114 protein-coding genes (2 of these 114 running past the window's edge) are annotated in these 111381 nt (G+C 58.1%); 69 read left to right on the forward strand and 45 right to left on the reverse strand.

What is annotated here, in order from left to right; all coding sequences use genetic code 11:
* On the forward strand, positions 1-756 hold the 3' portion of the coding sequence (gene preA, locus PG871_RS06290; RefSeq protein WP_270727318.1) for an NAD-dependent dihydropyrimidine dehydrogenase subunit PreA. Its footprint begins 549 nt before the window's first position; the window shows 756 of its 1305 coding nt (coding positions 550-1305); the start codon falls outside the window, past its left edge; its stop codon occupies positions 754-756.
* Between the two features lie 173 nt (positions 757-929).
* On the opposite strand, the gene PG871_RS06295 is transcribed toward preA, so the two are convergent.
* Positions 930-1547, reverse strand: a complete 618-nt coding sequence (locus tag PG871_RS06295; RefSeq protein WP_270727321.1) for a TetR family transcriptional regulator C-terminal domain-containing protein — start codon at positions 1545-1547, stop codon at positions 930-932.
* 83 nt (positions 1548-1630) lie between these two features.
* Positions 1631-2284 carry a TetR/AcrR family transcriptional regulator gene (locus tag PG871_RS06300; RefSeq protein ID WP_270727324.1) on the reverse strand — a complete coding sequence of 218 codons (654 nt, stop codon included), beginning with the start codon at positions 2282-2284 and terminating at the stop codon, positions 1631-1633.
* A 152-nt stretch (positions 2285-2436) separates the two neighbouring features.
* Between PG871_RS06300 and PG871_RS06305 the strand changes: the two genes are divergently transcribed.
* The 10 genes from PG871_RS06305 to trxC all read left to right on the forward strand — a co-directional run bounded on the left by PG871_RS06305 (position 2437) and on the right by trxC (position 11030).
* Positions 2437-3687 carry a Zn-dependent hydrolase gene (locus PG871_RS06305; RefSeq protein WP_270727326.1) on the forward strand — a complete coding sequence of 417 codons (1251 nt, stop codon included), beginning with the start codon at positions 2437-2439 and terminating at the stop codon, positions 3685-3687.
* A 44-nt stretch (positions 3688-3731) separates the two neighbouring features.
* The gene (locus PG871_RS06310; protein ID WP_270727329.1) at positions 3732-3992 is read left to right on the forward strand and encodes a hypothetical protein; all 261 of its coding nucleotides are present in this window, start codon (positions 3732-3734) and stop codon (positions 3990-3992) included.
* Positions 3973-5430 (forward strand): dihydropyrimidinase, encoded by a 1458-nt coding sequence (gene hydA, locus PG871_RS06315; protein WP_270727330.1) that lies wholly within the window; start codon positions 3973-3975, stop codon positions 5428-5430. The genes PG871_RS06310 and hydA overlap by 20 nt, the downstream gene beginning before the upstream one ends.
* Positions 5431-5775: 345 nt before the next feature.
* Positions 5776-6213, forward strand: a complete 438-nt coding sequence (locus tag PG871_RS06320) for a hypothetical protein (RefSeq protein ID WP_270727333.1) — start codon at positions 5776-5778, stop codon at positions 6211-6213.
* 11 nt (positions 6214-6224) lie between these two features.
* Complete coding sequence (locus PG871_RS06325; protein WP_270727337.1) at positions 6225-7007, forward strand: ABC transporter ATP-binding protein; 783 nt, start codon at positions 6225-6227, stop codon at positions 7005-7007.
* Positions 7008-7032: 25 nt separating this feature from the next.
* A complete protein-coding gene (locus PG871_RS06330) occupies positions 7033-7512 on the forward strand; it encodes a hypothetical protein (RefSeq protein WP_270727339.1) in 480 nt (159 codons plus the stop codon).
* Between the two features lie 2 nt (positions 7513-7514).
* The gene (locus tag PG871_RS06335) at positions 7515-8447 is read left to right on the forward strand and encodes an ABC transporter permease (RefSeq protein WP_270727341.1); all 933 of its coding nucleotides are present in this window, start codon (positions 7515-7517) and stop codon (positions 8445-8447) included.
* Positions 8444-9295, forward strand: coding sequence for an ABC transporter permease (locus tag PG871_RS06340; RefSeq protein WP_270727344.1), 852 nt, complete (start codon positions 8444-8446; stop codon positions 9293-9295). Before PG871_RS06335 ends, PG871_RS06340 begins: the two co-directional genes overlap by 4 nt.
* A 196-nt stretch (positions 9296-9491) precedes the next feature.
* Positions 9492-10472, forward strand: a complete 981-nt coding sequence (locus PG871_RS06345; protein WP_443020478.1) for an ABC transporter substrate-binding protein — start codon at positions 9492-9494, stop codon at positions 10470-10472.
* A gap of 126 nt (positions 10473-10598) precedes the next feature.
* Positions 10599-11030: a thioredoxin TrxC gene (gene trxC / locus PG871_RS06350; RefSeq protein WP_270727350.1), complete on the forward strand. Its 432-nt coding sequence runs from the start codon at positions 10599-10601 to the stop codon at positions 11028-11030.
* A 2-nt stretch (positions 11031-11032) separates the two neighbouring features.
* Here the strand turns inward: trxC and PG871_RS06355 are convergent, their stop codons facing one another.
* Positions 11033-12184 (reverse strand): geranylgeranyl reductase family protein, encoded by a 1152-nt coding sequence (locus PG871_RS06355; RefSeq protein ID WP_270727354.1) that lies wholly within the window; start codon positions 12182-12184, stop codon positions 11033-11035.
* 88 nt (positions 12185-12272) lie between these two features.
* Between PG871_RS06355 and PG871_RS06360 the strand changes: the two genes are divergently transcribed.
* Positions 12273-12689 (forward strand): acyl-CoA thioesterase, encoded by a 417-nt coding sequence (locus PG871_RS06360; RefSeq protein ID WP_270727357.1) that lies wholly within the window; start codon positions 12273-12275, stop codon positions 12687-12689.
* Positions 12690-12801: 112 nt separating this feature from the next.
* Entirely contained in the window at positions 12802-13140 is a 339-nt protein-coding gene (locus PG871_RS06365; RefSeq protein WP_270727360.1) for a BrnA antitoxin family protein, read from the forward strand.
* Here PG871_RS06365 and PG871_RS06370 read toward each other — a convergent pair.
* From PG871_RS06370 to ettA, 3 genes are all read right to left on the reverse strand, one after another.
* Complete coding sequence (locus tag PG871_RS06370; RefSeq protein WP_270727362.1) at positions 13137-13355, reverse strand: hypothetical protein; 219 nt, start codon at positions 13353-13355, stop codon at positions 13137-13139. The two genes, PG871_RS06365 and PG871_RS06370, sit on opposite strands and share 4 nt — an antisense overlap.
* Before the next feature lie 122 nt (positions 13356-13477).
* Positions 13478-13852 (reverse strand): hypothetical protein, encoded by a 375-nt coding sequence (locus tag PG871_RS06375; RefSeq protein ID WP_270727364.1) that lies wholly within the window; start codon positions 13850-13852, stop codon positions 13478-13480.
* Positions 13853-14257: 405 nt separating this feature from the next.
* Positions 14258-15913, reverse strand: coding sequence for an energy-dependent translational throttle protein EttA (gene ettA / locus PG871_RS06380; protein ID WP_270727366.1), 1656 nt, complete (start codon positions 15911-15913; stop codon positions 14258-14260).
* Between the two features lie 93 nt (positions 15914-16006).
* Between ettA and PG871_RS06385 the strand changes: the two genes are divergently transcribed.
* Positions 16007-16570 carry a hypothetical protein gene (locus PG871_RS06385; RefSeq protein WP_270727368.1) on the forward strand — a complete coding sequence of 188 codons (564 nt, stop codon included), beginning with the start codon at positions 16007-16009 and terminating at the stop codon, positions 16568-16570.
* Positions 16571-16650: 80 nt separating this feature from the next.
* Here the strand turns inward: PG871_RS06385 and PG871_RS06390 are convergent, their stop codons facing one another.
* Complete coding sequence (locus tag PG871_RS06390; protein WP_270727370.1) at positions 16651-17526, reverse strand: bifunctional helix-turn-helix transcriptional regulator/GNAT family N-acetyltransferase; 876 nt, start codon at positions 17524-17526, stop codon at positions 16651-16653.
* Positions 17527-17633: 107 nt separating this feature from the next.
* Here PG871_RS06390 and PG871_RS06395 point away from each other — a divergent pair, with 107 nt between their 5' ends.
* Entirely contained in the window at positions 17634-18233 is a 600-nt protein-coding gene (locus tag PG871_RS06395) for a nicotinate-nucleotide adenylyltransferase (protein ID WP_270727373.1), read from the forward strand.
* On the opposite strand, the gene PG871_RS06400 is transcribed toward PG871_RS06395, so the two are convergent.
* Entirely contained in the window at positions 18230-19051 is an 822-nt protein-coding gene (locus PG871_RS06400) for a DMT family transporter (RefSeq protein ID WP_270727375.1), read from the reverse strand. The two genes, PG871_RS06395 and PG871_RS06400, sit on opposite strands and share 4 nt — an antisense overlap.
* Before the next feature lie 128 nt (positions 19052-19179).
* Here PG871_RS06400 and dacB point away from each other — a divergent pair, with 128 nt between their 5' ends.
* From dacB to PG871_RS06415, 3 genes are all read left to right on the forward strand, one after another.
* Entirely contained in the window at positions 19180-20670 is a 1491-nt protein-coding gene (dacB, locus tag PG871_RS06405) for a D-alanyl-D-alanine carboxypeptidase/D-alanyl-D-alanine endopeptidase (RefSeq protein ID WP_270727378.1), read from the forward strand.
* Positions 20671-20770: 100 nt separating this feature from the next.
* Positions 20771-21472: a pyridoxamine 5'-phosphate oxidase family protein gene (locus tag PG871_RS06410; RefSeq protein WP_270727380.1), complete on the forward strand. Its 702-nt coding sequence runs from the start codon at positions 20771-20773 to the stop codon at positions 21470-21472.
* Positions 21473-21494: 22 nt separating this feature from the next.
* The gene (locus tag PG871_RS06415; RefSeq protein ID WP_270727383.1) at positions 21495-21986 is read left to right on the forward strand and encodes an AAA family ATPase; all 492 of its coding nucleotides are present in this window, start codon (positions 21495-21497) and stop codon (positions 21984-21986) included.
* Between the two features lie 103 nt (positions 21987-22089).
* Here PG871_RS06415 and PG871_RS06420 read toward each other — a convergent pair whose 3' ends face one another.
* On the reverse strand, positions 22090-22296 hold the full coding sequence (locus PG871_RS06420) for a cold-shock protein (RefSeq protein ID WP_054002685.1): 207 nt from the start codon (positions 22294-22296) through the stop codon (positions 22090-22092).
* A gap of 275 nt (positions 22297-22571) precedes the next feature.
* Between PG871_RS06420 and PG871_RS06425 the strand changes: the two genes are divergently transcribed.
* Positions 22572-24194 carry a response regulator gene (locus tag PG871_RS06425; RefSeq protein WP_270727386.1) on the forward strand — a complete coding sequence of 541 codons (1623 nt, stop codon included), beginning with the start codon at positions 22572-22574 and terminating at the stop codon, positions 24192-24194.
* 27 nt (positions 24195-24221) lie between these two features.
* Here the strand turns inward: PG871_RS06425 and PG871_RS06430 are convergent, their stop codons facing one another.
* Complete coding sequence (locus PG871_RS06430; RefSeq protein ID WP_443020479.1) at positions 24222-24590, reverse strand: tellurite resistance TerB family protein; 369 nt, start codon at positions 24588-24590, stop codon at positions 24222-24224.
* 183 nt (positions 24591-24773) lie between these two features.
* On the opposite strand from PG871_RS06430, the gene PG871_RS06435 reads away from it, so the two are divergent.
* From PG871_RS06435 to PG871_RS06445, 3 genes are all read left to right on the forward strand, one after another.
* A complete protein-coding gene (locus PG871_RS06435) occupies positions 24774-26417 on the forward strand; it encodes a lysine--tRNA ligase (RefSeq protein ID WP_270727391.1) in 1644 nt (547 codons plus the stop codon).
* A gap of 148 nt (positions 26418-26565) precedes the next feature.
* Positions 26566-26985, forward strand: coding sequence for a DUF4864 domain-containing protein (locus PG871_RS06440; protein WP_270727393.1), 420 nt, complete (start codon positions 26566-26568; stop codon positions 26983-26985).
* Positions 26986-27139: 154 nt separating this feature from the next.
* Complete coding sequence (locus PG871_RS06445; protein WP_270727395.1) at positions 27140-29422, forward strand: right-handed parallel beta-helix repeat-containing protein; 2283 nt, start codon at positions 27140-27142, stop codon at positions 29420-29422.
* 11 nt (positions 29423-29433) lie between these two features.
* Here the strand turns inward: PG871_RS06445 and PG871_RS06450 are convergent, their stop codons facing one another.
* The gene (locus PG871_RS06450) at positions 29434-30333 is read right to left on the reverse strand and encodes a DMT family transporter (RefSeq protein ID WP_270727397.1); all 900 of its coding nucleotides are present in this window, start codon (positions 30331-30333) and stop codon (positions 29434-29436) included.
* Between the two features lie 326 nt (positions 30334-30659).
* On the opposite strand from PG871_RS06450, the gene PG871_RS06455 reads away from it, so the two are divergent.
* The 3 genes from PG871_RS06455 to PG871_RS06465 all read left to right on the forward strand — a co-directional run bounded on the left by PG871_RS06455 (position 30660) and on the right by PG871_RS06465 (position 33952).
* The gene (locus PG871_RS06455) at positions 30660-31841 is read left to right on the forward strand and encodes an aspartate aminotransferase family protein (protein ID WP_270727399.1); all 1182 of its coding nucleotides are present in this window, start codon (positions 30660-30662) and stop codon (positions 31839-31841) included.
* Between the two features lie 12 nt (positions 31842-31853).
* Positions 31854-32780: an ornithine carbamoyltransferase gene (gene argF / locus PG871_RS06460; RefSeq protein WP_270727401.1), complete on the forward strand. Its 927-nt coding sequence runs from the start codon at positions 31854-31856 to the stop codon at positions 32778-32780.
* Between the two features lie 140 nt (positions 32781-32920).
* Positions 32921-33952, forward strand: coding sequence for a 2-dehydropantoate 2-reductase (locus PG871_RS06465; RefSeq protein ID WP_270727403.1), 1032 nt, complete (start codon positions 32921-32923; stop codon positions 33950-33952).
* Between the two features lie 16 nt (positions 33953-33968).
* On the opposite strand, the gene PG871_RS06470 is transcribed toward PG871_RS06465, so the two are convergent.
* From PG871_RS06470 to PG871_RS06485, 4 genes are all read right to left on the reverse strand, one after another.
* Complete coding sequence (locus tag PG871_RS06470) at positions 33969-35456, reverse strand: inorganic phosphate transporter (RefSeq protein ID WP_270727405.1); 1488 nt, start codon at positions 35454-35456, stop codon at positions 33969-33971.
* A gap of 121 nt (positions 35457-35577) precedes the next feature.
* A complete protein-coding gene (locus PG871_RS06475) occupies positions 35578-36036 on the reverse strand; it encodes an NUDIX hydrolase (protein ID WP_270727407.1) in 459 nt (152 codons plus the stop codon).
* 104 nt (positions 36037-36140) lie between these two features.
* A complete protein-coding gene (gene hrpB, locus PG871_RS06480) occupies positions 36141-38585 on the reverse strand; it encodes an ATP-dependent helicase HrpB (protein ID WP_270727409.1) in 2445 nt (814 codons plus the stop codon).
* A gap of 54 nt (positions 38586-38639) precedes the next feature.
* Positions 38640-39314 (reverse strand): DUF3108 domain-containing protein, encoded by a 675-nt coding sequence (locus tag PG871_RS06485; protein WP_270727410.1) that lies wholly within the window; start codon positions 39312-39314, stop codon positions 38640-38642.
* Positions 39315-39420: 106 nt separating this feature from the next.
* Between PG871_RS06485 and meaB the strand changes: the two genes are divergently transcribed.
* Positions 39421-40404 (forward strand): methylmalonyl Co-A mutase-associated GTPase MeaB, encoded by a 984-nt coding sequence (gene meaB, locus PG871_RS06490; RefSeq protein WP_270727412.1) that lies wholly within the window; start codon positions 39421-39423, stop codon positions 40402-40404.
* Between the two features lie 11 nt (positions 40405-40415).
* On the opposite strand, the gene PG871_RS06495 is transcribed toward meaB, so the two are convergent.
* The gene (locus tag PG871_RS06495; RefSeq protein WP_270727415.1) at positions 40416-41399 is read right to left on the reverse strand and encodes an L-threonylcarbamoyladenylate synthase; all 984 of its coding nucleotides are present in this window, start codon (positions 41397-41399) and stop codon (positions 40416-40418) included.
* A gap of 81 nt (positions 41400-41480) precedes the next feature.
* Between PG871_RS06495 and PG871_RS06500 the strand changes: the two genes are divergently transcribed.
* The 5 genes from PG871_RS06500 (at position 41481) to PG871_RS06520 (ending at position 45650) form a co-directional block, all read left to right on the forward strand.
* Entirely contained in the window at positions 41481-43202 is a 1722-nt protein-coding gene (locus PG871_RS06500; protein ID WP_270727418.1) for an acyl-CoA dehydrogenase, read from the forward strand.
* Positions 43202-44248, forward strand: a complete 1047-nt coding sequence (locus PG871_RS06505; protein ID WP_270727420.1) for an MBL fold metallo-hydrolase — start codon at positions 43202-43204, stop codon at positions 44246-44248. Before PG871_RS06500 ends, PG871_RS06505 begins: the two co-directional genes overlap by 1 nt.
* A gap of 14 nt (positions 44249-44262) precedes the next feature.
* A complete protein-coding gene (locus PG871_RS06510) occupies positions 44263-44712 on the forward strand; it encodes a DUF6173 family protein (RefSeq protein WP_270727423.1) in 450 nt (149 codons plus the stop codon).
* A gap of 138 nt (positions 44713-44850) precedes the next feature.
* Entirely contained in the window at positions 44851-44985 is a 135-nt protein-coding gene (locus tag PG871_RS06515) for an aa3-type cytochrome c oxidase subunit IV (protein WP_270727426.1), read from the forward strand.
* A gap of 17 nt (positions 44986-45002) precedes the next feature.
* Positions 45003-45650 carry a hypothetical protein gene (locus PG871_RS06520; protein WP_270727428.1) on the forward strand — a complete coding sequence of 216 codons (648 nt, stop codon included), beginning with the start codon at positions 45003-45005 and terminating at the stop codon, positions 45648-45650.
* 14 nt (positions 45651-45664) lie between these two features.
* Here PG871_RS06520 and PG871_RS06525 read toward each other — a convergent pair whose 3' ends face one another.
* Together PG871_RS06525 and PG871_RS06530 are read right to left on the reverse strand one after the other, a co-directional pair.
* Entirely contained in the window at positions 45665-45991 is a 327-nt protein-coding gene (locus tag PG871_RS06525; RefSeq protein ID WP_270727431.1) for an AzlD domain-containing protein, read from the reverse strand.
* Positions 45988-46713, reverse strand: a complete 726-nt coding sequence (locus tag PG871_RS06530) for an AzlC family ABC transporter permease (RefSeq protein WP_270727433.1) — start codon at positions 46711-46713, stop codon at positions 45988-45990. The genes PG871_RS06525 and PG871_RS06530 overlap by 4 nt, the downstream gene beginning before the upstream one ends.
* A gap of 143 nt (positions 46714-46856) precedes the next feature.
* Between PG871_RS06530 and PG871_RS06535 the strand changes: the two genes are divergently transcribed.
* The 6 genes from PG871_RS06535 to PG871_RS06560 all read left to right on the forward strand — a co-directional run bounded on the left by PG871_RS06535 (position 46857) and on the right by PG871_RS06560 (position 51517).
* On the forward strand, positions 46857-47741 hold the full coding sequence (locus PG871_RS06535; RefSeq protein WP_443020469.1) for a formate dehydrogenase accessory sulfurtransferase FdhD: 885 nt from the start codon (positions 46857-46859) through the stop codon (positions 47739-47741).
* Positions 47738-48280: a YcxB family protein gene (locus tag PG871_RS06540; protein WP_270727435.1), complete on the forward strand. Its 543-nt coding sequence runs from the start codon at positions 47738-47740 to the stop codon at positions 48278-48280. Before PG871_RS06535 ends, PG871_RS06540 begins: the two co-directional genes overlap by 4 nt.
* Positions 48277-48921, forward strand: a complete 645-nt coding sequence (mobA, locus tag PG871_RS06545) for a molybdenum cofactor guanylyltransferase MobA (protein ID WP_270727437.1) — start codon at positions 48277-48279, stop codon at positions 48919-48921. Before PG871_RS06540 ends, mobA begins: the two co-directional genes overlap by 4 nt.
* Positions 48918-49439: a molybdopterin-guanine dinucleotide biosynthesis protein B gene (gene mobB / locus PG871_RS06550; protein ID WP_270727439.1), complete on the forward strand. Its 522-nt coding sequence runs from the start codon at positions 48918-48920 to the stop codon at positions 49437-49439. The genes mobA and mobB overlap by 4 nt, the downstream gene beginning before the upstream one ends.
* Position 49440: 1 nt before the next feature.
* Complete coding sequence (locus tag PG871_RS06555; protein WP_270727441.1) at positions 49441-50706, forward strand: molybdopterin-binding protein; 1266 nt, start codon at positions 49441-49443, stop codon at positions 50704-50706.
* 139 nt (positions 50707-50845) lie between these two features.
* Positions 50846-51517, forward strand: coding sequence for a hypothetical protein (locus tag PG871_RS06560; protein WP_270727443.1), 672 nt, complete (start codon positions 50846-50848; stop codon positions 51515-51517).
* Positions 51518-51528: 11 nt separating this feature from the next.
* Here PG871_RS06560 and PG871_RS06565 read toward each other — a convergent pair whose 3' ends face one another.
* Both PG871_RS06565 and greA read right to left on the reverse strand, forming a co-directional pair.
* The gene (locus PG871_RS06565) at positions 51529-52575 is read right to left on the reverse strand and encodes a hypothetical protein (RefSeq protein WP_270727445.1); all 1047 of its coding nucleotides are present in this window, start codon (positions 52573-52575) and stop codon (positions 51529-51531) included.
* Positions 52572-53042, reverse strand: coding sequence for a transcription elongation factor GreA (gene greA / locus PG871_RS06570; protein ID WP_270727447.1), 471 nt, complete (start codon positions 53040-53042; stop codon positions 52572-52574). The genes PG871_RS06565 and greA overlap by 4 nt, the downstream gene beginning before the upstream one ends.
* 253 nt (positions 53043-53295) lie before the next feature.
* Here greA and PG871_RS06575 point away from each other — a divergent pair, with 253 nt between their 5' ends.
* From PG871_RS06575 to PG871_RS06585, 3 genes are all read left to right on the forward strand, one after another.
* On the forward strand, positions 53296-54951 hold the full coding sequence (locus PG871_RS06575) for an electron transfer flavoprotein-ubiquinone oxidoreductase (protein ID WP_270727450.1): 1656 nt from the start codon (positions 53296-53298) through the stop codon (positions 54949-54951).
* A gap of 299 nt (positions 54952-55250) precedes the next feature.
* Positions 55251-56966 (forward strand): tetratricopeptide repeat protein, encoded by a 1716-nt coding sequence (locus PG871_RS06580; RefSeq protein WP_270727453.1) that lies wholly within the window; start codon positions 55251-55253, stop codon positions 56964-56966.
* Positions 56947-57801 carry a 4-(cytidine 5'-diphospho)-2-C-methyl-D-erythritol kinase gene (locus tag PG871_RS06585; protein WP_270727455.1) on the forward strand — a complete coding sequence of 285 codons (855 nt, stop codon included), beginning with the start codon at positions 56947-56949 and terminating at the stop codon, positions 57799-57801. Before PG871_RS06580 ends, PG871_RS06585 begins: the two co-directional genes overlap by 20 nt.
* Before the next feature lie 13 nt (positions 57802-57814).
* Here PG871_RS06585 and PG871_RS06590 read toward each other — a convergent pair whose 3' ends face one another.
* Positions 57815-58816 (reverse strand): polyprenyl synthetase family protein, encoded by a 1002-nt coding sequence (locus PG871_RS06590; RefSeq protein WP_270727458.1) that lies wholly within the window; start codon positions 58814-58816, stop codon positions 57815-57817.
* 72 nt (positions 58817-58888) lie between these two features.
* On the opposite strand from PG871_RS06590, the gene PG871_RS06595 reads away from it, so the two are divergent.
* From PG871_RS06595 to PG871_RS06605, 3 genes are all read left to right on the forward strand, one after another.
* Positions 58889-59110: a putative signal transducing protein gene (locus PG871_RS06595; protein WP_270727461.1), complete on the forward strand. Its 222-nt coding sequence runs from the start codon at positions 58889-58891 to the stop codon at positions 59108-59110.
* A complete protein-coding gene (locus tag PG871_RS06600; protein WP_270727464.1) occupies positions 59107-59877 on the forward strand; it encodes a tRNA1(Val) (adenine(37)-N6)-methyltransferase in 771 nt (256 codons plus the stop codon). The genes PG871_RS06595 and PG871_RS06600 overlap by 4 nt, the downstream gene beginning before the upstream one ends.
* Positions 59878-60106: 229 nt before the next feature.
* Positions 60107-60271, forward strand: a complete 165-nt coding sequence (locus tag PG871_RS06605; RefSeq protein ID WP_270727465.1) for a YdcH family protein — start codon at positions 60107-60109, stop codon at positions 60269-60271.
* A gap of 21 nt (positions 60272-60292) precedes the next feature.
* On the opposite strand, the gene yddG is transcribed toward PG871_RS06605, so the two are convergent.
* Together yddG and gcvA are read right to left on the reverse strand one after the other, a co-directional pair.
* The gene (yddG, locus tag PG871_RS06610; RefSeq protein WP_270727467.1) at positions 60293-61162 is read right to left on the reverse strand and encodes an aromatic amino acid exporter YddG; all 870 of its coding nucleotides are present in this window, start codon (positions 61160-61162) and stop codon (positions 60293-60295) included.
* Complete coding sequence (gene gcvA, locus PG871_RS06615) at positions 61159-62109, reverse strand: transcriptional regulator GcvA (RefSeq protein WP_270727470.1); 951 nt, start codon at positions 62107-62109, stop codon at positions 61159-61161. Before gcvA ends, yddG begins: the two co-directional genes overlap by 4 nt.
* Before the next feature lie 133 nt (positions 62110-62242).
* Here gcvA and PG871_RS06620 point away from each other — a divergent pair, with 133 nt between their 5' ends.
* The gene (locus tag PG871_RS06620) at positions 62243-62395 is read left to right on the forward strand and encodes a hypothetical protein (protein ID WP_270727473.1); all 153 of its coding nucleotides are present in this window, start codon (positions 62243-62245) and stop codon (positions 62393-62395) included.
* Between the two features lie 77 nt (positions 62396-62472).
* Here PG871_RS06620 and phbB read toward each other — a convergent pair whose 3' ends face one another.
* The 8 genes from phbB to PG871_RS06660 all read right to left on the reverse strand — a co-directional run bounded on the left by phbB (position 62473) and on the right by PG871_RS06660 (position 68616).
* The gene (gene phbB / locus PG871_RS06625) at positions 62473-63195 is read right to left on the reverse strand and encodes an acetoacetyl-CoA reductase (protein ID WP_270727476.1); all 723 of its coding nucleotides are present in this window, start codon (positions 63193-63195) and stop codon (positions 62473-62475) included.
* A 191-nt stretch (positions 63196-63386) separates the two neighbouring features.
* The gene (locus PG871_RS06630; RefSeq protein ID WP_270727478.1) at positions 63387-64562 is read right to left on the reverse strand and encodes an acetyl-CoA C-acetyltransferase; all 1176 of its coding nucleotides are present in this window, start codon (positions 64560-64562) and stop codon (positions 63387-63389) included.
* 151 nt (positions 64563-64713) lie between these two features.
* Complete coding sequence (locus PG871_RS06635) at positions 64714-65559, reverse strand: EAL domain-containing protein (RefSeq protein ID WP_270727481.1); 846 nt, start codon at positions 65557-65559, stop codon at positions 64714-64716.
* 125 nt (positions 65560-65684) lie between these two features.
* On the reverse strand, positions 65685-65852 hold the full coding sequence (locus PG871_RS06640) for a hypothetical protein (protein WP_270727484.1): 168 nt from the start codon (positions 65850-65852) through the stop codon (positions 65685-65687).
* Positions 65853-65956: 104 nt separating this feature from the next.
* A complete protein-coding gene (locus tag PG871_RS06645) occupies positions 65957-66886 on the reverse strand; it encodes a sterol desaturase family protein (RefSeq protein ID WP_270727486.1) in 930 nt (309 codons plus the stop codon).
* Positions 66883-67272 carry a hypothetical protein gene (locus PG871_RS06650; RefSeq protein ID WP_270727489.1) on the reverse strand — a complete coding sequence of 130 codons (390 nt, stop codon included), beginning with the start codon at positions 67270-67272 and terminating at the stop codon, positions 66883-66885. The genes PG871_RS06645 and PG871_RS06650 overlap by 4 nt, the downstream gene beginning before the upstream one ends.
* A 66-nt stretch (positions 67273-67338) precedes the next feature.
* The gene (locus PG871_RS06655) at positions 67339-67989 is read right to left on the reverse strand and encodes a hypothetical protein (RefSeq protein ID WP_270727490.1); all 651 of its coding nucleotides are present in this window, start codon (positions 67987-67989) and stop codon (positions 67339-67341) included.
* A gap of 27 nt (positions 67990-68016) precedes the next feature.
* Positions 68017-68616 (reverse strand): TlpA family protein disulfide reductase, encoded by a 600-nt coding sequence (locus tag PG871_RS06660; protein WP_270727494.1) that lies wholly within the window; start codon positions 68614-68616, stop codon positions 68017-68019.
* A 39-nt stretch (positions 68617-68655) separates the two neighbouring features.
* On the opposite strand from PG871_RS06660, the gene argH reads away from it, so the two are divergent.
* The 5 genes from argH to PG871_RS06685 all read left to right on the forward strand — a co-directional run bounded on the left by argH (position 68656) and on the right by PG871_RS06685 (position 74895).
* A complete protein-coding gene (gene argH, locus PG871_RS06665; protein ID WP_270727495.1) occupies positions 68656-70044 on the forward strand; it encodes an argininosuccinate lyase in 1389 nt (462 codons plus the stop codon).
* 251 nt (positions 70045-70295) lie between these two features.
* Positions 70296-70493 carry a hypothetical protein gene (locus tag PG871_RS06670; protein ID WP_270727497.1) on the forward strand — a complete coding sequence of 66 codons (198 nt, stop codon included), beginning with the start codon at positions 70296-70298 and terminating at the stop codon, positions 70491-70493.
* A gap of 83 nt (positions 70494-70576) precedes the next feature.
* On the forward strand, positions 70577-70894 hold the full coding sequence (locus PG871_RS06675) for a DUF2834 domain-containing protein (protein WP_270727499.1): 318 nt from the start codon (positions 70577-70579) through the stop codon (positions 70892-70894).
* Positions 70895-70977: 83 nt separating this feature from the next.
* A complete protein-coding gene (lysA, locus tag PG871_RS06680; protein ID WP_270727501.1) occupies positions 70978-72243 on the forward strand; it encodes a diaminopimelate decarboxylase in 1266 nt (421 codons plus the stop codon).
* 60 nt (positions 72244-72303) lie between these two features.
* Positions 72304-74895 carry a TIGR02302 family protein gene (locus PG871_RS06685; protein WP_270727503.1) on the forward strand — a complete coding sequence of 864 codons (2592 nt, stop codon included), beginning with the start codon at positions 72304-72306 and terminating at the stop codon, positions 74893-74895.
* Positions 74896-74930: 35 nt separating this feature from the next.
* Here PG871_RS06685 and PG871_RS06690 read toward each other — a convergent pair whose 3' ends face one another.
* Positions 74931-76031 (reverse strand): zinc-ribbon domain-containing protein, encoded by a 1101-nt coding sequence (locus PG871_RS06690; protein ID WP_270727505.1) that lies wholly within the window; start codon positions 76029-76031, stop codon positions 74931-74933.
* Positions 76032-76155: 124 nt separating this feature from the next.
* On the opposite strand from PG871_RS06690, the gene PG871_RS06695 reads away from it, so the two are divergent.
* From PG871_RS06695 to PG871_RS06710, 4 genes are read left to right on the forward strand one after another with little or no spacing between them, the layout of a single operon-like run.
* Entirely contained in the window at positions 76156-76833 is a 678-nt protein-coding gene (locus PG871_RS06695; protein WP_270727507.1) for a cell division ATP-binding protein FtsE, read from the forward strand.
* The gene (locus PG871_RS06700) at positions 76830-77732 is read left to right on the forward strand and encodes a cell division protein FtsX (RefSeq protein WP_270727509.1); all 903 of its coding nucleotides are present in this window, start codon (positions 76830-76832) and stop codon (positions 77730-77732) included. The genes PG871_RS06695 and PG871_RS06700 overlap by 4 nt, the downstream gene beginning before the upstream one ends.
* Positions 77732-78472: a lysophospholipid acyltransferase family protein gene (locus tag PG871_RS06705; protein WP_270727511.1), complete on the forward strand. Its 741-nt coding sequence runs from the start codon at positions 77732-77734 to the stop codon at positions 78470-78472. Before PG871_RS06700 ends, PG871_RS06705 begins: the two co-directional genes overlap by 1 nt.
* The gene (locus tag PG871_RS06710) at positions 78459-79064 is read left to right on the forward strand and encodes a pyridoxamine 5'-phosphate oxidase family protein (RefSeq protein WP_270727513.1); all 606 of its coding nucleotides are present in this window, start codon (positions 78459-78461) and stop codon (positions 79062-79064) included. The genes PG871_RS06705 and PG871_RS06710 overlap by 14 nt, the downstream gene beginning before the upstream one ends.
* Positions 79065-79104: 40 nt before the next feature.
* Here the strand turns inward: PG871_RS06710 and tcuB are convergent, their stop codons facing one another.
* The gene (gene tcuB, locus PG871_RS06715; protein ID WP_270727515.1) at positions 79105-80166 is read right to left on the reverse strand and encodes a tricarballylate utilization 4Fe-4S protein TcuB; all 1062 of its coding nucleotides are present in this window, start codon (positions 80164-80166) and stop codon (positions 79105-79107) included.
* Positions 80156-81538, reverse strand: a complete 1383-nt coding sequence (gene tcuA / locus PG871_RS06720) for an FAD-dependent tricarballylate dehydrogenase TcuA (protein WP_270727518.1) — start codon at positions 81536-81538, stop codon at positions 80156-80158. The genes tcuB and tcuA overlap by 11 nt, the downstream gene beginning before the upstream one ends.
* An 80-nt stretch (positions 81539-81618) precedes the next feature.
* Here tcuA and PG871_RS06725 point away from each other — a divergent pair, with 80 nt between their 5' ends.
* On the forward strand, positions 81619-82506 hold the full coding sequence (locus PG871_RS06725) for a LysR family transcriptional regulator (protein WP_270727520.1): 888 nt from the start codon (positions 81619-81621) through the stop codon (positions 82504-82506).
* Here PG871_RS06725 and PG871_RS06730 read toward each other — a convergent pair.
* The 5 genes from PG871_RS06730 to PG871_RS06750 all read right to left on the reverse strand — a co-directional run bounded on the left by PG871_RS06730 (position 82503) and on the right by PG871_RS06750 (position 88656).
* A complete protein-coding gene (locus PG871_RS06730) occupies positions 82503-83483 on the reverse strand; it encodes a D-2-hydroxyacid dehydrogenase family protein (protein WP_270727522.1) in 981 nt (326 codons plus the stop codon). The genes PG871_RS06725 and PG871_RS06730 overlap by 4 nt on opposite strands.
* A gap of 46 nt (positions 83484-83529) precedes the next feature.
* Positions 83530-84351 (reverse strand): universal stress protein, encoded by an 822-nt coding sequence (locus PG871_RS06735; RefSeq protein WP_270727524.1) that lies wholly within the window; start codon positions 84349-84351, stop codon positions 83530-83532.
* Between the two features lie 12 nt (positions 84352-84363).
* Positions 84364-85461 (reverse strand): 4-oxalomesaconate tautomerase, encoded by a 1098-nt coding sequence (locus tag PG871_RS06740; RefSeq protein ID WP_270728738.1) that lies wholly within the window; start codon positions 85459-85461, stop codon positions 84364-84366.
* A complete protein-coding gene (locus tag PG871_RS06745) occupies positions 85458-87488 on the reverse strand; it encodes a tripartite tricarboxylate transporter permease (protein WP_270727526.1) in 2031 nt (676 codons plus the stop codon). The genes PG871_RS06740 and PG871_RS06745 overlap by 4 nt, the downstream gene beginning before the upstream one ends.
* A gap of 79 nt (positions 87489-87567) precedes the next feature.
* On the reverse strand, positions 87568-88656 hold the full coding sequence (locus PG871_RS06750; RefSeq protein ID WP_270727528.1) for a tricarboxylate transporter: 1089 nt from the start codon (positions 88654-88656) through the stop codon (positions 87568-87570).
* 137 nt (positions 88657-88793) lie between these two features.
* Between PG871_RS06750 and PG871_RS06755 the strand changes: the two genes are divergently transcribed.
* Together PG871_RS06755 and PG871_RS06760 are read left to right on the forward strand one after the other, a co-directional pair.
* Positions 88794-89462, forward strand: a complete 669-nt coding sequence (locus tag PG871_RS06755) for a response regulator transcription factor (RefSeq protein ID WP_270727530.1) — start codon at positions 88794-88796, stop codon at positions 89460-89462.
* Positions 89462-90823, forward strand: a complete 1362-nt coding sequence (locus tag PG871_RS06760; protein WP_270727533.1) for a sensor histidine kinase — start codon at positions 89462-89464, stop codon at positions 90821-90823. The genes PG871_RS06755 and PG871_RS06760 overlap by 1 nt, the downstream gene beginning before the upstream one ends.
* A gap of 28 nt (positions 90824-90851) precedes the next feature.
* On the opposite strand, the gene PG871_RS06765 is transcribed toward PG871_RS06760, so the two are convergent.
* Genes PG871_RS06765 through PG871_RS06780 form a run of 4 tightly spaced genes read right to left on the reverse strand, consistent with a single transcriptional unit; the run spans position 90852 to position 96781 of the window.
* Positions 90852-92117, reverse strand: a complete 1266-nt coding sequence (locus PG871_RS06765; protein ID WP_270727535.1) for an aspartate aminotransferase family protein — start codon at positions 92115-92117, stop codon at positions 90852-90854.
* Positions 92118-92121: 4 nt separating this feature from the next.
* On the reverse strand, positions 92122-93225 hold the full coding sequence (locus PG871_RS06770; protein ID WP_270727537.1) for a mandelate racemase/muconate lactonizing enzyme family protein: 1104 nt from the start codon (positions 93223-93225) through the stop codon (positions 92122-92124).
* Positions 93222-94328, reverse strand: coding sequence for a mandelate racemase/muconate lactonizing enzyme family protein (locus PG871_RS06775; RefSeq protein WP_270727539.1), 1107 nt, complete (start codon positions 94326-94328; stop codon positions 93222-93224). Before PG871_RS06775 ends, PG871_RS06770 begins: the two co-directional genes overlap by 4 nt.
* Positions 94325-96781: an FAD-dependent oxidoreductase gene (locus tag PG871_RS06780; RefSeq protein ID WP_270727541.1), complete on the reverse strand. Its 2457-nt coding sequence runs from the start codon at positions 96779-96781 to the stop codon at positions 94325-94327. Before PG871_RS06780 ends, PG871_RS06775 begins: the two co-directional genes overlap by 4 nt.
* 59 nt (positions 96782-96840) lie before the next feature.
* On the opposite strand from PG871_RS06780, the gene PG871_RS06785 reads away from it, so the two are divergent.
* The 12 genes from PG871_RS06785 to PG871_RS06840 all read left to right on the forward strand — a co-directional run bounded on the left by PG871_RS06785 (position 96841) and on the right by PG871_RS06840 (position 109310).
* A complete protein-coding gene (locus PG871_RS06785) occupies positions 96841-97728 on the forward strand; it encodes a MurR/RpiR family transcriptional regulator (RefSeq protein ID WP_270727544.1) in 888 nt (295 codons plus the stop codon).
* Entirely contained in the window at positions 97725-98804 is a 1080-nt protein-coding gene (locus tag PG871_RS06790) for an aromatic ring-hydroxylating oxygenase subunit alpha (protein ID WP_270727546.1), read from the forward strand. The genes PG871_RS06785 and PG871_RS06790 overlap by 4 nt, the downstream gene beginning before the upstream one ends.
* The gene (locus PG871_RS06795) at positions 98797-100257 is read left to right on the forward strand and encodes an aldehyde dehydrogenase family protein (protein ID WP_270727549.1); all 1461 of its coding nucleotides are present in this window, start codon (positions 98797-98799) and stop codon (positions 100255-100257) included. The genes PG871_RS06790 and PG871_RS06795 overlap by 8 nt, the downstream gene beginning before the upstream one ends.
* Positions 100254-100634 (forward strand): carboxymuconolactone decarboxylase family protein, encoded by a 381-nt coding sequence (locus PG871_RS06800; protein ID WP_270727551.1) that lies wholly within the window; start codon positions 100254-100256, stop codon positions 100632-100634. Before PG871_RS06795 ends, PG871_RS06800 begins: the two co-directional genes overlap by 4 nt.
* Positions 100635-100917: 283 nt before the next feature.
* A complete protein-coding gene (locus tag PG871_RS06805; protein WP_270727554.1) occupies positions 100918-102291 on the forward strand; it encodes an aspartate aminotransferase family protein in 1374 nt (457 codons plus the stop codon).
* A gap of 19 nt (positions 102292-102310) precedes the next feature.
* Complete coding sequence (locus tag PG871_RS06810) at positions 102311-103495, forward strand: M24 family metallopeptidase (protein WP_270727557.1); 1185 nt, start codon at positions 102311-102313, stop codon at positions 103493-103495.
* A gap of 3 nt (positions 103496-103498) precedes the next feature.
* Positions 103499-104656, forward strand: coding sequence for an acetylornithine deacetylase (argE, locus tag PG871_RS06815; RefSeq protein WP_270727559.1), 1158 nt, complete (start codon positions 103499-103501; stop codon positions 104654-104656).
* A 127-nt stretch (positions 104657-104783) separates the two neighbouring features.
* The gene (locus PG871_RS06820; RefSeq protein WP_270727561.1) at positions 104784-105923 is read left to right on the forward strand and encodes an ABC transporter substrate-binding protein; all 1140 of its coding nucleotides are present in this window, start codon (positions 104784-104786) and stop codon (positions 105921-105923) included.
* Positions 105924-105976: 53 nt separating this feature from the next.
* The gene (locus PG871_RS06825) at positions 105977-106894 is read left to right on the forward strand and encodes a branched-chain amino acid ABC transporter permease (RefSeq protein ID WP_270727563.1); all 918 of its coding nucleotides are present in this window, start codon (positions 105977-105979) and stop codon (positions 106892-106894) included.
* Between the two features lies 1 nt (position 106895).
* Positions 106896-107879: a branched-chain amino acid ABC transporter permease gene (locus tag PG871_RS06830; RefSeq protein ID WP_270727566.1), complete on the forward strand. Its 984-nt coding sequence runs from the start codon at positions 106896-106898 to the stop codon at positions 107877-107879.
* The gene (locus PG871_RS06835) at positions 107872-108624 is read left to right on the forward strand and encodes an ABC transporter ATP-binding protein (RefSeq protein ID WP_270727568.1); all 753 of its coding nucleotides are present in this window, start codon (positions 107872-107874) and stop codon (positions 108622-108624) included. The genes PG871_RS06830 and PG871_RS06835 overlap by 8 nt, the downstream gene beginning before the upstream one ends.
* Positions 108621-109310, forward strand: a complete 690-nt coding sequence (locus PG871_RS06840; protein WP_270727571.1) for an ABC transporter ATP-binding protein — start codon at positions 108621-108623, stop codon at positions 109308-109310. The genes PG871_RS06835 and PG871_RS06840 overlap by 4 nt, the downstream gene beginning before the upstream one ends.
* A gap of 34 nt (positions 109311-109344) precedes the next feature.
* Here the strand turns inward: PG871_RS06840 and PG871_RS06845 are convergent, their stop codons facing one another.
* Together PG871_RS06845 and PG871_RS06850 are read right to left on the reverse strand one after the other, a co-directional pair.
* Positions 109345-110238: a sugar kinase gene (locus PG871_RS06845; protein WP_270727572.1), complete on the reverse strand. Its 894-nt coding sequence runs from the start codon at positions 110236-110238 to the stop codon at positions 109345-109347.
* The gene (locus PG871_RS06850) at positions 110238-110936 is read right to left on the reverse strand and encodes a GntR family transcriptional regulator (protein ID WP_270727574.1); all 699 of its coding nucleotides are present in this window, start codon (positions 110934-110936) and stop codon (positions 110238-110240) included. Before PG871_RS06850 ends, PG871_RS06845 begins: the two co-directional genes overlap by 1 nt.
* 279 nt (positions 110937-111215) lie before the next feature.
* Here PG871_RS06850 and PG871_RS06855 point away from each other — a divergent pair, with 279 nt between their 5' ends.
* A protein-coding gene (locus PG871_RS06855; RefSeq protein WP_270727577.1) for a putative bifunctional diguanylate cyclase/phosphodiesterase crosses the window boundary here: on the forward strand, positions 111216-111381 show its beginning. It continues 1433 nt past the right edge of the window; only the first 166 of its 1599 coding nucleotides appear in the window; the start codon lies at positions 111216-111218; its stop codon lies beyond the right edge, outside the window.

The following is a 111381-nucleotide window of genomic DNA, read 5'->3' on the forward strand; positions in this document are numbered from 1 at the left end:
AACATCCTGCATCCTGCCGAGGCCGCGCTGCGCGGTGGCGCGGATGCGGTGAGCCTGATCAACACAATCAACTCGATCACCACCGTAAATCTGGACGCGATGAGCCCGGAACCGATGATTGACGGCAAAGGCACCCACGGCGGCTATTGTGGGCCAGCTGTGAAGCCGATTGCCTTGAATATGGTTGCGGAGATTGCGCGCAATCCTGAGACGGCGCGTTTGCCGATTTCCGGTATTGGCGGCATCACCACATGGCGCGATGCGGCGGAATTCATGGCGTTGGGCGCGGGCAATGTGCAGGTTTGTACCGCCGCGATGACCTATGGCTTTAAGATTGTTCAAGAGATGATTTCAGGCCTGAGCCAGTGGATGGACGAGAAGGGCTATGAAAGCACAGCCGATTTTGTTGGCATGGCGACGCCAAATGTGACGGACTGGCAATATCTGAACCTCAATCACATCACCAAAGCCGAGATCAATCAGGATGATTGCATCAGTTGTGGGCGCTGCTACGCGGCCTGCGAAGACACCAGCCATCAGGCGATCGCGATGAGCGAGGACCGCGTGTTCACTGTGAAAGATGACGAATGCGTGGCGTGTAATCTGTGCGTCAACGTCTGCCCCGTTGAGGGCTGCATCACGATGCGCACGTTGGAGCCGGGTGACATGGATGAACGCACCGATACACCGGTTGTTGCGGACTACGGCAACTGGACGCAGCATCCCAACAACCCGATGGCTAAGGCCGCAGAGTAAGTCGAAAACTACGCAGGAGGATTTGTTCCCCGCCTGCGTCAGGGGGCTCTCCCGCCCCTGAAAGCAACCCGTCGCGAGGACTTATCGCGGCGGGTTTTTCTTTTGACGAGAGGCTCCCAACATCTGATGTCTTTCGAAGAAAGCCGAAAGATGGCGGGAGCGCCCTTCTCGGGTCAGGGTGACAAAAGCTTGGTGAACAGCGTTTCAATGTAGGATTCGGCACCGTCCAGCACGTTTTCGTCGGCGGGCACGAGGACTTGCACCTGAGCGTCGAAATCAGCGTAGTGCTGTGTCGTCGCCCAGATCGAAAAGATCAGATGTCGCGGATCAACTTGTGCAAGTTTGCCCTGCGCCATCCAGTTGCGGATCACCGCCGTTTTTCGATCAAACAGCGGTTTCAGTCCGCTTTCGAGGTGCGGTCCCATGCGTGGCGCGCCTTGTAGAATTTCATTGGCGAACAGGCGGCTTTCACGCGGAAAGGCCCGGGTCATTTCCATCTTGCGCCGTACATAGTCTAGGATTTCCGCCAAGGGATCGCCTTCGGAATCCATATGCTCCAGCGGGTCCAGCCAGCTTTCCATAAGCTGACTGAGCAACTGCACGTGGATGTCTTCTTTGCCGTCAAAATAATACAGGATATTTGGCTTGGAGAGACCTGACTGCTCGGCGATCTGGTCCAACGTGGCGCCGCGATAGCCGTGGCGCGAGAAAACATCCAGTGCCGCCTCCATGATTTTCTTGCGATTGCGCATCTGAATGCGGCTGGGTTTGCGTGCAGGGGCCTCGGTCATCTTTCACCTTCTTTGGGCGGTCTTTGGCACGCTAGTGCAGGCACGTGGGCTCTGTCCAGATCGGTAGGCCAAGGAAACGTCAATCACACATCGTCTTTTGCGCCGATGCCTTTCAGAATGATGCTTTTTACGCTGGATTTGGCTGCGTTCCATTGTGCATCGCTGAGCGCGGTGTCCCCGTTCAATGTCTCGATCTGATGGCCGAAATCCGCGTAATGCTGTGTGGTGGCCCAGAGCATATAGAGCAAATGGCGCGGATCGATCGGGTCCATCCGGCCCTCTGCAATCCAGCGTTCAATCACTGCGATGCGGCCGTTGGTCCATTCGGTCAGCGTGGTTTCCAAATAGTCTTGGATCACCGGCGCACCGTGCATCACTTCGGCAGCCCAAACCTTGGAGCCCTCTGGATGGCGGCGCGAGATTTCCATCTTGGCATCGATATAGGCGCCGATGCCTTCGGCCGGACCATCCGCTTGATCAAAGATGTCGGCGGCTTGAAGCCAGATTTGAAAGATGTTTTGCACCACTTGGCGATAGAGAGTTTCTTTGGTCGGAAAATAATAATGCAAGTTGGCCTTGGGTAGCCCCGCCATGTCGGCAATCAGCTGCATCGTGGCCCCGCCAAACCCCGCCTCGGCAAAGACTTTTTCTGCTGCTGACAAAATGAGCGCCTCGGCTTCCTGACGGCGCATTTTCTTGCTGCTGGCTTTTGCGGACGAAGATTGCTGATCTGGCATCAAAATCGCTTTGCTAAAAAATCTTGACCGGTTGGTCAGGGTGTGGTCGTCTGAACTTGACCATACGGTCAGGATGGCCGTGAGATCAAGAGCCCCACAGCAAGGGCGGCCTGCGAAGGCGAAAGCCTGGGCCAGATATAGGGAGTGATGAGATGGGTGCACCCGGAGAAAACCTGAAGGTGAACGCGGACCGGCTGTGGGACAGCCTGATGGAGATGGCCAAAATTGGGCCGGGCGTTGCAGGCGGCAACAACCGCCAGACGGTCACAGATGAAGATGGCGAAGGCCGTGCGCTGTTCCAGAGTTGGTGCGAGGCCGTGGGTTGCACCATGGGGCTGGATCAGATGGGCAATATGTTTGCCGAATATCCCGGTACGGACCCTGACGCGCTTCCGGTTTATGTGGGTTCGCATTTGGATACGCAGCCGACTGGCGGCAAATATGACGGTGTGCTGGGCGTGCTTGGCGGTCTGGAAGTGCTGCGCACAATGAAAGACCTTGGCATCAAAACCAAACACCCGATTGTGGTCACCAACTGGACAAACGAAGAAGGCACGCGGTATGCGCCAGCGATGCTGTCCTCTGGTGTGTTTGCGGGCATTCATACGCAAGACTGGGCGTATGACCGAGAAGATGCAGAAGGGCTGAAGTTCGGGGACGAGCTGAAGCGGATTGGCTGGCGTGGCGACGAAGAGGTTGGTGCGCGCAAGATGCACGCGATGTTTGAATTGCACATTGAACAGGGGCCAATTCTGGAAGCTGAAGGCAAAAAGATTGGCGTGGTCACCCACGGTCAGGGGCTCAGCTGGACGCAGGTGACAATCGAGGGCAAGGACGCGCATACCGGCTCAACGCCGATGAAAATGCGTAAGAACGCCGGGCTGGGGATGGCCCGCGTTTTGGAAAAAGTTGATGACATCGCCTGGAGCCATGCACCGGATGCGGTGGGCGCGGCGGGTCACATCGATGTTTACCCGAACTCGCGCAACGTGATCCCCGGCAAGGTGGTGTTCACCGTCGATTTCCGGTCACCTGAGTTGGACGTGATCGAAGATATGGAAGCGCGGCTGCGTGTCGAAGGGCAGAAGATCGCGGACCAGATGGGGCTGACGATTTCCTTTGAAAAGGTCGGTGGCTTTGATCCGGTGAAGTTTGATGAAACCTGTGTGAGCGCGGTGCGTTCAGCGGCGGAACGGCTTGGCTATAGCCACCGCAATCTGATTTCCGGCGCGGGGCATGATGCCTGCTGGATCAATCAGGTGGCCCCTACGGCGATGGTGATGTGCCCTTGCGTCGATGGATTGAGCCATAACGAAGCGGAAGACATTTCGCGCGAATGGGCGGCAGCCGGTGCCGATGTGCTGATGCACGCGGTATTGGAAACTGCGGAGATCGTGGAGTGAGCGCCAGTGAGTCGGGGCACAAGGCGGGTTCTGAGGAGAGTGCCTTGAAAGAGGATTTTCTCGAAGAGTCAGAGGTTTGCCTGAGCCGCGCAGATGTTCTTATTCTCGGCGCGCATCTCGAGGAGTTGGCAGAGCGTCTGCTGACGGAGAATGACAAAAACAAGCCGCTGGTTCAGGCACTTTGGAACCTGGAAGCGGCGCTGGAAAAAATCGACGCGGATGCATTTCGCGGGGACTATGAAACACTGTTGGCCCAAGCCAGCAAAATCTACAGGGAGTATTTCGATGTCGACCAAAGTGATTAAGGGCGGAACAGTCGTAACAGCGGACCTGACTTACAAGGCGGATGTACTGATTGAGGGCGGGGTCATCATCGAGATCGGCAAGGATCTAAAAGGCGATGAAGTGCTCGACGCAACCGGCTGCTATGTCATGCCCGGTGGGATCGATCCGCATGTGCACCTCGAAATGCCGTTCATGGGCACTTATTCCACCGATGATTTCGAGAGCGGCACGCGGGCAGGGCTTGCGGGCGGCACCACGATGGTGGTGGATTTCTGTTTGCCGAACCAAGGCGAGAGCCTGATGGATGCGATCAAGCGTTGGGACAACAAATCGACCCGCGCGAACTGTGATTACTCCTTCCACATGGCGGTGACATGGTGGGGCGAGCAGGTTTTCAACGACATGGAAACCGTGATCAAGCAGCGCGGGATCAACACGTTCAAGCACTTCCTCGCCTACAAAGGCGCGTTGATGGTCAATGATGACGAGCTGTTTGCATCGTTCAACCGCCTGTCCGAGCTTGGCGGCATTGCGATGGTGCATGCCGAGAACGGCGATGTGGTTGCCGAGATGACTGCAAAGCTGCTGGCCGAGGGCAACACTGGGCCGGAGGCGCATGCCTATTCCCGGCCTTCGCAGGTCGAGGGTGAGGCCACCAACCGCGCGATTATGATTGCCGATATGGCGGGCGTGCCGCTTTATGTGGTGCACACCTCTTGTGAAGAGGCACATGAGGCCATCCGGCGTGCCAAGATGCAAGGCAAACGCGTTTGGGGTGAGCCGCTGATCCAGCATTTGACGCTGGACGAAAGCGAGTATTTCAACGCCGATTGGGACCATGCCGCGCGACGTGTGATGAGCCCGCCGTTCCGCAACAAGAAACATCAGGACAGCCTGTGGGCGGGTCTCCAGTCCGGCAGCCTAAGCGTTGTGGCGACCGATCACTGCGCCTTCTCAACCGAGCAGAAGCGTTTTGGAGTTGGCGATTTCTCCAAAATCCCGAACGGCACTGGCGGTCTTGAGGATCGTATGCCGATGCTTTGGACCCAAGGCGTGGCGACGGGGCGTTTGACGCCCAACGAATTTGTCGCGGTGACCTCGACCAACATCGCCAAAATCTTGAACTGTTACCCGAAAAAGGGCGCGGTTCTTGTGGGGGCGGATGCGGATTTGGTGGTCTGGGATCCAGAGAAATCCAAGACGATTACGGCGAGCAGCCAGCAGTCGGCCATCGACTACAATGTCTTTGAAGGCCATGAAGTCAAAGGCCTGCCGCGCTTTACCCTGACACGGGGGCAGGTGGCGGTGCATGACGGCGAAATCCGCACGCAGGAAGGCCACGGTAAGTTTGTGGCGCGTGAGGCCAACACAACGGTCAACAACGCGCTTTCGACGTGGAAAGAGCTGACCTCGCCGCAGCCGGTGCAGCGGTCGGGTATTCCGGCGACGGGTGTGTGATCGAATGAGACTGTCAGGCCGGGAAAAAGAGGCAATCCAACGTTGCGTTATTGCAGCCGTTGATGGCTCCTTTTTCTCGAGGCGGGAGGGGCTCTTACACACCTTAACAGGCATTGACCGAGAACAGACGCTCCAAACTCTTTACGAGCGAGAGGGTGCAAAGCGGGCAGACTACGAACCCTTGGTAAACAATGTGCTCAATAGTCTAATTGGCTATCCGCATCGAAAACCCGATGAGCTGTACGCCGGCACTGGTATGGATCGTGAAGAAATAAGGTCTCTGTTTGGAAAGTTTAGAAAGCAAACTGGCAGAGACACCGCAAAAAACCACTTTGAGGGAATGGAATGAGTAGTCAGGACACAACCAGCCCCTCGATCGCGACGCCTTTGGGAGGTATCATTTTTGCCTTTCTGGCAAGCACCTTCCTAGCTGCCGTGTGGTTGACGTTTTGGCTCCAAACTAGCGATCCAATGCCGTTTTCGTTGAACGCGGACTTCCTCCGTGTGGTTCCCTACTTTTGGGGTTTTGCAATTACGTTCTGCGTCGCTCCCTTTGCGTTCCTTCGGTGGATGATCAATGAAATTGGTGGTCATCGGATTTGGCACTATGCGCTGATGGGAGGGCTGATCGGTACGGGAGTTTGGCTAGTGCTTTTTGACGGGGATTTAACGGCTCCCGTTGGCCTGAAAAAAATGCTGTTGTCGCTAACGGTACCTGGCTGTGCAATCGGTGTGGTTCACTTCGCCATAGAGGATTGGTTCCGAAAGCGAGCAGCAAAATGAATGATGAAAATATGACAAATAACACTGTAATCAGCGCCAAAAACCTAAGTCTGACGTTTCAGACAAACGACGGGCCAGTGCATGCGCTCAAGGATATCAACCTTGAGATCAACAAGGGGGATTTTGTCTCCTTCATCGGGCCTTCGGGGTGCGGCAAGACCACGTTTTTGCGCTGTATGGCGGATCTGGAACAGCCAACGGCGGGCGAGATCACAGTCAATGGCGTGAGCGCGCGCGAGGCGCGTGAGGCGCGGGCCTATGGCTATGTGTTCCAGCACGCAGGGCTCTATCCGTGGCGCACGATTGGCGGCAACATTCGCCTGCCGCTTGAGATCATGGGCATGGACCGCGCGGCGCAGGACGCGGCGGTCAAGGACGTGCTTGATCTGGTACATCTGGAAGGGTTTGAGAACAAATTCCCTTGGCAATTGTCGGGTGGGATGCAACAGCGGGCGTCTATTGCACGGGCCTTGGCGTTTCATGCCGACATCCTTCTGATGGATGAACCATTCGGGGCGCTAGACGAAATTGTACGTGATCACCTGAACGAGCAATTGCTGGACCTGTGGGCGCGGACCAATAAGACGATTGGCTTTGTGACGCACTCGATCCCCGAAGCGGTGTATCTGTCGACCAAGATCGTGGTCATGAGCCCGCGTCCGGGGCGCATAACAGATGTGATCGAGAGCCCTCTGCCAAAAGAGCGCCCATTGGACATTCGCGACAGTCCGGAATTCATCGAGATTGCCCATCGCGTGCGCGATGGCCTGCGGGCGGGGCACGGCGATGATTGAGAGGTTGGCGATACAAGTTTTCGCAATGTCGATTGTGGCTGTGTTGGCGTTCTCCCCTATGGCACGTGCCGAGGTGAGTGCGACGCTTGGTGACGTCGTCATCAAACTCGATGCGCGTGTTGACAAGGGAGGGGACCCTTACAAAAACGTCGGCTATTCCGAAACAAGAGCTTTTCCCAAAGCTGTCAAAGTCAAACGCGGTCAAGTGGTTCGCGTTGTTGCAGCGCTGGGTGTTGGCAAAAAGGAAGCCACTGGGCGCCGCTTCAAGTGTCTGCCCTTCTTGCGCGCGCCGGACGGGCGGCAAGGGCCCATCGGTAAAAAAGGCAAGTGTTCGAAAAACTCCAATGCGGAGATCAACGGTTTCACGGATACCGGCAGAGCGGACTTCACAATAGTGTTCGACGACGTTGATCCTTCCGGCACCTTTGGGTTGCAGCTTGAAGTGACTGACACGAAAACCGGAAAGAAAGTGACATTGCTTCAACCTGTGACGGTGGTGGACTGAGCATGAAAAACCTCTTTCCTATTTTGACCGTGCTGGCCGCGATCGTGGGCATTTGGTGGCTGGCGGTGGCGCCGATGAACATCCGCCCGGCGCTGGATATTGTCGAACGCGGCGGCGCGGTGGTGATGCCGGAGGGCTCTGTTGTGCGCCGGGATGTGAATGTGTTCAAGCTGATGCTGGACAACCAAACGCATGTCGCGGTTGGGTACGACCTGAAGCGGCCCCGGCTGCCCACACCGAAGCAGGTGGGTGAGGAGTTCTGGAAGACCACCGGCGCCATGGTGGCGAAGGGGCGGGCCTGGTCGAAAAGGTCGCTGATTTTTCACGCTTGGGTGACGTTGCAATCCACCCTCTGGGGGTTCTTTCTGGGAACCACGGTGGGTATCGTGGGGGCTGTTGCGATTGTGTACAGCCGAGTGATGGACCGCAGTGTGATGCCATGGGCTATCATCAGTCAGACCGTGCCGATCGTGGCGCTGGCACCGATGATCATTGTGGTATCAAATCAAGTTGGCATTGAGGGGCGCGGGGTTCCCAAGGCGATCATATCTGCCTACCTCTGTTTCTTCCCGGTGTTGGTGTCGATGGTGAAAGGGTTGCGGTCTCCTTCGGAACAGCAACTGGACTTGCTGAAGACCTACAGTGCCAGTGGTGTGCAGAGCTTTCTAAAGCTGCGCCTGCCAGCAAGCGTACCCTACCTGTTTACGGCGTTGAAAATCGGGATCGCTGCGGCCTTGGTGGGCACGATTGTTGGCGAGTTGCCAACCGGTGCGATCAGCGGGTTGGGTGCACGCATCCTGATTGGGGATCAATTTGGCACACCTTTGGCAATCTGGAGCGCACTGATCTGTGCTGCCATTCTTGCGGGCATATTGGTCACGGCCATTGATATCATGCAGCGCGTCACCTTGCGGAAAATGGGGTTCGTCTCATGATTTGGATCATCGGAATATTGGTGTTTTGGGCGCTTGCATGGGCCGCAAATGTGCGGCTGGTGCATTCGGCGTATGCCGACACGATAGCCGTGCGCATTGCCGTACCTGTGCTGTTTGGGGTCACCATTTTGGTGCTGTGGGAAGGGCTGGTGCGTGGATTTGGTGTCAGCCAAGTTATCCTGCCGCCGCCCAGCCAGGTGTTTGTTGTTTTTGCTCAATCCATGGATCTTCTATGGGTGGACTTTGTACAGACCGTGCTCAAGGGCGCACTGCGGGGCTTCCTGATCGGTGCATGCGCGGCCTTTGTGGTGGCATTGCTGATTGACCGCAGCGCTTTCCTCACACGCGGTCTGCTGCCGATTGGCAACTTTGTCGCCGCATTGCCGATTGTGGGTGTGGCGCCCATTCTGGTGAACTGGTTTGGGTTTGACTGGCACTCCAAAGCGGCTGTGGTTGTGGTGATGGTGTTTTTCCCCATCCTGGTGAACACGGTGCAAGGCTTGCGCGAAACCGATGCCATGCAGCGGGACCTGATGCGCACCTATGCCGCCGGGTACTTCCAGACGCTTCTGAAGCTGCGCATTCCAGCGGCGATGCCTTTCATTTTCAATGGGCTGAAAATTGCCACAACGTTGGCGCTGATCGGGGCGATTGTGGCGGAGTATTTCGGCTCACCAACGCGGGGCATGGGGTTCCGGATATCCACCGGTGTGGGCAGTTTGTCCATTGACTTAGTGTGGGCCGAGATTTTCGTTTCTGCTCTCGTGGGCAGCGCCTTTTATGGGGTGGTTGCATGGATTGAGAAACGGGTGACGTTCTGGCACCCGTCCCAGAGAAAATCGCGATGAGGAGCAGGTAACTTCCTTTTCCCTAAGCGCAGGGGATGTGCCATTCTGTTCCCGATTGATGGAAAGTTAGGCAAAGGCCAGTTTGAATGAATTCTTAGCAATCCCAGAGGGTTCTGCTTTGTGACAGGCGCCACGGAGATGGTGCATCAATAACCAAAAGCCAAATACCAACAAGGAGAAAGCCAAAATGAAAACGATGATGAAAGCTCTGACTGTGGCGGCGCTGGGCGTGTCTGCCAGCGTGGCGCAGGCGGCTGATGACGTGACGCTTCAATTGAAGTGGGTCACACAGGCCCAGTTTGCGGGCTACTATGTGGCGCTGGAAAACGGGTTTTACACCGAAGAAGATCTGAACGTGACCGTCAAGCCGGGCGGTCCTGATATTGCGCCGACGCAAGTGTTGGCGGGTGGCGGTGCAGATGTGACCGTTGAGTGGATGCCGGCGGCTCTGGCCGCACGCGAAAAAGGCTTGCCAATGGTCAATATTGCGCAGCCTTTCAAGTCCTCTGGCATGATGCTGACTTGCCGCAAAGATGCCGGAGTATCCTCCACCGATGACTTTGCTGGAAAAACGCTGGGTGTTTGGTTCTTCGGCAACGAATTCCCGTTCCTAAGCTGGATGTCGCAACTGAAATTGGGCACCGACGGTGGTGACGCGGGCGTTGAAGTGCTGAAGCAGGGCTTTAACGTGGATCCCATCCTGAACGGTCAGGCGGCCTGCGTGTCCACCATGACCTACAACGAGTACTGGCAGGTGATTGATGCCGGTTTGACGCCAGATGACCTCACCACATTCAAGTACGAAGATCAGGGTGTGGCAACGCTGGAAGATGGTCTCTATGTGCTGGAAGACAACCTTGCAGACCCTGCGTTTGAAGACAAAATGGTGCGCTTTGTGCGCGCGTCCATGAAGGGCTGGAAGTGGGCAGAAGAGAACCCTGAAGAGGCCGCTATGATTGTGCTTGAGTATGATGAGACCGGCGCGCAGACGGAAGCACATCAGGTGCGAATGATGGGAGAGATTGCCAAGCTGACAGCGGGCAGCAACGGCGCCCTCGACCCTGCGGACTATGACCGCACGGTCAGCAGCCTGATGTCTGGTGGCTCTGATCCGGTGATCACAGCCAAGCCCGAAGGCGCATGGACACATGCGATTACGGACAAAGCTCTGAACTGATTGTCCAAATCGGTGAAATTGGAAAAGGCCGGGCCATGTGTCCGGCCTTTTCTTTTCGTAGACAGGGTTCACAGTCGCGCCAGAATACATATATGAAACGCTGAATGTAGACGTGTGGAGGCAGCTATGGCGGGCAAGAAACTCACTTGTTTTGAATGTGGTCAGATCAATCGCGTGCCTTTTGAAAAATTGGGTGCAGGGCCGAAGTGCGGCACCTGCGGAACTGGCCTGATGAGCGGCAAAGTGGCCGAAGTGGATCTTGCGACATTCGAGAAAGCTGCGCGTACCGACGACGTGCCTTTGGTCGTTGATTTCTGGGCGCCCTGGTGCGGGCCGTGCAAGCAGATGGCACCGCAATATCAATCAGCGGCACAAGAATTTAAGGGCGCCGTACGATTGGTGAAGCTTAACACCGAGGCACATCCTAATGCGGGTGCAAAATACCGGATACGCGGAATTCCCACAATTGCGGCTTTTTCAAATGGCAAAGAACGTGCGCGCCAATCCGGCGCTATGCCCAAGTCGGCAATTGTGCAATGGGTCAAAAAGTCGATTTGAGTTCAGCGTCGAAAGGCGTTTGCCACGTAGCGGGGCAGGCGTGCCGCTACAGCGCGTGCGAGTTGCGGGTACTCCATTTCTCCCGCCAAAAGCCGCATATACATTGCACGAACGGTTTCTGATCTGCGGAAGGTTTCGGTAAAGGTCCTTTGCCATCGAGGGGCAAAGATGATCCGGCGCAAAGTGCGGGCAATGCGAAGGTTCTTATGCATGTCGCGCAGGCCCATTTTGTGGCGGGCAAGCGTGGTTTCAGGCGCGCCAGCGGCCAACGCATCCAATGCGGCTTGCGCAGCGATCTGGCCGCTTTTCATGGCAAACGCGATACCTTCGCCGGTGATCGGGTCCACAAGCCCCGCCGCATCCCCGGCAAGAACGATATTGGCGCGACCCGGGGTTTTACGGAAGTCGCCAAACGGCAAGTGGTGGCCTTTGAATTTGATCGCGTCGGGGTCCAACCCAAGGGTTTCGATATAGTGGCGCATCTGCACTTTGATGTCCGGATTGGGCGCGCGCAGTCCGCCCACACCAACCGTGGTGCATTGCTGTTTCGGGAAGGACCATCCGTAGCCCCATGTAAGGGCGCTAAAATCGATCCGAAGTTGGTTTTCATTCGGGTTTTGTGTCGCCTCCGGCACCTCGATTTCGAGACCGAAGCCAATGGTTTCAGTATTAAATGCCGCGCCGAAAAGGTGTTTGGCGACGATGGAGTTTACACCGTCTGTGCCGATCAGAATAGGAGCCGAGAGGGCGTTGCCGTCTTTGAAAGTCACTGCGTTATCAGAGATTTGCGCGATAGGGCGGCCGGAGAAGTCGACGGCACCGGCATCTAGTGCGTGGCGAAACAACGTATCATCCAGGTCCAGACGCATGGTCAGATGAAGGGGGGGGATATCGCGTAAGACTGCGAGTTCCGCGCCTGCTTGCCAAAAGGCGATGTCGTGGCGGGTGACTGATTTGGAAAGGTCGAAATCCTGTCCGAAGATTTCGCGATAATGGCTCCGGCTGCGTTCTGTAAACAGCCCACCACAGAGCTTGTTGCGCGGGAAAGTTGCTTTGTCGACAAGAGCGACGCGCGCACCGTGTTTGGCGGCCCAAGTCGCGGCAGCGCTGCCGGCAGGTCCGGCGCCGATGACGATGATGTCGAAGTCAGACATGGGCTCTCCTGATTACGCGTGGTTCTACCAGCTTTCGCCCGCGACGCCAGAGGGTTACGGTGGGGGGAATTAGCGAAAGGGAGCCAGCATGACCGAACAGCGCGAGGAGAAAAGACCTGAAGGCGAGGCGACCTTGCGGGTGTCGGCGATGCCGCGGGATGTGAACATCAACGGTGACATTTTTGGCGGCTGGGTGTTGAGCCAGATGGACAGCGCGTCGGGCATCGTTGCGGGGCAACGGGCCAAGGGGCGTGTGGCGACTGTGGCGGTGGATGCGATGAAGTTCATTCGCCCTGTGAAAGTTGGCAATATTCTGTGCGTTTGGGCGTGGGTTGAACGGGTTGGGCGCAGCTCTATGGGCGTTCGGATCGAGGCCTGGGCGTTTCGACACCGGCGTGGTGTTTATGAAAAAGTGACGGAGGCGGTGTTCACCTATGTGGCCATTGACGAGCACGGAAACCCGCGTCCGGTGCCGCCGGAAGACGAGATCTGGCCCACTGAATAGGCTGTCTGTATCGCGTAGGTATTGCGGCTGCATCGCGTAGGTGCCGCCGCGCGGTGCGTTTAGGGCGTCCTAATCGCCATTTGCGAGGGTCGTAGGCAAAGGAGATTTGCCGATGACCGGATCAAAACCACAGACCAAAACGTTGACCAAAACCCAAAGGCTGGCGCAGGCCAAATTGGCGCGTAATATGTTGCTGCTGAATTCTGAAAGTTGGCTTCCGGCGGCATTGCGGGAGGATATCCCCGAGGCGTGGCACACGCTTGAGATTGATTTGGATGTGGAGGAGCCGAAGGAGAAGGTGACCCTGTATCTGGATCAGTCAGTGGCAAAGTTTTACCGCGCGATGGGCAAAGGCTATCAGGCGCGCGTCAACCGGTTGCTGGCGACATGGGCGCAGATGAAAATCGCGGATGAGTTGCGTCTGGACAAAGCGCTCGCGGCGCGGCGTTAGGCTTTGTTCATGCCGTAGTTAGACTCGGTTTCATCGTCCATCGCGCGCAGGTTAGAGAGCGCATAGGCCAGAAGGCCGACAAAGAACGGGATCGCGAGGGAGAAGGTGCAATAGGTGCCAAAGGCCTGCCACAGGGTCGCGTTGTGAAACAGCGTCTGCACGGCGGCGACGATAATGCCTAGGAAACTTCCGACAAAGAACAGGATCAGGGCCATTGGAGGGACTCCGCCATTTGATTGGATTGCACACATTAACCTTGTCGGTGAAATAGGGCGGAAATGGGGCGCTGGCGAGGCGAGAGGGTGCCGAGGCGCGGGAGCGGCGGGAGGTTGCCGGATTATGAGGTGCTTCGGCGGAGAATGGCTTGGACAGCGGCGGTGAGGGTTGCGGCAAAGGCAGCGCCGGTTGCGATCCAGCCAAAGTACCAAAGCTGACCTGCAAAACGGTCCTCGGCATATGAGGCTGCGAATTGGGTTTGGCCGTATTTTGCCAATGCGAAGGCGAGTACGGTTGCGAGAGCGAAGGCGATGGTGAGAGGCATCGAGCGGAGTTTAAGGCCCGCAAGTGTGGCGAGGATCAATCCGACGGGCGTGCCGAGGAGTAGGGTACGTTGGCTCCACCAAGGATGCGCTCCGAGCGGTTTGGCGGTATCAATCGCGATGATGGCGGCAATAAATACGGCGGCGATCAGGGCAGGGAGCAGGTGGCGCATAGGGTGGTCCTCCGGTTGGTGGAAAGAGGATGAGGCCCAGAGGCCGTTTTGGCTAGATGTCTTGTAGGCACATAGCAGAGTTGTGAGTTGGGGCCGTTTTTTAAAGGTTCGTTATCGAGAACGTACTGGCGCGTCCGATCCGAGGGTGGCTGCGAACGCGCCCGTCAAGCCGGAGGCATGCTTTCAGCATGACGGGGGCGGGTCGGACGCGTAAGCCCGCTTTGCGGGCTTTGGGGTGTCAGTGTTGAGGTGGGGAAAAAAGAACACCCGCGGCGGGGCGCGGGTGTTCTTTCTGTTACTCAATGATTGTGTGCCGTCTCACCGGGGCGCGTACGGGTTGTTGGCTGCGCCAAAACCCTGCCACGCGCTCCTTGGAGCCCAAACGGCAATCCCAAGAAGTTCAGCCTAGCGGCTGAACTTCTTGTGCTTGAGCCGCTTTGGCTCCAAGGCATCAGCCCCAAGTCGGCGTTTCTTGTCTTCTTCGTAGTCCTCAAAGTTGCCTTCAAACCATTCCACGTGGGCGTCGCCTTCAAAGGCGAGCATGTGGGTACAGATACGGTCGAGGAAGAAGCGGTCGTGGGAGATGACCACGGCGCAGCCGGCGAAATCCACCAAGGCGTCTTCGAGCGCGCGGAGGGTTTCGACGTCGAGATCGTTGGTCGGTTCATCGAGCAGCAGCACGTTGCCGCCTTCTTTGAGCAAGCGCGCCATGTGCACGCGGTTGCGTTCACCGCCTGAGAGCAGGTTCAATGGTTTCTGCTGATCGCCGCCTTTGAAGTTGAAGGACGAACAATAGGCGCGGGAGTTTACCTGGGCGTCGCCAAGTTCGATGATTTCCGCGCCGCCGGAAATGGCTTCCCAAACGGTGTCTTTGTCGTTCAGATCGTCGCGGGATTGGTCGACATAGCTGAGTTTGACGGTGTCGCCGTATTCCACAGAGCCCTCGTCAGGCTGTTCCTGACCGGTGAGCATTTTAAACAGCGTGGATTTACCGGCGCCGTTGGGGCCGATCACGCCGACAATGCCGCCCGGCGGCAGGGAGAATTCAAGGTTCTCGATCAGTTGCTTGTCGCCATAGTGTTTTGACAGGCCGTTGACCTCGATCACTTTGGAGCCAAGACGCGGGCCGTTGGGGATGACGATCTGGGCGCGGCCGACTTTTTCGCGCTCGGACTGGTTGGCCATCTCGTTATAGGCCGAAATACGGGCTTTGGATTTGGCTTGGCGGGCTTTTTGACCCTGACGCATCCATTCCAGTTCGCGTTGCAGCGTTTGTTGCTTGGATTTGTCTTCGCGGGCTTCCTGCTCCAGACGTTTGGCTTTTTGTTCCAGCCAAGCGGAGTAGTTGCCTTCGTATGGAATGCCCTTGCCGCGGTCGAGTTCGAGGATCCAGCTGGTGATGTCGTCGAGGAAATAGCGGTCGTGGGTGACGCAGAGGATGGTGCCTTTGTAGTCGATCAGGTGCTGTTGCAGCCAGGCGATGGTTTCGGCGTCCAAGTGGTTGGTCGGTTCATCGAGCAGCAGCATTTCGGGCGCTTCGAGCAGCAGTTTACAAAGCGCCACACGGCGGGCTTCACCGCCCGAGAGGTCGGCGATGCGGGCGTCATCAGGTGGGCAGCGCAGGGCCTCCATCGAGATGTCGACCTGACTGTCGAGATCCCAGAGGTTCTGGGCGTCGATGTCGTCTTGCAACTGGGCCATTTCCTCGGCGGTTTCGTCCGAGTAGTTCATCGCCAGTTCGTTGTAGCGGTCCAGAATGGCCCTTTTGGCGGCGACGCCCAGCATGACGTTTTCGCGCACCGACAGGGTTTCGTCGAGTTTGGGTTCCTGTGGCAGATAGCCAACGCGCGCGCCTTCGGCGGCCCATGCCTCGCCGGTGAAGTCCTTATCAAGGCCGGCCATGATTTTCATGAGCGTCGATTTACCGGCGCCGTTGACGCCGACCACACCGATTTTCACGCCGGGAAGGAACGACAGGTGGATGTTTTCAAAGCATTTCTTGCCGCCGGGGTAGGTCTTGGACACGCCCTGCATGTGGTAGACGTATTGATAAGCTGCCATTTTGCGACTCCGCTGGAAAGATGTGTTTCTGCGGGTCTAGCCAAGACCGCACAAAAGGGCAATTGTTCCGGTGTTGATTTGAGGAATTGAAGCATGATCAGGCTGATTGCCGTTTTGACCCTTTGGGCGGGGTGCGCGAGCGCGCAAATGAACATAACCAACTATGAAAAAGAGGGGAGTTTGAAGCCGTTTCATCATTTGAAGTGTATTGGGCCGGAAGACTATCGGCCCGAGTATTCACCGGCAGATTTGGCGACAGGGTTGGTGGAATGCTTGAAGCGAAACAAACTGAGCAAGGCGGGTGATTTGGTTGTGGAGCTTCAGGTCCGGGGGCAGTTTGATATGGAGCGGGTCAAGGACCGCTCGGCGCACCAAGGAGTTCAAGTGTTGCTAATGAGTGCAATCAGCGAAGCCGGAGCGCGGGGGCAATCACGCGCTGAGAAGGCCATGGGGCAATTTGGTGGTGTTGGGTCGCCACGTCATGATGCTGCTTGCAAGCGGATGAAGGCTGCTGGGCCGCCGCAACACTCACCGAGCTATATGGTGCAGCACGGCATGGCCGCGTTTACAGGGTTGGACGGGGACGGGTTGGTCGCGGGGTTCAATCCGGAAAAGACGTGGCGGGAAACGCTTTCTGGCTTTTTCGGCTGCTCATAGCGTCAAAAGGGCATCAGCGCCCGCCACGTGGGGGCGGTTCGGGCGCTGGCCAAAGCATTGCTTTGGCTTTGGTGGCTGCTTCACACTGCCCGCTCAAAAAACACATCCGGATAGGGGTCGTCGTTGAAGCGCTCGATCTGGGTCCAGCCGCTGGTCTCGTAGAGCCTTACGGCTTCGCCGAGGCCGGAGTTGGTATCAAGCCGCAGGAGCGAAATGCCAAGATCTCGCGCGGCGGTCTCTATTTGCTCCATCATGCGTTTTGCCAGTCCCAGACCGCGCGCAGAAGGGGCGATCCACAGGCGTTTGACTTCGGCGTAGCCTTTGTCGGTGCCTTTGAGGCCAACACAACCCAGTGGCAGACCGTCTGACATCGCCAAAAGGAAGGTGCCGCGCGGGGGCATCATGTCGGTGGCGTCGGGGTCGGCAGACAGGTTCACGTCAAAGCCGATGTCGATGCGGCGGTCGAGTTCGCCGTAGTATTCATGCAGGCAATAGAGCGCGGTTTCCGAACGGGGATCGACCTGGTCGAAGGTGATTTCGTCCTGCCCAAGTGCGCTGCCGATCAGGTCCATCGCATCCAGCAAAGCGTCGGCGCGGGGGTGGCGGGAGAGGATGGCGTTTGCCTGTGCATCGGAGAGTGCGTTGTAGGCTGTGTGCTCGGCGCGGCCAGCCTCGGTCAGGGTGGCAATACGGCGGCGGCCATCGTTTGGGTCTTGTTCCAGCAGCACCATGCCTTCGTCTTGCAGCGATTTTAAGAAGCGGCTGAGCAGGGTTTTATCCAGACCAAGATAGCTGCGCACGGTTTCCAGTTCGGCGCCATCGGGGCCAATGGCATGCAGCACGCGCGCAGGGCCAAGCGGTCGACCACGGCCGAGGTAGCTTTGGTCAAGCACACCGGTCTCGCGCACAACGGCACGATTGAAACGGCGGATGCGGGTGATGGGATTTCGGGTCATTGGTTTACCTTGGTCAACTTTAATAAGTTACCTAAGTCAACTACCAACCCCTGTCAACGGCTTCTTTGACGGTTGACAGGCGGCGGGTGCACGGCAAGAAACCCTTGATGCAAAACGGATTGCCATATGCGCCACGCGGTCAGGTTGTCGGCCTGTTGGGAGGATCATTTGATCCGCCTCATGCGGGTCATGTGCATATCACGCAAGAGGCGCTGAAGCGGTTTGGTCTGGATGAGGTCTGGTGGCTGGTGAGCCCGGGCAATCCGCTGAAGGATCGCGGGCCGGCGGCGCTGGAGCGGCGGATGGCGGCGGCGCGGGCGATCAATTCGCATCCGCGCGTCAAGATCAGCGATTTTGAGGCCCATGCCGGAACGCGATATACCGCACGCACAATCATGGCCCTGCAGGTCGCCCGGCCAGAGACACGCTTTGTCTGGTTAATGGGCGCAGACAATCTGGCTCAGTTTCACCTGTGGAAAGACTGGCAAGAGATTGCGGCGCGGGTGCCTTTGGGGATTTTGGCCAGACCGGGTGACAGGATTGCCGGGCGTACGGGTAAGGCCGCACAGGTTATGCGCCATGCCCGGCTGCATTCGAGAGCGTCGCATTTGTTGGGGCGTAGTGCGGCGCCGGCGTGGTGTTTTGTAAACCTGCCGATGAATGACGCGAGTTCCAGCGAGATCCGTGCCAAGGGGCGGTGGCGTTAAGCCCGTTTGCGGCTGGCGAGCAGTGCGGAAGCAAGGCCTGCGGTTGCGATTAGCGCCAGACCAGCCCAAGTGAGCGCATCCGGAAAATCGCCAAAGATCACCCAGCCAAGCGCCACCGCGCTGGCGAGTTGGAAATATACGTAGGGCGCAAGTTCGGACGCATTGGCCCGCATGTAGGCATAGATCAGCAGGAAATTCCCGAGGGCGGAGAATGCGGCGCTGACAAATGTCAGACCTGCAATTGGTGCGGTTATCTCCGGCAAAACAGCAAGGCCGAAAGGCGTCAGAGCGATCGCGCCAAAAAACAACTGCGTGAACAACAGATCGGCAGGGCGGGCAGCGGTGGCGAGCCAGCGGGATGCGGTGAGGAAAGCGCCGTAAAACAGACCGGCCAATAGTGCGAAGCTGCGACCTGTGGACAGGAGCGGGCCTTCGCCGCCCAGCGAAGGGCGGACCACCAAGACCACGCCGACAAAGCCAAGCGCCATGAGCGCGGCGCGAGGCCACGTGACGGCTTCGCGCAAAAGCAGTGCAGAGAGCGCAAAGCTGAAGATCGGGCCGATGAAGAAGACCGCAAAGACATCCGCGAGCGGTGCGTGGGCCAGCGCAGTCTGAACCGACGTGATGCCGCCCACCAGCAAAAGCGCGCGAAACCATATGCGCCAGTCCCCCAAAAGGCGGAAGGTCGTTGGCCGGATCAGTGGCAGCGCGAGCAGCGCGCCCAGAGCAAACCGTGACCACGCAACAAAAATCGGGCTGAGGCCGTGATCCTGTGTCATCAGCTTGCCTGCGGCGTCCCCAGCAGGGATCAACGACATGGCGAGAAACATGAGGGCGGGCAATTTCCACATCGCTAAGCCGTATCACGCCAGATCGCGGAAATGAAAAGAAGATTTGCGGTTTGAGAGCTTGAAACCAAAGCGCGGGCGCGGGTAGGATTGAAGGTATGAGTAACGGTGTTTCAAGGCGTGTGTTTTTAGGTTTGGCGGCGGCTGGTTTGGCGACGCCAAGTTGGGCCAATCCGCCATCCAGATCGTTGCGTCCTGTGCCGCGTCCGGACGGGCTTGGCACTGTCAATATGCCCGGAATTGAGCGGCTTTTGAACGACGCAGGCGTTAGCGGCAAAGTCAGCGTTGCGGTGGCGCGGGTTGGCGATGGGAAAATTCTGGAAAGCCATGGTGCGCAAAGTGCGCAGCCGCCCGCCAGCGTGGCGAAGGCGCTGACGGCGCTTTATGCCTTGCGGTATCTTGGGCCGTCGCATCGGTTTTTGACCAAAGTTGTGGCCACGGGGCCGCTGAAGAACGGCGTCGTGCAGGGCGATCTCGTGTTGCGCGGCGGCGGAGATCCGACGTTGGACACCAATGCGGTGGCCGACTTGGCGCGTAGCTTGAAGGCGGCTGGTGTCACAGGGGTGAAGGGGCGGTTTTTGGTCTGGGGCGGCGCGATGGCCCGCGTCGCACGGATCGACAAGAAACAGCCCGATCACGCCGGTTACAATCCGGCGGTGTCCGGTCTGTCGCTGAATTACAACCGCGTGCATTTTGAGTGGAAACGCAGCGCAAGTGGCTATGTGACGTCGATGGACGCGCGGTCAAACAAATACCGCCCAGATGTCACGGTTGCGAAGATGAAAATCTCCAACCGTGATGTGCCGGTGTACACCTATAAGGCTGTGGGCAAAGAGGATCATTGGACTGTGGCGCGCAGCGCTTTGGCCAATGGTGGCGCGCGATGGTTGCCAGTGCGCCAGCCAGAGCTTTATGCCGGCGAAGTGTTTCGTACGATGGCGCGGTCTCACGGCATTGTGCTCAAGGCACCAAAGGTGACTCAAGGCGCGCCGTCTGGGACCGTTGTGGCGCAACATCAGAGTCCGGATTTGCGCACGATCCTGAAGGGGATGCTGAAATATTCCACCAACATCACGGCGGAGATGGTTGGCATGGCCGCAAGCCTTGCGCGTGGGGCACAGGTGAGCAGCTTGAAAACCTCTGCACAGGCGATGAATCTATGGGCCGCAGAGACGCTGGGCATGCAAAGCGCGCGTCTGGTGGATCATTCGGGTCTTGGAGAGGCATCGCGGATGCGCGCGGATGAATTTGCGTTGGTTTTGGCGCAGGCGTCGCAACAGAAGGTGCTGCAACCGATCCTGAAGGACATTGCGCTTCGCGGCGACAACGGACGCGTCAACAAAGGACATCCGCTTGAGGTAAAAGCCAAAACCGGCACGTTGCATTTTGTCAGCGCGTTGGCGGGATATATTTCGGGACCAGGCAATACCGAGTTGGCGTTTGCAATTTTTGGTGCGGATGTAAGTGCGCGGGAGCGGCTGATCGGGCCGGATCGGGAACGGCCCAAGGGTGCGCGGACCTACAACAGCCGGTCCAAGAAATTGCAGCAAAAGCTGATCGAGCGTTGGGGCGCGGTGTATCGGGCGTAAGCGGATGCCGCTTAGCAAGGCATGGGTGCCGCGCTAGCAATGCGTATCAAAACTTAGAAATGAGCACCGTCTGCCGATTGCGGCGACAGACATATGCGTCATGGCCAAGGTCGTTCAATTTGGGCGGCTGAGCGGATGGGAGGCGGAAGTGTCTGAGAAAAGTGATTTGAAACAAGAGTATATCGTGCAGGATGAGGCAGCGCTACGGGCGTTGTTTCCCCCAACTCATGCAGCCGCGGCGGCGAAATGTCTGGACCACCTGGACACCCACGCGCGTGATTTTATCGCGCGAGCCCCGTTTTTGTGTATTGGCACACAGGCCCTGGATGGCGCAGCGGATGTAAGCCCGCGCGGTGATCCTTGTGGGTTCGTCAAAGTGTTGGATGACCGCACAATTCTGATCCCCGACCGGCCTGGAAACAACCGGTTGGACACATTGGTCAACATCGTGACGCAGCCCTCGGTAGGGTTGTTGTTCATGGTCCCGGGCTTTGACGAAACATTGCGCATCAACGGAACAGCACGGGTGACACGTGATCCAGAAGTGTTGGCCCTGATGGAGGTGCAGGGTCGATTGCCCAAAGTCGCGATCGTGGTCACGGTGCGAGAGATGTATCTGCATTGCGCCAAGGCGTTCCGGCGGGCGAAGCTTTGGGATGCCGAGGCGCAACAAGACCGGAGCGAGATGCCGTCGCTTTTGAACATGATCCTTGATCAGACGGTTGGTGCGCCTGACGATCCCGAGGAGATGGCAGAAATCGATGCCGAGCTGGAAGCCGATTATAAGACGTCGATGTATTGATCGTTTGATGAAGGGGGCAAGGATGACAAGCCACAGCAAGCTACATGTGCTTTGCGGCAAACCGGCGGCTGGAAAATCGACCTTGTGCGCGCAGCTTTCGCGTGCGGCGGGCGCGGTTGTGATTTCAGAGGACGCATGGTTGGCGACCCTTTTCGGGGATCAGATGAGTTCGATTGCCGATTTTGTGCGCTGCTCGCAACGGGTGCGTGAGGTGACGGGGCCGCATGTGGTGGACCTGCTGAAGGCAGGCGTAACGGTGGTGTTGGATTTTCAGGCCAACACGCTGGAAAGCCGGGCGTGGATGGCAGAGTTGGCCCGACAAGCACAGGTACAGGCGACAGTGCATCATCTGGATGTATCGGACGAGGTCTGCAAAGCGCGGCTGCGGGAGCGCAATGCCAAAGGCAGTCATCCGTTTTCAGTGAGTGAGGCGCAGTTTGATCAGTTGGCGCGGCACTTTGTGGCGCCAACGGACGACGAAGGTCTTGAGGTGGTTGTGCATTCCGCGGCGTGACGCGCGGAGACCCAATCAGATGAACAAGAAAAAACGCGGCCCGCATATCGCAGGGCCGCGTTTCATGTCTTTGTCAAAGCGTGCGCGACGCTCGCAGGTTGGCTTATGCCAGTGCGAGGTTTGTCGCGGATTCGCGGCCGTCGCGGCCTGCTTCGATGTCAAAGGTCACTTTCTGGTTGTCTGCCAGGCCAGTCAGGCCGGAGCGCTCAACAGCAGAGATGTGAACAAACACGTCTTTGCTGCCGCCGTCTGGTGCGATGAAGCCGAAGCCTTTGGTGGTGTTGAACCATTTTACGGTGCCAGTAGCCATATCCGTAGTCTCCTAAAAAACCTGTCCGCAGGATTGCGACAGCGTGGCGTGGTCGGTCTGGATCGAAGGACTGACCGCCGTATGACGGGAGACAGTGGTCGAAAAAGAAAAACGTTAGCAAGCGTCACATAGGAGCTTGAGGGCACAATTGAAAGGGTTATGAATTTTTTTTTTGTTAAGGCGGTTCTTCAGCGCATCGCAAGGATTCGCTAACTAGTCTGACTTAAATCGTAAAGAGCTATCTTAAATTACAGTCGACATTGTCGGAGGCGCCCGTGACAGAAACTCTTGGATTGGACCCATTCGACCTGATGGATGCCCTGCAAATATCCGTTTTTGTTCTGAAAGTTTCGGAAGACGGTTTGCCCCGATATGTCAAAATCAACGATGTTGGTCTGGAGTGGACGGGTCTGACGCTTGAGAAGGTCGTTGGGAAAACGGCGTTGGAAATATACGGCGGCGTCGCTGGAAAAAGGGCGCTGGATCAGCATTTAGAGGTGATAGAGGCCGCGCAACCGGTGTCTTATGAGGTGATGATTCCCTTCGCACAACGGCTGGGATTGTTGCGGTCCACTTTGGTGCCATATGTGAACGAGGCGGGGAAAGTGACGCATTTGGTCGGCTCGTCCTTGGATGTGACTTCGGAAAAAGAGCGCGACGCGGCTTTGGAACTGACCAAGGTTGCCAAGGAAGAGGCGGAGGTGGCCAGCAAGGCCAAGGAACAGTTTTTGGCCAATATGAGCCATGAAATCCGCACGCCAATGAATGGGATTATGGGGATGTGCGAACTTCTCCGTGAAACGCACCTGGATCAGCACCAAGGGCTCTATGCCGACACGATTTACAATTCTGCAAATGCGCTGCTCGATATTATCAACGATGTGTTGGACTTCTCCAAAATTCAGGCGGAGAAATTGTCGCTTCAGGATGCCCCGTTTTCCCTGCGTGCGCTGGTAGAAGAAACCTGCATGTTGTTGCGACCGGGTGCTGAAAACAAAGGCGTTGGGTTGTTCTTCCACTATGATGAGGCAATGCCGGACAAGTTTGTTGGGGACCAAGGCCGCATGCGCCAAATTCTGACGAACTTGATCGGCAATGCGGTCAAATTCACGGATACTGGCCAGATTGACGTGCGCGTAGACTACGGTGAAGTGGGGCGCTTCTTGCCGTTGAAAATCTCTGTTGCAGATACAGGACACGGGATTGAGACGAGGCATCAGGAAACAATCTACTCCGCCTTTGAGCAGGTGGAGAACCCAGGTGTGAATCGAGAAGACGGAACCGGACTTGGATTGGCGATCACCCGCGCGCTGGTCGAGAAAATGGACGGTAAGATCACGCTGCAAAGCAAGCTTGGCAAAGGCACAACGTTTTCGGTGCATTTGGACCTGCCGGAGCCGAAAGCCGTGGAACCCGCATTCGTGGAGACAGCCCAGCAGGTCGGAAAATTTGCGGCAGGGTCGCAAGATACCAAAACGATGCCGCCCGACCTTAGCGGAATGACGGTTTTGGTCGCGGAAGATAACCTCACCAACCAGTTGGTCGTCAAAAAGATGCTGGGACAAACGGGCGCAACCGTTTGCGTCGTTGAAAATGGACGACAAGCACTTGACGCTTATAAGGAAGGTGACGTTGACTTGGTTCTGATGGATTTGTCGATGCCGGTGATGGGCGGCCTGGAAGCGACCGAGTTGATCCGTCGGCATGAACAGGCGGTCGGACGCCCGCACGGCAGGATCATTGCCCTAACAGCAAATGCGCAGCCAAAAGACGTGCAAGATTGTTTGGCTGCGGGGATGGACGACTTTCTCAGCAAGCCGTTCCGCAAAGAGGCGTTGTTTTCCATTTTGCAGGGCACAGCGGGTCCCGCTGCAGAAGCAGCGGGTGCTGACGGTTAAGCGACACGCCCGATCAGGGCGAGCTGATCACACCATGTGGCGGGCACGGGCGCCGCGTTCGATGCCGGCCGCGTGCAGCCGGTCGATGTTCAGCTCGTAGCGAATTTCTTCGAGCAGGCGCAATTCCGGTTCGGCCAGCGAGCCGTCCGCAGCAGCCACATCGCAAGCCAGCGCATACGCGGTTTCGTAAAGCCGCTCATCCAGTCCCTCGCGCACAAGCCCGAACAGCGCCATTAGGCCGTCTTCTTGTTCAAAGAGATCAAACACGATCTGGCTGATGGTCTGAAGGCGGTCGATGTCGTATTCGGCAAACACCGGCAAGTTGTTCAGAGCCACCTGAATCTTTATCAGTTCAGCAGTGCGGATGTTTTCGTCAGACGCGGATACGGCGATCATCACGGCAACGAGGCTGTCCTGGGGGGACAGCGCGTGGGGCAGGTCTTGGGACACGGTTATTTCCTTTGCAAGGCGGTGTTGCAGTGCAGAATATTGACTGCCAGTGTCAGGGGCAATAGGAAGCGTCGGATTGTCACGCGCATTTCGGCGCGTGGTAAGATTTCCAAAAACCGGAGAAAACCCATGTCTGACCTGCGTGAAGCAGCCCTCGTATCGAAAGCCTGGCCCTTTGAAGAAGCGCGCCGGCTGCTCAAACGGTATGAAGGAAGCAAGGACAAGAAGGGATTCGTTCTGTTTGAGACCGGCTATGGCCCGTCAGGATTGCCACATATCGGCACTTTCGGCGAAGTTTTGCGCACGACAATGATCCGCAAAGCCTTTGAGGCAATTTCCGATGTGCCGACGCGCTTGATCTGTTTTTCCGATGATCTGGACGGCATGCGCAAAGTGCCGGGAAACGTGCCAAATCCGCAAGCTCTGGAGCAACACCTGCAGCGACCGCTGACTTCGGTGCCGGACCCGTTTGGCACGCACGATAGCTTTGGCGACCACAACAACGCGATGCTGCGACGCTTCCTCGATACCTTTGGCTTTGAGTATGAGTTTTACTCGGCAAAGGAATTCTATGAGTCCGGACAGTTTGACGAGATTCTGAAGCTGGCCGTGGAACGCTATGACGAGGTTATGGCGATCATGCTCAAATCGCTGCGCGAAGAGCGTGCTGCGACCTATTCCATCTTTCTGCCGCTGCATCCCGAAAGCGGTCGAGTCATGTATGTGCCGATGAAGAAGGTCTGCGCCGAGACTTATACTGTTACGTTTGACGATGAGACGGGCAAGGAATGGACGGTGTCTGTGACGGGCGGCAATGTGAAGTTGCAGTGGAAGCCGGACTTTGGCGCGCGCTGGGCCGCGCTGGGTGTCGACTTTGAAATGTACGGCAAGGAGCATGCCACCAACGAGAAAATCTATGATGCGATCTGTCGCGTTCTGGGTGGCCGCGCGCCGAACCACTTTTCCTATGAACTGTTCCTGGACGACAAGGGACAGAAGATTTCCAAGTCATCCGGCAACGGCATCTCGATTGACGAATGGCTGACCTATGCCTCGACCGAGAGCCTGAGCTACTTCATGTATCTGAAGCCGAAAACGGCAAAGCGGATGCATTTCGATGTGATCCCGAAAGCGGTTGATGAATATCATCAGCAGCTGCGCGCCTATCACACCCAAGACGTGAAAGCGCAATTGAACAACCCAGTGTGGCACATCCATGCGGGTGACGTGCCTGAATCCGATATGGTGGTCAGCTTCTCGATGCTGCTCAATCTGGCAAGCGCGTCTTCGGCAGAGGACAAGGCCGCGATGTGGGGCTTTATCAACAAATATGCGCCTGATGCGACGGCTGAAACGCATCCCGGTATGGATGCGGCGGCGGGCTATGCGGTGCGCTATTTCAACGACTTCGTGAAGCCTGCGAAAGTGTATCGTGCGCCAACAGAGCCGGAGCGCGCTGCGCTGGAGGATCTGTGCAGTGCGCTGGGCTCGGCAGAGACGGCGCTGGCGATGATTGCGGCGAAAAACGACCTTGTTGGCAACGACGATCCGCTGCCCGAGCCGGATTTCGGCGACGAGGAGTTCTTGCAGTCAATCGTGTTCGCTGTGGGGAAAATCCACAACTTTGAGCCCCTGCGGGATTGGTTCAAAGCGATCTACGAGGTGCTGTTGGGTGCGAGCCAAGGGCCGCGTTTTGGTGGGTTCATCGCGCTTTATGGCGTGGAAGAAACCCGTCAGTTGATCAATAAAGCACTGGACGGCGATCTGGTTTAAACGCTGATCAGCGGGCTGTGCCTTGCGGCGCAGACAGGTTTAGCAAGGGTCCGCTTTGGCGGGCCCTTGGCCGTTTTGGCGTCTGCGCAAAGCGGGCGGGTGATCCGAAACGGTGGAGCGCGCGTAGTCTTTATTAGGAGGACGTGCCATGAGACAGATGCTGTTGGCAATTTTGATTGCGGTGGGCTTTGCCGTTGGGGCGGGCGCGGAACAAAACGATGAGGACGCGATTGCCCCGCAGATTGAGGCGGTCATCCATCAGCAGATGCAGGCCTTTCAGGGCGATGATTATGTGGCGGCCTTTGGGTATGCCGCAGACAACATCCGCCGGATGTTCGGCACGGCTGAAAACTTTGGAGAAATGGTCAAGCGGGGCTATCCGATGGTGCACCGCCCCGCAGAAGTGCGGTTTGGCGCGATGCGTCCGGACGGCGGTGCGGTATGGCAGCGTGTTTTGGTGCGCGACGGTGCCGGGGCATTTTTTGCGCTTGATTATCTCATGGTGCCCACCGAAGCCGGATGGCGGATTGCGGCCGTGACTTTGGTTGGTGCGCCGGAAAGCGCCTGACGTTTCACAACATTTGAGCTTGCGGCAACGCGCGGTGGTCAAGCCGCGCGTTAAAGCCTTGCGCGCTATGCCCTTGGTGTCGCCTTGAATTCGGGCGCACGGGTTGTGGATATGGGACGTCTTGCATGGTGGTGCCGGGCGCGGAAAGGGCAAGATGAACAAGGCGATTACCGACGGTTTGGTGTTGATGCCAGCGGCTTTTGCGGCCGGACTGGATGTGTGGTCCAGTGAGAATGGCACGCCGGGCTCTGACACTTATGCCGGGGCGAGCAACGCGGCCTTTGTGCCGGCGGACAGCGATTTTGGCGGGTGTCTGGAACTCTTGAAAACCGAGAGCACTCAGAAATTGCGGTATATGGCGCAAACGCCGATTTTTCCGGGGTGTTATCTGCGCATCACCGCGCGGGTGAAAGCGATCAGCGGCAACCTTCCGAACGTGCGCATTGCAGGCTGGGCTGCGACGGCGGGGGGGGCGCACGTCAATGGGCTGACTGAACTTGGCAGCAGCGAGACCTTGCAGACTTATGGCTCTGTTGTGGAGGTAAGCGCAATTGTCGGCAGTGGCGCGCGAGGTGGTGTGGATATGGTTTGGGGCACCACGCCGGCCTATGGGCATTTTGGTCTGGATCTGACCGGATCCAATGGCGGCGTTGTGCGAGTGGATGACATAAGGATCGAGGACATCACCGGCGCGTTTCACCGCGATATGATGAACTGGGTCGATGTGAAGGATTTTGGCGCTGTGGGAAACGGCAGCGTGGATTGCGCCGCGGCCTTTGAAGCGGCGGATGCGGCGGCGGATGGCAAGCGGGTGTTGGTGTCTGAGGGGGAATTCTTTCTTGGCAGCAGTGTGACGTTTGAAAATCCCGTGGTGTTTGAGGGCACCGTTACGATGGGCACAGGATCGATTTTTTCGCTGACCAAGAATTTTGATCTGCCGACCTATATCAATGCGTTCGGCAACGAGGAGTTGGCGTTCAAGAAGGCGTTTCAGGCGATGTTGAACAACGCCGATCACGAGAGCCTTGATCTGGGCGGTCGGCGCATCACCATAACCGAGCCGATTGATCTGCAAGCAGCGGTGCCCAATCGGGGCAGCTATGCACAGCGGCGTCATATTGCGAACGGGCAATTTTACGTCTCGGGTGACAGCGTTTGGGAGCCGGACGTGGTGACAAGTCAGGCGACCTATTCCACGAGCGAGGGGCGTCGTCTGCGCAATGTTAGCAATGCGGCAAACATTCAGGTGGGCTCGCTGGTGTCCGGCAACGGTGTGGGGCGCGAAGTATACGTGCGCGCCGTGAATGTGGCGACGCAGGAGATCACCCTGAGTCAGCCGTTTTATGACGCAGCAGGCACGCAGAATTTCACCTTTACGCGGTTCAAATACATCTTTGATTTCAGCGGGTTCTCCAAGATCAGCGCCTTTTCGGTTTCTGACATCGAGTTTCAGTGCAATTCCAAGGCCAGCGGGATTTTGTTGTCCCCGTCCGGCGTGGCGTTTCATGTGCGCGACTGTTTCTTCACGCGGCCGAAGCATCGCGGGATCTCGTCGCCCGGAGAAGGCTGTCAGGGGTTGTTGGTGGATCGCTGTCAATTCATCACAAACGAGGGCGGTACGCGCTCACAGGACCGGATTAGCGTTGGCATCAATTGCAACGCCAATGATTTCAAACTGCGCAACAACCGGGCGAGCCAGTTCCGCCATTTTGCTGTGATCGGCGGCGAGAACGCCATGGTGACGGGCAATCACTTTTTTCAGGGCGATGACGAGCCGGATGGCGTGCGCACGGCGGGGATCGTGTTTGCGCAGGGGTTCACCTCGGCAACGTTTGACGGGAACTATGTCGACAACGCGTTTCTGGAATGGTCAAACGAATATGACAGCGAGCCGGATTTCACCGGTGGGTTCTCGTTTGGGTCGCTGTCGATTACGGACAATGTGTTCCTGTCGGGCGATGTGGCGCCGTGGTTCGGCTATATCGTGGTAAAACCGCATGGCAGCGGCCATTTCTTTACGGGTCTCAATGTGACGGGAAACAAATTCCGGTCGATCAATGGCACAATTGATCGGGTGGATCGGGTGGACACAAGTTTCTCCGATCTCGATATGAGCAAAGGCAAAAACGTTCTGTTCGCGGGCAATACGTTCCACAATGTCGTGACCGGCGCGCACAATCCATTGAGGGTGCAGCATGACCAGAATTCACATCAGAGCACGTGGACAGTGCGCACCGAAGGCAAATTGCCCTTTGGTGGACGCGCGCGTGGCGTGGATGGCTTGGTGGCCACGTCCAAGCTGAAGGACACGTCCAATGTCACGGCCTACGACATGCCCAATGTGAATTTGGAACAAGGCAGCGATGGCAGTGAAGTCGATTTGCGGTGGGGCACGAGTTATGCCGGGGACATGACAGTGATTGTGCGGATGGACTGAGCGATTTGCGCTCAGGGAATTTGTCGCATTCTGGGGCGGGCTTCGCGCCACACCAAAATGCCGGCTGCAGTCAGGATCATTCCGGCGCCGATCCAAGAAATGGTGTCGGGCAGAACGGTGAAAACCAAGGCATCATAGAGCGCGGCGAACGCCAGTGTCGTATAGAAAAACGGCGAGACAAAGCTGGCGTCAGCCAAGCGCATGGCGTTGACAAAACAGGTTTGGGCCGAGGCCATCAACGCGCCGATACCGGCAAGCGCCGCCCATTGGGCGGCGTTTGGCGTTTGCCAGATAAAGGCCGCAGCAACGGTGGAAATCACAAGGCCGATGGCGTTGTTGACTAGCAAGATCTGGAACGGCTTTTCACGGCCGGACAGCAGTTTGATGAAGATCACCTCGGCGCCCAGTGCGCAGGCCGCGCCAAGCGCAAGGAGCGCGCCAAATTCCAGTGCGCCGGAACCCGGGCGGGTCAGAACAATGGCGCCGCCAAACGCCAGCGCTGCAGATCCCCAGCGCCATGGGCCGATGCGTTCTCCGAGGAACGGAATTGCCAGCAGCATTGCTACGACCGGGTTCAGGAAACTGATCGCTGTGGCGTCAGACAGCGGGATGAAAGCCGCTGCCGCAAACATCAGGGTCACACCGCCCCAGCCGAGCGAGGAGCGCCCGATGTGAAGCCGCCAGTTGGGACGCGTGAACTGAGGCCGCAAGAGCGCCGCAGCGGTGGAGAAAATCAGAAACGCGAAGAGAAACCGCCCGTGGCTGATCTGCAATGGGTGTAGGGGAGTGCCAAGTGCGTCGGTGCCAAGCGCCTTGGCGAGCAGGGTTGTACCCGCCGCAAAACCGGATGCCGCCAGCGTCAAGGCGGCAGCGAGGGCTGGGTTGGTGCGGGGCGGGGTTGGGGCGGTCATGGGGTCTTATGAGCAGTGCGCCGCCGAGTGGCAAGCGCTGTGCCGCGCATTTGCGCGGGTCGGCGGAAGTGCCGTCCGAAACGGGTGAATGGCGGGCAAATTGCACAATATGAAAGAAGGGGGTTCCCATTTGCGGCCTTTCAGTCTAGGCAATCGTCATGATCAAACGACGAGATATCCTGTCTGAGCGACGCCGACGCCTTTGTGCGTAATCGGCCTTTGATCCTCTGCGTCTGAAAACGGCGCAAAACCCTCCATGACTGTTGACGAAATCGCCTCTGCTCATCACTGATTGAGGCAAATTATTTTTGAAAAGGAAGATCGCGATGATCCCCTCCGTTTTGCCAACCTATAACCGTGCGGACCTGACGTTTGAGTCGGGCGAAGGCAGCTGGATGATCGAGGCGGACGGGCGACGTTTTCTTGATCTTGGTGCCGGTATCGCGGTGAATGTGCTGGGTCACGCCAATCCGGTGTTGGTTGAGGCGCTGACGGCGCAGGCAAACAAGCTGTGGCATGTATCCAATCTTTATAACATCACGCAGCAGCAGGCATTGGCCGACAAGCTGGTGGGCGCCTCCTTTGCCGACACCGTGTTTTTCAACAATTCGGGCACCGAATGCTGTGAACTCGCGGTGAAGATGGCGCGTAAGTACTGGAATGACAAAGGCCAGCCGAACCGCGTGGAAATCATCGGGTTTCATGGCGCGTTTCATGGCCGAAGCTCGGCAGGTATTGCCGCAGCTGGCAGCGAGAAGCTGACCAAAGGCTTTGGGCCTCTGTTGCCGGGGTTTGTGCATGTGGACTGGGAAGATCTGAAGGCTGTGGAAGCCTCGATCACCGAGAACACGGCGGCCGTTATTGTTGAGCCGGTTCAGGGGGAGGGCGGTATTCGTCCGATGGAAGATGCAGACCTGAAGGCCTTGCGCGAGATCTGTGACGAGGCGGGCATTCTGCTGATTATGGACGAAGTGCAATGCGGCGTGGGGCGGACTGGCAAGCTTTTTGCCCATGAATGGGCCGGTGTTACGCCGGATATCATGATGGTTGCCAAAGGCATCGGTGGTGGCTTCCCACTTGGCGCTGTGCTTGCGACCGAAGACGCGGCGAGCGGCATGGTTGCTGGCACGCATGGGTCGACCTATGGCGGCAACCCGTTGGCCTGCGCCGTGGGTGGTGCGGTTATGGATGTGGTGGCGGATGACGTGTTTCTGGCGGATGTGAACCGTAAGGCAGGTCTGCTGCGTCAAAAACTTGAAGGGCTGGTGGCGGCACATCCGGACGTGTTTGAAAGCGTGCGGGGCTCGGGTCTGATGCTGGGTCTGAAATGTGCCAAGCCGGCCTGCACGGATGTGGTGGCCGCAGGTTATGACAACGAGGTGATCACGGTGCCTGCAGCGGACAATGTGGTGCGCCTGTTGCCGCCGTTGAACATCTCTGACGACGAAATCTCCGAGGCGGTTGACCGGCTCGAAAAGGCGGCAGCGCAAGTTGCTGCAAATGTGTAAGGACCTGAGAAAATGAAGCATTTTCTGGATATCAACAAAACCGACAAATACGATCTGCGCGGCATGATCGACAGTGCCAAGGCCATTAAAGACGCGCGCAGCGGCTTGCCCAAAGGCGCGTTGGACCAAGAGCAGCCGTTAAAGGATCACATGGTTGCGTTGATCTTTGAAAAGCCGTCAACGCGGACTCGGGTGAGCTTTGACGTGGGTGTGCGCCAATTGGGAGGCGAGACGATGGTCTTGTCGGGCAGCGAGATGCAGTTGGGCCATGGCGAAACTGTTGCGGACACTGCCAAAGTGCTGAGCCGCTACGTCGATATGATCATGATCCGCACCTTTGAGGAAGCTACGCTGCTAGAGATGGCGGAATACGCCGATGTGCCGGTGATCAACGGGCTGACCAATCGCACGCATCCCTGCCAGATTATGGCGGATATCCTGACATTCGAGGAACATCGCGGCCCGATTGCGGGCAAGAAAGTTGTCTGGTCGGGGGATGGCAACAACGTCTTTGCCAGCTTTGCCCATGCGGCGGGGCAGTTCGGGTTTGACCTGACCTTTACTGGCCCGGAGGCGCTGGACCCTGAGGCGGTGTTCATCGAGGAGGCACGCAGCAAAGGTGTGTCCGTTGAGATTGAGCGTGATCCGATCAAAGCCGTGCAAGGCGCAGACCTTGTTGTGACGGACACGTGGGTCAGCATGCATGATGCGCCATCGGCGCGTGAGCGGCGGCACAACCAGCTGCGTCCGTTTCAGGTGAACGAAGAGCTGATGCAGCACGCCAACGCAGATGCGCTGTTCATGCATTGCTTGCCCGCGCATCGCAACGAGGAAGCCACAAACGCCATCATGGATGGGCCGCATTCGGTGATCTTTGATGAGGCGGAAAACCGTCTTCATGCGCAGAAAGCGATCATGAAGTGGTGTTTGGGGAAATAACTCCAATCGGCACGGAACAAATGACTGGCGCCGCGGATGACGCGGCGCCTGTTTTTGTATGCAGTCCGGCGATATGTCCCAAAATTGCCTCAAATCGTGCATAATCGTCGTTGCAAGGGCATCTGGCTTTGGGGAACAGCATGACAGACCAAGAGCGAAAACAGTCGGGGCAACCGCGCATTTTGGTGGCGGGTGCTGGCAGCATTGGCTGTTTTGTTGGCGGTATGCTGGCGCGAGGCGTGCAGGATGTGACCCTGTTGGTGCGTCCCTATATGGTCGAAGAGATTGCGATACAGGGCATTTTGCTGACGGATTTTGGCGGACTGGATGAGGCTTTGCCGCCGGATTCAGTGACGCTGGTGACCGATCCCGCGGGCTTAGCTGAGGCGGATATCATTCTGGTGACGGTTAAAAGCGGCGCGACAGCGGCGATAGCGGACCAAATTGCCGAACATGCGTCCAAGGAGGCCGTGGTGGTTTCGCTGCAAAACGGCACACAGAACGCGCGTGTCTTGCGCGAACGTCTGCAAGGCTGGGATGTGCGTGCGGGGATGGTGCCGTTCAACGTGGTCGCGATGGGCGGCGGGCGGTTTCATCGCGGCACCAGCGGTGACATCCTGATCGAGAAGGGCGCAGGGCATGTGGCGCGCAAGCTGAGTGTAAACGGGCTTGATGTGCATGAGGTCAAACACATGGAGCCGGTGCAATGGGGCAAGCTGCTGATCAATCTCAACAATGCGCTCAATGCGTTGTCTGACCTGCCATTGCGTCACCAGATTATGGATATGCGGTGGCGGCGGCTGATGGCGGATCAAATGAAAGAGGCGTTGGCGGTGCTGGAAGCGGCGAGCGTTGAGACCACAAACCCCGTCACGCAAGCGGTGCCAATGCGGTTGGTGCCACGGATATTGCGGTTGCCGACTTGGGCGTTTCGCGGCGTGGCCAAGGCGATGCTGGCGATCGATCCCACTGCCCGCAGTTCAATGTGGGAGGATCTGAGCAAGGGGCGACACACTGAGGTCGACGAATTGCAGGGGGTGGTTGTGGGGCTGGCCCGCCAGCACGGCATTCCCGCGCCGATCAACGAGCGGGTCTTAAACCTGATACGGGAAGCGGAGGCTGCCAATGCGGGTGCTCCCGGACTGCGTCCGGATCAGATACAGGGGACTTAAGCCGGCGATGTGCCGGTTACCCGATCAACGTATTGAGCAGCAAAAAGATCACTCCGGACATCACAGCTGCGGCTGGAACCGTGATCACCCAAGCCGCGACAATGGTCATGAAGTGGCTGCGACGCACAAGTTTGCGGCGGCGGCGTTCTTCCGGAGCGAGGAGCGGAATATGTGGCAGCGGACGCGTTGCTGCCAACTTGCGGCGGCGGCGTTCGGTGTGCCATTCACGGTAAAACCCAACCCCGAAAATACCGCCCACGGCGATGTGAGTGGAGCTGACGGGCAGGCCGAGCCAAGAGGCGACAATCACCGTGATCGCGGCAGAGAGCGCCACGCAGTAGGCGCGCATCGGGTTCAGTTTGGTGATCTGCTCGCCAACCATGCGGATCAGTTTCGGTCCAAAGAGGAACAGACCGAAAGAGATACCAAGCGCGCCGATAATCATAACCCAAGTGGGGATTGCCACCTTGGCAGCGATGTCGCCGAACTGCGAGGCGTGCACGATGGCCGCCAACGGACCTACGGCGTTTGCCACGTCGTTGGCACCGTGTGCAAAGGAGAGAAGTGCTGCGGAGAAGACCAGCGGCAGGCCGAAGAGGACTTTGAGAGACTTGTTGCGGTTCTCAAGGCCCTCGGATTGGCGACGGATCAGCGGGCGGGTGATGAAGTAAGTGGCAACACCAATTGCTGCACCGATCAGCAACGAGGTTTGCAGGTCGATCTTGACGATGCGCTTGAGGCCTTTGAGCGCCAGATAGGCGGCGAAGGCAGCGGCCATAATGGCGACCAGAACCGGCACCCATTTGCGCGCGGCGGCAATTTTGTCGTCCTGATAAACGATTTTGGCTTTGATAAAGGCGAGGAAGGCGGCCGCGATGGCGCCGCCAAGAACCGGCGAAATCACCCAAGAGGCCGCAATTTTCCCCATTGTCGGCCAATCCACAGCGCCAAAACCGGCAGCCGCTATTCCAGCCCCCATAACACCGCCGACCACCGAATGCGTTGTGGACACCGGTGCGCCGACCCACGTGGCCAGATTGACCCACAGCGCTGCTGAGATCAGCGCGGCCAACATGGCCCAGATAAATACCTGTGCACTTTCCATGCCTGAGGGATCGATGATGCCTTTGGAAATCGTCGATACAACGTCGCCGCCCGCAAGCAAAGCTCCGGCGCTTTCGAAAATGGCTGCGATCAGGATCGCGCCGCCCATCGTCAGGGCATTGGCGCCAACCGCGGGACCCATGTTGTTGGCCACATCGTTTGCGCCGATGTTGATGGCCATATAGGCGCCAATGGCCGCTGCGGCGACAATCAACAGGTTGCTGGGGTGGTTGCCGAAGAAAAACCCTGCAACCAAGCCCGCGACCACGATAAACGCCAGCGCGACGCCAAGGCCCACCATTGGGCGGGACACATATTGAGTGCCAGCTTCCAGATGAGAGATACGGTGCAGATCGCGGTCCAGAGCGGACCATTGTTTACCGTGTTTAGGCGCAGCCATGATGGAATCCCCAAGATATTCGCAGTCACGGCTAAAGGCATGTCCAGCGCATTTCAACGGCGCAGTCACATTTCTGTCGTAAAAGTTAAGATTTATTGCGGGAAGGAAACGCTAGGAAGACCTAAAAGTCGCGCAGCAACGCTTGCAGTTCTGGTTCGTTCACCATCTCCGCGGCCTCTTCGGGCCGCACCCACTTGCGAGTCCGCTCGTCGGCTTCGGGGAATTGGTCTTCGAGGTGCGTCACATGCGCCTCATAGACTTTGACTTCTACCGGAATTTCTAAGCCCGAATCCAAACGCTTGTCATAGCCGTAGCTGCCCACAGGGCTGGTGTCCATATTGGCCTGACGAACGCCGGCCTCTTCCCAGGCTTCCTGCAGTGCGGAGCCGGGAGCGTCTTTGCCGTCAATTGGCCAACCTTTCGGAAGGACCCAGCGGCCTGTGTCCCGCGAGGTGACTAGCAAAACTTCTTGAACGGGACCTGTTTCACGCAAACACAAAGCGGCGACCTGCAACCGCCGGGGGCGACGCAGCAGCGGGACAAGCACGCTGTCAAAAGCTTTTCTAAGTGCGCTGGGCATGGTGTGGTCAGTCTGCTCGGTCTTGTTGTTCTGTTTTTGTAGTCTTGATTGATTAAGAATGTATATACGTACGATATGCGCTCGCGTCAAGGTGGGCAGGTTTTTCAAGGGTTTCGTCGTTTTGCGCGCAATGTCGGATCGGCCTGTGTCGGGTCTTCTGGCCAAGGGTGTTTGGGGTAGCGTCCGCGCATGTCTTTGCGCACATCCGCATAGGAGCTGGCCCAAAACCCTGGGATGTCCATGGTGGTTTGCACCGGTTTCTGCCCCGGAGAGAGCAGGGTGACCCGCAATGGCGTGCGGCCCACCATTGGATGGCTGGTTTGGCCAAACATCTCTTGTAGGCGCAGCGTTATCTCCGGGGTTTCGCCGGAGTAGTCGATCGGGATCTTGCGGTTGAGCGGCGTGGTGAAATGCGCAGGCGCGAGGCGGTCAACCAGCTGCATCTGCGGCCAGTCAAGGCGGGTGCGAAGGGCTTCTAACAGGTCAAATTTTTTCCAATGATCTGCGGTTTTCACGCCAGACAGATGTGGCAATAGCCAGTCTTCAATCGAGACCATCAACCCTTCGGGTGTCATCTCCGGCAAGTCGTGACCCGCGGTGCGGATCAGCTCGACACGCGCCACGAAACGGTGTGCAGCAGGAGAAAGCGAGATGCCAAGATCACGCACGCCGTCCAGCATAGCCGCGGCTATGGCGTTATCCGGCGCGTCTTTCCAGATGCGGTCATCCAGCGCGATAGCGCCAAGGCGTTCTTGGCGTCGGGCAATGACACGCCGTTCCCGTTTGGACCACGTACAAGTGTCAGTCCATTGGATGTGTTCGCTAAACAGATCGCGAAGTTGGGCTTCTGAAATCTGGATGGCTTGGCGGATGCGGGCTTCGCGCGGGTTACCGTCAGTGTCTGTCACAACGATCAGGCGAGCATTTGCCATTGGGTCGCCATCGTCCAAAATGGCGCCTTTGCCACCGGAAAGCACGAAACGCGGCGTGTCGCCTTTGCGGCGCAGACCAATGCGGTCGGGGTAGGCCAGTGCCGCCATTTCTTCCGGGGCGAGGCTGTCTGCGCGCAGATCTCTTGTGGATTGGCGCAGGCGCTTGGCTTCGCTGCGGAGCGTTGCAAGGGTGGCGCGGTTTACGCCATAGGGGCGGCGGTTAATGAACGTCTGTAGTTCGTTAAGCGCTTCGAGCCGCAGGGCAAGGTCGACCGGCGCGCCCCGGCTAAGCGGATCGCGTGCCGCCAACAGGGCAGCGACGGGCGCAGCCTGCGGGCCCGCGACGGCCATCATATGCGCGAGACGCGGATGCAGGGGCAAAGTGGCAAGGGCTTTACCGTGCGGGGTTATGCGATTGTTGCTGTCCAGCGCACCGAGCATTCGCAGCACAGTTTGCGCTTCGGAAAAACTTCCTCGGTTGGGAGGCGTCAGAAAGGCGAGGTCGTCCGGTGTTGCGCCCCACAGCGCCAACTCAAGCGCCAGACCCGTGAGGTCGGCGGCCTCGATCTCGGCTGGGGGGAAGGGCAGCAGGCCGCCTTCTTCGCCTTTGGTCCACAAGCGGTAGCAGATGCCTTCGGCGACACGACCGGCGCGACCTTGGCGTTGGGTGGCTTCGGCGCGGGTGACGCGCTCTGTTACAAGACGCGACATTCCAGAGCCCGGATCAAAGCGCGCGCGGCGGGCGCGGCCGGCATCCACAACGACGCGAACGTCCTGAATGGTGAGCGAGGTTTCGGCAATCGACGTGGCCAGCACCACTTTGCGGCCTTTCTCAGCAGGGCGGATCGCGGCTTGCTGATCTTTGAACGGCATGGCGCCGAACAGGGGATGCAGGGTGCAGTCAGGCGGCAGGCGCAGGGCAGATTGGGTGCGGCGGATTTCGCCTTCGCCCGGGAGGAATACCAGAACGCCGCCGTCGGTTTCGGCAACAGCGTGTTCAACAAGGCGGGCGGTGGCCTCTTCCAATCGCTCGGTTTTGACCAGCGGGCGGTCGCGCCAACGGGTTTTCACCGGAAAGGCGCGGCCCTGTGAGGTGATGACCGGCACGTTGCCCATCAGCTCGGCAACGGGTTCGGCGTCAAGCGTCGCGGACATGGCCACAAGGATCAGGTCATCGCGCAGGGCGTCCGCGATCTCAAGGCACAGAGCGAGGCCAAGATCGGCGTTCAGGCTGCGTTCGTGGAATTCGTCAAAGATCACCGCGCCGATGCCTGAAAGCTCGGCGTCTGATTGGATCATGCGGGTGAGAATGCCCTCGGTCACCACTTCGATGCGGGTGGATTTGCCAACTTTGCTGTCGCCGCGCACGCGGTACCCGACAGTTTCACCGGCTTTCTCTCCCAACGTTTGTGCCATACGCTCAGCTGCTGCGCGGGCGGCGAGGCGGCGTGGCTCCAGCATAAGAATGCGGCCTTTGGTGAGGCCTGCCTCGAGCATCGCAAGCGGCACAACAGTGGTTTTGCCAGCGCCGGGAGGGGCTTGCAGCACGGCGCGATTGTGTGTCCGCAAGGCGGAGAGCAGCGGGTCAAGCGCGTCGTGGATCGGCAAGGTGGTCATGCCTGCGTTATCAGGCAGGACGCGGGCGGCGTCCAGTGGCGAGATCGGTCGGAATCAGTCTTTGCGGAACAGTTTGGCCTTGCCGTGGCGCGATGTCAGGTGAATTTCGGAGGCCTGCCATGTGCCTTGGACACGCGCATAGGTGATAGACAGCGGTGAGGTTTTGAGCTCGGCCAACTCTTCGGCGGAATAGCCGCCGATGCGATCGTAGGTGCCGGAACAGGTGACTTTGGCGGCGTCACCGTCACGGTTTTTCAGGGTGATGCGAACAAGGCGTGTGCCGTCAAACTGGGTTTGGTCAAACTGGCACAGCGTGCCGTCTGTCTGGCTGCGCAGTGTCAGCCACATCATCGTCATCGGGTCGATCGCGCCCTGTTTTGCAGCATCAGAGATCGGGGTTTCGGGATCCTGCGCGCCCGCAGTTTTGGTGGGCAGTCCGTTGGAGAACCGCAATTTGGTTTCCGACACTCGTCGACCGGTGTCGATGGCGCCGTCGTAGGCGGTTGGCACCAATTGGTCCTGCCGCACACGACCATTGGCGGAAATCTCGAACCGGATACGTTTGAGAACCCCAGCCAGCCCTGTGGTTTTGAAAGCGCCGCTGCCTTTGTAGGTCGTCGCTGTTTGCGTTGTGGCAACCCGCAGCTCTCCGACTTTGAGGCCAAAGGCATGCACGGACCAAAGTTGGGTCTCGTTGGCCGCAGCTGCAGCTGGCAAGCCGAGGGTCATGCAAAGAGCGACCCGTTGTCCCAATTGGTGCAAAAGTGGTCGGTGGGCTAGACAAGAGTGTTTTGGGCGGGGCATGAACAGGGCCTAGATCATTACAGGTGACGGCATGGATATCGCAGACTTGCGTGACAGGATATTGAACCAAGAGCGTCGGGCGCTTGCAAGGGCCATCACGTTGGTTGAAAGCGCACGCGAGGATCACCGGGCGCAGGCGGCAGACTTGATAGACAGCCTGCGCGGAAGTGGACGTCAGGCGTTGCGCATTGGGCTGTCGGGCACGCCGGGGGTGGGCAAATCCACGTTTATCGAAAGCTTTGGTATGATGTTGACCGCACAGGGGCTGCGCGTTGCAGTGCTGGCGGTGGATCCAAGTTCCGCTCGCTCAGGCGGATCGATTTTAGGTGACAAAACACGGATGGAGCGGCTGAGCCGAGACAAAAACGCCTTCATTCGCCCGTCACCTAGCCAGACCCATTTGGGCGGTGTCGCGCGACGTACGCGCGAAGCTGTGGCGCTTTGTGAAGCTGCCGGTTTTGACGTTGTGTTGATCGAAACGGTGGGTGTGGGGCAATCCGAGACTGTGGTGGCAGAGATGTCGGACCTGTTCTTGTTGCTGTTGGCGCCCGCGGGTGGCGACGAATTGCAGGGGGTGAAGCGCGGCATTATGGAAATGGCCGACCTGATCTTGGTGAACAAAGCGGACGGCGATTTGAAATCTGCGGCCATGCGCACCTGCGCGGATTATTCCGGTGCCTTGCGCCTTTTGCGCAAACGCCCGCAGGATCCGGAAGAGTTTCCCAAGGCGATGACGGTTTCAGCTTTGCAGGAAGACGGCCTGTCAAAGACGTGGGAAGAAATGCGCACGCTGACCGAGTGGCGCAAAGAGGCCGGACATTGGGCCACGCGGCGGGCCGATCAGGCGCAGTATTGGTTTCATGAAGAGTTGCGACAGGCGTTGTTGGCGCAATTGCAGACAAAAGACGCGCAAGCCGTGGTAGCTGATTTGGGTCGCAGGGTTGCTGCGGGGAGCGTTGCTCCATCGGCGGCGGCGGACCAAGCATTGGCGGCACTTGGGATTACTCAAAGCTGAGGCGTTGCTTTTTAGGTGCCGCGTGGTGCGGCCGCCCTGCGCAAACGATCATTGATAGCCCGGCCTAGGCCTCTTTCTGGCACAGGTGAAACCGCGATCGGGCTGTCTCCCTCTTGGTCGAGCTTGTGTAAATGGTGAAACAGGTTGGCGGCGGCTTCGGTCAAGTCGCCGGACGGGCTTAGATTCAGCGCGGCGCCGTCGACCTTGCCAAACCCCAGTAAGCGTTCGGTTGTTTCGACCTTGATCGCGTTCAGTCGCACCGGCGCGCCGGGGGCATAGTGTGACGTCATCTGGCCCGGCGCGGTTAGGGCGTCGCCGACTTGATAGAGCGCGAGCGGTGTGCCAAGCGCGGCCTCAAGGGCTTCCTGTGGCAAGCCGCCCGGACGCAAGAGGCGTGGCGTGTCTGCGAGACCCAATATGGTGCTTTCCACCCCAACGTCGCAGGTGCCGCCATCAACCACGGCTTCGATGCGGTTCGACAAACCGGCAAGTACATGCGCGGCCTCGGTCGGGCTGATACGGCCGGAGGGATTGGCCGAGGGCGCGGCGACGGGACCGTCAAACGCGTTGAGCAAAGCCCGCGCTACCGGGTGGGCGGGGATGCGGATCGCCAAAGTCGGAAGGTCTGCCGTTACAAGCGGGGAAAGTCCGGCGCCGGGCCGCAAGGGCAGCACCAGAGTTAGCGGTCCTGGCCAGAAGGCGCTGGCAATTCGATCGGCGGTGTCATCCCAAGCGACGTAACGTTTGGCAGCTTCTACATCTGGGACATGCACAATCAAAGGGTTGAAACGCGGTCGGCCCTTGGCTTCAAAAATTCGCGCCACAGCCATATCGTTGCGCGCGTCAGCGCCAAGCCCGTATACGGTTTCGGTTGGAAAGGCCACGAGCCCGCCTTGACCGAGAATATCGGCTGCACGGGCAAATCCGGTCACATCAGGCGTGAGGGTTTCAGTTTCCAACGGGACGGCTCCTGTGACGCTGCGTTCTTCTATCATAGGGCTCTTTCGCCCCTTACCGTAAAGCGAAATGCTGCATACAAGCCGCAGCAGTTAATGCCAAGCCTGCCGGAGAATGTTATGCCGTTTCGCGCCCCTGTGACCGATTTTCAGTTCCTGTTCGACCATGTCGTCGATTTTGCCAACGTGACCGCGACCGCGCGGTTTGCTGATGCGGATCGTGAAACCACCGAAGCCATTCTGCTGGAAGCCGGTAAAATGGTCGAAGAGGTGATGGCACCATTGAACCGCGTAGGCGACCTTGAAGGCGCCCGATTGGAGAACGGCAAGGTGCGCACGTCGCCGGGATTTGGTGACGCTTATAAGCAGGTGGCAGACGGTGGCTGGATTTCAACAAGTGCCGATCCGGAATACGGCGGCATGGGCCTGCCGCATTCGATCACCACGGCTGTAAATGAGATGATGGCGTCCGGCTGTTTGGCATTGCAGTTGAACCCGTTGATGACACAGGGACAGATCGAAGCGCTGGAACATCACGCCAGTGACGAGATCAAGGCGCTTTACCTGCCCAAACTGATCTCCGGTGAATGGTCCGGCACGATGAACCTCACTGAACCTGCCGCGGGTTCGGATGTGGGGGCGTTGCAGTCCAAAGCAGTGCCAAATGGCGATGGCAGCTATGCGGTGACCGGTCAGAAAATCTATATCACATGGGGCGACAACGATTTCACCGAAAACGTTTGCCACCTTGTTTTGGCACGTTTGCCCGACGGTGTTCCCGGGACCAAAGGCATCAGCCTGTTTATGGTGCCGAAGTTCATTCCGGATGAAAACGGCAAGCCGGGCGTGGCGAATACACTGGGCGTTGTGAGCCTTGAACATAAGCTCGGCCTGCACGGCAGCCCGACTGCTGTGATGCAGTTTGATGGAGCCCAAGGTTGGCTGGTTGGCGGCGAGCACGACGGTATGAAGTCGATGTTCACCATGATGAACAACGCCCGTCTGGGTGTTGGTGGTCAGGGTATCGGCGTCGCCGAAAGCGCCTATCAGTACGCGCTGGGCTATGCGTTGGAACGCAAACAGGGCCGCACGCCGGTTGATGGCGGCACGGGTACCATTCTGGAGCACGCCGATGTGCGCCGCATGTTGGCAGGCATGAAAGCCGACATTTTTGCAGCGCGGGCCATTGAAATGGCTTGTGCGGTGGCAATCGACATGAACACCGCAACCGCTGACAAAGACTGGAAAGCCCGTGCGGCCTTCCTGACGCCGATTGCGAAGTCTTTTGGCACAGAAGTTGGCATGGATGTTGCCCAGCAGGGCGTGCAGGTGCACGGCGGGATGGGCTTTATCGAGGAAACCGGCGCCGCGCAGTTCTTGCGCGATGTGCGGGTGACTGCGATTTACGAGGGCACCAACGGTATTCAGGCGATGGACCTTGTTGGGCGCAAGTTGATGGACGGCGGCGACGCGGCTTATGCCTTGCTGGACGAAATCGAAGACTGCGCGGAGAAGGTGCGCGAAAGTATGTCCGATCTGGCAGAACCCTTGTGGCAAGCGTCCGAGACTTTGCGTGAGGCCACCGAATGGATGGTTGCGCAGACCGACATGAACGAGCGGTTCGCCGGTTCAGTACCATTCTTGATGGGTTTTGCCCGTGTGTTGGGCGGATACTTCCACTTGAAAGCGGCGATTGCAGAGGGTGGCGACGGCGCCCGCAGCAAGCTGGCTGCGTTTTATATCAAACGGTTGCTGCCTGAGCACTCTGGACTTCTGGAACACGCCATGCAGGGTGCCGCTGGAATTTATGCGCTGAGCGCGGAAGAATTGGGAGCCGCTTAATGAGCGACACAAAGGCAGCAGGTATTCGATATCCTTGGGAGACCCCGCCCGAAGTGGGAGAGGCCATCGAGGTGGCCGAAGGGGTTTTGTGGATACGGTTGCCGCTGCCGATGGCGTTGGATCATGTGAACGTTTACGCGCTGGACGAAGGGGATCACTGGACCATCATTGACACCGGTTTTGACAGCAAAAAAGGTCGCGCCATCTGGGGCGATCTTTTGGCTGGCCCGCTGGGGGGCAAGCCCGTTGGCCGGGTGATCGTGACGCACCATCATCCGGACCATGTGGGCCTTGCCGGCTGGTTTCAGACAGAGCACGGCGCCAGCCTCTGGACCACGCGCACTGCGTGGCTGTTTGCCCGTATGTTGCAGCTCGACGAGCAAGCTGTACCGCGGCAGGAAACGCTGGATTTCTACCGCAGTTGCGGCATGGACGAGGCGATCTATCAAGAGCGCGCCAGCGAGCGACCTTTCAATTTCGCCGATGTGGTGGCACCGATGCCGTTGGGCTTTAAGCGCATCAAGCAGGGCGACGTGGTTGAGATTGGCGGGCGCACGTGGGATGTGCATATCGGCAACGGCCACGCACCGGAGCACGCAACGTTCTGGAGCCGTGACGACAATTTGGTGCTGTCAGGTGATCAGATCCTGCCGTCGATCAGTTCCAACATCGGGGTTTACGCAACTGAGCCGGAGGCCGATCCGGTGGCGGATTGGCTCGAGGCATGTGAGCGCCTGTCCCTGTTGGCGCGGGATGATCAGTTGATCCTTGGCGGGCACAAGCTGCCCTTTACTGGAGCACCAACGCGGATGCGGCAGCTCATCGAGAACCACCATGGGGCTTTGAGGCGTCTGCGGGACCATCTTGATGCGCCTATGACCGCTGCGGAGTGTTTCCTGCCGCTGTTTAAGCGCAACATTGAGGGCGGGGCTTATGGCCTTGCGTTGGTCGAGGCGCTTGCGCACCTGAACCATCTTTATCATGTTGGCGAGGCGCGCCGCACAGTTCGGGAAGACGGCGCCTATTTGTGGCAACGCATCGACTGAAAAGGTCACCAACTATGAGCAACGACATCAAAACCACCGCCGAAGCCGTTGAGGCGGCGGCCCTGCCGCGCAGCCATGAGGTGCACTCCGATCCGGATGCAACCCCAGTAGAAGTGCCTGACGGCGTTGCCAAAAAGCCTGTGGCCGAAAAAAGCCCTGCGGAATGGGCCTATGAACGGCTGATCATGTATATCCAGAATTTCGAGAAGCAGCTGGATGGCGACCACGAGGTGGCGATGGGGTTCACGGGTGGTGATGCCGGAGTGCTGCGCATCGAGGGTATGGGGTTCTTTGATCCCGATATTGTGACGTTTTACGGCAGCGACAGCAGTGGCATCAAAACCCAGCTGGTGCAGCATGTGAGCCAGCTGAACGTGTTGTTGCGGGCGTTGCCGAAACCGGCGGAGCAGTCTGAAGCTGCGCGCATTGGGTTCCGGCTGGCGGATGATCTTGAGAGATCGTGACGCCTGTGCGTCAATGTCGTGGTGACAGGGCCACGTGAATCGGGTATCCAGCCAGAAATGGAAACGATCAGGGCGCCTGATCAGAGGGAAAGAAGGCTTGGGCACGCCCCGGGCTAGCGAACAAGAGGGAACGCGACTATGGCGGAACATGAACACGGCACGATGGACACCAAAGTTCAGGAAAAGACCTTTGAGGGCTTCGTCAAATGGTCGATCGGTGTGGCCGCTGTGTCGATTGCCGCGCTGATCTTTATGGCTCTGGTCAACAGCTGATTGCGGGTCCAAGCGTCATGAAATCGGTGTTGCGTATGTGTGCCGTGGTTGCGGCTGTTGTGTCCGTGTCGGCTTGTACTGTGCGCAATCCGGTCAAGGAAAACTCTCCTGATGCAGAGGTCCTGGCAGCGCGTTATGTGCATGACGGGCCAGCCCGATTGACGCTTTATACCATGCGCTCCAACCGCAACGGGTCTGGCGCACACACGTCGCTGTTGATCAACGGATCGGAGCGGGTTGCGTTTGATCCGGCCGGCTCGTTTCGCAAGGACGGGGCGATTGTTGCGAAGAATGACGTGGTTTACGGCATGACGCCGTGGATGGTCGATCAATACACCCGGTTCCATGCGCGCGAGACTTATCATGTTGTGGTGCAGTCCCTCGATGTGAGCCCTCAGGTCGCCGAAATGGCGCTGCGTAAGGCGCAGTCGTTGGGGCCGGTGTTGGAATCGCAATGTGCCCAGTCAACGTCGCAGGTTTTACGGGCACTGCCCGGATTTGAAGACGCGCCGTCGACGCTGTTTCCGGTCAAGCTTGAAGAATACTTTGCCGCCAAGGGCGCGACCTATGAGCGTCTGTTTGAATATGACGACGATGACAAATCCAAGGTGCTCGCGGCCTTTACGCCGCAGTATGAAGACGAACCTTTGAGCCCGACGAATTGATTGTCGGCTTTTTGTCAGCTTAGAAAAAACAATCCGAGATAAAGCGTTGCGGCGCCGCAGAAAATCGCGGCCAGCACATTTTTGCTGAAGTACCCCACGCCAAGCGTGACCAGCGCCGCGGCCATACGTGCGGGATCGGGCTGACCGCCGGTGGCGGCGGGCCAAAGAACCAAAGGTGCCACAAGGCCGGGAAGCACAGCGACGGCTGTATAGCGCAAATGGCGTAGCACCCATGGCGGCATTTCACGGTCGCCAACCAGACCCAAAAACAAGAAGCGCAGGCCGAAGCTGCCAATCCCCATCGCGATGATGATGATCCAGAGGTCGGATTTATCAATCATGATGCGTCCTCGCTGCTGGTCTTGCGATCCAGCCATAGTTCCATTTGTGCACCGGTCATCATGCCGGCAACGCCCGCGACAATCAGGCCGAGGTTCCACGGCAGAAACGCAAACAGTATGGCGCAGGTCACAGACACAAAGGCGGCGGCAACATGCGCGCCGGTGCGCAGCATGGGGCCGATCATTGCGATGAAAGTGATCGGTACCGCAAAATCAAGCGCAAGTTCGGGCGGGATCGACTGACCCACCATCGCGCCGATGAGCGACCAGAGATACCAGTTCGGCAACACCGGTGTAATGACACCAAAGAAGTAGGAAGTTTTCTGCGCCAGCGTCATGGCTGGGTTCTTTTCATACTCCAACGTGCTGAGCGCGTAGCTTTGATCCACCAACGTGTAAGCTGCAAATGCGCGCCGCCAAAACGGCAGCGCGCCAAGGTGGGGCGTAAGCGAGGCCGAGTACATCGCCATGCGCAAGTTCACAGCGAGGGCAGAGGCAATCACAACGACAGTTGGTGCGTTGTCGTGCATGAGTTGCAGTGCTGTGAATTGAGCGGCACCTGCGATGACCACCGCCGAAAAGGTCATGGTTTCAAAGACGGTCAGTCCCGCCTCGGTCGCGACAACGCCAAACAGCAGCGCAAAAGGCGCAACCACGAGAATGAACGGCATTCCGTCTCGTATGCCTCGCAGATAGGTGGGGCGATCATAATAGGAGGGCATCGGGACTCGCAAAAGGGATAAGGAAACACTCAGACTGCAAAGGCGTAGCGTGGGTTAAGGGGGGATGCAATGAATGATGATTCATCTGTGGTCACTTTGGCAAAACCGGATTAGGTTTCGGTGAGCTGGAGGAGCCTATTTCATTGAGCGACCAAGAATTTTTGCAAGACTATATTGTCGCGCCAGATCCCGGTGCCGCTCGGTTGACGCGGGCAGTGACAGGACGCGATCAAGAGGGCCGTGAGACCACGATTTCAGTGGTCGAGGAGCGCCCGCTGACGATCTATTTGAACAGTCAGGAAATTGTCACCGCGATGACGATTGGCGACTATCCCGAATTTCTGGCGCTTGGGTTTTTGCTCAATCAGGGCATGGTTGCGCCTGATGATGAGGTGATAGACGTTCAGTATGACGAGGAACTTGAGGTGGTCGTAGTGCGCACCGCGACCGAGACCAACCACGAGGAAAAGCTTGCCAAGAAAACCCGCACCAGCGGTTGCGCTGTGGGCACTGTCTTTGGTGACATGATGGAGGGGCTGGCTGGCGTTGTGTTGCCGCCGACGCAGGTGCGCACCTCGGACCTTTACGCGTTGGCCCACAAGATCAACCGCACCCCGTCGCTTTATCTCGAAGCCGGGGCCATCCATGGCACGGTGCTGTGCCAAGGCGCGCGACCGCTGGTCTATATGGAAGACGTCGGGCGGCACAACGCTGTCGATAAAATCGCGGGCTGGATGTTTCAGGAAGGCGTGCGGGCGGACGACAAGGTGCTGTACACGACAGGGCGTCTGACCAGTGAGATGGTCATCAAGACTGCGATGATGGGCATTCCGGTGCTGGTGTCGCGCTCTGGATTTACGGCATGGGGTGTGGAAATCGCACAGCAGGTCGGCCTGACGCTGATAGGCCGGATGCGCGGGCAGCGGTTTGTTTGTTTGAGCGGCGAGGACCGGCTGCTGCGGGATGTTGACCCGAAGAGCGTCGGCGATGAAGACAAAAAACACCGGCGCAAAGGGGCGGGGACGTGACGTTTGAATTTGAGCAGAGTGGGCCGGTGGATGCTAAGGTAATGGCGCGGGCGATAAAGGGTTGCCCTAAGAAGCACGGCAGTCTCCGATCAAGAATCGTGAGTTTTGCGCTGGGATCATTCCTTGCAGCAGTCTTGGGTGTAGGTGGTATCGCGATTGCGATTGGTGTCGCTTTCAAGGTCGGTTATGGGCAAATTGCACGTGACATGCCTGTCGTTTTTGGCGGCTTGTTCTTGGCGCTCCTATTATGGAAATTGGCGTTTGCGTATAATTTTCGAGTTCACGTCGGTGCCCTATTGAAGTCGCCAATATACTCCGGAAACACACGGTTTTCCTTCGGCAAAGAGGGTTTGTCGATGGCAACCGACAACGCCAAATGGGAGGTTAAATGGCCTGCTGTGACCGGTTTCAAGGCTACAGCGGACGGCTTTTTCTTCTACTCGGGCGCTTTTGTTTATGTCCTGCCTTCAACAGCTTTTGGCAATGCGGATCGGGATACTTTTGTCGGCGCCATCAATGAGCGGAGAGCTGCCGCATGAAACAACCTCTCGGTGTGATACTTGCGGGCGGACAGGCCACGCGCATGGGCGGGGGCGACAAGGGACGCTTGATGCTTGGCGATCGCTCGATCTTGTCGCATGTGATTGAGCGGCTGGAGCCGCAAGTGGCGGGGCTGGCGCTTAACGCCAATGGCGATGCCACGCGGTTTGGCGATCTGGGTTTACCGGTGATCGCAGATGATCTGGACGGGTTTGCGGGACCGCTGGCGGGTGTTCTGGCGGGGTTGGATTGGGCGGCGGAACAGGGGGCAGAGACAATTGTCACGGCAGCTGCCGACACGCCTTTTTTTCCTTGTGATCTTGTGCCGCGCCTATTGATGGCAACAGATGAAATGGAGCATCGTCTGGCGTTGGCGGCAACGCCGCGTGGCGCAGGTGAGGCAACCAAATCCATGTCCCGATCCGGCCTGATCCGGCACCCAACTTTTGGCCTTTGGCCGGTGGCTTTGCGTCATGACTTGCGGGCAGCGCTTGACGGCGGCCTGCGCAAAGTGGTGCTTTGGACCGACCCGCACGGCGGGCGTTTGGCGGAGTTTCCCACGGAGGGTGGCAATCCGTTTTTTAATGTGAATACCGCCGAAGACCTGGAAACGGCACGGCGCATGGTGGGGGCAGTATGACTCAGAGAATTTACGGCGTTGTGGGGTGGAAGAACGCTGGCAAGACAGGGTTGATGGAGCGGCTTGTGTCCGAAATCACCGGGCGTGGATATTCGGTTTCGACCGTAAAACATGCGCACCACACCTTTGACGTGGATCAGCCGGGCAAGGACAGCCACCGGCACCGCACAGCAGGCGCGCGCGAAGTTCTTTTGGCCTCAGGCGCGCGATGGGCGCTGATGCATGAGCTGGCCAAAGAGGAAGAGCCGCCACTGGAGTTGTTGCTGTCAAAGCTGGCACCGGTCGATTTGGTTTTGGTAGAGGGATACAAGCGCGATGCGCATCCCAAAGTGGAAGCGTTTCGGGCTGAGACCGGCAATCCTTTGATCGCGCCCGATGATCCAACCATTCGCGCCATTGCAGCAGATGAACCGGTCATTAGTGACCGCGTGGTGTTTGATTTGAACGACACATCGGTGATCGCTGATTTTGTGCTTTCGGAAGTGGGATTGATACCGACACCGGCAGGGGCCCTCTAAGATGTCTGATCCGCTCAAGCCGCCCCCATTGACCGACGATTGTTTTGCTTTGCCGGCCGGCACCCATTGGACGCCGGTAGCAGAGGCGCATGCCATGCTAAAAGATCGTTTGTCCGTGGTGGTGGGTACAGAGACTGTTGCGTTACACGCGGCTTTGGATCGGGTTCTGGCGCAGAATGTCACGGCCCGGCGGGCCAATCCGCCGGAGGCCAACTCTGCGGTGGACGGGTATGGGCTGCGCCATGCGGACACGGGCGATGGACCCCAGACAATGTCGCTGGCGGCCGGACGTTCGGCGGCTGGCGCGCCATTTCAAGGCACGCTCGCGGACGGTCAAGCGGTGCGTATTTTGACAGGGGCCACAATTCCCGACGGTGTGGACACGGTGATCTTGCAAGAGGACGTGACCACAGATGCGTCCCGGATTGCGTTTCACGGCTCTCTCAAGCGCGGTGCCAACGTTCGGCGAGCCGGGGAAGACGTTGATGCGGGGGATGTGATTTTGGCCGCAGGGCGGCGAATTGCGCCTGCGGATCTGGCGTTGGCGGCGGCGACGGGGGTGTCGGAGTTACCCGTGCGAAACCATTTGCGGGTGGCTGTGCTTTCGACGGGTGACGAGTTGGCCCAGCCGGGAGAGGCCGCGCGCTCGGATCAGATATATGATGCCAATCGGCCGATGTTGCTTGCTATGATAGAGCGGTTTGGCTTTGAAGCGGTCGATGCGGGGCGGGCGCCGGATGATCGGGCTGAGCTCAAACGCATGTTGGATAGGGCGGCTGAGGCGGCAGATTTGATCCTTACTTCAGGCGGGGCCTCAGCGGGGGATGAGGATCATTTGTCGGCATTGCTGAACGAAAGCGGCGCCATGACGATGTGGCGACTTGCGATCAAGCCGGGGCGACCGCTTGCATTGGGGATGTGGCGTGGAAAACCGGTGTTTGGCCTGCCGGGAAATCCGGTGGCGGCCATGGTGTGCTCGTTGATCTTTGCGCGTCCGGCAATGGGTGCGTTGGCCGGTGAGGGGTGGCAATTGCCGGACCCGATGATGGTGCCGGCCAATTTCACCAAAGGCAAAAGACCGGGACGGCGAGAGTATCTGCGTGCGCGCTTGCGCGATGGCAAGGCAGAGGTTTTTTCCTCGGAAGGGTCAGGTCGGATAAGCGGGTTGAGCTGGGCAGAGGGTCTGGTCGAATTGCCGGACGGCGCTTGCGAAGTAGCCCCCGGAACGGAGGTCGCATTTTACAGCTACGCCGCCTTTGGACTCTAGATCAGGCCAATAGCAGCGCATTACCCTCGGTAGTGTGGCTTGGCTAAAATTTTCGCAAAAAGTGTGATACTCTCTCAATCTTAGACGGACCAAGCAGCGGTGCATGGTTTTTTGAATTCAAGATTGGAGGGAGGAAACAATGCCAAGAGATGAAGCCACAATATCCGAACTTGCCGGCGTTCCCACGCATTACGGTCGGTTCGACCCGCCATTTGATTATGGCAGCAAGGGAAAAGCACGTTCGTTCAAATGCCGTGATGTTCTCAAGCAAACATTGAACGACTGTTGCACGGAGCTTTTTGATGTTTGGGGTAAGGGCAAACCCAGCATAATTCTGTCCGCAGGCACACTGGGAGACGGTGAAAATGCCCATGGGAAGGGGTATGCTTTTGATCTGGATGGGTTTTTTTGGGGCGACGAGCGTTTCATGATGGATGAATACGCGAAGGACAGGCGGTTTTATAACGGCATCAATGCGCAGTTGTTTCTCTATTTTCCGCAAGTGCTGAGTTTTCACTATCCCCGCCACCACGATCATTTTCACATGGATTTCAATTCTTCCAAACGGTTTCGCTCGGCGTCCAATGCGCAGATGTTCTTTGTTCAGTCAGCCTTGGTCTACATCTACGAACAGAATATTGGCAAAACCGGGAACGATGGTGACGGCGTGGATGGGATTTATGGAGATGACACCAAAAAAGGCATCACCGCAGCGCTAAAGGACACTGGGCTTTGGGGACAAGGCGGATTGTCCAAGCCAGAGGTTTGGGCCAAATTCCTCACCATGACCAGAGATCTGGCGTTTGGCTAGGGGAGCGGTTTTTAGTCGAAAATCCCTGCCACGCGGCCCAGGAGCATGAAGGCATGCGCCGTGCGCGTGTCGGCAAGCGCTGCGATTTCGGCGTCGGTTGCGGTTTCCTCGAACTCGACAAAACTGGTGTCAAACCGGCGCAGGAAGTGGTGCGCTGCATCGCGAAAAATCGGGTCCTGCTTCATGCGGCCCGCCGCAAGCGCGAGAGAGCTGCGGTCACGCACGCCTCCCAATGCAGCAATTGCGCGGCCGCGTTCGCCGGCGGCGAAGTGGCGCCAGATTTCGGGACGCGCCAGATCGGGGCGCAGGTCGTCCATATAGATGCCATCCTGACTGAGCAGGGTCAGAATGTCTTGGCTGGCTTGGATGAGATGCGCGGCCTTACGGTCTTTGAGAGCCATGCGCAGCGCGGCAAAACCTTCTGCGTCGTCCGGGTTCTCAGGGAAATTTAGCGCCGTGATGAAGTCGGCGCGCGACAGAGGTGGGCCAAGTTCCTCAGCAGGGGTGCCGAGTTCCAAAAGCCCCTGATTTTCAATCTGGTCGGAAGTTGGCGCTTCGGCGGATTTGCGAATGCCACCTTCGCGTTCGCGGCTTGTTGAAAACGTTGCCAGTGCGGATTCTGTTTTGCGGGTTGCGGCCGCGATTTCGTCTAGTTTTTGGGTCACGGAATTCTCTGCGTTCATCTGGACCTGAGCACCCTGAGATTGCGCCACATAGGTGCGCCGCATCCCGTCAATTGCAGCCTGTAGGCGCGCACTTTCCTCGCGCACGACCCGCGCCGAACGCGCGGCTGTGGCCGCAACCCAAATCATGGCAACAGGCATGAAAATCGCCAGCAACGTCATGATGAAACGCAGGTTGTCCACTTTGCCAAACGCGTCGGTGTCCAGCACAAGAAAGAAAACAACAGCGCCTGCAAGCCAGACGAAGCTGAGGGCAACCGCGATCACCTCGACACCGGTCACGCTTGGAGCGTGTGGCTTGTCATAGATGCCCAGCGGGGTCGATTTGCTGTCGTTTTCGTCCGTCATCTTTTGCTGACCGTTTGACTGGCTCATTTGAAAGTGATGCTCAGAACTTCGTAGCTTTTTTCGCCGCCGGGTGTGCGCACCTCGACGCTGTCACCTTCGTCTTTGCCTATCAAAGAACGGGCAATGGGTGACTTGATGTTGAGCAGACCTTTTTCGACATTGGCTTCGTGTTCGCCCACGATTTGCCAGGTCTTCTCCTCGTCGGTGTCTTCATCAACGAGCGTCACGGTGGCGCCAAATTTGATGGCGCCGGAAAGAGTCGTCGGGTCAATAACCTCTGCCAAACCAATCACGCCCTCGAGTTCCTTGACGCGCCCTTCGATAAAACCCTGCTTTTCACGCGCGGAATGATACTCTGCGTTCTCTTTGAGGTCGCCGAGTTCACGCGCTGTGGCAATCGCCTCGATAATTGCGGGGCGTTCCACGGATTTGAGTTGCTTCAATTCCGCTTCGAGCGCCGTGTAGCCGGCGCGGGTCATTGGTAGTTTTTCCATGGGGCGGTCCCGTTGGTCGTGGCCCTCGTATGCGAACACAAAGGCAGGTCAGTCTTAAAACACGTGGCGCAACTTGCCCTAAGGCCGTCTTGAATTGCAAGAGCAGAGCGCGTTGTTGGCCCAAATATGCTGTGGCGCAGCGAAACATGTCCTTTTAGGACGAAATGTCGTGGGGTTCTGATTGACGGAAACGTTAAACTCAGGCTAGCAGATGCGAAAGAAAATTACGCCAGCGATCCGGGAAGGGAAGCCAATGTCGGAAATCGAACGCGAAGCCATGGAATATGATGTTGTCATCGTCGGTGCGGGTCCTGCGGGCCTGTCAGCCGCGATCCGACTGAAGCAGTTGGATGCCGACCTTGATGTTGTGGTTCTGGAAAAGGGCTCCGAAGTGGGCGCGCACATCTTGTCTGGTGCCGTGCTTGACCCTTGTGGTCTGGACGCTCTGATCCCTGATTGGAAAGAAAAAGGGGCACCGCTGAACACACCGGTCACAGAAGACCACTTCTATATGTTGGGTGAAGCGGGCGAGATCCGCATCCCGAACTTCCCGATGCCGCCGCTGATGAACAACCATGGCAACTACATCGTGTCGATGGGCAATGTCTGTCGCTGGATGGCTGAGCAGGCAGAAGAGCTGGGCGTGGAAATTTTCCCCGGCATGGCGTGTTCCGAGCTGGTTTATGGCGAAAACGGCGAAGTCAAAGGCGTCGTGGCCGGTGTCTTTGGTCTGGAAGAAGATGGCACCTATGGCCCCAACACCGAGCCCGGCATGGAGCTTCACGGCAAGTATGTCTTCCTGTCCGAAGGCGTGCGTGGCTCGCTCTCCAAAGAGGTGATCGAGAAATTCGACCTGCAGGCCGGAAAAGAGCCGCAAAAGTACGGCGTTGGCATGAAGGAAATCTGGGAGATCGACCCAGCCAAGCACAAAGAGGGTTCTGTTACCCACACAATGGGCTGGCCTTTGAACTCCAACGCGGGCGGGGGGTCGTTTGTCTACCATCTTGAAAACAATCAGGTCTACGTCGGCTTTGTGGTTCACCTGAACTACAAAAACCCGCACATGTTCCCATACATGGAATTCCAGCGCTTCAAGCATCACCCGATGATTGCCGAACTGCTGGAAGGCGGCAAGCGTGTGGCCTATGGCGCGCGTGCGATCACCGAAGGCGGCTATCAGTCGATGCCGAAACTGGTGGCTCCTGGCGTGGCGCTGCTTGGCTGTTCTGCGGGTATGGTCAACGTGCCGCGCATCAAGGGCAACCACAACGCGATGCTGTCCGGTAAAGCGGCAGCGGAAGCAGCCTTTGACGCGATCAAGGCCGAGCGGTCCGGTGATGAGCTGAGCATCTACGAACTGGACGTGCGCGATGGCGCGATTGGCAAAGACCTCAAGAAGGTGCGCAACGTTAAACCGATGTGGTCCAAGTGGGGCCTGATGCCGTCGCTGGTTCTGGGTGGCTTTGACATGTGGTTCCAGACGATCTTTGGCGGGTTTTCGCTGTTTGGCACGCTGGGGCATGGCAAAAACGATGCGGAAGCAACCGAAGAAGCGTCCAAGCACAAGCCGATTGATTATCCCAAGCCCGACGGCAAGTTGAGCTTTGATCGATTGACCAACGTCAGCTTCTCGATGACCAATCATGAGGAAAGCCAACCTTGTCACTTGAAGCTGGCTGATCCTGCGGTGCCGACTGCGGTCAACCTGCCCAAATATGCAGAGCCCGCGCAGCGCTATTGCCCGGCTGGCGTGTATGAAATTGTTGAAGAAGAGGGCAGCGATCCGCGGTTTGTGGTGAACTTCCAGAACTGCGTGCACTGCAAGACTTGTGACATCAAAGATCCGAGCCAGAACATCACATGGACCACGCCACAAGGTGGTGACGGGCCGAATTACCCGAACATGTGACGGGTTTGTCGTTGGAAAGCGACATTCCGGCAGTGGCTGAGGAACATGGTTTTCGACGGCATGAAAATAAAAAGAGCTCCGAGCAGGGAAACCCGCTCGGAGCTTTTGTTTGGGTGAGGGGATGGACTGGACTTTTGCAATGCGTTGGTTTGCAAGCCCTGCCGGCAGGCCTGCAACGCGAGAGCGGCACACACAATGTTCACTTCTTGGACAACAAACCGCTCATTGCCCTTTTGGACCATTGCTAGTCTGTTGGGCGCGGACTACCTTTCGTTGGTGATTTGAACAGGGAGTTGCCCGTGGCCCATCGATTTTTCCGCTCCGTTGCCGTTTCGGCGTTGCTGGCGGCGTTTGCCGTGCCGGTAAGTGCCGAGGGAGGGGCAGGGTCTTACCTTGCAGCCCGACAGGCAAGTTATGGCAGCGATTATGCGAGTTCCGCGCGCTATTATTCTGAGGCGTTGACCAAAGATCCGTCCAACCCTGCCTTGCTGGAGAACACCGTTCTGGCGTTTTTGGCGCTGGGTCAGATGGACCGTGCGATGCCAGTGGCGCGCAAGCTGGACGGAGACGGGTTCAAAAGCCAGATCGCCGAAATGGTGATCACATCCGGCATGGTGCAGGACGGCCAGTATTCTGAACTTTTGACACGTATGGAAACGCGTGGCGTTGGGCCATTGGTGGACGGGCTTATGAAAGCTTGGGCGCATATCGGGCGCGGATCTATGTCCGAGGCGGTCGCAGCTTTTGATTCCGTGGCAACCGAACCGATGCTTGGGGGCTTTTCAGCCTATCACAAAGCTTTGGCGATGGCCTCGGTTGGCGATTTCGAAGGCGCGCAGTTGATCTTTGACAACAGTGCGGAAAACGGCCTTCAACACACGCGCCGCGGCGTGATGGCCGAGGTCGAAGTGCTGAGCCAGCTTGAGCGCAACGAAGATGCTTTGGCGTTGCTTGAGGACGTGTTCGGCGGTGATCTGGATCCGGAACTGCGCCAAATGCAGGCGGATTTGCGGGATGGAAAACAGCTGGCGTTCACCCATATTCGCGGGGCGCAGGATGGCATTGCCGAAGTGTATTACACAATTGGCAGCGCGCTTCAGGCTGAGGCCAACGCAGATTACACACTGCTGTACACCCGGATCTCCGAATTCCTGCGGTCAGATCACATCGAGGCCCTCCTTTTGAGCGCCGAGCTGTTGGAACAGCTGGGGCAGTTCGAACTGGCGTCTCAGGCTTATCGTCGTGTTCCGGCAGAGCATCCATCGTTCCACGCAGCCGAAATGGGTCGTGCCGAGGCGTTGCGCGAATCGGGAAAAGTTGACGCCGCAATTGAAGTTCTGGAGCAACTGGCGCGAAGCCAGGGGACGTTGCCCTATGTGCATTCCGCGCTGGGGGACTTACACCGGCAAGAGCGGGAGTTTGAACGCGCTGTGGCCGCTTATGACACAGCGATTGAGATTTTTGACACCTTGGAACAACAACAGTGGTTCCTGTTTTACGCCCGCGGCATTTCCCACGAACGGCTGGAGAATTGGGAGAAGTCAGAAGCGGATTTCCGGACTGCGCTTGAACTCAACCCCGAGCAGCCGCAGGTTTTGAACTACCTTGGGTACTCGCTGGTGGAAAAGCAGATCAAGCTCGACGAAGCGTTGGACATGATTGAGCGCGCTGTCGCGGCGCGGCCTGACAGCGGCTACATCGTCGACAGCCTCGGCTGGGTTCTTTTCCGTTTGGGGCGGTATGACGAAGCGGTTATTCAAATGGAACGTGCGGCGGAATTGATGCCGGTTGATCCGGTAGTGAATGACCATTTGGGCGACAGTTTTTGGGCTGTGGGACGCAAACTTGAAGCGCAGTTTCAATGGCGGCGCGCATTGAGCTTTGTGGATGAGGAAACAGCGGAAGAAGCCAAGCCAGACCGTATTCGACGCAAGCTTGAAGTTGGGCTGGATCAAGTTCTGGAGGAAGAAGGCGCCGCGCCTCTGAATGTGGACAATGGCTCAGAAGAAGGTTGAGGCCTTTGCGCCGGCCAAGATTAATCTGACATTACATGTGACAGGGCAACGGGCGGATGGGTATCATCTGCTCGATTCTCTGGTGATGTTTGCGGATGTAGGCGACAAGATTACGGTCGAAGCGGCGGATGAAACGACTGTCTCTGTGATCGGACCGATGGCTGCGGGTGTTCCGACAGATCAGCGCAACCTCGTGTTTCAAGCCGCAGAGCTACTTGGGGTGAACGCGAAGATCACGCTTGAGAAGCATCTGCCTGCTGCAGCTGGGATCGGCGGCGGTTCATCAGACGCCGCTGCCGCGCTGAGAGCCTTGACCACGCTATACAACATTCCAAATCCCTCGGTGGAAGAGATATTGAGGCTCGGTGCGGATGTGCCGGTCTGTCTTGAACCGGATTTGACCCGAATGTCAGGGATCGGAGAGAAGATCACCCGGTTGGGAACCGGGGCCGATTGGCCAATGATTTTGGTAAATCCGCGTGTGGATGTGCCAACCCCCAAGGTATTCAAAGCACTTCCGAACAAAAGTAATTCCCCAATGCCAGAGGGGTTCCCTGATTGGTTTGAAGACGATTTGGCGGTGTCTTGGCTTGCGGCGCGACGCAATGATCTGGAAGCGCCAGCAATCGCGATCGAGCCTGTGATTGGCACATGCCTGGAGGAGCTTGGCCTGAGCCAGGGGTGTTTGCTGGCACGAATGTCCGGCTCGGGTGCGACGTGCTTTGGCATCTACAAAACTGATGCACTCCGCGATCAGGCATTGGCACAGTTGCGCCGCGATTTCCCGAAATGGTGGATTGTTCCAACCGAAGACTGCGTCGTGAAGTTTCGTTAGGCCATAAGCGCGATCAGTTCAGGCGTGCCACCACGTAGTCGGCAATGTCGCTTAGCAAATCGCGGATTTCGTGAGCCGGCAACGAGGAAATCGCTGATTTGGCTCTTTCAGCCCAGACCAAAGCATCGTCCCGTGTTGCTGAAAGCGTGCCGTACTTCGCCATCAGGGCCAACGCATGGTCCAAGTCACCGTCGTCCTGACGTCCTTTTTCGATGGTGCGCACCCAAAAGTCTCGTTCTTCGCTGGTGGCCTGCGCCACAGCTTTGATCACCGGTAAAGTCAATTTGCGCTCGCGGAAATCGTCGCCGACATTTTTTCCGGTTTGGTTGCTATCCCCTTGGTAATCCAGCAAGTCATCCGCAATCTGAAACGCGATACCAAGTGCGTCGCCATAGTCAAAAAGCGCCTGTATATCGGCGGCGTTGGCTTCTGCGATCACGCCGCCAACTTCGGTTGCAGCTGAAAACAGCGCTGCGGTTTTGCCGCGCACAACTTGAAGATATACGCTTTCGTCAGTACGCAGATCGGTGGCGGCGGTCAGTTGAAGAACCTCGCCTTCGGCAATCGTTGCAGACGCGTTGGAAAGGATGCGCAGCACGTCAATGTTGTTGGTTTCCGTCATCAGCTGAAAGCTGCGTGAAAACAAATAGTCGCCAACCAACACCGAACTTTTGTTGTCCCACAACAAGTTGGCAGTGGGGCGCCCGCGACGCTTGTCGCTTTCATCGACAACATCGTCATGCAGAAGCGTCGCTGTGTGAATGAACTCAACCGTGGCGGCAAGGTGCACATGGTAAGGACCGTCGTAGCCACAAAGCCGCGCTGCCGCGAGTGTCAGCATGGGCCGCAAACGCTTACCGCCGGCGCCAACAAGATGCGCGGTCACCTCAGGAATGCGCGGCGCGTGCTCGGAGGCCATGCGAGTCTCGATCAGCTCGTTCACGGCGTCCATATCATCCGCCAACAGCCCGGCTAGGGCTTCGTGAGGTTTGCTTGCAGCGGTGTCCAGACTCATACGCACTATTCCCGGCTCAACTTCTTGTGGCTAGGGTCGACAAACCGTCATCCCTGCACTTACATCCCCAATATGAATGAACTTCTGCGCAGCAACGACCCGACGATCATCGCTTTTGCCTCCGCTCTTCTCCGAGGAGAGGGTATAGACTGCTTTGAAATGGACGTAAATATGAGCGTGCTGGAAGGCAGCATTGGCATTTTGCCGCGCCGCCTGATGGTGCGCACAGCGGATTTGCCAGAGGCCGAAATTGTGATGACCGACAACGGGATTGCCTTGGGGCGGGGCCTGTGACGGACGCTGTCACAGAAAATGCATTCCTTGGCGGGCAATTGTCCCTTGTCCAGCCGAAAAAGGGCTATCGCGCAGGCGTGGATCCTGTGTTGCTTGCGGCTTCGGTGCCCGCAAAATCCGGTCAATCTGTGTTGGAACTCGGATGTGGTATTGGCGCGGCGTCGTTCTGTTTGGCCGCACGGGTGCCGGGGCTGCAGCTCGCGGCCATCGAAATTCAGCCCCGATACGCCGAATTGGCGCGTGAGAATGCGGCCCGCAACGGCATTGAGATCGACATTTTTGACGGCGATCTGCTGGCTTTGCCGGAGCCATTGCGTCAAATTCAATTTGACCATGTGATTGCCAATCCCCCGTATTTTGATCGAGAGGCCAGCACAGCGGCTGTTGACTTGGGTCGAGAGGTGGCAATGGGCGAAGCGACGCCGCTGGCCGATTGGGTCACAACCGCCGCCCGCCGCCTTCGGCAGGGGGGCTATGCCAGCTTTATTCATCGAACCGAGCGTTTGCCGGATCTTCTGTCAGCGATGTCCGGGCTGTTGGGGTCTGTGCAAGTGGCGCCTTTGCAGGCCCGCGAGGGTCGGGCGTCCGGGTTGGTTCTAGTGCGGGGTCGCAAAGGCGGGCGCGCGGATTTTAGGCTGCACGCACCGATTTTGATGCATCTCGGAGCGCGGCACGAGGCGGATGGTGAAAGCTATACACCGCAGATTCGCGCTGTTTTGCGAGACGGTGCGCCGTTGCCGTTCGAAACCTCCGCCAAAACCATCTGAAAATGTCAGTTTGGCTGCACAATAAGCCAGCGGTCATGACACGCGCAGGAATTTTAAAACGATTCCAGAGAGGTGTAGGTTTTGTAGCATTGAAACAGAATTACGACAGATCGCGCGGAGGGCGGCAATAAAGTGCCGTTGTTGCAAAAGCGGCGAAAGTCGCGCGTGACAGGCTGAGAAATCTGTGCTGCAATCAACAGACGGTTTTTTGTTTGATAGGAGAGACACCATGAGCGTAAGCGCGCACCTGGAAGAGCTGAAACGCAAGCACGAAACGCTTTCTGAGCAAGTCGAAGCAGAGCAGCGTTCGCCTGGGTCCAGTGATCATGAGATCGCTGAAATGAAAAAGCAAAAGCTGAAACTCAAAGAAGAGATCAACCGACTTTCTGCCTAAAACGATCTGCCGCGCTCGGAGTTAGCCATCAGATTTCAAGCTGGCGAGCGCGGCACATACCGCTCCGGCGGTGATAAGAAGCGCAGCCACCGCGAGTTTCCAACTTGGCGCGGCAATACCGGCAGCCACCAACGCAAGCGTCGACAGTAGGGGCGCCGAATAAGACGCGGTCCCCAAGAGCTGAATGTCACCGCGTTTCACGCCGATATCCCACACATAGAATGCCAGCCCGACGGGGCCGAGCCCAAGGGCTACTGTCGAAGTCCAGCCCAGCATTCCGGCGGGCCAAACAGTGTCTTCGAGGGCAAAATGGAGTCCTGCAGACAAGACGGCTGAGGCCAGGCAAAAGACGATGACCGAAGCAGTTGGCACGTCGCCGAAGCGGCGTGATCCAACAGAGTATGTCGACCACATCAGCGCGCAAGCTGCGGCCAACATGTAACCCTTGGCGTGCGCAGGATCGAAACCCGAACTGCCGCCGAGGATGATCAGGGCGGCACCTGACAGCCCCAGGCAGGCGCCGATAAGGTGGCCTCCGCGTAGGCGTTCGCCGGGCAATAGTCCGGAAAACAAAACGATCAAAAGCGGCCAGAGATAGGCAATTAGTCCAGCCTCGGCAGCAGGGGCATTGCGCAGGGCGCTGAAGTACAGCGCGTGGTAGCCGAAAAGACCGATGGTTCCGAATACATAGACATGCCAAGGCACGCGGCGCAGCGCAGACAAATTCCCAGTGATCAGGCCCCAAATGACGCCAAGCCCACCGCCAATGGCAAAGCAGAGCGCATTCAAAAGCAGCGGCGGTGTTGGCGCGCTGCCTACGGTAAACAGGGCCAAAAGCGCCCAAAGAAGGATGGCGATAAAGCCCACATATGTGGCGCGGGAACGTGTCATGCGGGGGGGATGTCCTCGATAGGCGTCAGCGTCAGAGCTTCGGTGATATGCGCGGTTTTTTCAATTTCTTCCAGTATCCAATTTCTAAAAGCGGCAATGTGGGGACGATCTTGTGTGCCGATTTGGCACAAAAACCGGAACCGTGCCTGTAATGTGATCGCTTGCTTGAAGGGCGCGACAAGGCGGCCTTCGTGGATGTCTTTAACCACCAAGGCGCGGCGCCCAAGCGCGACGCCGGCACCCGCGAGGGCGGCGTCGATAGAGTGGTCGGCACCCGTGAAGCGAGGACCGTGGGATGTGTCCAACTCAATCCCCATCAAAAGGGCCCAAGCCGACCAATCGGCGCGCGGGCTTAGGAAGCTTATGGAATCGTCATGGATCAGGGTCGCATTGGCGAGCGACTGGGGCGTGGTGAAGGATTTTGCAAGTTCGGGGGTCATTACCGGTACAACCCACTCCCGCGCCAACGGATAGGTCCATAGTCCGGCGGCGTCTTTTTCAAGACCAAAACGGATGGCCACATCGACCTCATCTCTGGCAAAATCCACGTTGCGGAGGGATGCGGAGAAACGCAGGTCAATTTCCGGGTGCGCGCGGGCAAATTCGAAGAACCTCGGGGCAAGCCATTTTGCCGTAAAACCTGGTCCCGCAGTGACCATAAGTGTGGCGTCATCCAAAAGACGTTGGACCGTGCGCCAAGCCGCATTCAGGGACTGAAAACCGTCTTGCACGCCCGGTGCCAAAGCTGAGCCTGCCTCAGTCAAGGAAACTGCCCGATTGAGTCGATGAAACAGAGGTGCCCCCAAATGCTCTTCGAGGGACTTGATTTGGTACGAAAGCGCCGCCGGGGTGACGAACAGTTCCTCTGCTGCCTTGGCAAAAGACATATGACGTGCAGCAGCCTCAAAGGCGCGCAGGGCGGTGAGTGGTGGGAGGCGGTCTGACATGCAATCAGTTAAATACAGCTTAACTGAAGATGTCAAAACTCTCGTTTGTACCTTTGCTTGTTGGGCGACATATTGATTGCAGTTAAGAAACGCTGGAATCATCCAGACCACACAGAGCCCAAGGAGGCGCATCATGATCGAAACAGCCGCAAACGCCCGCATCGCCAAAGCCATGCAAGACGCCCACGCCGAGCGCAGCCGCGCATTTGTCGGCATGTTCAAGTGGTTGTTTGGAAAATCCGAAACACCGCTGGCCGATTTCGGTCTTACGGTGCCGTCCCGCTGAGCAAGTTTGCACTTACGGGACCACGAAAAAGGGCCGGTCATAAGACCGGCCCTTGTTGTATTGATTTGGCTCAGACTTCAGACGAAGAACTGGCCGCCGTTTGCTGAAATGGTCGAACCGTTGATAAAGCCTGCGTCGTCGGAGGCGAGGAATGTCACGCAGCGCGCGATTTCTTCGGGTTCACCCAGACGGCCGGTCGGGATCTGACCGATGATGGACTCGCGTACTTTCTCCGGCACCGCCATGACCATTTCGGTAGCGATATAGCCGGGGCAAATGGCGTTGGCAGTGATGCCCGCGCGCGCGCCTTCTTGGGCCAGAGATTTCACGATGCCCAGATCGCCGGCTTTGGTTGCCGCGTAGTTTGTTTGGGCAAACTGACCCTTTTGACCATTGATCGAGGAAATCACGATGATACGGCCGAACTTGCGCTCACGCATGCCGGGCCAGATCGGGTGAACTGTGTTGAATACACCGGTCAGATTGGTGTCGATGACTTCGTGCCATTGCTCGGGCGTCATTTTGTGGAATGGAGCATCGCGGGTGATGCCGGCGTTGGCAACAACAACGTCAATCGGGCCAAGGTCGGCTTCGACTTGTGCTAGGCCGGCTTTGGAGGCCTCATAATCAGCGACGTTCCATTTATAGGTTTTGATACCGGTGGCTTCGGTAAAGGCCGCAGCCTTTTCGTCGTTGCCGGCATAGGTTGCAGCAACGTCATAGCCTTCGGCTTTGAGTGCTTTGGAAATGGCTTCACCGATACCGCGGCTGCCGCCGGTGACAAGTGCTACTCTGGCCATGTGTGTTCCTCCAATAAGTCCAGTGGTCTGGTAATTCTGTTACGATCTATAAACATGTTACGCAACATAATTGCGTGATGAATTGCCGCACTGCAGATATTTTTTTGCTGCTTGTGCGAAAAAACCTCCCAAAACAACAAAGGGGCACCAAGATGGGCGCCCCTTTGCAGAATTAAATGCCGGGCGCCGAGTTAGGGACGCTCAAGGCACATGGCCACACCCATGCCGCCGCCAATGCAAAGCGTTGCGAGACCTTTTTTGGCATCGCGGCGCTGCATTTCAAACAGCAGAGTGTTCAGGATGCGTGCGCCGGATGCGCCGATCGGGTGACCGATGGCAATCGCGCCGCCGTTCACATTCACAACCGCCGGATCCCAGCCCATGTCCTTGTTCACGGCACAAGCCTGTGCGGCGAAAGCTTCGTTGGCCTCGACGAGATCGAGATCCTCGGCCTTCCAGCCGGCCTTCTCAAGTGCCTTGCGGGACGCATAGATCGGGCCTACGCCCATAATCGATGGATCCAGTCCAGCGGTGGCGTAAGACGCGATGCGAGCAAGCGGCTCGATGCCACGCTTTTCAGCGTCGTCTGCGGACATCAGGAGCGCACCAGCGGCACCGTCATTCAGACCGGAGGCATTGGCTGCGGTGACTGAGCCGTCTTTGGCAAAGGCCGGGCGCAGTTTCTGCATCGCTTCCATTGTGGCGCCGTGACGGATGTATTCGTCTTTGTCCACGATGATGTCGCCCTTGCGGGTTTTGACGGTGAAAGGGATCACTTCGTCGTCGAATTTCCCGGCCTTTTGAGCAGCTTCGGCTTTGTTTTGCGAAGCAACGGCAAATTCGTCCTGCTGTTCGCGGCTGATCTGCCATTTCTCGGCGACGTTCTCGGCGGTTTGGCCCATATGGTAACCGTTAAACGCATCCCAAAGACCGTCACGAATCATCGAATCGATGTATTTGACGTCACCCATTTTGGTGCCGGCACGCAGGTGCGCGACGTGGGGCGAAAGCGACATGTTCTCTTGGCCACCGGCGGCAACGATGTTGGCATCACCCAGTTGAATGTGCTGTGCCGCGAGAGCCACTGCGCGCAAACCGGATCCGCACACCTGGTTGATGCCCCATGCGGCACTTTCCTGGGGAAGGCCTGCATTGATGTGGGCCTGACGGGCCGGGTTCTGACCCTGACCGGCGCTGAGCACCTGACCGAGGATGGTTTCCGAGACATCGGATTTATCGACACCCGCGCGGGCCACAAGGGCTTCAAGCACTGCGGTTCCCAGATCATGGGCCGGGGTGTTGGCGAAAGAACCGCTGAAGCTGCCCACGGCGGTGCGGGCTGCGGACGCGATCACAACATTGGTCATATGGTAGTCCTCCACTTAGTGATGGCGCAGCATTGGCAAAATGCTCGGATCCATCAAGGTGCCAAAACACCTTTCCGCAACGTCAATAGCGCATTTGCCGCACTGCGGCAATGGACAGCTTGTCTCAGCCAGTAGGTGTGGAAGATGGGGGTCAGGCGACGTTGGTTTTTCTGCCCGATTTCAGCCAGGGTGGCGAAATGGTGGGCGCGCCAAACGCGAAACCTTGCAAGCAGTCAAACCCAAGTTCGTGCATTGTTACGGCATCCGTCGGGCTTTCGATACGGCTACCAACCGATATCATGTCAAAGCGTTGCGCGATTGCTGCCACGGCACCAGCAAGAACCTGATTGGCGGCATCATTGGCGATGTTGCGGCTGAAGGTGCCGTCGAGTTTTACGATATCAAAGTCGAAATCGCGGAATACACGCAGAGAGGACAAGCCTGCGCCGAAGTCATCAAGGCCAAATGAAATCCCCTTGAGTTGCAGGTCCTCCATGAAGCCGCGCACGATTTCAGGCACTTGCACCACAGATTTTTCAGAGATTTCGAGGATTAATCGTTCCGGGACCGTGCCCATTTGCGACAGGCCAGTTTGCAGCGTTTGCATCCACGGCGCGTAGCCAATAGAGCGTGCGGACATGTTGATCGACAGGCGCAGGTTGGGTTGAGACGCGAGGGTTTGCAGACCGAGTTCCAGCGCAAGGCAGTCCAACTGTCGACCCAGTTCGTTGTCTTCCACCGCGCCCATGAAATCCTTGGCGGGAATGATGCGGCCGGTTTCATCCAGCACTCGCAAGAGGCCTTCAAAATAGGCCGCATGGTTGGTGCGGCCTGATTGAACAACGGGTTGGAACGCAAGCATGACCTGTTTGTGACGGATCGCGTCGCGCACCATGTCTAATGTGGACGAATCACGCTTGTCGACCGCATAGGCCAGCGGGTTGCGCTGCTCACGGGTCATTTTAGCTTTGCGGTTTTTCTTTTTGGGGCGATCCATTACGAATCCTGCGCTGAACCAAAGGTTCTGAGCAAGATACAGGTTTAGTGGTGAAATCTTCTTTAACACTCAGCCGCATGATTTCCGGCAAACGCGGTTAGACGCTCAGGAAAATAAGGGCGTGGTTACCGATGTTGCTGCGGCGCCCGACGCTCTTCCCGGACTGGGATCAAGACGGCGCGCTCATCAAGTTGCGGGCCAGCAAAAAGGGAAACGACCTTTGCTTCCAGCTCCGACACAGCGTTTTGAACGCGGTTCATCACCTTGCGGATCATCTGTGTGGTAGCGGACATAGCGGCGCCTCCTGTCTTGGGTTTGCGAAATGAATGTATGTCTTGCCTCAGAGATGTCAAGAAAGCGCCATGGTTTATCAATCCAACTGTCGAAGATGAGGTTCTCAAGAAAAGCCTGCGGAGCCTTTATCTTCGGGATGTCGCTGCAGATGGGCCTGTTTGAGTTCTTCCGATGATTTTCGGCTGCCGTCATGGCTCCAGCCGGGAGGGGCCAAGGCATACATAAGACGTTCTCGCAGTGTGAGGCCCCGCTGGGTCATGTCACGGTAAATACCAACCCACTCGTGAAACGCGATGCGCAGTGGATTGAACGTACCGAGATTGTGAACGAGGCCGTAGTCGACCTTGTCGTCATCCTGTTCCGGCACAAAAGTGCCAAACATTTTGTCCCAGATGATGAGCACTCCGGCATAGTTGCAATCCAAATACCGTGCATTGCGCCCATGGTGCGCCCGATGATGGCTGGGGGTGTTCATCACAGCTTCTACCCAACGCGGAAACTTGTTGATGGCTTCGGTGTGAATCCAAAACTGATAGATAAGGTTAAGGCCACCGCAAAACAGCACCATCGCGGGATGAAACCCCACCAAAATCAACGGCGCGCGCACAACCATCATAAATGTAAAAGTGCCGGTCCATGTTTGGCGCAGGGCTGTCGTAAGGTTGTAGTGCTGCGAACTGTGATGATTGACGTGGCTTGCCCACACCCAGCGGATGCGGTGGCCAAACCGGTGCACCCAGTAGTACCGAAGGTCGTCCAAAACAAAGCAAATCAGCACGACCCACCAGCTAGACCCCAAATCCAAAGGTGTGATTTCCCACAGCACCATGAAGAAGCCCCAGGCAATGAACCCGAGCAGGATGCCTGAGGCCACATTGCCCGCGCCCATGATCAGAGAGGTTACCGCATCACGGGTTTCATAACGCCCGCCGCGGCCCTTGACTGCGATCCAAACAAGCTCAATCAGAATTGCGATGATGAAAAACGGCACTGCAAGTTGCACCACATCGGGATAGGTCAATTGATCGGTCATTGGGCCTCCAGAGCTTTCAGCCAGATGTCTCGGTCGGAATCATTCAAACGGACGTTGAGTGCGGAGGATCCGAAATCCGGAAAGTCGAACCGCAAACCGGTTTTGGTTTCCAGGGGGCGCGTGCCCTCGAGAATTCTGGCCACGGTGTCGTCGCCGAAGCTCCAGACAATGCCGGAGCCGCCGTCAAAAGTAATCAGAGACGCGCGGGAATCAGATGATAAATGAACGTTTGTCGCCGGTCGCTCTGGCACCTCCCGCTCCCAAGCCGCCACGGCGTCTTGACCCTCCGAGAACCGATAAGGCCCGGTTAACCCCATGAAATGCAAAATCGCCGCGATCCCGGCGATTCCGCCGACAACCAGCACAAGCAACACCTGCAAAGACATGCTGTGCGTCCTCCTCCGTTGAAATTGAAGCCTCGGAACCCGACTTTTGTCAAAGGTGGCGTGGGGTCACCCGGAGCGGTGCACCACGCGACAGATCTGTTTTGATGGGTCGGCAACGGTGGTTCGCAAATGCTGTGGTGTCTTGCGCAGAAGCTTGCGCGCTGCTTTCTCGCAGCGTCTCAGGGCTTCTTCTGCGGCTGAGTCGCGGTCGTGTTCCGCCCAGCTGAAGCCGGATGCGCCGTTGTCGCTTTGGGCAAAAGCACCATAGCGTTCCGGATCTTGAAGACGTTGATATTCGCGAAAGTCTTTGTTGCCTTGGCGAGACAATGTGAGCCCGGGCTTGGTTGGGTCATATTTTTTAGGCAGCATGCGCGCATACAGCACGCAACCAAAAGGGTTGCGCGAACTCGCTTGGCAGACGGACCTAGCGTAGTCCTCGGCCACGGCGATCGAGCTGGCGTTGTAGTAATACCCAGCGGTGTTTTCCGAAGGGTTGGCGAAAAAGGCACCGTAGAACTCTGCCTTGCGCTTGAACTGTTTGAACTCGGACTTGGCCGAACCGCGCAGTTTGAAGTCAGCGATTTCTTGTAAGCGGCTTTTCTTTTTCTGCACGTTGATGCCTTGAGCTTGGGCCGCACCAAAAACCGAACTCAAAACAAAAATGGCGAGGGTCAAAACAAGGGTGATACGAAGGGGCGGCAGCCGGCGATTTTTCATGACGTCAAGGTGCCCGCCTTCAGGCAATTAGTGCGTGTTCATCTCAAATAGCGCAGAAACGATAGCACGGGCATTTTCGCTAGACCAGTCCGCATCCCCTTGAAGTCGCGCAATTTCTTGTCCGCTGGCATCGATAATCAATGTGGCAGGCAGGCCGAATACGGCCATGTCCCGCGCCAGAGTTTGTTTCGGGTCGCGATGCAGAGGAAGATTGTCCACACCGATGTCGGCGAAAAACTTCTTCATCGCGGGAACCATGTTGCGACCCGTGGCAATTGTCACGACCTCAAAATCGTCGCTGCCCAGTTGCGTTTGCAGCTCTGACAACATCGGCATTTCGTGGCGACAGGGCGCACACCAAGTGGCCCAGAAATTCAGCAGCACGATCTTGCCGCGGTACGCCTCAAGTGTCATCTCTTCGCCGTCTTCAGAGGTGAAGCTTTTGGATGAAACTGGTTTGGGTTCGGAATGGACGTTGAGCTTGCGCATGTCACCTTCGCGCATCTCAATGATCGATGTCATATCCCGTACGTCATCTGCTTGTGCGGCTGGAACTGCGACAAAGGCGCCTGCTGCAATTGCGAATGCCGCGAACGCCGTATAAACCCGCACTGACAAGTGTTTCATGAACCCGATAACTTTCATTTTCCCTCCGAAGGGCAGACGATGACCAAAGATACCTCGAACCAGATGTGGGGCGGCCGCTTTGCCGCAGGACCGGACGCGATCATGGAGGCGATCAACGCCTCGATCGGGTACGACCAACGTATGGCAGCACAGGATATTGCCGGCTCGCGGGCCCATGCGGCAATGCTTGCCAAGACGGGCATCCTGACTGATAGCGACGCCGAAGCCATTCGGGAAGGGCTGCTCACGGTCTTGTCAGAGATTGAAGGCGGCACATTTGAATTTTCAGCCGCGCTGGAAGACATTCACATGAATGTCGAAGCCCGCCTGAAAGAAGTTATTGGCGAGCCAGCGGGTCGTCTGCACACAGGACGCAGTCGAAACGATCAGGTTGCCACGGATTTCAAACTTTGGGTGCGGGACCAAATCGACGCCGCCATTCAAGGCATCGCGGCGTTGATACGTGCCTTCGTTGCGCAGGCCGAGGCCGGTGCGGATTGGGTGATGCCCGGGTTCACGCATTTGCAGACCGCTCAGCCGGTCACGTGGGGCCATCACATGATGGCCTATGTGGAAATGCTTGGGCGCGATTTGACACGGTTTCAGGATGCGCGCGCCCGTATGAATGAATCACCTTTGGGCGCAGCCGCTTTGGCCGGAACGTCCTTTGGCATTGATCGTCAGATGACGGCAGAAGCGCTTGGGTTTGACCGTCCGGCAGCAAATTCCTTGGACGCGGTGGCCGATCGGGATTTTGCGTTGGAATTCTTGGCAGCCAGCAGCATCTGCGCCATGCATCTGAGCCGCTTTGCAGAAGAGCTGGTTATCTGGTCCTCAGCGCAATTCCGGTTTGTGACGCTATCTGATCGCTTCTCGACCGGGTCGTCGATCATGCCGCAAAAGAAAAACCCGGATGCAGCCGAACTGATCCGCGCCAAGATCGGGCGGATTTTCGGGGCCAACACCGCGCTTTTGATGGTCATGAAGGGCCTGCCGCTGGCGTATTCCAAAGACATGCAGGAAGACAAAGAGCAGGTCTTTGATGCCGCAGACAATCTCATGCTGGCGCTGGCTGCGATGGAAGGCATGGTGAAAGACATGACCGCCAACCGTGAAAGCCTAGAGGCCGCGGCTGGTAGCGGGTTTTCCACGGCGACAGATTTGGCGGACTGGTTGGTGCGGGCGCTGAACATGCCGTTCCGCGATGCACACCATGTAACGGGCTCGCTTGTGGCGATGGCGGAATCTCGCGGATGCGATTTGCCGGACCTGACGCTGGACGATATGAAATCCGTGCATGAGGCCATCACCGCAGACGTGTTTGACGTGCTGGGTGTGCACAATTCGGTGGCTTCACGTTTGTCTTATGGCGGAACAGCACCCACACGGGTGCGCGAACAGATTGCGCGCTGGAAAGAAGCTTTGTGATGAAATTGATTGCAGCTATCGCCCTTGGTGCGATGACGCTTTCGGCGTGTGGCGCCCCTTCGGGATACCCGAGGCCGCAACAACACGTCCCACAGAAAACCCAATCCGGTATTACGATTTCCGGCACCGCTGAGATCGGGGTGACCAGCGGCAATGTTCCGTACCGGGATCGCGGGCCGTCTGGGACGAACACGGAGCTTTGTCACCGAACCGGATATAGCGTACACTGCCGGCCTTAACGGGAGAGTGGTGTGCTGCGAATCATTGGACTGATTTCTGTATTTGGACTGGCCGGTTGCGGTATTGACGGAGAGCCGTGGACGCCAACCATGTCCGGCACAATCGGGGTGGGCAGCGACGGCGTGCATACCTCTGGCAGCATCGGTGTCAGCAATGGCCCGGTCACGATCTCCGTGGGCGGCGGCTGTTACCGCTATGGATGCCGCTAATCACAGAGTGGTTTTTGGTTGAACCAACCCGCGATCTCAGGCGTAGTCTCTGACATTGATCTAGCCACCACCGGAGACCGCCAATGTCCCCCTTAAGATTTGTTTTTCTCGGTCTCGCCCTTTGGGGCGCCATCCACCCGATGGCCTATTTTGCACCGTGGATTGCGGAAAACGGGTTTGACCTTCAGGCGATGGTGGCCCTGTGGAAAGCAAATGATGCCGTCACGGGTATCTATTGGGATCTGGTGATTTCTGCGATCACACTGAATGTCTGGATACTTGCCGAGGTGGCGGTTCGGCGAAACTGGTCGGCGCTTTTGGCCATTCCAGCCATATGGTTAATCGGGGTGAGTTGCGGCTTGCCACTTTATCTGTTCTTGCGGGCCAAACCTGTGCGGTGATCCCTGTTTTGCGCCATTGAATGGCGTTGGGTGCGGCGCTATGACAGGGCCTGACGCAAGACAAGACCGGCAGGAGGCGCCGCATGGATCATTTTCTCTATCGTGACGGCGAGCTTTTTGCCGAGGACGTTCCTGTAAGCGAGATCGCGGCGCAGGTTGGAACGCCTTTTTATTGCTATTCTACAGCAACACTTGAGCGACATTTTCGTTTGTTTGACGAAGCTCTGGACGGTATGGAACATCTGGTTTGTTTTGCCATGAAAGCCGCGAGCAATCAGGCCATTCTGAAAACGCTGGCCGCCGTAGGGGCTGGCATGGATGTGGTGTCTGGCGGTGAATACGCGCGGGCGAAAGCGGCGGGTGTACCTGGTGATAAGATCGTATTCTCCGGTGTCGGCAAAACCGAAGAGGAAATCGCCGATGCGCTGATAGGCGGAATTCGTCAATTCAACGTTGAAAGCGAGCCCGAAATGGCCGCGATCAGCTCGGTTGCAACGCGGTTGGGCAAAACGGCTCCGATTGCGATCCGCGTGAATCCTGATGTGGATGCCAAAACCCACGCCAAAATCGCGACCGGCAAGTCGGAGAACAAATTCGGCATTCCGATCAGTCGCGCTCGTGAGGTTTATGCCTTGGCCGCAAGCCTGCCCGGGCTGGATGTGGTGGGCATCGATGTGCACATTGGCAGCCAATTGACCCAACTGGAGCCGTTTGAGAAGGCCTATGGCAAAGTTGCGGAATTGACCGAAACCTTGTGCGCAGATGGGCACAACATTCGCCGTTTGGACTTGGGCGGCGGGCTGGGTATTCCCTATGAGCGTTCCAATACGGCGCCACCTTTGCCGGTGGAATATGGGGCTATGGTTCAAAAAACGCTGGGCCATCTGGGCTGTGAGATCGAGATCGAGCCCGGCCGGTTGATCGCTGGCAACGCCGGTATCATGGTGAGCAAAGTCATCTATGTGAAATCCGGCGAAGACCGGGAGTTTTTGATCATCGACGGCGCGATGAACGATCTAATTCGCCCTGCCATGTATGAAGCGCATCATGACATTGTTCCGGTGATCGAAGCCGCTCCGGGTCAAGAGCCTGCGCGCTACGATATCGTTGGTCCGGTGTGTGAAAGTGGCGATACATTTGCCAAAGGCCGTGATTTGGCCAAGCTCGAAGCTGGCGATCTGGTCGCATTTCGTAGCGCAGGTGCTTATGGCGCGGTGATGTCGAGTGAATACAATTCACGGCCACTCATTCCCGAGGTCTTGGTGAAAGGGGATCAATTTGCGGTTATCCGTGAACGCCCCACCTATGAAGAGATGATAAACCGCGATAGCATCCCCACATGGCTTTGAGGCATCCGCCTCAAGGGCCACATCGTGGTCCTTTAAACTTGCCCTGTGAATGGAAGCACCGTGAGCAATCGGTCGACCAGTGAAACAGCTCTCAAACGCTTAGGCCTTGTGCTTGGGCTGACACGACTCGGCCTATTGGCCGAGACTTTGACGCGCGCGTTTTGGCCTGTCTGGACAGTGCTTTTCGTGGCGGCTGCTGCTGTGATGATGGGCGCACTGGAAGTGCTGCCGCTTGAGGCGAGTTGGGCGTTGGCGCTGTTGGTCGTACTGGCGAGCGGTTGGTTCCTAGCCCGAGGTCTTTCCAAGGTTCAGCTTCCTTCTCGCGAAGATGCCATCGCACGCCTTGATTCGACCCTTCCGGGCCGACCAATTCAGGCGTTGCGAGACGCGCCGGCAATTGGCGACGGCGACGCGGGGTCTCAGGCTTTGTGGCGGGCCCATCAGACGCGGATGGCGGAACGCACGGCAGATGCACATGCGGTTGCGCCGGATTTGAAGTTGGCCCGACTTGATCCGTTTGGTTTGCGCTATACCGCGACTTTGCTTCTGTTGATCGGATTGCTGTTTGGCTCCTTCACCCGCGTGGGCAACATCGCAGATATTGCGAGCGGCGGCGGCACGGCCCTTGCTGCAGGCCCGACTTGGGAGGGCTGGATCGAGCCGCCTTCTTATACCGGAAAACCCGCCCTTTATCTGAACGACCAGCCCGAAGGCGCGCTTGTGATCCCGGAAGGCAGTCGCATTCTGTTGCGTCTTTATGGCGAGGTGGGGGCAATAACCGTGGCGGAGACGGTGTCTGGCCGCACGGGCGAAGTGCCAAGTGCCGCGGAGCCAGAGCAAAGTTTTGAGGTCACACAGGATGGTGGTCTTGAGATAGCGGGTCCGGGCGGGGCCAAGTGGGACGTGGCGTTGTTGCTTGATACCCCCCCCGAGATTGCCATCTCCGGGCAGGCCGACACCTCAGCACGTGGAGAAATGACGCTCGGGTTCGAGGCATTTGATGACTACCAAGTTATTGGCGGGCAGGCGCGAATAACGCTGGATCTTGCCAGTGTTGAACGCCGCTTTGGGCTGACGCCGTCACCGGATGCGCGCGACCCGATTTCCGTGCCGTTGCCGCTGCCCATCGCCGGGGACAGATCCTCTTTTGAAGAAATCCTGATCGAGGACTTTTCCAAGCATGTCTGGGCGCATTTACCAGTCACGATAACCCTGAGTGCGGAAGACGCTGCTGGCCAATCGGGTCAGTCGATTGAATTGCCCATCACGTTGCCTGCGCGCCGCTTTTTTGATCCTTTGGCATCGGCTGTGATTGAGCTGCGACGTGACCTTTTGTGGTCCAAAGACAATGCCGTACGAGTGTCGCAATTGATGCGCGCCATCAGCCATCGACCCGTGGATGGCATATTCAAACGCGAAACGGATTACCTGCGTTTGCGGACGATTTTGCGCCGGCTTGAAGCGTACAGGGCATACGGCCTGAGCAGTGAGAAACAAGAAGAACTGGCTGAGGCGCTTTGGGAACTGGCGCTGAATCTGGAAGATGGCGACCTCGGCAATGCACTGGAAAGGTTGCAGCAAGCGCAAGAGCGATTGGCTGAGGCGATGAAAAACGGCGCCAGCGATGCCGAGATCGAACGCCTGATGCAAGAACTGCGTGAAGCCACCAATGACTACATGCGCGAATTGGCGCGGCGCAATCAGCAGGAAGGCGAGCAGTCCGGAGACCAGCAGCAAGCCGAAAACTCGATGCAGATGAATCAGGATGACCTGCAACGCATGATGGACCGTATCCAGGAGCTGATGGAGCAAGGCCGCATGGCTGAGGCCCAACAGGCGCTGGAGGAGTTGCAACGCATGTTGGAAAACATGCAGGTGACACAAGGGCAGGGTCAGGGCAACGAGGGTGACCAGACCATGCAGGGGCTCGCTGACACGTTGCGCGATCAGCAGGGGTTGTCAGATGAGGCGTTCCGCGACTTACAGGAGCAATTCAACCCCAACGCTCAAGCCGGACAATCCGGCGAGAACCAAGGTCTTAGCGGCGGCGAGGGGCGAGGTACCGCTCATGACGGCACCGGAGGCTCCGGAGACGGCGAAGGGGAGAGCGGCTCTGAGCAAGGGCAGGGCGAAGCTGGAGAGCAGGGCGAGGAAACCGGCGACGGCGGCGACATGGGGCTCGGCGACCGCCAGCAGGCACTGCGTCAGGAACTTGACCGCCAGATGCGCAATTTGCCGGGGCAGGGCTCACCCGAGGGAGACGCCGCACGCGAGTCCTTGGGGCGGGCAGGTGAGGCAATGGACGGGGCCGAGGACGCCTTGCGGCAGGACGATCTGGCCACGGCGATTGATCGACAAGCGGAAGCTATGGAAGCCCTAAGGGAAGGCATGCGTGAGTTGGGAGAGGCCATGGCGCAGGACCAGCAGGAAGGGTCTCAAGGCAATGCCCAGACGCAAGGTGCAAACCGCGATCCTTTGGGTCGGTCTCAGGGCAACCAAGGCGCTGCGGGCACCGATGACGGGCTGTTGCAGGGCGAAGACGTTTACCGGCAGGCGCGCCGTTTGTTGGACGAAATCCGCCGCCGTGCGGGCGAAGCCGACCGGCCAGATGTTGAACGCAATTATCTGGAACGGTTGCTGGACCGCTTCTGAGCCGGCCATTTGAAGGCAGGATTTCTTCGCAAACGTTAGCCTTCTGGCGTTCCGCCTGCGATCTCGTTCAGCCACAAAAACAATCCGGTTACCTTGGTGTCCAGCCAAACGCGTGTATTGTTTGCGCTGTCGACAAACCCTTCGATTTGTGGCGCAAACTGCGGATAACTCGCCGCGAGTTTGTCGTGGCTGCTGTAGACGTAAACCGCAGCTGCAGCGAGCAATATCACCAGCACAAAGCCCAGCCGGAAACCGCGACCGCGGTCCGCCCCCGACGGGAGCGCAGAATCCGCCCCAGCGGGTTGCGCCATGTCACCGGAATGGCGAAGCGTGGAGTTGGTTTCTTCGATATCAGGCAATAAGTCCCGACGGCTGTCCCGTTGGGGGCTGATTTCCTCCGGCTCCGGAGCAGGCGCTTCGTCGGTCAATCCGCGCAACTTGCGCATCCGGTCTCGGGCCTCGGTCGCACGTTGTGTGACGTCCGGGCCAGGTGTGCCCAACCCGAGTTCGGTTTGCGTTTCCAGTGTTTCGCGCTCTTCGGCGGCGCGGACATTGGCTTCGTGTTCGGCTTCTTGCCGCAAAACGTCCGCCACCGACGGATCCAGACCGCGCCTTTGGGGGCTGTCTGGTTCGTCGTTGTCACTTTCAGATGGCGTATCATCCAAAGCCTCGTCGGCATCCTCATCGTCTGGAATTTCCGGTGACTCGTCGTGCTCATCGGTGCCGTCTGTCTGAGAGGCCTCGTCTGCTTCGGCGCCGTGCGACGCCGCCTCCTCAACTGGAGCGGACTCTGGAGGTGTGTCCTGCCAGTCGTCGTCTAGGTCCCAATCGTTGCCGTCAACGTCGGTGTACTCATCCGGGTCTTCATCAAAACTCACATCAGGGGGCTCAACCTCGTCAAAGGTTTCGGTTGCCTCTTCGGTGTCGCCTGCATCATCGGCGGACGCAGTTGTTTGCACCTCTTCAGGTGCGTCTTCCTCGGGCAGCAGCGCATCCGGATGCGCTTGAAACCAAGTGTCACCACAGTTTGAGCACTGCACGTCCCGCCCCTCGGCAGGAATAACGTCGTCAGGCACCTCATATTGAGCGCCGCAATTCGGGCATGTCAGCCGCATCGCAAGTCCCCGTTGCCCCATGTTTTATCTTTGTTCATTAACACTAATCTGTAACAAACCTCCGCGAAAGTGCAAAGCCTCTGGCGATGTGGATTGAAACCGCAGCGATGCTCAGGCACAACAGGCCCAGACAAAGGGGTCGCGTTTGATTGAATTAAACAATATTGCCTACAGCTATGGCGGCGGTGAACTTTTGAGTGATGTGTCGCTCAAAATTGCGCCGGGTTCATTTCATTTTCTAACGGGTCCGTCGGGCTCCGGGAAAACCACCTTTCTAAAGCTTTGTTACGGCGCTTTGGTCCCCACGTCGGGGCATGTGGAACTGTTTGGTCGCGATGTGCGCGAGATGAGCCGTGATGATCATGCGTTGACGCGGCGCCAGATCGGCGTTGTGCATCAGGACTGTCAGTTTTTGGATCATTTGCCAGTGCGCGAAAATGTGTCTTTGCCGCTTGTGGTCTCGGGCCGTGAAAACCTTGAGCACGTGTCAAACCTGAAAGAACTGCTCAGCTGGGTAGGGCTCGGCAATCGCGCTGGCGCCTTGCCGCCTGAACTCTCGGGAGGCGAACGCCAGCGGGCCGCTTTGGCCCGCGCCGTTATTATGTCGCCGGATGTGGTGTTGGCGGATGAGCCGACAGGCAACGTTGATTGGGACATGTCGCAGCGCCTGCTTCAGTTACTGGTGGAGCTGAACAAGATGGGCAAAACCATCCTGATCGCGACCCACGATATGAACTTGATCCGCGCGGCAAAGGGCCATGTGCAGGCACGGGTTCTGCGAATTTCCAATCGCAAGCTGCAATTGGCAGGAGCGGATCTGTGAGGTTTCTAAACGCGTTAAGCGCAGTGTTTGTGGGCGACGCGCAAGCGGACCGTGTGGTGCCTCCCACTGGATACACAGCGCGACTGACGTTGTTTGCGGCTGCCGCGATGGCGTTTCTGACAGTGTTTGCGCTGGCCCTATCGTTGGCGACCGGCCGCCTTGCGCAACGCTGGGGCAACGAATTGGCCCAAAGCTCTACGTTGCGTATTTCGGCACCATCCGAGCAACTGAACGCACAGACCGAGGCCGCTTTGACCGTGCTCGCAAGCACGCCCGGCGTGGCCAGTGCGCGCGCCTTGAGTTCAGATGAACAGCGCGCTTTGCTGTCGCCGTGGTTCGGACCTGATTTGCCAGTGGACAGCCTGCCTATTCCGCAGCTGATTGAAATCAAAGAGACCGAACAAGGCTACGACACCGTTGGATTGCGCCACCGCCTGCAGGCTGAAGTACCCGGTGCGGTGCTGGACGATCACACTCGGTGGCGGCGCCCACTAGAGAAGGCCGCTGGACGGTTGCGATTTCTGGGCTGGGTGTCGATTGGGCTGATTGGTGCGGCCACCGCTGCGATGATCACGTTGGCGGCCAACGCTGCTTTGTCGGCCAATGCGCAGGTGATTGCGGTTTTGCGTCTGATCGGGGCGCAGGACCGCTATATTGCGCAGGCTTTTGTGCGCCGCTTTACGCTGCGCAGCCTGACTGGCGCTGCGCTGGGCACAGCAATTGGGATGTTGGCGATATTTCTGTTGCCGGCGGCACAGGATGAGGCCGGATTTTTGACGGGTCTGGGGTTCGCCGGTGCAAGCTGGGCCTTGCCTTTGGTGATCCCGCCTCTGGCCGCGGTGGTGGCCTATTTGGCGACAGGGGCGGCGGCCCGACGAACTTTGGGAGAATTGGCCTGATGCGCACCGCTTTCCAGTGGATCATGTCTATTGTCTATGTGTTTCAGAACGCGGTGATGATGGTGGTCATGGGCATTTTGTTTTTTCCCTGGGCGCTGGTTTCCCCGAAAGGGGCGATGACTGCTTGTAAGACTTATGCGACCTGGGCGCTCTGGACGGCTCGCTGGCTTGTCGGCATCCGCACAGAAGTGCGCGGAACGGTCCCCTCAGGGGCCGTTCTGGTTCCCGCGAAGCATCAGTCATTCCTTGATATCTTGATGATTTACAACGCGATCCCGCAGCCGCGTTTTATCATGAAATATGAGCTGTTGTTTACGCCCATCATCGGCGTTTATGCGTGGCGACTTGGCTGTGTACCTGTGCGGCGCGGAAAACGAGGCGCGGCGATCAAGTCGATGTTGGCAGATGTGGAAAGCGGCCGTGTGGCGCCCGGGCAGCTGGTAATCTATCCGCAAGGCACGCGTGTGCCGGTGGGGGAGTTCCAGCCCTACAAAGTCGGGCCTTACGTACTTTATAAAGAAACCGGCCAGACTGCCGTGCCTGTTGCCACCAACGCGGGTATGTTCTGGCCTAAGGGGACAATGCTGCGTACCCCGGGCTTGGCGGTGGTGGAGTTTCTTGATCCGATCGAGCAGGGTGTTGGCCAGAAAGATTTCATGCATCAGTTGGAAGACGCCATTGAGACTGGGTCCAACAATTTGATGCGCGAGGCGGGGTTTAAGCCGGATGAAATGGGTTGAAGACATTGCAGAGCTTGAAGTGCTCTATGGAAAGCCCGGCATTGCATCGACTGCCAAGGTCGCAGACCAACTAACGCCGCTCTATCGGAAGTGGATCATGCGTTCTCAGTTTTGCGTGATGTCCACCGTTGGACCAAAGGGCACCGATGGAAGTCCGCGTGGTGACGATGGTCCGGTGGTGCGCGAACTGGATCCCAAGACGCTGGCCATGCCCGACTGGCGTGGCAACAACCGGATGGATTCGCTGCGCAACATCGTGGCGGACGGACGGATTTCACTGATGTTTGTGATTCCTGGTTCCAACACTGTGGTGCGCGTGAACGGCTTGGCGAAAGTCACCACGGATGCGGAGATCTGCGCAAGCTTTGAAGTCAAAGGGCGCCATCCTCGCTCGGTGATCGTGATCCGAATTGCAGAGATCTACACACAATGCGCCCGCGCAGTGATGCGCGCGTGCCTTTGGAGCGGCGAAGACCAAAGCGCCGGTCTGCCCACTGCGGGCGATATTCTGGCAGAGCAAACCGACGGGACTGAAGGTGGGGCAACATACGACGATGCGTGGGGCGCGCGGGCTGCAAAAACGATGTGGTAGCAGCCCGTTGGGTGATCAATAAAAGTGATTGCTGAACGCCTTAGCTGACGCGTTGTGCATCGCGGATCAAGGCGGCCAGCCGATAAAACCCATGGGCCATTTTAGTAAACGGCGTGAGCAGAAAGAAGGTCAGCACTGCGCCAAGATGGATGGCAAGAAGGGCTGGCATGGCTGTGCTGGCGCCTAGCGCATAAAGCGCAAGGCCCGAGAAGCCGACAAACCCGAGCAATGCTACAAAGGCCATGTCTCCGCCCCACGCCTTTGCGTCACCGAGTGTCGGATCGGATTTGCGTTTCAACATGATCATGCCGATGCACCCCAGTGTCAGAATGATGCCACCAACAACGCCCAGGAGTTTTGGCAGAGATAGCAGCGGATAAGGCGCGGGCATGTCAAAGACGTAGTGCATGACCGTGGCCGTGGAAGTTGACGCAAAGCACAACAGAAAGCCGTACATTATGGCTTGGTGCACGTGTCGACGGCCTTGGCTGAAACGGTCTTCGTCCTCAAAATTACAGCCGTCGCCATGACCCGCAGCGAGGTCTTTCATTTTGGCCGCACGGCCAAAGGCTTTGGTGAGATGCGAAATGCGAATTCCGATGCCTCCGACGTCGTGCCAATAGCGACGCAAACCTATGCCGAGGCTGGCAAGAGGCAACAAAAAGGCCGGCGCAAAAATCGCAACCATGGCGTTGTGAGACAGTGCGGCGTAAAAACCCTCGCCGCCAGCCGACCCTATCATCTTGATCGCGGCAAAGAGCAAAGCAAAGCCAACTACCAACGCGGTCACAATCGCTGCGCCGTGCGTGTGGAACCGCCGCGCCAATGGCTGTGGCCATGCGTAGCTTTCCCAGCTGTCGCGACGGACTTCGGCCAGCGCAGCGGGCAGGTTCAGGTCAAATTCGTGCGGCGCAGTGTATTGGCAAGCATAATAGCAGCCCCGGCAGTTGTGGCAGAGGTTTGCAAGCTGCGTGATGTCGCCGTCGGTAAACGCGCGGTTGGCGTGAAGTGCCGGAAAGACGGAGCAATAACCTTCGCAATAGCGGCAGGCGTTGCAGATTTCGGCCTGACGGCGGGCTTCTTGAATAAGGTCAGTTTGCATATGCGGCGGCCTCCCGGCCTGCGATGCGTCCGAAGACAGTTCCGATGGTCATGCCGTATCCGGCGAGATAGCCTTGGCCCAAAATCGAGCCAGCCATGGTTTCCCCGGCGGCCCAGAGGTTCTTGATTGGGCCGGTATCGGTGCTGCACTGGGCGTTTTCGTCGACTTTCAATCCAAGGTAGGTGAAGGTCACGCCGGTGCGCAGAGAATAGCCATAAAAAGGTGGGTCGGTGATGGGGCGGGCCCAGTTGGTTTTAGCAGGGCTGAGGCCTGAGGTGGCCACACCGTCCAGTTCCGTTGGGTGGAAATCCGACGTGTCCCCGCAGGCTGTGTTGAAGGTCTCCACCGTGTCTTTGAGCTTGGCGCCGTCGATGTCCATCAGCGCGGCCAGTTCTTCAAGCGTGTCGGCTTTGAGGGGCGGGAAAACAGAAGGCATAAACAGGTCGATCGATTTGCTGTCGATCACCACATGGCCAACCTGATCAGGCTGGGCCGCAACAAGGCGCCCCCAGATGGCATACCGTTTGGGCCAGACGTCTTCGCCCTCGTCATAGAACCGTTCCGCGTCTTTGTTCACAACAATGGAGAAAGGCACGCAGTCCAATCGGGTCACGATCCCGCCGTCGTATTTGGGCGCGCGTCCATCGATGGCAACGGCGTGGCATTGATCGGCGTCGCCCACTTGGCTGACGCCTTGTTCCAACAGATCTGCAAGCACAATTCCGCGATTGTAAGGCGTTCCCCGAATAAGGAAATTTTGAGCCGCTGGTCCCCAAGCGCGTGTGAGCCAATCCGTGTCTGCTTGAAAACCACCAGAGGCCACAACTACCGCTTTGGGCGTGATGCGGTGGGACTTGCCTTCATGTGTATAGTCCACCCATTGGACGGCGTTCTCGCTGAGTTCGAGGTGGGTCACTGCGGCCTCATACAGAACATCAACACCAAGCTTGTCGGCGGTGCGGTAATAGGCGTTCACAAGACTTTTACCGCCGCCCATGAAGAAGGCATTGGTGCGCCCCAAAGAGAGCGTGCCAGAAAGCGAGGGCTGAAAGCGGACACCGTGATCCTGCATCCAGGGCAAGCATTCCTCGGATGTGCGAATGGCAAGACGGGCAAGCGCTTCGTTGGTCTTGCCCTTGGTGACTTTTAGTAGGTCTTCAAAATACTCATCTTCGGAGTAGGTCTCGACCAATGGCCCAAGTGGTCCCGTGTGCATGCAGCGAAAATTGCGGGTGTGGCGGGAGTTCCCCCCGCGATAAGCCTTTGGGGCGGTTTCCAAAATCAAAACTTTGGCGCCGGATTCGGCGGCCGTCATGGCTGCACAAAGAGCGGCGTTTCCGCCGCCAATTACTGCGATGTCATAGTGCGTCATGGCTCATTTCCTTGGCTGATACTTTGATATTGATTGGGCGTTTATTTGACAAATGACGGTTGGTGCATAATTGATGCGTCATGAGCATTAATTATGATTTTGGCGACCTTGAAGCCTTTTTGGCAGTTAAGGAAACCGGCTCCTTTCATGGAGCGGCTGACCGTTTGAACCTGTCGCAATCCGCCATCACACGGCGGGTGCGCAAATTGGAGGACGCGCTCGGCAGCCAGCTGTTTGAGCGCACGACGCGGGCGGTCAAACCGACGTTGGCGGCCAAAAGTCTACAGGCGCGTGCGGAGGCGATGGTCAATGACGCACATGAAACTGCGCGAGCGATGCGGGATGCAAGCGTCGCCTTTGCCCATCAACGCGGGACGGTGGTGACTGTGGCGAGTGTTCCGACGGTCATAACCCGTCTGCTGGTGCCGGCTTTGAAGGGCGTGACAGACAGATCACTTAGAGTACGTATGCTGGATGGGTCGGCCAATGAGGTGGCTGAGGCGGTGGCCCAAGGAGAGGCGGACTTCGGGCTGTGCTCGATCCCGGTGCTTGAGCCGAGTACGGAGTTTGAACCGCTAATGGATGATCCCATCGTCGTGGCCATCGCGCAGGGCAACGCGTTGAGCGGGCGGCAAAATCTGTCGCTTGACGCGCTGAAAAACTTGCCGCTGATTCTGCCCGCCAAAGGCACCGGAAACCGGTTGCTGATTGACGAAGCTTTGGCACGTGCGCGCGTGCAGGTGCGGTGGAGTTTTGAAGTCGGGCGAACCACATCGGCGCTTGATCTGGTGGAAGGGGCCATGGGGGCCGCGTTGTTGCCGCTTTCGGCGATTGATCCGGCGCGGGTGGGCGTCGCAACGCTGCAGTCGCCTGGGATATCGCGGTCGATTGGTTTGTTGTCGCGGGTTGGGCAGGTCGACACGTCGTTGGTGAGCGCTGTTAAGGCTGCCATTCGGGCGAATGTTTAAGTGCGCGCCCAGACTTCTGGGTTGATCATATGGCTTGGATTTCCGTCGGCGAAGTCGACAATTTGATCATAGATATCAGAGAATTGCTTGTCGAATTCGTCTTCGGTGACGAAACCGATATGAGGCGTTGCGATCAGGTTGGGGTGGGCCAGCAGCGCATCGTTGGCATCGGTCAAAGGTTCGGTGTCAAAGACGTCGATTGCAGCTGAACCGGGGCGTCCATTGTTAAGACCGTCCAGCAAGGCGCCAGCGGCCACAAGGCCGGCGCGGGAGGTGTTCACAAAAACTGAGTCCGGGCGCATGTTGGCGAAATCCTGCGAGGTAATCAAACCTCGGGTTTCCGGTTTCAAACGGACATGCAGAGAGATCACGTCGCAGCTTGAAAAGAACGCCTCGCGAGAGGGGGCGACTTGTGCGCCATCATCAGCGGCGCGGGTGCGTCCATCGTCTGAAGCCCACCACAAAACATGCATGCCAAACGCCTCGGCATACCGCGCAACAGTGCGTGCAATGCGGCCATAGCCAAAAAGGCCAAGTGTCCGCCCATGAAGGGTTTTTCCGACGCCGGCTTGCCAATTTCCCGCCTTAGCGGAGGCCATCTGTGTTGGCAGATCCCGCATCGCGGCCAGGATCAACGCCCAAGTCAATTCGGCGGCGGCATAGTTGGTTCCCCCGCCTTTGGGCTGCTTGGAGCAAAGCAGGACGCCATTGTCAGAACAGGCCTGCACATCGACGTGTGGATAGACGCCGCGTTGGCTGATCAGTTTGAGGTTGGGGAGCCGTTCCACTAGGGCGCGGGTTACGGCGGTGCGTTCGCGAAACAGGATCAAGCCCTCGGCTTCGGACAAACGGTTCGCCAAAGTGTCGATATCGTCGGTATGGTCGGTCCATACGGTGACGTCATGCCCTGCGAGTTTGGCAAAGGAGGGCAAGCCGCGCAGGGTGTCAAACCAGTCGTCGAGGATGTGAATTTTCATGTCTGTATCCCGTCGGTATCGCGTCGGTAATGCGGAGGTGCCGTTTTCAGTGGGACAAAAGCACTGGAATGGGGGTGCGTTTGAAAACGCGCGCGGTCATGCCACCCAAAAAGTCCTCACGGAATTTCGAATGCTCATAAGCCCCCATCACCAAAAGGCAGGGGTCTTTTTCCCGGCAATAGGCTAGCAAGGCGCGCGCTGGACCGGGGGTCGCAGGGATCTTTTGGCGGGTTGCCGAGATCCCGTGGCGCGCAAGGTGGTCCATCAGATCTTTGGAAGGACGCGGCGCATCGGTGTCTCCGACACTAAGCACGGTGACGTGGCCCTGATCTTCGAGAAGGCCAAGCGCATCGGAAAGCGCGCGGGCGGCGGCACGACCCCCGTCCCACGCAAGGACCGCATGGGAGTGGGTGGCCTTGGCGTCGTGGCCTTGTGGGACGATCAGAACAGGACGGCCGCTGACCAAAGCGATGCGGTCGGGGTGAACAAAAATGTGTTCGTTGACCTCCTCGGTTGGGAGATCCTGACCGATAACCACCAGATCAAAGGCGCGCGCAGTTTCGGAAATGATGCTGTCCACGCGGCCGGCCTCGCGCCTGTAGTGCAGGCGATTGCCAAGATTTAGCTCACCGCGCAGGGCGTCAAATCTTGCTTCGATTTCGCCAACAAAGTCGATGTTGGCCTGTTCGATGATGGCCCGCGCGCTGCTGGGCACCCACATGCCGCTCGACGTCACAATGTCGTGGTCGGAATGCGCCACAAGCACGGTGACGTGGGTTGTTTCATCCGCCAAAGCGGCGGCGTATTTTAGGGCCGAGACCGATCCTTCGGATCCGTTGAAGGCAACGAGGATGTTCTTCAAGCTCATAGGAAATCCTTTCTAGGCATCGGGGTGGCCCGACCAGATGGTGGCGGGCACATAAACCTGACCGTCTGCCAGTTTTCGGGCGGTGCGCACCAATCCGGCGGCGTTGAGGTCAAAGCCGTTGTTGGCCGTGAAATCGACAAGCACCTCGATTGTGCCCGAGGCATGTTCCAGCACCACATTGGCCGGGCTGTCAGAGGGGCGGTCCAGCATTCCATCGGACACAGACCCGGGGGTAAGTGCACAAGAGGCAATGCATTGGGCACCTGTGACGGCCATCGACGGGTGCGTTTTCCAAGGCATGAAATAGCGTGTGGCGATGGTGCCGCCGTTTTGGGCAGGCGCAAGGAAGGCAAATTTTGGTGTCACGGATTTTGTAACCTCGCCCATGCCCATGGCTGCACCTGCCTGAAGGCGGATCGCTTCCATCCGGGCGAAGAAGTCGGGGTTGGCGTCCAAGTCTTCGGCACTTTCATGCCCTGTAAGGCCGAAATCCTCGGCGCGGGCGATGACGACAGGCATGGCGACATCCATGCAGGTGACTTCGATCCCGTCAAACGTATCGCGCAGGTTGCCGGTGGGCAGAAGCTGCCCGGTTGCGGAGCCAACCACCCCCATGAATTTAAGCGCTACAGGTGCCGCCGTGCCGGGCACGCTGGCGATGGCAGTGTCGCCCTCATAGGTGAGATGTCCCCCCGGGGTGGCGACGGTGGCCTCGACCTGAGCGCCGGTGTTCACTGCGCGGATCTTGATGTCGGTGCTGTCGCCGGTTGGGCTGATCAAGCCCATTTCGATAGCCGCCGGACCCACACCTGACAGGATATTGCCGCAGGTGGGTTTGAAATCCACCAGCTTGTCCTCGACCGAAACCTGCGCGAAGAAATAGTCGATGTCGGCCCAGTCATCCTCCGAGCGCGACAACATCGCGACTTTGGTGGTCACGGCGGCGCCGCCGCCGATGCCGTCGATATTGAGCGGATGGCCGGACCCGACCGCGGCGATCAGCACCTCGGCCAAAGTGTCCAAATCCGCTGGCAGATCCGCGCGGTTGAAGTAAGGGCCGCGCGAGGTGCCGCCCCGCATGAAGACAAATGGGATACCGGTCTGCGTCATTTGAGCGGCCATGGCAGATCCACCATTCCCTGCAGCAGGCCGGGTGGGAAGTCACGGTTGAGCGCCCCCGCCATCAGACACATAAAGGCGATGCCTGCAGCCGTCAGCAACAGCGTCCGTGGCCAGCTGGCACCGGCGCGAACGCGGAAGAAGGCGATCAGGAAGCCGACCAGCGCAAGGATGAAGCCGACAAAGAATGTGCCGGCGATCAGGCTGGCAAACCACGCAAGCGTTGACCACAGGCCGTAAGGCGCGTCTGCTTCGTCTCCGGCGACTTCCTTGTCGGCAAAAATAGCGTCGCCTTCGGGGCGCATCATCATTTGCACCATAAGGATCAGGCAACAGAGCAGCGCGAACCCTCCGATCACCAACGGGATGACTTTGTCGGTCATGTTGTAGTCAGGGATCATGCTGGCGTTGATGAAGGCGGTCAGCAGATAGCCCGCGATCACCAGAAGGAAGACAACCGGCGCGCGTTTGCTGCCTGCTTTGACATCGCCCTCGGCCATGATCGACTTGGCCTGACGGATGCCAAAGAAGACCGAAACAACCGTGATGACGATCAGGACGATCACGATGGGTGAGAAGATATACTCGATGCCTTGATCAAAGCTTTTGCGGAAGCGGAAAGACGCGATCTGGAAAGCTTGGTTGGTGAATTTTTCCACGGGATTGGACAACACAAAGCCGATCAGGAAAGCGGGACGTGACCAATCAAAGCGGCGCAGGAAGATACCGATCAGACCGATCACAAACAGCGCCAGCAGGTCTTCGAAGTTTTGACCGGACTGGAAGGCGGCGAAGCTGATCAGCATGAAAAGGAACGGCGCCAGATAGGTGAAGCGGATCGTGGTCAGCTTCGCGATGCCGCCGGAGGCCGCAATGCAAAGAACCGTGCCAACCACGTTGGCAAGCGCCAGCAACCAGACGATCGAGTATGTGATGTCGAGGTTGTTTTTCAGCATGCCGGGGCCGACTTCGATGGAGCCTGAGCCCAAAAGCGCCACCGCACCGATGAAGATCGCCATCGAGCCTGAGCCGGGGATGCCAAACAGGAGCGTGGGCACAAGGCCGCCACCTTCTTTGGCGTTGTTAGAGCTTTCAGGGCCGATCACGCCGCGCACTTCGCCCTTGCCGAAGTTGGATTTGTCTTTGGTGGTTTGCACGGCGTGGCCGTAGGCGATCCAGTCCACAACCGAGCCGCCGAGGCCGGGGATCACACCGACGACAACGCCGATGATGGAGCAGCGCACGGACAGCCAGATGTTGGCAAACCAGTCGCGCACGCCGTCAAGCCAGCCGCCGCCGAGTTGTGCGCCTTTGGCAATCGAGCGGTCCTGACGCAGCAGCGATACGATTTCGGGGATGGCAAAGATGCCGAGGCCGACGATCACCAGCTTCAGACCGTCTGTGAGGTAAGGCAGATCATAGGACGACATGCGCAGTGAGCCACCCGCGTCAGCTTCGCCAATGGTGCCGATCATCAGACCAAGGCCCGCGGCTGCAAGGCCTTTGAGGGCGTAGCGCCCAGCGAGAACCGCGACCATCGACAGGCCAAGGATGGTGATCATCAGCATCTCGGGAAGGCCGAATGCGAGCACGATCGGGCGGGCCACGAGAATAAAGACGGTCAGAAAGGTTGCGCCGACAAGCCCGCCAAACAGCGAGCTGGCAAAGGCGGCGGATAAGGCGCGCGCGGCTTCGCCTTTTTTCGCCATGGGGAAGCCGTCAAGCACCGTGGCCTGTGAGGCCGAGGAGCCGGGTATACCCATCAGAACCGAGGCAAACGTGTCGGAGGTGGGCACCACCGCGACCATGCCGATCATCAGCGCGAGGCCAAGAATGGGGTCCATGCCGAACATAAACGGTAAAAGCAGGGAAAGGCCGGCGATGCCGCCCAGACCGGGAAAGACGCCGACCGCGAGGCCCATCACGACGCCGAGCACCAAGTAGCCAAGAACGACGGGTTGCAGGATCAGTGCCCACGCATCTGAAAGCGCAGGAAGGGCTGTGGCGAAAGCCTCCATGGGAGCCGCCTTTCTTGTTCGGAAAAATGGGAAGGTGGGACGACCTCAGAGGGGTGAAGTCGTCCCGGTGGTGTCGGGCTTATTTCAGCTCGACGCCGTAGGACTCTTTGAGCCAGTTGATGACATAGGCCTTAGCCGAGTCTGGCACGTTGGTCGCAGTGCCAAGGGCAGCCTGTGCGCCTGCACCAGTGAAGACCGAGTATTTGCCGACGCGCTTGGAGGAGATTTCCGGGAAATCAGCTCGCGCCACAACGGCCTCAAAGGCAGCAGTGTAGGTGTCGACTACGTCTTGAGGCGTGCCAGCGGGCAGGAAGGCCAGTTTTTGCACGGGGAAGCCCGCGACAAAGAAGGCTTTCCATGCGTCCCACTGTTCGCCCGAGGTTTCACAGCCGTCGGTGGCTTCGCAAACTTCCTTGAAGGTCGCGATTTCGGGGAAAGTTGGGTCGCGTACAATGTTGCCATCGGCGTCCAGCGATCCCCATGTCATCATCGCCACAGCTTTGCCGTCGGCAACCATTTCGGCGGACCCTTTGAGGTAGCCCGAAGATGTCTGGTAGTCGATGTTGGCTTCGCCGCGCTCAAACATCAAACGGCCATCACCGCGGCCCTTGATGCCAAACACAGGTTCGACGTTCATGCCGAGCATCTGCCATGCCAGCAAAGGCACGAGGTCAAGGCGGGTTGCACCCTGCGACCCGTAGATGAAATCGACGTCCTGGAGCATATTGGCCGAGCCGTCAAACTTGGCGCCATCTTCGGCGTTCAGATAAGCCACACCGCCGGTGCCGGATGCCATAACCGGGGTCCAGTCGTTGTATTCATAACGCACGCGCGGGTCGCCCAAAAGATATGGGAACTGAGTGGACCCAGATGTGCCGAACAGCAATGTGCCGTCGTCATGAGTTTCTTTCTGGAACCAGTTGGCGCCTTTGGTCGATCCGGCGCCGGGCATGAATTTCACGACCACAGTCGGGGCGCCGGGCAGGGCTTCGGACAGCAGAGGCGCAAAGAAGTTGGCCCATTTGGCCGAGCCGCCGGTTTCAGAGAAAGGGATGACCCATTCAATGGTTTTGCCGGAAAAATCGACTTCGGCGGTGGCCGGAGCCGCAAGGCCAGCGGCCGCGAGCAGGCCGACAACGGCACGGCGCGTAAAGGTTGAAATGGTCATTGGTTCCTCCCTGTAGACCAGACAAGCACGACAACGTCTCCAGCGTTACCATGATTGTTCGAAAATTCGGGGATTGATTCCCCCTTCGATCTGCCGATCATGGAAGGCCAACCTTGCGCCAAGCTTGCGGAGCCAAAATGCGTATCGCCATTATCGAAGACAACACGGCCTTGGCCAATGCCATTGCTTACCGGATGCGCGACCACGGCCATGCGGTTGATGTCTTGCATGACGGTGACGACGCGGATCGTTTTCTGACACAGGAAGGCGCGGATTTGGTGGTGCTCGATATTAACCTGCCCGGTCGGTCAGGATTGGAGGTTCTGCAAGCGATGCGCGCTCGTGCTGATGGCACGCCGGTGATTTTGTTGACTGCGCGTGCCGAGACCGCCGACAGGGTTGCGGGATTGGACAAGGGGGCAGACGACTATCTTGTTAAACCCTTTGAAATGGACGAATTGGACGCCCGTATCAGGGCCTTGTCGCGCCGCAAGGATTTGGACTATGGCGCACAGGAAACGCTTGGGAATCTTACATTTGACCGCAGCAACCGCCAGGTTTTGGCCGCTGGACAAACGCTTGAGATCCCCCGCAAGGAACTTGCTGTCTTAGAGTGTCTTGTGGAGCGGCGCGGGAGGATCGTGTCCAAGGCGCATTTGATTGATTTTGTTTACGGCGTTGGCGCGGACGTTGGCGACAACGCCATTGAGCCGCATGTGTCGCGTTTGCGCAAGAGGTTGGCAGACCACGGAGTCGGGATCAAAACCGCGCGGGGGCTGGGTTATATGCTTGAGGTCACGGACTGATGCGGCGGGCGTCGCTGCGGCTGCGGTTGTTTGTGGTGATCCTGACGCCCTTGATCGCGATGGCGATCCTGTTGGGGTTTTGGCGGTTCACGGTTGCGCAGCAAACCGCGCAAGAGCTGTTTGATCGCTCTCTTTTGTCAACAGCGTTGGCGATTTCAAGGGATGTGGCGGTATCGGGCGGAGACGCTTTGTCACCGACTACGCGCAGTTTGATCCGTGATGTCGCGGGTGGGGAAGTTTTTTATCACGCCACGGGACCCGGCGGCAGTTATGTGACGGGCTACGCTTATCCGCCCACCAGCCTCACGGCGCTCAAGGTGGAGCGCAACAAGCCGAATGTGTTTGAGGCCGTCTATCGTGGCGAAGGCGTGCGGGTCATGAAAGTCACAGAGCAAGTGACGGTCGATACCCTGACCGGAGACACAACGGTCACTGTTTGGCAGCGGTTGAGCGATCGCAATCAGATTGCGGTTGAACTGGCCATTCGGGCCGCCGCGCTGATCGGTGCGCTGGTGGCCACGGTGGCGCTTGTGGTTTGGTTTGGCGTGTCGATTGGATTGCGGCCGCTTTTGAATCTGGAGGAGGCTATCGCGGTGCGTTCACCGGATGACCTGAGCCAGATCAAACGGACGGTTCCGATGGAAGCGCGCGGCATTGTGCGCACCCTGAACCGTCTTTTCTCCAAGGTAGATGCCAGCATGAACGCGCATCAGACATTCATCTCTGACGCGGCACATCAGTTGCGCAATCCGGCCGCAGCGGTGCAATCTATGGCCGAAAGTCTGCGCAACGCGCCTAGCGAGCAGGAGCGTGAGCGGCGCACCGAAGAGTTGGTATCTGCTGCGCGGGCTTCGGCGCGGGTGACAGAGCAACTTTTGTCGCTTGATCGCCTGAGCCATCCGCTTGGGTCGGATCATTTCCGCGAGGCGGATTTGACGGAGGTGATGCGTCAGGTGTGTTCGGATGTGGGGCCGGCGGTGTTGTCTGCCGACATCGATTTTGTCGTTGAATTGCCCGAAGGAGCGATGACGGTTTCCTGTGATCCGTTGTTTGTCAGCGAGGCGGTCAAGAACCTTGTCGACAACGCGCTTAAACATGGCGGCGAGACCCTGAGCAGCATTTCGGTTGCAATGACCTCCAGTAAGGACAGCGTCGACATAACAGTGTCTGACGACGGAAAGGGGCTCGTGCCGGAAGAAGCGGCAACGGCCTTTGGGCGGTTTTCCCAGATTGAACCGTCACAAGGCAGCGGCCTTGGCTTGGCAATTGTGTCCTCGGTCGCCGAACAGCACGGCGGGACGGTGTCGATCAATCGGGTTGAGAAAGGTGCGAGCCTTTCGGTGATGTTGCCACGGCTTTAGGCGGAAAATTGGCAGCGTGAACTGGTGCTTAACACGATGCGGCGGCGGTCCTTAGGGCGGCGTTTGTGGCCTCCAGATCCGCGTCTGACAGCGCCAGTGAAGGGTAAAGTTTGCCCGCAGATTTGAACACGCCGCTATTGCGCAAAGATGCGTTCCATCTGGCGCTTGTTTGGGGATCGTCATGGGTTGCTGTGCGATAATTCGTGGGCGCCTCGGACGTGAAGTAGACGTCAAATAGCGTGGGGTCTCCACAGAGTTGATGCGCAATTCCGACGTCGGTCAGCGCGTCGGTGTGCATCTGCATCAAAGAGGTGCCGAGATCTCGCAGGCGGTCATATTGACCGGGGCGACGCAGGATTTCCATGGTTTTGAGGCCCGCAACGGAAGCCACAGGATTGCCGGACAGCGTGCCAAGCTGCATCAACCATTTTTCCTGCCCGACTGCGGATTTGTCAAAATGCGCCATGATGTCGGCACGGCCACCCAGTGCGGCGAGAGGGAAACCGCCGCCGATGATTTTGCCGAGCGTGCAGAGGTCAGGTGTCACGCCGTAGCGTTCCTGCGCGCCGCCGTAAGCCAGCCGGAAGCCGGTGACAATTTCGTCAAAAATCAACAGAATGTCATGTTTGGTGCAGAGGTCGCGCAAACCTTGGAGAAATCCGGGTGCGGGCGGGATGATGCGTTGCAGTGGCTCGACGATCAAAGCGGCGATGTCGGTGTGTTCGAGCATGAGCGAGGCGACGGCATCGAGATCATTGAACGGTGCAATCAGCATCTGGTCGGCCACAGATTGCGGAATTCCGGCGCTGTCCGGCACCGCTTGCGGGAAATTCACCGACTGCGACGGGGCGAGGCTCATTTGGGCCTCGGCGCTCATGCCGTGATAACCGCCCTCGAACTTGAGGATCTTGGATTTTCCGGTAAAGGCGCGGGCAAGTCGCAGCGCGAACATGTCAGCTTCGCCGCCTGAGGTGACAAAACGTACCTGCTCACAACAGGGTACAGCATCGACAATTGCCTCGGCCAACTCGATGCCAGCTGCATTGTTGGCGAAGAACGTCATGCCTTTGGGGAGTTGCGCGAGAACTGCCTCCATGACTTCTGGGTGGCCGTGGCCCAAAAGCATTGGTCCCGACCCGATCAGATAATCGATATAGCGGGTGCCGTCCTCGTCCCAGACGTGGGCGCCCTCGCCGCGGGCGATAACAATGCCGGGATCGAAATTGCCAAATCCTGCGGCGGGCAGAACTTCGCGGGCACGGTCAATCCATTCGCTTTGGGTGCGGATTTTCATAAGGCTACTCCCAGACGTGATCTGCAGGACCAAGGGCCTCTGCGTTGACAGCAATTCCAAGGCCCGGGGCCGTGGGTGGCGAGATGCGCCCTGCGTGGCGTTGCGGGGCGTCGGGTGCGAGGCGCGGCGCCACGTAGTTCGAGAGATCGCAGGTGTTGAGCAGCCGGTTTGGCGGGGTCGCCGCGGCAAGATGCAGGACCGCTGCGGTGGTGATGTCGCTGCCCCACGTGTCTTCGACGCACATTTTGGCCCCCAATGTCAGGCACAGGTCGCGGGCCCGTCGGGTCGCGCTGAGGCCACCGAATTTGCTGAGTTTCAGGGCGACGGCGTCCATGCATCCTCGGCTGTGGCCTTCTAACAGGCTGACGGTGTCATGCGCAGTTTCGTCGAGTTTCATTGGCAGGCCGGTGGCCGCACGTACGCGCGCGCAATCAGCTATGGTGGCGCAGGGCTGCTCAAGCATGACATCAAGATCCGCCACGTCACGCCCAACGCGCGTGGCGTCCAGTGAGGTGGCGCCGCAATTCCAATCGCCGTAGACAAGCGGCCCGCGGCCCACAGCTTCACGCACCTTTGCGAGCCGTTCCACATCGGTTTGCCAATCGCCGGATGCACCGAGTTTGACCTGAAATTGGGTGATGCCTTGTTTCTGTGCCTCACTTGCGATGTCGGCCATGTCGTCAGGCGCGATACAGGTGATGGAGTGATAAAGCGGCAGGCTGTCGGCGAATTTGCCGCCCAAAAGCGCATAAAGCGGCAATCCCGCGACCTGTCCGGTGATATCCCAAAGCGCGATATCAAGCGCGGATTTGGCGTAGCGGTGATCGGGAAGAAAGGCCTCCGCCGAAGCCATCAGCGCCTCTACGCCAACCGGATTTGCGCCGATCAGAACAGGTATCAACTCTTCAATTGCGGCAGCAACGCCGCGGGCATAGGCCGGAAGGTAATGTGGGATTGGGCAGACCTCGCCCCAGCCGGTTTCGCCGGTGTCTGTCTCAAGGCGAAGCACAACGGTCTCTACCGTGTCGCAGGTTTTGCCAGCTGCCATGTGGTAGGTTTCATGACTGGTCAGGGGCACGTGCCAAAGAGAGATCCGCGTGAGTTTCATGTGTAGACGGCCGCCGGATCGCCGAGCCGGTCTTCGTCTGGTTGTACCCCGAGGCCAGGCGTTTCAGGCAAGTGCAGGTGGCCGTCGATATTGCGCGGACCGCGTCCGCCGGCGATGTCGACGGTCAGCATGTCCTGACAGGCCCAGACTGCGTGGCAGTTGGCGTCGGGGATGGTTGCCGCGAGATGCAGCGCTTCGGTGTCGGCCAGCACGGAGCCGCCCGTCGCCATCACAAACATGTCGATGCCATGCGCCAGTGCCACGTCGCGCATGCGGGCGGCTTTGGTGAGACCGCCAACCCGATTGAGCTTGATGCCAAAGATTTCTGCCAATCCGTCGCGGGCGATGCGGGTCGCGTCCTGCAGGGTTACGAGGCTTTCGTCCACCGACACCGGGCTCGCGTGTTTGCCTGCGATTGCGGCGATGTCATCCAAAGATTCGCAGGGCTGTTCGAACATCACTTTGAGATCCTCGCAGGCTGACATGACCCGTAGGGCCTGTTGTCGTGTCCAGCCGCGATTGACATCGTAGAGCACGATCTCGCCGTCGTGACGCAGGTTTTCAACGTCTCGAATGCGGGCAATGTCGCGGGTCGTGTCACCGCCGATTTTGACGGAATGGGCAACATAGCCGCGTGCGCGGTAGCGGTCGATCACGGCGCGGGTTTCCTCGATGTCTTTGGCGCCAACCGAGGATGCAATCGGGCGCGGCGTGCGGGATCCGCCGCCCATCAGGTCGGCAATCGGCAGATCTGCGGCTTGTCCGGCGATGTCCCAGCACGCCATGTCGATGGGCGATTTGGCGTAGAGATGACCAGGTAGGGCGAGGTCCATGGCGCGCTCCACGTCAAGCACATGACGTGGGTCCAGCCCGAGGACAAAGGGGGCCATGGTCTCGATGCCGGCGCGAATGCCGGGGCCGTGGGCGGGAACATAGGTGTGGCCCCACGGCGTGCCTTCGCCCCAGCCGGTGATCCCAGCGTCGGTTTCAATTTTCACGAGGGTTGCGTCGAGCACCTCAAACTTCAGGCGCCCGCCGGAGAGCCAATAGGGATGCTCAAGCGGCAGATCGACATGGTAGACGGTTATGCGCGTGATTTTCATTGTGCAGCCTCTTGCCGAACGTCGGTGCGTGGCAGCAGGCTTTGCGGATCATAAGCCGGTTCGGCCAGCACGCGGGCAGGGCGCGGGGCGCCGTGGATCATCACCTGCAAGTCGGTGCCTGATTGCGCAGCGCTTGGCGTGATGTAGGCGAAAGCGAGGATTTTCCCGACAGTGGGTCCAAAGGCAACCGATGCGGTTGACCCGACCACGACGCCATTGTGCAACACAGCTTCGCCGCCGTGCCCATCAATGTCGCCGTCTGGCTCGATTTCCAGGTAGGCACAGATCCATTTGGGGTCTGTGTTGAAGGTCGCATCAGATCCTAGGAAGGTCTTGTCTTGCCGGGCAAAGCGCAGCACGTCAGCTTCGACCAAGGTGACTTCGTTGGTAAGTTCGGAGGCTCCTTTGAAGCCTTTCTCCATGCGCATAGCGTTCATGGCAAAGCTGCCGTAGTCCGTTAGCCCCAAAGGCGTGCCAGCCGAGAAAAGCGCGGTGTAGACATCGACGCAGGCGGCATTGGGCATGTGCAATTCCCAGCCGAGCTCACCGGCGTAGGACATGCGCAACGCCCAGACGGTGTGGCCGGCGATGCGGATTTGCTGTGCGGAGAGCCAGCGGAAGGTGGCGTTGTCCAGTGGGGCGTCGGTGCAGGCCGCCAGAATGTCGCGAGACATCGGCCCGTTGAGAGACAAGGCGGACCAGCTGTCAGACAGCGCAGTGAAGGTGACGTCCTCAGACGTTTTGTGTTGGGTCAGATGGTCAAGCAAGCGCTGCTCAAAGAATGCGGCGCAGACCAGATAGAACCGGTCGTCGGCCATGCGCACGATGGTGGTTTCCAGCTCGATCCGACCACGCCGGTTGAGCATATGGGTGAGTGTGATCGCGCCGGTTTTCTGCGGCATGCGGTTGGCGGTCAGGCGATCCAGAAGGGCATAGGCATTGGGGCCTGAGACCTCGACCTTGGTGAAGGCGGTCACATCCATGATGCCAGCGGCGCTGCGCACGGCGGCAACTTCGGCGGATACCATGGCGTCCACGGGGGTGCGGCGAAAGCTGTAGTGATCGTGTTGCGCCACGCCGGGCCGCGCAAACCAACGCGGGCGTTCAAAGCCGTAGACTTCTTCGTGAACGGCACCTTTGGCTTTGAGAATGTCGTGCAGCGGAGAGGGTTTCACCGGACGACCCGCCAACCTGTTGAAATGCGGGAAGGGGATTTCATGGCGCAAGCAATAGTCTTCTTTGGCTTTCACGACCTGCCACTCTTTGGTGGCGTAGCTGCCAAAGCGGCGCGGGTCATAGTCGCGCATCGAAATGTCCGCAGCGCCGTGCACCATCCAGCGGGCCAGTTCACGTGTAAGGCCCGGTCCCCAGCCAATGCCGATCTGCGTGCCGCAACAGCACCAGTAGTTGCGTACTCCGGGTGCAGGGCCGATCAACGGGTTGCCGTCGGGGGGATGGCTGATGGCGCCGTGCACGTCGCGGGTGATGCCGAGGTCGGCAAAGATCGGCATGCGGTTGAGGCTTTCCTCAAGCCACGGCATGACGCGATCGTAGTCGGCGTCAAACAGTTCGTTTTCGGCCTCCCACGGGCAATGGTCCTCCCAAACGGTGTTGGGGTTGGCCTTCTCATAGATGCCGATAAGACCTTTGTTTTGCTCCATCCGGATGTAGCCGGAGACTTTTTTGTCGTCGCGGATTACTGGCAGTTCGCGGTCAAGTTCGCGGAACTGTGGCACCTCGTCGGTCACAAAATAATGGTGCGTCATCGACGTCATTGGCAGTTGCAGGCCGGACCACTCGCCCATTTGGCGCGCATAGGTGCCGCCTGCGTTGACGACGTGTTCGCAGCGGATTGTGCCCTGTTCGGTTTGCACGATCCATTCGCCGTTGGTGTCTTGTGTGATGTTGGTGGCGCGGCACCGGCGGACGATCCGTACGCCTTTGGCGCGCGCGCCTGCGGCCATGGACATGGTGACGTTTGTCGGGTCGACGTGGCCGTCATCGGGCGTGTGCAAAGCGCCCAGAACGCCATCAAGATTGTAAAAAGGGTGCAGCTCGGCGACGCGGGCTGGCGACACCAGTTCGATGTTGAAACCCAATGCTCGACCGACTGACAGCGTGTGGCGCAGCCAATCCATTTCGTCTTCGGTGTAGGCCAGACGGAAAGAGCCGCAGCCATGCCACGTGACGGCCTGACCGGTCTCGGCCTCAAGTGCGCCGGAATAGAGGCCGATGTTGTAGTCCACACATTTACCGAGCCCAAAAGAAGACGTGGAATGCGTGATTTGACCTGCGGCGTGCCATGTGGACCCCGAGGTGAGTTCGGCTTTTTCAAGCAGAACGGTGTCCGCGCCCCAGCCTTCGTGGCCAAGGTGGTACGCAAGGCCGACGCCCATGACGCCGCCTCCGACGATAACGACCCGTGCGTGTGACGGCAGAGTTGTAGCTGACATGTTCCCTCCGGAGAAAAACCTCTCGACAGGCTAAGCAAACATTTATACCGTCGTCAATTATGAATGACACAAATGTATCATCGGCGGTTTTGACCCGTCTGTCCGAAGAGTTCGGCGATCTGACACCAGAAGCGCAGAAGGCCGCGAAATATGTGCTGGAAAACCCGCGGGATGTGGGGGTTTCGACGGTGCGCGAAATCGCAGAAGCAGCGAATGTGAAACCCAACACCGTGGTGCGCATGGCGCGGCAGGTCGGCTTTGAGGGCTACGACGATTTTCGCGAACCTTTCCGCGAGGCCATTCGCAATGGACAGGTGACCTTTCCGGATCGCGCACGATTTTTGCAGGAAATAGGCAAATCCGGCCAGATGGGTGCGCTTTATGCGGATATGGTTCAGGCCGCGCTGGGCAATGTTCAAGACACGTTTGCGGGCATTACGGCGGATGCGTTGACGGAGGCTGCTCAGGCCATCTGGAGCTCACGTAATGTCTTTACCATCGGGGTCGGCGTCAACAATTCCGTCGCGCGCAACTTCACCTATCTGGCCTCAACCGGCATGGTGCAATTTCACGCCATCCCGCGTGCAGGGTCCGTGGCGACAGACGATCTGGCGTGGTCTGACAGTCGTGATGTGTTGATCGCGATCACCAGCGCGCCCTATCGCAGCGAAGTGCTGGAAGCCGTCGAGGTCGCGCGTGAACAAGGCGTGACCGTGATCGGTCTGACCGACAGCCCGGCAAGTCCGGTTTATCGGGCGGCCACGCACGGGTTTGTCGTGGCGGTGGATACACCACAGTTTTTCCCGTCGTCCATCGCCACAATCGCGCTGTTGGAGACGTTGCTGTCGTTTGTTGTGGCCCAAGCGGGCGACGAAATTGTGGAGCGTGTCGATGCCTTTCACGCACGTCGCCATCGCATCGGGCTTTATGCGGGAGAGGGCGGATGACGGAGCCGGTTCGGTCGCTTGCTGCGCGGTATTACACGGACCCCGCTGTGTTTGAGGTGGAGCGTGCCGGCCTTTTGGCACGCACGTGGCAATTTGCGTGCCATGCCAGCGAGATTGCCAGCCCAGGCGACTACACCTGTTTTGAAATCGCCGGCGACAGTCTGTTTGCCATTCGCGGGCGCGACGGCGACATTCGCGTTTTTTACAACGTGTGTCAGCACCGCGCGCATGAATTGGTGCAGGGGAGCGGGTCAACACGGGTTGTGGTCTGCCCCTATCACGCATGGACCTATGAGCTGACTGGCGAGTTGCGCGCCGGGCCCAACATCAAAGTGGTGGACGGGTTTGACCGTAGTGCGGTGTGCCTCACATCGGTACGCGTCGAAGAGTTGCTGGGCTTTGTCTTTGTCAATCTCGATCCCGATGCTGATCCCATGGAAACGTGGTTCCCCGGTGCGCGTGCAGAATTGGAAGATTGGGTGCCGAACTGGGCCGATTTGCGGCCGCTGGATTGGGTGGAAATTCCGGAACACTGCAATTGGAAAGTGTCGGTTGAAAACTACTCGGAGTGTTACCATTGCAGCCTGAACCATCCGACATTTTCCAATGGTGTGGTTCGGCCGGAAACTTATGACATTCAACCCCAAGGAAAATGCCTGCGCCACACAACACAATGTCAGTCGATGGATCAGATGACTTATGACATCCACAGTGGTTTTGCGCACAGCCACGAGTATTCCAGCTGGTTTTTGTGGCCGATGTTCAGCTTTCAGGTCTATCCCGGCAATGTGCTCAATACTTATCACTGGCGCGCAACCGGGCCGGAAACGGTGACGGTCTGGCGGGGCTGGTATTCGGTTGGGGGCGTGGAAAACCCGACGGTGCGCCAATTGGCGCAACAGGATCGCGACACCACGGTCGAGGAAGACATTCATTTGGTGGAAGCGGTGCAACGTGGGCTGCGGTCGCGGGGCTATGTGCCCGGACCATTGGTGGTTGACCCGCAGGGTGGTGTGAATTCAGAGCATCCGGTGATGCACCTTCAGAAATGGATGAGGGAGGCCGTTGATGGCTGATATTAAGCCGTTTTGGCAAAACTATTTCGACGGGGCATGGCAGGACGGTGGCGCTGGGCGCATTGATGTGATCAATCCGGCAACGGGTGAGGTCTTGGCACAACACGCGTTGGCGGATCGGGCAGATGTGGATCGGGCTGTGTCAGCGGCGCAGCGTTTGCACCGTGCGGGCGATTTGCGCGACATGCGCCCGCTGGAACGCGGGCGTCTTGTACAAGACATGGGGCGTTATCTGAGCGCGCATCGCGCGGACATCGCCGAGCTTTTGACGTTAGAGCAGGGCAAACCGCTTTGGGAAAGCCTGATCGAGGTCGACGGCGCGGCGCTTTATTTTGAATACTACGGCAATCAGGCCGCCACCGTGGAGGGGCGGTCGGTGCCTTTGGGGGCAGGGTATTACGATTGGACGGAACACGAGCCATTGGGCGTGTCGGCGCAGATTATTCCGTGGAATTACCCACTTGAAATGACGGCACGGTCGTTGTCAGCGGCGCTGGCGACGGGCAACGCTTGCGTGGTGAAAACGCCGGAGCTGACGCCGATGACCAATGCGTGGTTTGCCAAAGCTGCGGAGGCCGTCGGGTTGCCACGGGGTGCAGTGAACCTGTTGTGTGGGTATGGCGCCGAGGCCGGTGCTGCGTTGTCAGCACATCCGGGAGTGAACCAGATTGTGTTCACCGGATCCGTGCCAACAGGCGTCGCCATTGCCACAGCCGCCGCGCAAAATGTTGTGCCGTGCGTGCTGGAGCTGGGCGGTAAGTCGGCGGCGATTGTGCATGAAGACGCGGATCTGGAAGCGTTTGAAAATGATTTGCGATGGGGCATCTTTTTCAATGCCGGGCAAGTCTGTTCCGCGATGAGCCGAGTGATTGTGCATCAGAGCCGTGCCGAGGAAATGGCAGCGCGTGCCGAAGCTGTGGCGCGAAGCCTGACGGTGCAGGCGGGCATCGACAGTCCGGAGTTTGGACCAACCATGGGGGCAATGGTGTCTGACGCTCAACGTGACCGTGCGGTTGGCATGGTGGCCGCTGCACAAGGCGAGGGCGCGCGGTTGATTGCGGGCGGCCACCCCTGCAACAGCGCCGGCGCCTTTATGGAGCCAACCGTGTTGACGGGCGTGGGGGCGGAGATGACCATCGCCAAAGAAGAAGTCTTTGGACCTGTGTTGTCGATCTTGTCCTTCGGTGATGATGAAGAGGCCATTTCGATGGCAAACTCAACGGACTATGGGTTGGTGGCTGGCGTGTTTACGCGTGATCTCGACCGTGCCACGCGGGCGGCGCGGCGTTTGAGAGCCGGGCAGGTTTTTGTGAATGAATGGTACGCGGGCGGAGTGGAAACTCCGTTCGGCGGCTACGGAAAATCCGGGTATGGTCGTGAAAAGGGGCGAGAAGCGCTTTGGAATTACGTACAGACCAAAAATATCGCGATCAAGCTGGGAGCAGCATCATGAGCGTTTTTGACGAAGACCTGTTTTTGAAAGGGCTGGAGCAACGCAAGGCCACGTTGGGCGCCGAATATGTCGAAAAGAATCTGGCGGCGGCGGATGCGTTTTCCCGCCCGTTTCAGGAGGCCATGACGGCATGGTGCTGGGGCTTTGGCTGGGGCGACGATGTGATCGACGCCAAAACCCGCTCGATGATGAACTTGTCGATGATCGGAGCGCTAGGCAAAATGGCTGAGTGGGAAACCCACTGTCGCGGGGCGCTCAATAATGGTGTGACACACGATGAACTGCGGGCAATTATCCATGTCATCGGCATCTACTGTGGCGTGCCGCAGGCATTAGAGTGCTTTCGTGTGGCGCGGCGCGTCATCGAGGACACGTAGCGCCAGTTGTTGCGGCGCTGATTTCTGACGCCGGATTTTGGAGCACGAACCCGTGGTCCGGCCTGCCAGAGGGCGGATAAATCCAATACCGTTGAAATACCTGTTGATTTAGGCGCTTTGTGTGTGCTGATGTTTGGTCAATCCCGACAATAAAGGCATTGCGCGCTGCTGTCCGGGTGAGCGGAGCCTGTCTGCTCAGAGTGAGGGTGTTGCTGCCCCACACGCGCAAATGGCTCCTTTTCAACACTCAGGCGGCGCGCCGCCATCGTCGAAAGGATTGACCATGCTGCACAACGATCATCTGGAACAATGGGACCGCGAGTCCTTCTTCCATCCGTCCACACATCTTGCAGAGTTCGCGCGGGGAAACCTGCCGCAACGCGTGGTGACCGGAGGAGACGGGTGTCACATCGAGGACCGGAGCGGGGCGCGGATGCTGGACGCGTTTGCCGGGCTGTATTGTGTCAACGTTGGTTACGGGCGGCCCGAAATCGCTGAAGCGATTGCCGAGCAGGCCAAGGAGTTGGCGTATTACCATTCCTATGTCGGACACGGTACAGAGGCGTCGATTACGCTGGCGAAAATGGTGCTGGACCGTGCGCCCGATCACATGTCCAAGGTCTATTTTGGCCTGTCGGGGTCAGATGCCAACGAGACCAACATCAAGTTGATTTGGTACTACAACAACATTCTAGGGCGTCCACAAAAAAAGAAGATCATCTCGCGCTGGCGTGGGTATCACGGGTCTGGCCTGATGACCGGTTCGTTGACCGGATTGGAGCTGTTTCACAAGAAGTTCGACCTGCCGTTGGCGCAGGTTTTGCACACCGACGCGCCGTATTATTTCCGTCGGGAAGATCAAAGCCAAAGCGAGGCGCAGTTTGTGGCGCAATGCGTCGCCTCGCTGGAGAAAATGATCGCACGAGAAGGCGCCGACACCATCGCGGCCTTTATTGGCGAGCCGGTGCTTGGCACAGGTGGCATTGTGCCGCCACCGGAGGGCTACTGGCCAGCCATTCAGGCGGTTTTGGACAAACACGACATTCTGTTGGTGGCTGACGAAGTTGTCACTGGATTTGGGCGTCTTGGCAGCATGTTTGGATCAGAACATTACGGCATGAAGCCCGATCTGATCACCATCGCCAAAGGGCTGACCTCGGCATATGCGCCGCTGTCGGGCTCGATTGTGTCTGACAAAATCTGGGCCGTGCTGGAGCAGGGTACGGATGAGAACGGGCCGATTGGTCATGGGTGGACCTATTCCGCGCATCCAATTGGTGCGGCGGCAGGCGTGGCGAATTTGCAGCTGATCGACAGTCTCAATCTGATTGAGAATGCCGGCAGCACCGGTGCCTATCTGAACGACAGCATGACGGCTGCGCTGGCGGATCATCCCAACGTCGGTGACGTGCGCGGCGAAGGTATGCTCTGCGCCATCGAGTTTGTAGCCGACAAGGACAGCCACACATTTTTTGATGCAGGCGACAAGATTGGGCCGCAGATTGCGGCCAAGCTATTGGAGCAAGACAGTGTGATTGCCCGCGCGATGCCGCAGGGCGACATCCTTGGCTTCGCGCCGCCGTTTTGCCTTACCCGTGCCGAGGCTGACCAAGTTGTTGCGGCCACAGTGCGTGCTGTCACGTCGGTTTTGCCATGATCACGAAAGGAGCCAAACGATGACCCAGTCAAAAGCCCCGTTCAGCATTGCGGAATATGAACGCCGCCTGGCCAAAACCCGCGCCGCAATGGCGGCTGCGGGGCTGGATGTGCTGTTTGTCACCGACCCCTCCAATCAGGCTTGGCTTACTGGCTATGACGGATGGTCGTTTTACGTGCATCAGGGGGTTATCGTCACGATGGATGGCCCGCCGATCTGGTGGGGGCGGTACATGGACATGATGGGTGGCCGTCGCACATGTTGGATGGATCACGATCACATCCTTGGCTATGGCGACCATTATGTGCAGTCCACCGAGGTGCATCCGATGCAGGATCTGGCGCAGCATCTTAGCGCGCGTGGTTTTGCCCGTCAGCGCATCGGCGTGGAGATGGAAAACTACTATTATTCCGCCAAAGCGCACGCTGTGCTGAGTGCTGAGCTGCCCGACGCAACATTGGTGGATGCCACAGCGCTTGTGAATTGGCAGCGGCTGATCAAGTCCGACGCAGAGCTTGAATTTGTGCGCAAGGCGGCGCGCATTTCGGACAAGGTCATGCGCACCGCATTGGAGCGCGCCGAGCCCGGCGTGCGCAAAAACGATCTGGTGGCGGATATCATGCACGCGGGCATCACAGGCGTGGACGAGGACTGGGGCGACTATCCGGCCATCGTACCACTGACGCCTTCGGGATTGGACGCGACTGCTGCGCATCTGACGTGGGATGGTACACCGATGCAGGCTGGTGAAGCGACGTTTTTTGAGTTGTCAGGCTGTTACCGCCGCTATCACGCGCCATTGTGTCGGACGATTTTCCTAGGCACCCCATCTGAGGACATGCGGCGGGCCGAAGCCGCCCAGCTTGAAGGGATTACGGCGGGCCTTGACGCTGCGCGGGCTGGCAATCGCACCTGTGACATCGCCAATGCGTTTATGCATGTGCTTGCAAAACACGGGATCGAGCGGTCGGGTCGTATGGGCTATCCGGTTGGGCTGAGCTATCCGCCGGATTGGGGGGAGCGCACGGCGTCGATCCGGAGCGAGGATGAGACCGTTCTGGAGCCGGGTATGGTGTTTCACTTTATGCCTGCGTTGTGGATGGACAGTTGGGGACTTGAGACCACCGAAACCATCCTGATCCGAGCCGACGGCGCTGCGGAACCACTGTGCGATGTAGACCGCCAATTGTTTGTCAAAGGCTGAACGATGATTGACGCCACCAAAGCACTGTTGTCTGAGCTGATTGGCTTTGAAACGGTCTCAGCGGACAGCAATCTGGAGATGATTGCTTGTCTGGCTGGGCGGTTGGAGGACTGCGGCGCCAAGGTGGAGGCGATGATTGACCCAACCGGCAAAAAAGCCAACCTGTTTGCCACGCTGGGGCCGGAGCGCGACGGGGGTATCGTCCTGTCGGGCCATACCGACGTGGTGCCTGTTACGGATCAGGATTGGCACAGCGATCCGTTTGTGATGGAGGAGCGCGACGGGCGGCTTTATGGGCGTGGCAGTTGCGATATGAAGGGGTTCATCGCGGCGGCGGTGACGATGGCGCCGAAATTTGCAGCGCAGGTTGCCGAGCGGCCGTTGCATTTTGCCTTTACCTATGACGAAGAGACCGGCTGCGTCGGGGCAGGGCATTTGGTGCAGGTTCTTAAGGAGCGCGGATTGAAACCTCGGATGGCGTTGATCGGTGAGCCCACCAGCATGCGCATCATCGAAGGCCACAAGGGGTGTCATGAATACACCACACGCTTTCATGGGCTTGAGGGCCATGGATCGGCGCCCGATTTGGGTGTGAACGCGGTGGAATATGCGGTTCGGTATGTATCAAGGCTGTTGGCGCTTAAGGATCAACTCAGGGGACTGGCGCCCTCAGACAGCCGGTTTGATCCGCCATGGACCACCGTGAATGTCGGTGCGTTTCAGGGCGGTAGCGTGCACAACGTTATCGCGCCGAAAGCCGAAGTTGCGTGGGAAATGCGACCGGTTCAGGCCAGTGATGCGGATTTTGTGAAGCAACATCTGCAAGCATACTGCCGGGATGAATTGCTGCCGCTGATGCGCGCGGTTTATCCCGACGCAAAGATTGACACCGAGGTGGTGGGCGAAGTTGTGGGGCTTGTTCCCGAAGACAGCAACGAGGCGCGGCGGCTGCTTATGGACCTGACGGGCGCCAACAGTACGGAGCTGGTGCCCTTTGGCACTGAAGCGGGGCTTTTTCAATCGATGGGAATGGATGTGGTCGTCTGTGGTCCCGGCGACATAGCGCAGGCGCACAAGGCCAATGAGTTTGTTTCGCTTGCGCAACTTGAGGCGTGCCTTGGGGTGCTGGATGGGTTGGCTGGCAAGCTCGCTGAGCTATGATCCGCACCATTTGAAAAGCAAGAGTTTGGAAATATTGCAAAAATCTCTTGCCTGACACGTGGTCGATCCCGCAGTCTTCGCCAAATTGATCGCAGAATTTTCTAAAATCACTCGACGGGAGGGAACTATGAAATTGAAACACCTACTTGTGACAGCGACCTGTACGGCTCTGCTTGCGGCGACAGCGCAGGCCGAGGGCGTAAAAGTCGGAATGATCACCACGCTGTCCGGCGGCGGCGCCGGATTGGGTATTGATGTGCGGGACGGGTTTATGCTGGCGGTCGAGCAGGCCGGTCGCAGCGATCTGGAGGTTGTCATCGAGGACGATCAGCGCAAGCCGGACGTGGCGGTGCAGCTGGCCGATAAGATGATTCAATCCGAGAAAGTTGATGTGCTGACCGGTATCATCTGGTCCAATCTTGCGATGGCCGTGGTGCCGGCAACGGTGGCGCAGAACAAATTTTATCTGTCACCTAACGCCGGGCCATCGGCGCTGGCGGGCAAAGGCTGCCACAAAAACTATTTCAACGTGGCATGGCAGAACGACAACCTGCACGAAGCTGCAGGCGCCTATGCCAATACGGCTGGGCTTGGCAATTCCTTCATTCTTGCGCCCAACTATCCGGCCGGTAAGGACGCTTTGACCGGGTATAAGCGGTTCTACGAAGGTGCGCTGGCGGGGGAGCTTTATACCAAGCTTGGGCAGACAGACTATGCCAGCGAAATTGCGCAAATCCGTGCGTCCGGAGCTGACAGCGTCTATTTCTTCCTGCCGGGGGGCATGGGAATTTCTTTCCTCAAACAATATGCCGACAGCGGTCTGGACCTGCCGGTCGTTGGGCCAGCTTTCAGCTTTGATCAAGGCATTCTGCAAGCCGTCGGTGCCGCAGCTTTGGGTGTGCGCAATACCTCGCAGTGGTCCAAGGATATCGACAACGCGACCAACGCCGCCTTTGTGGAAAGCTTTGCTGCCAAATACGGACGTCTGCCGTCGCTCTATGCCAGCCAAGGGTTTGATACGGCGAACCTGTTGATTTCCGCGATGGACAAGGCGGATGTTGCGGATCAGGACGCATTCCGCGCAGCCCTTCAGGCAGCTGATTTTGCCTCCACGCGGGGGGATTTCGCTTTTGGTCCAAACAATCATCCGATTCAGGACATCTATGTGCGCGAAGTCATTCAGGAAGGCGATGTCTTTACCAACAAGATCATCTCCGTAGGTCTGGAAGATCGCGGCGATGCCTATGCGGCTGACTGTAAGATGTAAGTGACTTTTGGCCCGCCCCGGGGTATCGGGGCGGGCACTTTCTTGGGGAAGACATGTCCTGGATCTTACTTGTGGAGCAGGCGCTGAACGGGCTGCAATTCGGCGTGATGCTGTTTTTAATGGCCGCGGGGCTTACGCTGATATTCGGGGTCATGGGGCTGATCAACCTCGCGCATGGCTCGCTTTATATGATTGGTGCGTTTGCCGCCGCCGCGGTGGCCGCTGCGACAGGGTCGTTCGTTTTGGCGTTGATCGCCAGTTTGGCAGCCGCCGCGTTGGCCGGAGTATTGATCGAGGCCACAATTATCCGCCGCCTTTATGATCGAGACCATCTTGATCAGGTGCTTGCGACCTTTGCGTTGATCCTGATTTTTTCAGAGGGCACGCGCTGGGCGTTTGGCTCCTTTCCGTTATTTCTGGACCGACCCGAAGCTTTGTCCGGCACGGTGTCGCTGCCCTTTGGCATTGAATATTCGCGCTACAGATTGGCGCTGATCGGTGTGGGGCTAGCTGTGGCGGCTGGGCTGTTCTGGATGATTGCCAAGACGCGGGTTGGCATTCGCATTCGTGCGGGCGAAAACGACCGCGAGATGATTGCCGCGCTAGGGGTCGATATTTCGCGGCTATATACGCTTGTGTTTGCATTGGGGGCAGCGCTTGCCGGACTGGCGGGCGCGTTGATTGGCGCGATCCAATCGGTGCAGGTCGGCATGGGCGAGCCGGTTCTTATTCTGGCCTTTGTGGTGATCGTTATTGGCGGGATCGGGTCGGTGCAAGGGGCACTGGTCGGGGCCATTTTGGTTGGCCTCACCGACACGCTTGGCGGCTTTCTTTTGCCCAAGGCTTTTGCGCTTTTCCTGTCTCCGGCGACGGCCACGTCGGTGGGATCCTCTCTGGCCTCGATGTCCATCTACATCCTGATGGCGGGTGTTCTTTTGGTGCGGCCCAAGGGCCTGTTTGGGGGCGCATGACATGACGCGGGAAAGCTTTTTGAACGCCGTCTTAATGGGGTTTTTGCTGGTTGTACCGTTGGCGGCATGGGCATTGGATGAGCCATTTATCATTACGCTAACCACGCGCGCCGTGATTTTCGCAATTGCGGGCGTGGGGCTTAATCTGGCGCTTGGGTTTGGCGGTCTGGTGAGCTTTGGGCATGCTGCGTTTTTTGGGTTGGGCGGATATGCGATGGGCATTCTGGCCTATCATGCACAGACCTATACGCCGTTGATGGACTGGCCGTTTGTGATTGAGGGCACGAAATCGATGCTGGTGATTTGGCCTGTGGCCATCGTGGCGAGCGGTCTTGCGGCTTTGGCGATTGGCGCGCTCAGCCTGCGCACGTCGGGTGTGTATTTCATCATGATCACCTTGGCCTTTGGGCAGATGTTCTTCTATTTCACCATCAGTTGGTCGGCCTATGGGGGCGAGGACGGGCTGTCGATCTATGTGCGCAACTCGTTTCCGGGTTTGAACACGATGGATCCGATCCAGTTTTTTGCAATTTGTTACGGTGTTTTGGTGCTGGTCTTGGCTGGGGTTCAGCGCTTGGCCCACGCATCTTTCGGTCTGGCGTTGCGGGCCGCACGGCAAAACGAAGAGCGCCTTCAGGCGGTCGGGCAGGTGCCGTATCGCCTTTACCTGACGGCTTTTGCGATTTCGGGTGCGATTACCGGTTTGGCAGGGGCGTTGTTTGCCGATTTGAACCGCTTTGTCAGCCCATCGATGCTGAGTTGGCAGACCTCAGGCGAGATCATGGTGTTTGTCATTCTCGGTGGCGTGGGACGGGTGTACGGACCGGTGGCAGGCGCGGCGCTGTTTATTCTTCTGGAGCACACGCTTGGCGGGCTTAGCCCGTATTGGCATGTTTATTTGGGGGCCATTTTGCTGGGTGTTGTGTTGTTTGCACGGGGCGGCATTTTTGGGCTGCTTGCCGGGCGGGAGGTTGCGCATGACTGACCCCATCCTCAAGGTGCGCGGGCTGACCAAAAGTTTTGGCGGATTGGTGGCGACCCGAGACGTTGATCTGGACCTGCACGCGGGTGAGATCCATGCGCTGATTGGCCCGAACGGCGCAGGGAAATCGACTTTGGTGCAGCTGATCAGCGGCGCTTTGCGTCCTGATACCGGTTCGGTGCATTTTGACGGGCAAGATGTCAGTGCGCTGACCACGGCCGCGCGGGCGCGCAAAGGCATGGCGCGGACGTTCCAGATATCCTCATTGGCGATGGAGTACACCGTTTTGCAAAACGTGGTGCTGGGGGCGCTTGGGCGACGTGGCGATGTGTTTCGGTTTTTCAATCGTGTGATGAAAGATCAGCAATTGCTTGAAGTTGCCGATAAGGCGCTGGCACAAGTGGGGCTGCAAGACGTCAGAGCTTTTCGAACGTCGGATCTGTCCCATGGACAGCGGCGTCAATTGGAAGTCGCGGTTGCGCTTACAATGGAGCCAAAGGCATTCCTGATGGATGAGCCGATGGCCGGACTTGGAGCGGAAGGGTCACAGCAGTTGCAGGGTTTCCTGGACCAATTGCGCCATCAGGCTCCAATTTTGTTGATTGAGCATGACATGGATGCGGTGTTTGCCTTGGCGGACCGGATCAGCGTGCTGGTCTATGGGGAAATCATTGCAACGGGCACAGTGGACGAGATTCGCGGCAATCCAGCGGTGCGCGAAGCGTATCTGGGGGAGTCGGCGGAATGAGCCTTTTGTCTCTGTCTCAGGTGTCTGCGTTCTATGGTCCGTCACAGGCGCTTTTTGACGTGAATTTTTCAGTCGCTGAAGGGGAAGTTGTCGCCCTGATGGGGCGCAACGGTATGGGCAAATCGACCACGATCAAGGTTATTTGCCGGATGCTGCAACACCGCGGCGGGACTGTGATGTTTGCGGGAAATGATGTTGCGCGATTGCCGTCGCATAAGGTGGCCCGCCTGGGCGTCGGTTTGGTGCCCGAAGGGCGGCGGTGTTTTGCGGACCTGACCGTATATGAGAACCTGATTGCCGCGGCGCGCAAAGGCGCGTGGGATTTCACCGCAGTTGCAGAGCTGTTTCCACGGCTGTTGGAAAGGCGGGGTCAGGCGGCGGGTACGCTGTCGGGAGGCGAGCAGCAAATGCTGGCAATCGGGCGGGCGTTGATGACCAACCCGACGCTTTTGTTGCTGGATGAGGCCACAGAAGGGCTGGCGCCGGTTGTGCGTCAGGAAATCTGGCAGGCGATTTCAAAGCTGAAAGCGCAGAGCGGTTTGGCGATTGTTGTGGTGGACAAATCCTTGCAGGAATTGCGCGGTGTTGCGGATAGGGCGGTCATACTTGAAAAAGGCACTTCCGTTTGGAATGGAGCCTTCTCTGAGTTGTCTGCGGAGGTGACTGACCGGTATCTCGGCATTTGATCCCGGCTTTGTGGTTGGCAAAAATGCGTCGGGGTTAAACTTCCACCAGCGCACCGGGTGCTTGGATGACTTCAGCGGACAGTTTGCAACCGGCATCGACAGCGTCACTCTCGGATTTGCCGGACATCAACGAGATCAACACGGCTGCATTGAAGGCGTCACCAGCGGCGGTTGTATCCACCAATGTGGTTATCGATTGCGGTGCAACGGTTTGCGTTTCGCCGGTGGCGTGCGCGATCTGGACAGGGCCGGGACCGTCTTTGACGATGGCGAGGTCGCACCCCACATCAAGATATCTGCGGGCGGTGGCCGTTGGGGACGCGTCGGAGAACCAAGAGGCCTCATCTTCATGAGAGGGCAGCACCAAATCGGCGTGGCGTGCAGCTTCGGTGATCCAATGGCGCATGGTGTCGACGTCTTCCCAAAGACGGGGGCGCAGGTTGGGATCAAAGGCGACAAGCGCCCCATTGGCTTTGGCTTTTGCCACCGCGGCGAGCAACCGCTCCCGTCCGTCTCCAATTAAAACCGCCATGGTGATGCCGCTGAAGAACACGATGTCACCGGCGCCGGAGACCGGCAGATCGGTGAGGTCTTGTGCAAGCTGGCGCGCGGCCGCGGCAGACCGCCAGTATGAAAAGGAGCGTTCGCCGTTCTGGGTGGCGATCAGATAGAGACCGACGGAGGTACCAGCTATGCGTTGGATTTCAGGGGTGATGCCGCTTTCGGAGACAAAGTTGATCAGTTGGTCCGAGGCAGGATCATCACCAAGGGCGGTCATAAAGGCCACGTCGAGGTTCGGAGCCGCGAGGCGGCGGGCGTACCATGCGGTGTTGAACGTGTCGCCAGCATAGCCCATTTTGAACAGCCCGCTTTTGGTGGGGGCCATTTCAACCATACATTCACCGATTGCCAAAAGTCTGGTGCGCATCACGTGTCGTCCTCAAAAAATTCCGGGTTCTTGGCGCGTATTCCGTCCATCAGGGGGAACAAGCTGTGCAGATGGGCGGCCAGTTGGTCTTGCGCACTTCTTAGGTCTTGCTGGCGCAGCGCCGCGACTATTTCACAATGCTCCTGAAAGGCCACAGGGCCGTTGTCGGGCAATGACAGCCGTCGGGCGCGGTCCATATGGCTTTTCTGCGCGCTGACCAGCGGCCAGATGTCGTCGTGCCCGGATATAGCGCACAGCAGTTGGTGAAACGTTTCATCCAACTCGTAAAACCGAACGCCGTCAGCTTTTTGCATCGCCTCGTGTTGTTGCTCGATCAGGGCGTCCAGAGCGGCGAGATCGGCGTTGGTGCGGCGTTGGATACTGTCCGCCAAGCAGGCGGTTTCAAGTGCGGAGCGGACAAAGGCCGCGCGTGCGACTGCGGCGACCGAAATCTTGGTCACCAACGTTGCACGCTGAGGCCGGATAAGGAGAAAACCTTGCTGCGACAGACGGAAAAACGCATCCCGAACGGGTTGGCGGGAGACGTCGAACCGGCCTGCGAGGTCGGCCTCTGACACTTTGCTGCCCGGAGGGAGTTCCAAGGCGATGATGGCTGCGTGCAGGCGGTCAAACACTTGGTCTGTGGCTGACGCCGCTGCGGCCTGTGGCAGAGGGGATAATATCTGGTCGACTAGCATACCAGTTGAGTATTTGGTTTGAACCAGCCGTGCAAGCGCTTTCGCCCTGTTTGGTATGACGTGGTGTGTTTGAGTTATGTGATGTCGGTGCAATGCCATGTTGAGCGTGGCTTTCGAACCGGCGACGAGGCTATGCCGGAAAATTGGCCTGCGCCCTCAGGAGCATCGTGGATAGTATAAATTTGTATCAATTTTGCCGTCCGGTTACGTTGCATAATTTACCAAGGATTAGGGTTATCAGGTGACTTGATGAGGTCGACAAAGCTTTAGGAGGCGTGCGTGCTTTCCCCAAAACAAAAATCGATCTGGCGCAAACGACTGGTATCTCCAACCGCGCTGTTTTTCCTGAGCGCGTTGGTGACGTGGCCGATTCTGTCTGAATTGGAGGCTTTTGAGGTCTTTTATGAGTTCAGCCGAGACCATGAAAGCTGGGAAGTGGACGAAA

This window comes from Shimia sp. Alg240-R146, from assembly GCF_947331465.1.
Classification (GTDB): domain Bacteria; phylum Pseudomonadota; class Alphaproteobacteria; order Rhodobacterales; family Rhodobacteraceae; genus Shimia.

Excerpts from the sequence above, each read along its gene's own strand:
- PG871_RS06295 (WP_270727321.1), bottom strand. The coding sequence starts at position 1,547 with ATGACCGAGGCCCCTGCACGCAAACCCAGCCGCATTCAGATGCGCAAT.
- PG871_RS06300 (WP_270727324.1), bottom strand. The coding sequence starts at position 2,284 with ATGCCAGATCAGCAATCTTCGTCCGCAAAAGCCAGCAGCAAGAAAATG.
- PG871_RS06305 (WP_270727326.1), top strand. The coding sequence starts at position 2,437 with ATGGGTGCACCCGGAGAAAACCTGAAGGTGAACGCGGACCGGCTGTGG.
- hydA (WP_270727330.1), top strand. The coding sequence starts at position 3,973 with ATGTCGACCAAAGTGATTAAGGGCGGAACAGTCGTAACAGCGGACCTG.
- PG871_RS06320 (WP_270727333.1), top strand. The coding sequence starts at position 5,776 with ATGAGTAGTCAGGACACAACCAGCCCCTCGATCGCGACGCCTTTGGGA.
- PG871_RS06325 (WP_270727337.1), top strand. The coding sequence starts at position 6,225 with ATGACAAATAACACTGTAATCAGCGCCAAAAACCTAAGTCTGACGTTT.
- PG871_RS06330 (WP_270727339.1), top strand. The coding sequence starts at position 7,033 with ATGTCGATTGTGGCTGTGTTGGCGTTCTCCCCTATGGCACGTGCCGAG.
- PG871_RS06335 (WP_270727341.1), top strand. The coding sequence starts at position 7,515 with ATGAAAAACCTCTTTCCTATTTTGACCGTGCTGGCCGCGATCGTGGGC.
- PG871_RS06340 (WP_270727344.1), top strand. The coding sequence starts at position 8,444 with ATGATTTGGATCATCGGAATATTGGTGTTTTGGGCGCTTGCATGGGCC.
- PG871_RS06345 (WP_443020478.1), top strand. The coding sequence starts at position 9,492 with ATGATGAAAGCTCTGACTGTGGCGGCGCTGGGCGTGTCTGCCAGCGTG.
- trxC (WP_270727350.1), top strand. The coding sequence starts at position 10,599 with ATGGCGGGCAAGAAACTCACTTGTTTTGAATGTGGTCAGATCAATCGC.
- PG871_RS06355 (WP_270727354.1), bottom strand. The coding sequence starts at position 12,184 with ATGTCTGACTTCGACATCATCGTCATCGGCGCCGGACCTGCCGGCAGC.
- PG871_RS06360 (WP_270727357.1), top strand. The coding sequence starts at position 12,273 with ATGACCGAACAGCGCGAGGAGAAAAGACCTGAAGGCGAGGCGACCTTG.
- PG871_RS06365 (WP_270727360.1), top strand. The coding sequence starts at position 12,802 with ATGACCGGATCAAAACCACAGACCAAAACGTTGACCAAAACCCAAAGG.
- PG871_RS06370 (WP_270727362.1), bottom strand. The coding sequence starts at position 13,355 with ATGGCCCTGATCCTGTTCTTTGTCGGAAGTTTCCTAGGCATTATCGTC.
- PG871_RS06375 (WP_270727364.1), bottom strand. The coding sequence starts at position 13,852 with ATGCGCCACCTGCTCCCTGCCCTGATCGCCGCCGTATTTATTGCCGCC.
- ettA (WP_270727366.1), bottom strand. The coding sequence starts at position 15,913 with ATGGCAGCTTATCAATACGTCTACCACATGCAGGGCGTGTCCAAGACC.
- PG871_RS06385 (WP_270727368.1), top strand. The coding sequence starts at position 16,007 with ATGATCAGGCTGATTGCCGTTTTGACCCTTTGGGCGGGGTGCGCGAGC.
- PG871_RS06390 (WP_270727370.1), bottom strand. The coding sequence starts at position 17,526 with ATGACCCGAAATCCCATCACCCGCATCCGCCGTTTCAATCGTGCCGTT.
- PG871_RS06395 (WP_270727373.1), top strand. The coding sequence starts at position 17,634 with ATGCAAAACGGATTGCCATATGCGCCACGCGGTCAGGTTGTCGGCCTG.
- PG871_RS06400 (WP_270727375.1), bottom strand. The coding sequence starts at position 19,051 with ATGTCGTTGATCCCTGCTGGGGACGCCGCAGGCAAGCTGATGACACAG.
- dacB (WP_270727378.1), top strand. The coding sequence starts at position 19,180 with ATGAGTAACGGTGTTTCAAGGCGTGTGTTTTTAGGTTTGGCGGCGGCT.
- PG871_RS06410 (WP_270727380.1), top strand. The coding sequence starts at position 20,771 with ATGGCCAAGGTCGTTCAATTTGGGCGGCTGAGCGGATGGGAGGCGGAA.
- PG871_RS06415 (WP_270727383.1), top strand. The coding sequence starts at position 21,495 with ATGACAAGCCACAGCAAGCTACATGTGCTTTGCGGCAAACCGGCGGCT.
- PG871_RS06420 (WP_054002685.1), bottom strand. The coding sequence starts at position 22,296 with ATGGCTACTGGCACCGTAAAATGGTTCAACACCACCAAAGGCTTCGGC.
- PG871_RS06430 (WP_443020479.1), bottom strand. The coding sequence starts at position 24,590 with ATGATCGCCGTATCCGCGTCTGACGAAAACATCCGCACTGCTGAACTG.
- PG871_RS06435 (WP_270727391.1), top strand. The coding sequence starts at position 24,774 with ATGTCTGACCTGCGTGAAGCAGCCCTCGTATCGAAAGCCTGGCCCTTT.
- PG871_RS06440 (WP_270727393.1), top strand. The coding sequence starts at position 26,566 with ATGAGACAGATGCTGTTGGCAATTTTGATTGCGGTGGGCTTTGCCGTT.
- PG871_RS06445 (WP_270727395.1), top strand. The coding sequence starts at position 27,140 with ATGAACAAGGCGATTACCGACGGTTTGGTGTTGATGCCAGCGGCTTTT.
- PG871_RS06450 (WP_270727397.1), bottom strand. The coding sequence starts at position 30,333 with ATGACCGCCCCAACCCCGCCCCGCACCAACCCAGCCCTCGCTGCCGCC.
- PG871_RS06455 (WP_270727399.1), top strand. The coding sequence starts at position 30,660 with ATGATCCCCTCCGTTTTGCCAACCTATAACCGTGCGGACCTGACGTTT.
- argF (WP_270727401.1), top strand. The coding sequence starts at position 31,854 with ATGAAGCATTTTCTGGATATCAACAAAACCGACAAATACGATCTGCGC.
- PG871_RS06465 (WP_270727403.1), top strand. The coding sequence starts at position 32,921 with ATGACAGACCAAGAGCGAAAACAGTCGGGGCAACCGCGCATTTTGGTG.
- PG871_RS06470 (WP_270727405.1), bottom strand. The coding sequence starts at position 35,456 with ATGGCTGCGCCTAAACACGGTAAACAATGGTCCGCTCTGGACCGCGAT.
- PG871_RS06475 (WP_270727407.1), bottom strand. The coding sequence starts at position 36,036 with ATGCCCAGCGCACTTAGAAAAGCTTTTGACAGCGTGCTTGTCCCGCTG.
- hrpB (WP_270727409.1), bottom strand. The coding sequence starts at position 38,585 with ATGACCACCTTGCCGATCCACGACGCGCTTGACCCGCTGCTCTCCGCC.
- PG871_RS06485 (WP_270727410.1), bottom strand. The coding sequence starts at position 39,314 with ATGACCCTCGGCTTGCCAGCTGCAGCTGCGGCCAACGAGACCCAACTT.
- meaB (WP_270727412.1), top strand. The coding sequence starts at position 39,421 with ATGGATATCGCAGACTTGCGTGACAGGATATTGAACCAAGAGCGTCGG.
- PG871_RS06495 (WP_270727415.1), bottom strand. The coding sequence starts at position 41,399 with ATGATAGAAGAACGCAGCGTCACAGGAGCCGTCCCGTTGGAAACTGAA.
- PG871_RS06500 (WP_270727418.1), top strand. The coding sequence starts at position 41,481 with ATGCCGTTTCGCGCCCCTGTGACCGATTTTCAGTTCCTGTTCGACCAT.
- PG871_RS06505 (WP_270727420.1), top strand. The coding sequence starts at position 43,202 with ATGAGCGACACAAAGGCAGCAGGTATTCGATATCCTTGGGAGACCCCG.
- PG871_RS06510 (WP_270727423.1), top strand. The coding sequence starts at position 44,263 with ATGAGCAACGACATCAAAACCACCGCCGAAGCCGTTGAGGCGGCGGCC.
- PG871_RS06515 (WP_270727426.1), top strand. The coding sequence starts at position 44,851 with ATGGCGGAACATGAACACGGCACGATGGACACCAAAGTTCAGGAAAAG.
- PG871_RS06520 (WP_270727428.1), top strand. The coding sequence starts at position 45,003 with ATGAAATCGGTGTTGCGTATGTGTGCCGTGGTTGCGGCTGTTGTGTCC.
- PG871_RS06525 (WP_270727431.1), bottom strand. The coding sequence starts at position 45,991 with ATGATTGATAAATCCGACCTCTGGATCATCATCATCGCGATGGGGATT.
- PG871_RS06530 (WP_270727433.1), bottom strand. The coding sequence starts at position 46,713 with ATGCCCTCCTATTATGATCGCCCCACCTATCTGCGAGGCATACGAGAC.
- mobA (WP_270727437.1), top strand. The coding sequence starts at position 48,277 with ATGAAACAACCTCTCGGTGTGATACTTGCGGGCGGACAGGCCACGCGC.
- mobB (WP_270727439.1), top strand. The coding sequence starts at position 48,918 with ATGACTCAGAGAATTTACGGCGTTGTGGGGTGGAAGAACGCTGGCAAG.
- PG871_RS06555 (WP_270727441.1), top strand. The coding sequence starts at position 49,441 with ATGTCTGATCCGCTCAAGCCGCCCCCATTGACCGACGATTGTTTTGCT.
- PG871_RS06560 (WP_270727443.1), top strand. The coding sequence starts at position 50,846 with ATGCCAAGAGATGAAGCCACAATATCCGAACTTGCCGGCGTTCCCACG.
- PG871_RS06565 (WP_270727445.1), bottom strand. The coding sequence starts at position 52,575 with ATGAGCCAGTCAAACGGTCAGCAAAAGATGACGGACGAAAACGACAGC.
- greA (WP_270727447.1), bottom strand. The coding sequence starts at position 53,042 with ATGGAAAAACTACCAATGACCCGCGCCGGCTACACGGCGCTCGAAGCG.
- PG871_RS06575 (WP_270727450.1), top strand. The coding sequence starts at position 53,296 with ATGTCGGAAATCGAACGCGAAGCCATGGAATATGATGTTGTCATCGTC.
- PG871_RS06585 (WP_270727455.1), top strand. The coding sequence starts at position 56,947 with ATGGCTCAGAAGAAGGTTGAGGCCTTTGCGCCGGCCAAGATTAATCTG.
- PG871_RS06590 (WP_270727458.1), bottom strand. The coding sequence starts at position 58,816 with ATGAGTCTGGACACCGCTGCAAGCAAACCTCACGAAGCCCTAGCCGGG.
- PG871_RS06595 (WP_270727461.1), top strand. The coding sequence starts at position 58,889 with ATGAATGAACTTCTGCGCAGCAACGACCCGACGATCATCGCTTTTGCC.
- PG871_RS06605 (WP_270727465.1), top strand. The coding sequence starts at position 60,107 with ATGAGCGTAAGCGCGCACCTGGAAGAGCTGAAACGCAAGCACGAAACG.
- yddG (WP_270727467.1), bottom strand. The coding sequence starts at position 61,162 with ATGACACGTTCCCGCGCCACATATGTGGGCTTTATCGCCATCCTTCTT.
- gcvA (WP_270727470.1), bottom strand. The coding sequence starts at position 62,109 with ATGTCAGACCGCCTCCCACCACTCACCGCCCTGCGCGCCTTTGAGGCT.
- PG871_RS06620 (WP_270727473.1), top strand. The coding sequence starts at position 62,243 with ATGATCGAAACAGCCGCAAACGCCCGCATCGCCAAAGCCATGCAAGAC.
- phbB (WP_270727476.1), bottom strand. The coding sequence starts at position 63,195 with ATGGCCAGAGTAGCACTTGTCACCGGCGGCAGCCGCGGTATCGGTGAA.
- PG871_RS06630 (WP_270727478.1), bottom strand. The coding sequence starts at position 64,562 with ATGACCAATGTTGTGATCGCGTCCGCAGCCCGCACCGCCGTGGGCAGC.
- PG871_RS06635 (WP_270727481.1), bottom strand. The coding sequence starts at position 65,559 with ATGGATCGCCCCAAAAAGAAAAACCGCAAAGCTAAAATGACCCGTGAG.
- PG871_RS06640 (WP_270727484.1), bottom strand. The coding sequence starts at position 65,852 with ATGTCCGCTACCACACAGATGATCCGCAAGGTGATGAACCGCGTTCAA.
- PG871_RS06645 (WP_270727486.1), bottom strand. The coding sequence starts at position 66,886 with ATGACCGATCAATTGACCTATCCCGATGTGGTGCAACTTGCAGTGCCG.
- PG871_RS06650 (WP_270727489.1), bottom strand. The coding sequence starts at position 67,272 with ATGTCTTTGCAGGTGTTGCTTGTGCTGGTTGTCGGCGGAATCGCCGGG.
- PG871_RS06655 (WP_270727490.1), bottom strand. The coding sequence starts at position 67,989 with ATGAAAAATCGCCGGCTGCCGCCCCTTCGTATCACCCTTGTTTTGACC.
- PG871_RS06660 (WP_270727494.1), bottom strand. The coding sequence starts at position 68,616 with ATGAAACACTTGTCAGTGCGGGTTTATACGGCGTTCGCGGCATTCGCA.
- argH (WP_270727495.1), top strand. The coding sequence starts at position 68,656 with ATGACCAAAGATACCTCGAACCAGATGTGGGGCGGCCGCTTTGCCGCA.
- PG871_RS06675 (WP_270727499.1), top strand. The coding sequence starts at position 70,577 with ATGTCCCCCTTAAGATTTGTTTTTCTCGGTCTCGCCCTTTGGGGCGCC.
- lysA (WP_270727501.1), top strand. The coding sequence starts at position 70,978 with ATGGATCATTTTCTCTATCGTGACGGCGAGCTTTTTGCCGAGGACGTT.
- PG871_RS06690 (WP_270727505.1), bottom strand. The coding sequence starts at position 76,031 with ATGGGGCAACGGGGACTTGCGATGCGGCTGACATGCCCGAATTGCGGC.
- PG871_RS06705 (WP_270727511.1), top strand. The coding sequence starts at position 77,732 with ATGCGCACCGCTTTCCAGTGGATCATGTCTATTGTCTATGTGTTTCAG.
- PG871_RS06710 (WP_270727513.1), top strand. The coding sequence starts at position 78,459 with ATGAAATGGGTTGAAGACATTGCAGAGCTTGAAGTGCTCTATGGAAAG.
- tcuB (WP_270727515.1), bottom strand. The coding sequence starts at position 80,166 with ATGCAAACTGACCTTATTCAAGAAGCCCGCCGTCAGGCCGAAATCTGC.
- tcuA (WP_270727518.1), bottom strand. The coding sequence starts at position 81,538 with ATGACGCACTATGACATCGCAGTAATTGGCGGCGGAAACGCCGCTCTT.
- PG871_RS06725 (WP_270727520.1), top strand. The coding sequence starts at position 81,619 with ATGAGCATTAATTATGATTTTGGCGACCTTGAAGCCTTTTTGGCAGTT.
- PG871_RS06730 (WP_270727522.1), bottom strand. The coding sequence starts at position 83,483 with ATGAAAATTCACATCCTCGACGACTGGTTTGACACCCTGCGCGGCTTG.
- PG871_RS06735 (WP_270727524.1), bottom strand. The coding sequence starts at position 84,351 with ATGAGCTTGAAGAACATCCTCGTTGCCTTCAACGGATCCGAAGGATCG.
- PG871_RS06740 (WP_270728738.1), bottom strand. The coding sequence starts at position 85,461 with ATGACGCAGACCGGTATCCCATTTGTCTTCATGCGGGGCGGCACCTCG.
- PG871_RS06745 (WP_270727526.1), bottom strand. The coding sequence starts at position 87,488 with ATGGAGGCTTTCGCCACAGCCCTTCCTGCGCTTTCAGATGCGTGGGCA.
- PG871_RS06750 (WP_270727528.1), bottom strand. The coding sequence starts at position 88,656 with ATGACCATTTCAACCTTTACGCGCCGTGCCGTTGTCGGCCTGCTCGCG.
- PG871_RS06755 (WP_270727530.1), top strand. The coding sequence starts at position 88,794 with ATGCGTATCGCCATTATCGAAGACAACACGGCCTTGGCCAATGCCATT.
- PG871_RS06760 (WP_270727533.1), top strand. The coding sequence starts at position 89,462 with ATGCGGCGGGCGTCGCTGCGGCTGCGGTTGTTTGTGGTGATCCTGACG.
- PG871_RS06765 (WP_270727535.1), bottom strand. The coding sequence starts at position 92,117 with ATGAAAATCCGCACCCAAAGCGAATGGATTGACCGTGCCCGCGAAGTT.
- PG871_RS06770 (WP_270727537.1), bottom strand. The coding sequence starts at position 93,225 with ATGAAACTCACGCGGATCTCTCTTTGGCACGTGCCCCTGACCAGTCAT.
- PG871_RS06775 (WP_270727539.1), bottom strand. The coding sequence starts at position 94,328 with ATGAAAATCACGCGCATAACCGTCTACCATGTCGATCTGCCGCTTGAG.
- PG871_RS06780 (WP_270727541.1), bottom strand. The coding sequence starts at position 96,781 with ATGTCAGCTACAACTCTGCCGTCACACGCACGGGTCGTTATCGTCGGA.
- PG871_RS06785 (WP_270727544.1), top strand. The coding sequence starts at position 96,841 with ATGAATGACACAAATGTATCATCGGCGGTTTTGACCCGTCTGTCCGAA.
- PG871_RS06790 (WP_270727546.1), top strand. The coding sequence starts at position 97,725 with ATGACGGAGCCGGTTCGGTCGCTTGCTGCGCGGTATTACACGGACCCC.
- PG871_RS06795 (WP_270727549.1), top strand. The coding sequence starts at position 98,797 with ATGGCTGATATTAAGCCGTTTTGGCAAAACTATTTCGACGGGGCATGG.
- PG871_RS06800 (WP_270727551.1), top strand. The coding sequence starts at position 100,254 with ATGAGCGTTTTTGACGAAGACCTGTTTTTGAAAGGGCTGGAGCAACGC.
- PG871_RS06805 (WP_270727554.1), top strand. The coding sequence starts at position 100,918 with ATGCTGCACAACGATCATCTGGAACAATGGGACCGCGAGTCCTTCTTC.
- PG871_RS06810 (WP_270727557.1), top strand. The coding sequence starts at position 102,311 with ATGACCCAGTCAAAAGCCCCGTTCAGCATTGCGGAATATGAACGCCGC.
- argE (WP_270727559.1), top strand. The coding sequence starts at position 103,499 with ATGATTGACGCCACCAAAGCACTGTTGTCTGAGCTGATTGGCTTTGAA.
- PG871_RS06820 (WP_270727561.1), top strand. The coding sequence starts at position 104,784 with ATGAAATTGAAACACCTACTTGTGACAGCGACCTGTACGGCTCTGCTT.
- PG871_RS06825 (WP_270727563.1), top strand. The coding sequence starts at position 105,977 with ATGTCCTGGATCTTACTTGTGGAGCAGGCGCTGAACGGGCTGCAATTC.
- PG871_RS06830 (WP_270727566.1), top strand. The coding sequence starts at position 106,896 with ATGACGCGGGAAAGCTTTTTGAACGCCGTCTTAATGGGGTTTTTGCTG.
- PG871_RS06835 (WP_270727568.1), top strand. The coding sequence starts at position 107,872 with ATGACTGACCCCATCCTCAAGGTGCGCGGGCTGACCAAAAGTTTTGGC.
- PG871_RS06840 (WP_270727571.1), top strand. The coding sequence starts at position 108,621 with ATGAGCCTTTTGTCTCTGTCTCAGGTGTCTGCGTTCTATGGTCCGTCA.
- PG871_RS06845 (WP_270727572.1), bottom strand. The coding sequence starts at position 110,238 with ATGCGCACCAGACTTTTGGCAATCGGTGAATGTATGGTTGAAATGGCC.
- PG871_RS06850 (WP_270727574.1), bottom strand. The coding sequence starts at position 110,936 with ATGCTAGTCGACCAGATATTATCCCCTCTGCCACAGGCCGCAGCGGCG.